Below are 115,343 nucleotides of genomic sequence, written 5' to 3'. Positions count from 1 at the left end.
CCGGACCAATCACCCTGTCATTCCAGGGCCGCGCAGCGGAGCCCCGGAATGACTTGGCAGCAGCTCCGCGGTCCGTAACGTGTCAGGATCCGGCTGAAGATCGTGTTTCCCGACACGATCACCCAACGCCTCAAAGAACGGTCGCGGATGGGACAGATCCCTCAACCAAACATTGAAACTCGCACGCCCGGCACCGTCACCCGGCAGGACCTCGTCCACGCCGATCCCGGCGCCTGGGCGGCTTGGCTCCGCAGCCGCGAGGATCTCGCGGGCGTGCCGCATCTCGCGGGCTGGGCCGAGGCCGGCCGTCCGCTGATCGTCCGCCGCCGGGTCCCGGGAGAGGGCGCCGAAACGGTGCCGCTCGGCCTGCCGCTGCCGCCCGCCGACGGCAAGCGCCGGATTGGCCTGGCCCTGCCGGCCGAACACCTCACCCGCCTCGACGGCCCGAGCCTGGCGGAGGCCGCGGTCCACGCTCCCGCCGCCTGGGGCGGGACTGTCGCAGCACTGGTGGCGCTCGGCGAGCGCTACGGCTCAAATCCCCGTCCGTTCGGTGGCCTGCTGTGGCAGGCGGTGACCGGCCTCGTCTACCTGACCGCCACATCCGACCTCGACCTGCTCTGGCCCTGCCGGGAACCGGCGCCTACCGGCCTGCTCGACGGGCTCGCCTCCATCGCGGAAACCGCCCCGATGCGCCTCGACGGCGAGATCCTGCTGCAGGACGGGACCGGCCTGCACTGGCGCGAGCTGCGCGACGCCCCCGAAGGCGGGACGGTGCTGGCAAAAGGCCTGGACGGCCTGGGGATGCGTCCGGTCGCCCCCCTGCGAACCTTGGAACCCGCATGACCCTCGCGATCCTGCTCTCCGGCCAGGGCGGCCAGCATCCGGGGATGTTCGACCTCACCGCCGATCATCCGGCCGCGCAGGTGGTTTTTTCCGCCGCGACGCCGCTCCTCGGCGGCACCGACCCGCGCGACCTCGCCCGGAGCGGCGGCGACGCGCTCCACGCCAACCGGGCCGGCCAGATCCTGTGTTGCACCGCTGCGCTCGCCGCCTGGCGGGCGCTCGGCTTCACCGGCCGGGCCATCGTGGCCGGGTACAGCATCGGCGACCTCGCCGCCTGGGGCGTCGCCGGCCGGATCGCCGATCCCGACATTTTGGCCCTGGCCGCCCGGCGGGCCGAGGCCATGGATGCCGCCTCGGGGGAGGGGTTCGGGCTCGCTGGGATCCGGGGGCTTACCCTCGACGCGCTCGACGCCCTGGCCGGCCGGCATGATTGCCACCTCGCCATCCGCAACGCCCCCGACAGCGGCGTGGTCGGGGGCCGGCGCGACGCCCTCGACGCCCTGTGCCGGGAGGCCGCCGGGGCCGGGGCGCAGCGGGCGGTCCTGCTGCCGGTGCACACGCCCTCGCATACGCCGCTGCTGGCGGAGGCGAGCGACGCCTTCCGGACCGCGCTCGGCGCCGTCACCCTGCGCCGCCCGCCCGCCGGCGCTCCGCGCCTCGTCAGCGGGCTCGACGGGACGACGATCTTCCGGCCCGAGGACGGCCTCGACAAGCTGGCCCGCCAGATTTCCCACACCCTCGACTGGGCCGCCTGCCTGGAAGCCTGCCGGGAATACGGCGCCGACCGGGTCCTGGAGCTCGGCCCCGGCCACGCCCTGGCGACCATGGCCCGGACGGCGCTGCCCGACGCCCGGGTCCACGCGCTGGAAGAATTCCGGTCGATCACCGGCGTCACCGACTGGCTGGCCCAACCGTAGGGCGTAGCCCGGTCGCCCGCGAAGACTTGGCCTGGCATCCCAGAATTCTTCGCAGAAACCGGCAACCGCACGTCCGGTCCGACGCGATTGCGAAGACTATTCGCAGCGCCGCCTCACCTTGACGCGCAGGCCGCCGCGGTCGTAGCAGCCGGGCAGGAACGGGACGGGACGGATTCATGACGGGCAAGCGCGCGCTGATCACGGGGGTGACGGGCCAGGACGGCGCGTACCTGGCGCAGCTGCTGCTGCAGAAGGGCTACACGGTCACCGGCATCGTGCGCCGCTCCAGCCATGCCGGCGTCTTCGACCACAGGTTGAAGTGGCTCGGCATCCTCGGCGATGTCGAACTCGTGGACGGCAACTTGTTGGATCAGTCGGCCCTGCTGCGGATCGTCCAGACCGCAAAGCCCGACGAGATCTACAACCTCGCCGCGCAGTCCTTCGTGACCTCCTCCTGGCAGCAGCCGCTGCTCACCGGCCAGGTGACCGGGCTGGGCGCCGTGCACATGCTCGAATGCCTGCGCTCGGTCGCCCCGCAGGCCCGGTACTACCAGGCCTCGACCTCGGAGATGTTCGGGCTGATCCAGGAGGCGCAGCAGAGCGAGACGACGCCGTTCTACCCGCGCTCGCCCTACGGCGTGGCCAAGCTCTACGCGCACTGGATGACGATCAACTACCGGGAAAGCTTCGGGCTGCACGCCTCGAACGGCATCCTGTTCAACCACGAGAGCCCGCTGCGGGGCGTCGAGTTCGTCACCCGCAAGGTCACGGACGCGGTGGCGCGGATCAAGCTGGGCCAGCAGAAGGAGCTGCGGCTCGGCAACATCGACGCCAAGCGCGACTGGGGCCATGCCCGGGACTACGTCGAGGCGATGTGGCTGATGCTGCAGCAGGACAAGCCCGACGACTACGTTATCGCCACCGGCCGCACCACGACGGTGCGGGACATGTGCGTGATCGCGTTCAAGCATGTCGGGCTGAACATCGACGACCACCTGGTCATCGACCCGGCGTTCTTCCGTCCGGCGGAGGTGGAGGTGCTGCTCGGCAACCCGGCGAAGGCAAAGGCGACCTTCGGCTGGGAGGCGCAGACCAGCCTCGAATCGCTGATCACCGAGATGGTCGACGCCGACATCAAGCGCCTCAGCGCCAACGCCTGAGCGGGTCTGCGCCGGCCGGCCTCGTCGCCGGCCGGGTTCGGGCCCATATCGCGCACGTCCTTCGCGAGAGAGGCGCGCCGTGAAAACCTATCAGCTCTACATCGACGGCCAGGACGTCGATCCGGTCGAGGGCTCGTGGTTCGAGTCCGTCGACCCCTACCGCGGCGAGGCCTGGGCTCGGATCCCGCGCGCCTCCAAGGTCGATGTCGACAAGGCGGTGGCGGCGGCCAAGCGCGCCATGTGGGACGGCCCCTGGGCGACCATGACCGCCTCGGCCCGGGGCAAGGTGCTCCGCCGGATCGGCGACCTCGTGGAGCGCGAGGCCAAGGCGCTCGCCGAAGTCGAGGTCCGCGACAACGGCAAGCTGTTCGCCGAGATGTACGGCCAGACCCGCTACCAGCCGGAATGGTGGTGGTACTATGCCGGCCTCGCCGACAAGGTCGAGGGCGCCCAGGTGCCGATCGACAAGCCCGAGACCTTCGCGTTCACCCGGCACGAGCCGGTCGGCGTGGTCGGGGCGCTCACCGCCTGGAATTCGCCGCTGCTGTTCGTGGCCTGGAAATGCGCGCCCGCGCTCGCCGCCGGCTGCGCCGTTGTGGTCAAGCCGTCGGAATTCGCCTCCGCCAGCACCCTGGAATTCGCCCGCCTGACCAAGGAAGCCGGGCTTCCGGACGGGATGTTCAACGTGGTCACCGGCTATGGCGGCGAGGCGGGCAGCGCCATCGTCGAGCACCCGGACGTGGCCAAGATCACCTTCACGGGCTCGGATGTCACCGGCGCGAAGGTCTACGAGGCGGCCGCGCGCCAGATCAAGCGCGTGTCGCTCGAACTCGGCGGCAAGTCGCCCAACATCGTGTTCGCCGATGCCGACCTGAAGGCCGCCGCCGCGGGCGCGATCTCGGGCATCTTCGCGGCCACCGGGCAGACCTGCATCGCCGGGTCCCGCCTGCTGGTGCAGAACAGCATCCGCGAGGCCTTCGTCGAGCGACTGGTCGAGTTGGCCCGCACCGCCAGGCTCGGCGACCCGATGCAGGCGGACACCAATATCGGGCCGATCACCACGCCGCCGCAATACGCAAAGGTGCTGGACTACATCGCGCTCGCCAAGAGCGAGGGCGCGCGCTGCGTGCTCGGCGGCAATCCCGCCTCCGGCCCCGGCGTGATCGGCGGCCAGTTCGTCGAGCCGACGATTTTTACCGGCGTCACCAACGACATGCGGATCGCCCAGGAGGAGGTGTTCGGCCCGGTCCTGTCGATCATCGGGTTCGAGGACGAGGCGGAGGCGCTGCGGCTCGGCAACGACGTCATCTACGGCCTCGCCGCCGGCGTCTGGACCCAGGATATCGGCCGGGCTCTGCGCATGTCGAAGGGCCTGCGCGCCGGCACGGTCTGGGTGAACACCTACCGGGCGGTGAGCTACATGATGCCGTTCGGCGGCATGAAGCGCTCCGGCATCGGCCGTGAGAGCGGCATCGAGTCGATCCGCGAATACCTGGAGACCAAGAGCGTCTGGATCTCCACCAGCCGCGACACGCCCGCGAACCCGTTCGTGATGCGGTAGAGCGCGGAGCCGCGTGTCCGGTCACCGCCGCGGCGCAGGAGCGATTGCTCCCCTGCCGGGGCGGTGACTATGCCGGCGCAAGCAAGCCTTTTGCTGGCGCTGGCGTCAGTGCGGAACACGCGCCATTGCGACGATCGCGCCCACGATGATCAACGCCTGGAAGCCGATCGCCGACAGCACCGATTTGATGATGTCGGCCTTCGTGGCCTCGATCTTGGCTTCAAGGCGGAGTTCGGTCTCGTGGATGTCTGTCTTCGCGGCGAGTGCCGTGAGGTCGGCGTCACGGCTGTCTCGGATAACGCCGGTGATCGCCTCCGCCTGATCTTCGGGCAGGCCGGAGGCTCGTAGCTTGCGGACGATGGCAAGCGTGTCGAGGGCGACGACGGTCATGCCGATGACCCCACGCCAAGCTCATTTGCATTGCGCATCGGCAAGCTGCTCTCCCACCCGGACAACATCACCAATCCGTCCTGCGCTCCGGAACAGCGACTCCGACATCTTACGCCGTAAGATCCGACCATGTGATCGGCGAGACGGCAAGCACAGCGCGATAGCATTGAACGCCGCAGTCCCTATTTCGAGAAATGCGTGGTCGACATCCGGTCGGTCACGAGTTCGAACGGCACCCAATCGTATTGCTGCACCGTCTCATGGCGGATCAGCTTGAGGGCGTCGTCGATCGCCCGGCGCGCCTGCAAGCCGGCATCCTGATAGACCGTGACGGCCATGCGCTTGCGCTGCATTGCCTTCAGACCTTCTGGCGTCGCATCGACCCCGCCGATCAGGATCCGATCCGACGGGAGCCCCGCTGCCTCGACCGCGTCGGCCGCCCCGATCGCCATCTCGTCGTTGTTGGCGACGATCGCGTCGAGCGCGGTCCCCTTCGCCAGCCATCCGGCGACGAGCACCGCGGCCTTCTTGCGATCCCAGTCCGCGGTGCCTTCCGCGACCACGCTGAGCCCAGGGAACGACGCGGCCACCTCCTTGACCCCACGGGTGCGCAGGGCGGTCGCCGAGTGGCTCGGATGCCCCGCGATGATCGCGATCCGGCCTTTGCCGTCCAGCATCTGCGCGAGCTTCCGCATCTGGAGCCGTCCGGCCACGAGATCGTTCGGCAGGACAAACGCGATGCGCCCGGCAAACCAGTCCTCGCGGGGCCCGTTATTGGCGTAGACGAGCGGGATGTCGGTCTCTTGGGCGAGGCGCGTGATCGCCGCGTTGGCCCGCGGATCGACCGGGAGGATCAGTAAGGCGTCGACCTTCGCGGCGATGAACTTTCGGACCTGCTCGACCTGCGTCTCGCCGGCGCCCTCCGGCGCGTAGCTGAATTGCACGGAGACGCCGGGAACGGACTTCGCATAGTTTTCGATGCCGTCGCGCAGCAGCTGCGTGAAGCCGTTCGGCTGGACCATCGCGACGCCGATCGTCGTCGCCAGGGCCGGCGTGGCCAAGCCGGCGAGCACGACGGCGCAGGCGGTAAACCGCCCGATCGCGGCGGCGATGGAGGCCCGGAAGCAGCCGATGCATGACCGGCGTGCCGGCGTGCCGGCCTCAGGCTTCCGGACGATGGCCCAGCCGCGGAGCGTTCGGATCATGGCACTTGCACCTGCCTGAAGCGCTCGCCGCCGGGTGGATGCCGGTTCGGCGCCGGCGAGCGTGTGAAATCAAAGGTTTGGCGTTCAACCAAATGACGATGGCCCCGGGCCGCGGCCCGACCGGCCCCGACCCGGCGGAAAGACCGCATCAGGCCGCCCGGATGCTGTTCAGGAACCGCTGGACCTCGTCACCCAGGCGCGCGGCATCCTGCGACAGGGCGCTGGCCGAGGTCAGCATCCGATCCGCCGCAGCGCCGGTATGCTCCGCCGTGCCGGCGACCGTGGTGATGTTCGCCGTCACCGCGCCGGTGCCTGTGGCGGCCTGCGCGATGTTGGCCAGGATGTCCTGAGTTGCAGCGCCCTGTTCCTCGACGGCCGCGGCGATCGAGGCGGCAGCCCCGCTCATGTCCTTGACCCGCGTGGCGATCCCCTCGATCGCCGCGACGGCGTCGGACGTGGATGCCTTGATGACCGAGACATGGCCGGCGATGTCGTCGGTGGCGCGCTTCGCTTCGCCGGCCAGTTGCTTGACCTCGGCCGCGACCACCGCGAAGCCGCGGCCGGCATCGCCCGCCCGCGCCGCTTCAATGGCGGCGTTGAGGGCGAGCAGGTTGGTCTGCGCCGCGATCTTGGAGATCAGCCTGACCACGTCGCCGATCCGGTCCGCCGCACCGCTGAGCACCTGCACGAACGCGATGGTCTGGGCCGCCTCCGCAGCCGCTCCGTTGGCGATCGTGGCGGAAAGTTCGGCCTGGCGCCCGACCTCCTGAACCGACGCGCCGAGCTCGTCGGCGGCGGCCGCGATCATCCGCACGTTGGATTCGGCCTGCTCGGCAGCCGCTGCGACCGTTGTCGATTGGCTGGCCGTCTGCCCGGCGGCCTCGCTCATCTGATGCGCCGTTCCCTGGAGCTGCGTTACCGCGGAGGCGACTGTGCCGACGATCCCGCCGACCGTCTCCTCGAATCGCTCGGCCATGTCCCGCAGCACAACCTTGCGCTGCTGCTCCGCCTCCCGGCGAACCCGGGCGGCCTCATCCTCCAGGAATTTGGCGTGCAGCATGTTCTCCTTGAACACCTGCACGGCGCCCGCGATGGCGCCGATCTCGTCGGCCCGGTCGCCCCCGGGGATCGCGACGGCGAGATCGTTCTCGGCGAGGCGCGCCATCACCCGGGTGATCGTCGCGATCGGCGCGGCCACCCGGCGGACGATGAACCAGCTGATCGCCAGGGTCAGGAAAGCCGCGATCACCAAGGCTGCCAGCACCGCCAGCCGCGATGTCGCCCCGACCGAATCGGCTGCCGCCGTCTGCTCGAAGGCGCGCGCCTGCCGGTGGACCAGGACGGAATCCACGGCTTGCGTGAAGGCCACGGCGTCGGTCTGGAACGGCTCGGCGAACACCGTATCGGCCAGCTCGCGCTCGCCGGCCCGGTCCAGCGCGGTCGCCTCGGCCTCCACGGCCAAAAAGTGCTGCCAGGCCTCGCGCAACCGAAGCGCCAGTTGCTGCTCGTCGGGCCCCGCGATGGTCGGCGCGTAGGCGCTCCAGGCCGCGGAGAACGCCTCCTGGACCCTAACGGCATCCGTCAGATAGCGGCGGCGCTCGTCCTCCGAATGGGCATTGTGGGCCAGGACATCCAGGGCCCGAAGCTCCTGGCTCAATTCCTTCATGCGCCCGAGGATCGTGACCGCCTTGATCTCTCCGGAGATCGACCGGCTCACGTCATTGATCATACCGATGCGGAATACAGAAAATATTCCTATGGCCGCCGATATGACGAACAGAGCGACCGACGACCCGATGATGATGGAACGTAAATTTATAGACGACGCATTTTTTGGCTGTAATGAACTGGCGCCCATATGAAAACCCGAAGATATTTGTATTTATTTTCTAGCATATCCTCATTAATTAGTCAATAATTTATCATGGCGCATTCGATTTGAGGACTGATTTTTCATCATTCCATATCGATAGACATGCTTATATGCCTCGAGAAATATCTGTGTTTCCTATACTTACATTCATCGCGCGAAAGCAGCACACGCAATCGGCGGACCGGCGCGGACCAGTCGTTGGTGACGCAAGCTGGATCGATGCAGCCCCTGTCCCGAACGGATGGAGGCGAAGCCGGGATCGCCCCGCACCGATGATCCGATCAGACGGCCCGCACGGGAATCACCGAACCGCGATACCGATCGCGAATGAAACCGGCGACCTCTGCGGACGTCAGCAGGGCGGCGAGGCGCAGGATCCGCGCATCCTTCGCCAAGGCCTGCGTGGTCACCAGGACATTCGCGTAGGGATTGCCTTCGGCGCGCTCGAGAGCGAGCGCATCCCGAGCCGGGACCAGGCCGAATTCGAGCGCGTAGTTGCCGTTGATGACCGCGAGGGCGACATCGTCAAGGGATCGGGGCAACTGCGCCGACAGAACTTCGATGAAGCGGAGGCCCTTCGGATTCTCGGCGATGTCCTGCACGGTCGCAAAGCTGCCGTCACCGCCCGGGCGCAGCCGGATCAGCCCGCTCTCCTGAAGAAGCTTCAGGCCACGGGTAAAATTCGTGACGTTGTTCGGCAGGGCGACGCTCGCCCCCGGCGGCACCTCGGCCAGAGTCTTGACCTGACGGGAATAGATCCCGAGCGGCTCGATATGCACGGCCGCCACCACCGCGAATGTGACTCGGAGTTGCGCCTCTTCCGAGTGCAGGAACGGAACGTGCTGAAAAAAGTTCGCGTCGGCATCGCCGTCGCGCAGCAGCGCGTTCGGGCGGATCTCGCCGCTCGTTTCGATGAGCTTCAGGGGAAAATCAGGCGCCAGCCTGCGCGTGACAAATTCCAGGATCTCCGCGTGCGGCACCGAGGAGGCCACCACCCGCAGGGCACTCGCCGCCCTCGCGCCGCCGGCCGCCAGGGCCAGCGCTCCGACCAGGACGGTGCGGCGTGTCGTCGATGCCATCGGTGTCTCGCGTGCAGGATTGCGGGGAGGGGGGGTAGGACCGGTCCGTCGCCAGGCGGCAGTCGCGGCTGCTCCGTGACGTTGGATCCCGTTAGGGAAGCGCGGCGCTGGCGATCGTGGCCGGCGGATCACCCAGTAGGATCGTCCGCAAGGCCAGCGCAGCTTCATGCGGCGCGCGCGCGAGAGCGCGGCGGACGGCCGCCAGTGGCCCCGCGCAGACCGGCGGAACAAGGCGGTGTTCCGGCCATGCCGTGCGGTTCGGCTTCGCGTCGACACCCGCGGCGCTCCCGTGTTCGGGCGAACGCCGCACGAGGAGCGGCGCCAGTCCAGGGCTACCCGGCTGCGCATGCCTGAGCACCTCGTCGAGCGTGACGAGGTCGCCCTCTGCGATTGCGGCGCAGGCTTCGGCCGCCGTGATGGTCGTGAGAACGACGCGTCCCAAGGCACGAATCGTTGCGTCGTCGGCCGCGCGGAACTGCCGGCGCAATTCGGCCGCGGCCCGCTGGTGCAAACCCGCGATGGCCTCCGCCTCCGTGCGGCCGGCCAGATACCCGTCTCGATACCACGCGGCGGCCTCGTCGACCGCAGCGGGATCCGCCGCAGCCAGGATCGGGAGATTACGCAGGACTTCCGCTCGGGCCGCCTGTGGGCTCGGATCGGAATCGAGGGTCGAATCGGGAAAGCGGTCGCTCCCGACCATCTCGGTCACGACGCCCGCCTTGCGCAGCCGCTCCGGCTCGGGGATCCAGATATCCTCGGGCGCCACCGTCATGGTCCGCGCCACGAAATCCGGCGTCAGGCCGGCCGCGAGATACGCCGCGCGCTCGGCGCCGGGATCGACCGCCTCGATCCGACCGCCCGGTCCCAACTCGTAGGGAGCGTGGAAGCCGAGTTGCGCGCCGGTGGCCAGATAACGCGCCCGTCCGCGCACGAAGACGAGGGTGCAGGCCGAGGCGCAGGCATCCGGCACATAGGTGGCGAGACCCCGCTCGGCGACCAGCGCTCCAATGGCCACTGCCTCCTCGACCAAGCCGCCATCGCTGGTCAGATGGAGGCGCTCCACCCCCGGGTTGGCCGCCAGCAGGGCCGCCACGCGGGTCGCCACGCCCTCGGTGAGATCGCCGGCCAGCCGGATATCCCGACCGCCCGGACCGAGGGCCACCCGCGCCGCCACCTCGGACGGTTCTCCGCCAGCACCATCGGATTGCGAGGCGAAAGCCGGTACGGGCACGGAGGCTGTCACTTCCGCCAGGGGCGAGATCGCGGCGAAGCCGGTGATCCCAATCACAAGGGCGCGCAGAGCCGCCTTCGCCGGGCGATCCCACCCGGGCATTTCCATCGTCGGCATGGCGAGAGATTCCAGCCCATGCTGCTGCGCGCGGGACACGCCGCGGGCAAAGATGCTCCGCGGCGTCCACCGAGGCGGCAGCCGAGTTCTTGGGATGCGAGTTTTGGGATGATTGCGTTCGGCGAAAGCGGAAGGCTTATTGCAGGTAGGCGACGAACATCTCGGCCACGGCCCGCGCCGCGTAATCCGTCGGGCTCTCGCCCCGCCAGACCGGGAAGGCGTCGATAATCTTCCGCCCGTCGAGGATCTGCTCGACCTCGTCGGCCATCAGCCCTTCGTCGAGGGCATTCGCCAGGGCCGCACGCCCATGCGCGTGATAACGCGGCAGATCGCCGGCCGGAGCCTCATCAAGCGCGGACTCGAAGAACAAGATCCCTTGAGGGGCTGCCCGATTATGAGGCGTGGTGGACTTCAGAGTGGTGTGCGTGCGCATCGTCGGTCGTCTCCGGTGTGGGGGTGCGTGTCGGTGTCGGTTCATCGAACCGACAACACCGCGCCCAAGACGACGCCGCGATGGCTTTGCGTGCGTAGACGATCACTCGACCCTCCATCCGACAGCTGTGTCGATCTGCATCGGGGACGGAGGCAGATTAGTATCGCGCGCCGGAAATGTGCTCCCAAATAAAGGTCCCGCCGCAGGGCAGATCCGTCGCTTGATCGGCGTGCGGGAGCAGGGACAGGTCTCGGACGGGAGATAGGCGCTTCGGTCGTCGCGCGATGTGCGCGGCACACGGAACGACACGGAAGGATGACGGGAGCGCTCAGGCACTGCGTCTGCCGTCCTGCAGGGCAGTCGGAGCGATTAGACGGCAGGCGAAGCCAAAGACGATGCTCGTAAAGCTGCGGTCAACATCGGCAAGCGCGGGGCGTTTTTCTTAAAAGCTGGTTGGTCGATGTGCAGATCCTGCTCACCCATGCCGTGATGCCGCTATGCGACCACGGCGGTTCGCAATCGTCGACGGCAGCATGATCCGATCGCGTCCACCTAAGTCAATCGATGGACCAATAAAGATCATCAACCGCACAGCGATTTTATATATATTGCCTACAGCCGGAATCGGAAGTGATGTCAGAGTTTGTTATAAAAACTTGTACCCGAGCGCGAGGGCTTCGATATGAGGTGGAAGGCCGATGTCACGGAAAGGTGGTCGATCTAACTTCGACTCGCACCCCTCCGAGACGTAGACAGGCAAATCCGCCACATTCGATGCCTCAAGCATTCACGTTCCAGCGATGCTCGAAACGCGATTATCTCCGGCTCAGAACCACTCGATTTGACCCAGACACGACCTACACACCGATAAAGTCAGGAAAATTGCCAATCCGGACTGTATACTGCGACATAAGCTGAGTGATTTGCGCCCCAAGCCGGATCAACCATCTTCGTGAGCGCCTTTCGAGCCAGCCCAACGCGGTGCGGCCGATCCTTCGCTGGAAAATCTGGACAGCCGAGAACAGCGAGACACGCGGAAACGCAGGCTCTGTACTGGCCTGTACTGATAGCGTGCACGGCAAATGTATCTTGTATACCGTACGCATACATCCATGGCTCCAGAAAAAGCCCATCCGCCGGAAGCGTCAAAGAGATGCCAGCTTCAGCATAATAATACCCTTCGACATAACGTTTTTTGCTTTGGCAATACTGACTGACGTGGAACCGAGCCTCAACCCGCCTCGGATTGACTGCAATGGCCTTTTCGAAAGTCGATAAGATTTTTTCAAATGGTTCGTCGATTTCTTCCATAAGCAACGCCGCGTTCATAAAACTTATATAAATTTCTTCCGTCCAAAACCCCAATTCCGTGCGCTTCAAATAATTATGGATTGCCTTGTGGCGCTCCTGACAATCACGATAGCTCTGAGCAAGATAAAACGTATATCGCGAAACCAGAAATGGATCCCTCTCTGTCGTGAGAGCCTTCTCGAGAATTTCTGCATCTCGCGCGAAAGTTTTTTTATCAAGACGACGCGCGCCGTCATGACCTCGATGCATCGTGATTGGCAGCGTGCTGGTCCAAACCAGGTCTTTGCATTCCGCAAATTCGTGCAAGACACCCCGGTAATGCCAAGGCAGAGCGCTTTTGAACAATTGCGTGCGCTGATACCGCATCGTGTTATCATGGATTTGGAGATTATATCCGGGAGCATCGAGATTTAGCATGACGAAGTCAGCCGGGACGACCAACTCATCGTCCGCATCGTTAACGAGGGTGTAATCACCGTGCGGTCGAGCGAGATCCAGGGCTTCGGTGCGGTTATGGGCGAAATCGACCCAGGGCCGTTCCACAAGGGTGCCCGGCAGATCGGCCATGGCGGCACGAATGATGTCCTGCGTTCCGTCGGTGGAGCCGGTGTCGACGATGATCCAATGATCAATAATCGGACGCACAGAATCGAGGCAGCGTCGAATAACCGGCGCCTCGTTCTTGACGATCATCGACAGGCATATTTTTTGACCGGAAGGAGTCATCTGTGAAAGACTTCTCGACGCAACGATGTGCAAAACAAGGTGTTCGTGCCTCCGACTTGTACCGTGGCATTGCGACTTTCGCAAAGGTCATAGTCATAATTTTTTTCATGACTCTTCAGGTTCTGCAACTAAGCAAATATTATTTTATCTAAAACTTTCGGAATTTTATGCATGTAATACTAAATTAATTAAGTCGTTTGCCCGGAGAGTACAATATTACTATGCTTCAGAGGCCTGGCATGACGCATCGACAAAAAATTTGTCTCGATAACAGTTCATGGCCGATATGGGCCCAGGCAATAGGGTTAGGAAGCTAGCGGGCGTGCTGAACTGCATCGCTCAGCATTACGCAAATCGGCCGCGCGGGGTTTACACGTCTGGGGCCGGGTGGCTGTTCGTTCAGGCCGACCGAGAAGCGAAGCTTCGGACGGTTACAAGGCAGACGATCCCGCCCTGTTCTACGGCTCCAAGATAACGACAAACCGAGACCCGGCCGACTCCGCTTCGAACCAGATCGTCCGAATGAATTGACCGTCGTTTCTCGCCAGAGCGCTCGCCGCCGAAGTAGATACCGGTTCGGCGTAAGCGAGCGCGTCCAATCAAGGGTTTAGGGCCGTTCCGGCCCCTTCCGGCGATGTCAGCGGATCACACGGCGCAGCACGTATCAGCCCCGCGCCAAGCGCCCCCGGCCACTTCGCCAAAACTCTCACCCCAATGCCCGCGAGGCCTCCCGCACCTGGCGCGTCGCACGGTCGACCTGCTCGCTGGCCCGGGCGATCGTGTCCATGCCGGCCGCGATGGTCGAGACGCCGTGGGAGGCGGTCTGCATGCTGCCGGACATCTCGCGGGTCACCGCTGATTGCTCCTCCACGGCCGCGGCAATGGTCGAGGAGACCTCGTTCAGCGTCCGGATCGTACCCCGGATGGTATCGATCGCGCTAACGGCCTCCCGCGTGGCCGACTGGGTCGCGGCGATCTGGCCGCGGATCTGGTCGGTGGCTCGGCCCGTCTGCTCGGCCAGGGCCTTCACCTCCGAGGCGACCACCGCGAAGCCGCGGCCGGCCTCCCCCGCCCGCGCCGCCTCGATGGTCGCATTGAGCGCCAGCAGGTTCGTCTGGGCCGCAATGCCGGCGATGAGCCCGACCACGTCGCCGATCTGGGTGGCCTGATCGCTCAGCCCGGCCACGATGCCGCCGGTGTGCTGGGTCTGCGTCACGGCCTGGCCAGCGATCGACGCGGCGTGGCTCACCTGCTGGCTGATCTCGCTCACCGAGATCGAGAGCTGCTCCGCCCCCGACGCCATAGCCTGGATATCGATGGACACCCGGCTGGCCGTATCGGCCGCCGTGCCGGTCTGGCGCATGACGTCCTCGACGGCTTGCCCGATCGCATCGAGATCCGTGTCGATCGCTTGTCGGGCCACGGCCCGGCGCTGGCGCTCGCGGACCTGCGCGGTGATGTCGGTGGCGAACTTGACCACCTTGATGGGGCGGCCGCTGCCATCGCTGATCGGGTTATAGGTCGCCTGAATCCAGACCTCGCGGCCGTCCTTCCCGATCCGCCGATACTCGGCGGACTGGAACTCGCCGCGTGCCAGCGCCGCCCAGAAGGCGCGATAGGCTTCGCTGGACCGCTCCGCCTCGGTCACGAACAGGCCGTGGTGGCGGCCCACGATCTCGTCGAGCCTGTACCCGACCGCGTCGAGAAAATTCGCGTTGGCGCTCAGGATCGTCCCGTCGAGGGTGAAGGCGATCACAGCCTGCGAATGGTGCAGGGCGGCGATCTGCCCGTCGAGATCGAGGGCGCGCAGCTTCTGGGCTGTGATGTCGGTGGCGAACTTGACGATTGTGGTCGGCTTGCCGGCCCGATCGAGCACCGGGTTGTAGGTCGCCTGGATCCAGACCTCACGCCCGTCCTTGCCGATGCGCTTGTACTCGGCCGTCTGGAACGCGCCGCGCCGCAGTCCATCCCAGAACAGCCGGTAGGCCTCATCCTCGCGCTCCGCCGGGTCGACGAACAGGCTGTGATGGCGACCGCGGATCTCGGCGAGCGTGTAGCCCATCACGGCCAGAAAATTCGCGTTGGCGTCCAGGATCGTGCCATCCGGGGCGAATTCGATCGTGGCGAGGGAACGGCTCAAGGCCGCCAGCTTCGCCCGATGGCCCCGTCCGCCCGTCAGGCGATTGAACATCGTGTTCTCCAGATGCAACGGGGCCGATGCACGGCGCGTGGTTGCGCTGCCCTGCCTCAGGTCGGTGGCTCGCATGCCGCGGGTTCGACCGCCCTCCGTCGGCAGTAACCGTAGGGTCTTGATTGAGAGTTAAATCAACGAACCGGGCATAAACTGCGACATATCGGATTTCGGTCGGACCATAACCGAGCACAGATCCGTCTTCGCACGCAGGGGTTGCAGGGCTTTGTCTTGTATTCTTATCGCACGATGTCGATCGACGAAGGCCGAGGGGGAAATGAAATCCCCTTCATGCAAGCCACATTCCGATCCATGGATGCCTAATTCCGGTCCCATCGCGTTCGATGAGTGATATTCGCAGACCGCGAGGTCCCGGGCGCTCTCAGACAGGTCGGGAATACGCCCCGCGTCTCCGGCACCGTGGTATGCCTCGTCCGAGATTGGCGCGTCTGGACCTGATGCGCTTGATTGTCCTGCACGGGATCGCGGGGTGCTACAACGTGGACGCGCACTGATCGCCGGCATTTCGCACGGTAATGGGCGGCTGTGGTCACGAGAATTTGACGCGGGCAGCCTCCGGAATGCTTGCCCGCGCAGCAGCGCGACGATCCGGCCCGCTCGATCGCGGAAGCGCTGAACTGCGGCGCCATCGACGGCATTCGACCGAGCGACCCGCGCGGCGATCCAACGCCATGATGCCGCCGAGCGACCGTCGCTCGGCGCGTGGCCTACGCGGATCCCCGCTCAAGTCGCGGAAAACTCCTGCCGGGCCGGCACGGCCCTAAAAAAAACGCGCTCAGTCGCGGGCCGATCGTCGCTTCGATGCGGCCGCGCGGCTCGTCGGTGGGCAGGAAGACCGTGCCCGGCTTCGCCAGCCCGAACGACTTCAGGTCGATCGGCACGTCGTGCTTGTCCGGCAGGCATATTGCTAGGCAGAGCGGTATCCTGTCGAAGGGAGGCCATGGAGGACCGGTGGACCTCAACACGATCGAGACCGTCCTCCGGCCCCGGGGCCGGGCCGACCTGCCGGATTGGCGGGATGGCGATGCTTGCCTCGCCGGCGGGACCTGGCTGTTCTCGGAGCCGCAGCCCGGGACGCGCCGGCTGGTCGATCTGACGGCGCTCGGCTGGACGCCCCACACGATCACGGCAGAGGGCCTGACGCTGGCCGCGACCTGCACCATCGCCCAACTCGACAGGCTCGAATTGCCGCCGGACTGGATCGCCGCCCCGCTGGTCGGGCAATGCTGCCGGGCCCTGCTCGGATCGTTCAAGATCTGGAACGTCGCCACGGTCGGCGGCAACCTGTGCATGGCCCTGCCGGCCGGGCCGATGACCGCCCTGGCCGCGGCCCTGGAGGCGACCTGCACGATCTGGGCGCCGGATGGGGGCGAGCGGCATCTGCCGGTGACGGACTTCGTCCTCGGGCCGCAGCGGAATGCGCTTCGCCCGGGGGAGATCCTGCGGAGCCTGGTCCTGCCGGCTGCCGCTCTGACCCGCCGCACCGCCTTCCGGCGCATCAGCCTGAGCCCGAATGGCCGCTCCGGAGCGCTGCTGATCGGCACGCGCGATTCGGCCGGCGCCTTCGCGCTCACCGTCACGGCTTCGATCCGTTGGCCCCTCCGCCTCGCCTTCGCGGCTGTGCCGGATCGCGAAGCCCTCAAGCGGGCGCTCGCCGAGGCGATCCCGGACGAGCTCTATTACGACGACGTGCACGGAACGCCGGACTGGCGCCAACACATGACCCGGCACCTCGCCGAAGAGATCCGCGCCACGCTGGCGGATGAGGCGTCGGCATGAAGCTCACGATCAACGGCCACGTGCACGATGGCGCGCCGCGCCCCGGCCAATGCCTGCGCACCTATCTGCGCGAGGCCGGCTGGTTCGGCGTGAAGAAGGGCTGCGACGCCGGTGATTGCGGCGCCTGCACGATCCATCTCGACGGCGAGCCCGTGCATAGCTGCCTGCTCCCGGCGTTCCGGGCCGAGGGGCGCAGCGTCACCACCATCGAGGGGCTCGGCGGCGGTTGCCGGCCGGGGGATCCGGCACCCGACACGCTGCATCCGGTGCAGACGGCCTTCCTGGCGGCCCAAGGTTTCCAGTGCGGGTTCTGTACGCCGGGCATGATCATGACCGCCGCCGCGCTGAATCAAGCCCAGCAGCGGGATCTCGGCGCCGCCCTGAAGGGCAATCTCTGCCGCTGCACCGGCTACCGCGCCATCCGGGACGCCATCGCGGGGATCGCCCATCGCGACACCGCCGAGGGCGGCGATCCGATCGGCCGGAACCTGCCCGCCCCGGCCGCCCCCCAGGTGGTGACCGGGCGCGCCCGCTTCACCCTGGATGCGCCGCCGGCCGACGCGCTCCATCTCAAGGTGCTGCGCTCGCCCCACGCCCATGCCCGCATCGTGGCGATCGACACCGCCGACGCCTATGCCGTTCCCGGCGTCGTCGCGGTCCTGACCCATGCGGAGTCACCGCAGGGCCGGTTCTCCACCGGCCGCCACCAGGATCCGCGCGACGACGCGGCCGACACGCGGGTGCTCGATCCGATCCTGCGCTTCGTCGGCCAGCGGGTCGCCGCGGTGGTCGCGGACTCCGTCGCGGCCGCGGAGGCGGGCTGCCGGGCGCTGCGCGTCACCTACGAGGTCCGCCCGGCGCTCCTCGACCCGGATCGGGCCCTCGCCGCCGGCGCGCCAAAAGTCCACGATCCGGTCGACCGGCCGGGCAAAGATGCGCCGCCGCTGACGCGCCACCCGAACCTGGCTGCGGAAGTCCACGGTGAGGTCGGCGGTGTCGAGGCGGGTTTCGCCGAGGCCGATCTGGTCTACGAAAAAACCTTCCGGTCGCAGCGGGTCCAACACGTCGCCCTGGAGACCCATGGCTGCGTCGGCTGGCGCGACCCGGACGGGCGCCTCACGCTCCGGACCAGCAGCCAGGTGCCGTTCCTGACCCGCGATGCCCTGTGCGACCTGTTCGGCCTCGAACGCGACGCCGTGCGCGTGGTTTGCAACCGGGTCGGCGGCGGTTTCGGCGGCAAGCAGGAGATGCTCACCGAGGATCTCGTGGCACTCGCAATCCTGCGCACCGGCCGCCCGGTAATGTGGGAGCTGACCCGCCAGGAGCAGTTCACCGCCACCACCACCCGCCACCCGATGCGGGTCGCCGTGAAGGTCGGCGCCCGCCGGGATGGGCGGCTCACGGCGATCAGCCTCGACGTGCTCTCGGAGACCGGCGCCTACGGCAACCACGCCGGTGGCGTGATCCACCACGGCTGCAACGAGGTGCTGGCCGTCTATGCCTGCCCGAACAAGCGGGTCAACGGCTACGCCGTCTACACCAACACCGTGCCGGCCGGCGCCTTCCGGGGCTACGGCCTGAGCCAGACGATCTTCGCGCTGGAATCGGCCCTCGACGAGGTCGCGCGATCCCTCGGCATCGACCCGTTCGATCTGCGCCGGATCAACGCCGTGCGGCCGGGCGACCCGATGGTGTCGAACAGCTTGGAGCCGCACGACGTGGTGTACGGCAGCTACGGGCTCGACCAATGCCTCGACCTCGTTGAGCGGGCCCTGAAAACCGATCCGGGGCCGGAAGCCGAGTCCGGCTGGCGCGCGGGGACCGGCATGGCGATGGCCATGATCGACACGATCCCGCCCCGCGGCCACCACGCCGAGGCGCAGGTGAGCCTGGATCCGGACGGCCGCGTCACCGTGCGGGTCGGCACCGCCGAGTTCGGCAACGGCACCACCACGGTCCATCGCCAGATCGCCGCCTCGGCGCTCGGCATCGCGCCGGATCACGTCGACGTCGCGGGCGCGGACACCGATACGGTTGGCCACGATACCGGCGCCTACGGCAGCACCGGCACCGTGGTGGCCGGTCTCGCGGTGCTGCGCGCGGCCGAGACGCTGGCGGCGTTGATCCGCGAGCGCGCCGCGGAGCTGTCCGGCGTGGAGCCGAATGGCTGCCGGCTCGCGGGCGACGTGGTGACGACGCCGAGCGGCCCGCTGGCGCTTGAAAAAATCGGTCCGCTCACGGCCCGAGGTCAAGCCGACGGCAGCCCCCGATCGGTGGCGTTCAACGTCCAAGCGTTCCGGGTAGCGGTCCATCCGGTGAGCGGCGAGGTCCGCATTCTCCGGAGCATCCACGCCGCTGATGCCGGGACGGTGATCAACCCGATGCAGTGCCGGGGTCAGGTCGAGGGTGGGGTCGCCCAGGCGATCGGCGCCGCCCTCTACGAGGATTTTTCCATCGACGCAGGCGGCCGTGTCGTCACACAGGCGCTGCGCGACTATCACATCCCGGCTTGCGCCGACGTGCCGGAGACCGAGGTGCTGTTTGCCGACACCCATGACAGCGTCGGGCCGCTCGGCGCGAAATCGATGAGCGAGTCGCCCTACAATCCGGTGGCGGCCGCGCTCGGCAACGCGATCCGCGACGCTACTGGGGCCCGGCTCACCGCCACGCCGTTCGCTCCCGACAGGATCTTCCGCGCCGTGATCGCCGGTGCGAGCGGGGAGGGGTGATGGATCTCGAGCGCGAGGCCGCGGTCTCGCCGATCGAGCGACCCGGTTTCCTGGAGCGGCCGGCACGGACCTTCGGTTATCCGCCCGCCTATCACCCTAGGGCGAGGGCCGCCGGCCGCGGTGCAACCCCGGCGCCGAGATAGAAGGTCTTCACGTCGTCGCGGCTGCGCAGGGCCGCGGCGCTGCCTTCGAGCACGCTGCGGCCGTTCTCCAGGACCACGGCCCGGTGGGCGTGGCGCAGGGCGAGCCTGACATTCTGCTCGGCCACCAGCAGTGTCAGCCCGGCCTCGCGGTTGAGGGTCGTGAGGATCCGGTAGATGTCCTCCACGATCTTCGGCGCAAGGCCCATCGACGGCTCGTCGAGGACGAGGAGGCGCGGTCGGCCCATCAACGCGCGGCCGATCGCGGCCATCTGCTGCTCGCCGCCGGACACGAGGCCCGCCGCGACCGCGCGCTTCTGCTGGAGCCGCGGGAATAGCGTGTAGACCCGCTCCAGATCCGTCCGAAGCTCCGCGCGCGACGCCCCGCGGCCGAGGCCGCCGGTCACGAGGTTCTCCTCGACCGTGAGCGCGCGGAAACAGTGGCGTCCCTCCAGGACGCCGACGAGTCCCCGGCGCACCAGCGTGTCGGTGCGGCTCCGTCCGACATCCGCGCCTGCGTAGGTGATGCGCCCACCCGTGACCTGCCCCCGCACGGCCGGCAGCAAGTTGGAGACGGCCCGCAACAGGGTGGTCTTGCCGGCACCGTTGGCGCCGACCAGCGCCACGATCTCGCCCGCGCCGACATGGAGATCGACGCCGCCGAGCGCGCGGACCGCACCACCGTAGCGGGCCTCCAGCGCCTCGACGCGCAGGAGGGCGTTCCCGGGCTCTCCCGTCACCGGCTTTCCGCCGCTGCGTGCTTGGCGCTGGCCTCCGCCTGTTCCTCGGCAGCGCAGTCGCGCGGGGTCAGACCGTGCTCCTTGGCGTAGGCTGTGGAGGAGGCCTCGATGATCGGGCGCAGGCTGGCCCAGTCCGGGGCGATCCAGTCGGACACGACCGTCCATTTCGCGCCGTCCCATTGCTGGAAGGTGACGCGGCCCTCGCCCTCGTGGTTGGCGCAGGTGACGTTGATCGAGTGGAATAGCCCCTTGGCGCCGAGCTCGGCCACCCGGGTCTCGTCGAGGCGCAGATGCTCGAAGCCCCAGCGGACCTCGTCGCCCGTGAGCGTGCGCTTGCCGAAACGTCCTTGCGCGATCCGCACTGCCTCGACGTTCAAGATTCCATTGAGCACGCCGAGATTGTGATAGACGCTGCCGATGCGCTTCCTGTCGGCGAGGTTGCCGTTCCCCGGCTCGTAGACCTTGCGCACGATCTCCTGGATCACCGGATATTCCGCCCCGGACGCCTGGGTGGTGATCGCGACGTAGCCCTTGGCGGCGTCGCCGGCGGGGATCGCGTCTTCCTCCGAATTGGACCAGACGTTGCCGACGATGTGATCGACCGGGAAGCCAGTCTTCTGCGCCGTCTTCAGGGCGACGGGGTTCATCACGCCCCAGCCGCGCAGCACCACGAAATCGGGCCTCAGGCGCCGGATCGTGAGCCATTGCGATTGCTGCTCGTTGCCCGGATGCGGCACCTCGATCTGCTCGACCTTGAAGCCGTAGGTCTTGGCGAGCTTCTCGTAGATCGGGATCGTCTCCTTGCCGTAGGGCGAGCCGTGGTAGAGCACCGCGATGGTCTTGCCCTTGAGCTTGTCGAGCCCGCCCGCCCGGGTGCCGAGATAGGCGACGATGCCGCTCGTCTCGCTGTAGGGGTTGAGCAGGAGCGGGAAGACGTAGGGAAACACCCGCCCGTCGGTGGAATCGGTGCGGCCGTGGTTGATGGTGATCAGCGGCACCTTGTCGGCGGTGATCCGGTCGATCATCGCGTAGGCGATGCCCACGGAGAGTGGATTCCAGGCGGCGATGCCCGACCGCGATTTCAGCCGCTCGTAGACCTCGACGCCGCGCTCGACCTCGTACTGGGTCTCGCCCTCGCTCCAAGTCAGCTTGACGCCGTTCACGCCGCCGTCGCGGCTGTTGACTAGGTTCAGGTAGTCGATGAAGCCGCCGAAGAAGCCGGTGCCGCCCGCCGCGTAGGGGCCGACCCGGTAGCTCTGGAGCGGGAAATGCTGCTCGTCGGCGCGTGCTCCCCCGGCGAGGCCGAGCAGGGCGGCGCCGGCCAGGAGGGCGGCGCGCATGGGGGTTCTTGAACGCATCGTCGTCTCACAATCGTCGAGGGTGGAAAGACATCAGGCCGCCCGGCCGCGAAGCCGACTGACGGCGCGGTCGAAGAGGGCTGTCAGCCCCGCCGGCTCGCGGATCAGCACGGCGACGATCAGGATCCCGAGCACGATGCGCTGGCACATTTCGAGGGTGCCGGAATCGAAGCCGTCGCCCAGGATCGCGGCGCCGAGCCGAGCAAGGATCAGCGGCAGGACGACGATGAACCCCGCCCCCAGGAAGGCGCCGCGCAGGGTGCCCAGGCCGCCGATGATGACGATGAACAGGATCTGGAAGGAGCGATCGAGGTTGAAGCCCGCGGGTTCCAGCGTCCGCAGATAGGCGAAAGCCCAGAGCACGCCCGCCACCCCGACGATGAACGAGGACAGCCCGAAGGCGAGCAGCTTGGTGCGGGCCACCCGCACGCCGGTGATCCGCGCTGCAATCTCGTGATCGCGGATCGCCACCAGATCCCGCCCGGTCGGCGAGCGCACCAGCCGCCAGGCCGCGAAGGTCAGGAGCACGACCACCGCGAGGGAGAACAGGTAGCGCCCGCGGGCATCCTCGAAGGAGATGCCGGCCACGACGAGGCGCGGCGCGGTGACGATTCCGGACGGGCTGTCGTTGGACAGCCAGCCGATGCGGTTGAGCGCCCAGGCGACGAAGAACTGGACGGCCAGGGTCGACACCGCGAGGTAGAAGCCGCGCAATCGCAAAGCCGGCAGGCCGGCGACGACGCCCGCCAGGGCCGCGACCAGCCCGGCGGCAAAAATCGTGATCGGCAGCGGCAGCACGGGCAGGCGCAGCGACAGGTTGAAGGCGGCGTAGGCGCCGACCGCCATGAAGGCCGCGGAGCCGAGCGAGAGCAGGCCGGCATAGCCGGTGAGCAGGTTCAGCCCGAGGCCGGCGAGCGCCAGCGCCAGGAACGGCGTCAGGATCGCCTCGTACAGATAGCTCGTGCCGACCAGCGGGACGATCCCGAGGGCGATAACCACGAGCAGCAGGAGTCCAATCGTGCGGGCCGGGAGGGCGCGCGGCGCGCTGACGGTCAGGGTGGCGGCCATGAACTCACACCCGCTCGACGCTGCGCAGGCCGAGCAGCCCGGAGGGCCTGACCAGCAGGAAGGCGAGCGCGGCGACGTAGGCGATCCAGCCCTCGATGCCGCCGCCGATGAACGGCCCGAGATAGACCTCCGACAGCTTCTCCACCGCGCCGACGATCAGGCCGGCCAGGATCGCGCCGGCGATGGAGTCGAATCCGCCCAGAACCAGCACCGGCAGGGCCTTGAGCACCACCAGCGACAGGGAGAACTGCACGCCGAGGCGAGCGCCCCACAGGAGACCTGCCACCAGGGCGACGAGGCCGGCGGCGATCCAGACGGCCGACCAGATCCGCGGCAGGCGCAGGCCCGTGTTCAGGGCGGCGAACGGGTCGTCGGCCACCGCCCGGAAGGCGAGCCCGGTCCGGGTGTAGCGGAAGAAGGCCGTGAGGCCGGCGACCATCAGGCCGGCGATTCCCGCGGCGAACAGGTCGAACCGGCTGACCAGCACGCCGCCGATCTCGAACGGCGTGTCGTCGATGCCGAGATCGAGCCCATGCACCTGCGTGCCCCAGGCGAGCTGGGCTGCCCCCTCGATGACGTAGGACACCCCCAGGGTCGCCATGAACAGGGTGATCGGCGGCTGGTTCACCAGGGGCCGCAGCACCGCCCGCTCGATCGCGAGGCCCAGCACGACCATGACTGCCAGGGTCGCCGCGAGGGCGCCGGCGAAGGGCAGCCCGCGCTCCAGGAGGCTCACGAAGGTGAGCGCCGCGAACAGCACCATCGCCCCCTGGGCGAAGTTGAGCACGCCGGAGGTCTTGTAGATCAGCACGAAGCCGATCGCGACGAGGGCGTACATGACGCCGGAGAGCAGGCCGCCGACGATCACCTCGATGAGGAAGGCGAGGTCCGGGTTCATGCCGCGTCCTCGTCGGCGAACCCTTCGGATTCGTCGTCGGACAGGCCCAGATAGGCGGCGATGACCCGCGGGTTCGCCTGGATCTCGGCCGGGGCGCCGGTGGCGATGCGGCGGCCGTGATCCAGCACGGTGACCCGGTCGGACAGGCGCATCACCACGCCGATATCGTGCTCGATCAGGACGATCGCCGTGCCGTACGTCTCCCGCGCCGTGCGGATGAAGCCGCTCATCTCGGCCTTCTCGGTGGCGGTCATGCCGGCCATCGGCTCGTCGAGGAGCAGCAGGCGCGGCCGTGCGACCAGCGCACGCGCCAGCTCCACCCGTTTCTGCAGGCCGTAGGGCAGGCTGCCCGCGCGGCGTTCGGCGACCGCCTGGAGTTCGAGGAGCGCGATCACATCCGACGCCCGGGTCAGATGCGCGCGCGCCTCGCTGCGCGCCGAGGGCAAGCCGAGGAACTGCGCGGCGAGGCCGGCCTTCCGGGCGCCGGCAAGTCCCGACAGGATATTGTCCTGCACGCTCAGGCCGGCGAACAGGGCGAGGTTCTGAAAGGTCCGCGCGACGCCGAGGGCGGCGAGCCGTCCACTTGGCACACGGGCGAACGCCTCGTCGCCGATCCGGACGCGCCCGGCCTGCGGCGCGTAGAGGCCGCTGATCGCGTTGATCAGCGACGATTTTCCCGCCCCGTTCGGGCCGATCACGGCGTGGATCTCGTGCGCCTTCACGGAAAGATCGATCTCCGCGAAGGCGACGGTGCCACCGAAGGCCAACGACAGCCCCTCGACCGCCAGGATCGTGCGCTCCGCCTCCTGTGCCGGAACGCCCTGTCGCGCCGACCGGGCGTCGCTCAGCCGCGCGACCTTGGACCGGCTCTGCGGTCGCGAGACCGGCGAAGTTGGCGGTGAGACATCCTGCATCCGAATGATTGTGCCTGCCCGCAGACCCCGCCCGGGAGCTGCATCAAGGTGAAGAATGATAGCGTCGCTCTAAAGATGTCGACCGACCATCGTCTCATCGCGTTTAGTGCGACACTTAACGATAGCTAGTCTTTAAGACGCGAGTCAAAGGCAGGATTATCTCTTGTCTGATGTTCTTCAAGCCGCGTTTTTCACGATGCCGGCATAGAAAAGAAAATCGTCCGTTCTTTCCCGCAACCCGGTGGCCTGAGGCCGCTTTGAAGCCCACGGATGTGCGTGGACCGCTCCATGCCTACGTCGGGCGATCAGAGCCGCCGCCGACCTCGCGCTGGATCGCGCGACCGTGGCAACCGACATCCTCGTCCAGCGTCCCCACCACTTGTCTAGATCCGAGTCGCATGATTGGATCACGCTGGTGATGCATCGGGCGCTTCACGAACGTCGGCAGTTCTTTCGTCACACGAAAACGTTATCGCTGCCGATAACTCGAATGTTCGAGCGCAAGTATGATTATATTTTGCTGACTACGAAATGTGTTTTTCAGGATATTTTATTCAAAAGATCTAGCGTGTCGTTCTGTCAGTTTCAAAACAAATAGACAATCTATAGTTGATATAAATCACGATATTATCGCGCGTTGCAATTCCATATCGCATTTACCAGCCTGATGCTATCGCGGCTTCATAGCAGCTGAACCGAATTGCCTCGCACCGGACGTCGTCGATGCGCCTGACTATAAAGATCCGCCTCGTCGCTCTTCTCACCGTCCTGGGGGGGCTGCTGTTGGGGACGACGGCGCTCGGAAATCTGGCTTTCTACTGGAACACGAAAAGCCTGCAGACGGTCTTCGAGGATCGCGTCGTTCCGCTCGGTCAGTTCAGCGGCTTGCGCGACGCCTACGACGCCCTGGTCGAGGCGTCGCGGGCCCTGCGGGACGGGAAGACCGATCCACGCGCGGGCGTTCAGAATATCCAGCGCGAACAGGCCATCGTGAAGCGGCAATGGGCGGATTACCTCGCCACCTATCTGACGCCTGAAGAGAAGGTCCTCGCGGCAGACCTTCAGGCGCAGATCGACCGGAACGACGCTCTCATCGGCGATCTCGTGCGGCACGCCGAGGCGAACCAGATCGGCGCCTATGGCGGCGTGCATGCCACGCTCCTGAACGCGATGACCCTGACGCATGCCGCGCTCGGCAAGCTGACGGCCTTGCAGATCCGGGTGGCGCGCCAGGAATTCGAGCAGGCGCGGACAACGTCGAGCTGGACGGGTGCCCTGCTCGTCGCCTCGCTGGTCGTCGCGATCATCGCCATCGCGTACGGCATCGTCACCGTCCTGGTGCAGGTCGCCCGGCCCCTCACCGGCATGACGGGCAGGATGACCCGTCTCGCCTCGGGGGATCTCGACGCGCCGGTCGTCGGCGCGGACCGCCGGGACGAGATCGGCGCCATGGCCGGCGCGGTGCAGGTCTTCAGGGACGCCCTCATCGCCAAACGCCAGGCGGACGCGGATGCGGCCGTCGAGAATGAGGCCAAGAATCGCCGCGCCCAGGTTCTGGACGAGGCCACGCACACGTTCCGCGCCGAGGTCTCGAAGATGACCGAGACCCTGTCGGCGGCCGTCGAGGAGATGGAGGCCACGGCCCAGGCGATGAGCCGGACCGCCGACCAGACGGCGGCGCAATCGCTCAGCGTCGTGTCCGGGGCGGAGCAAACGTCGGCCAACGTGCAGACCGTCGCGGCGGCGAGCGAGGAATTGGCGGCGTCGATCGGCGAGATCAACGTCCAGATCGTCCGGTCCTCCGACATGGCCGAGCGCGCCGCCACCGACGCCGTCCAGACCAACACCATCATGCAGGGGCTGGCCGATGGGGCGCAAAAGATCGGAGCGGTGGTCGAACTGATCACCGGCATCGCCGCGCAGACCAACCTTTTGGCCCTGAACGCGACGATCGAGGCGGCGCGTGCCGGCGAGGCGGGCCGCGGCTTCGCCGTCGTGGCCGGCGAGGTCAAGGAACTCGCCGCGCGGACCGCGAAGGCGACCGAGACGATTTCTCACCAGATCACCGCCATCCAGGGCGAGACGCACCGCGCCGTCGAAGCCATCCAGGCGATCTCCGCGACCATCGTGGAACTCCGCGCCATCGCGGTCGGCGTCACGGCGTCGATGGAGGAGCAGGGGGCGGTCACTCAGGAGATCGTGCGGAGCGTCACCCAGGCGGCCCAGGGCACGCAGGCGGTGACGACCAATATCGGCGCGGTCACCGCCGCCGTCGGCGAGACCGGAGCCTCGGCATCGCAGGTTCTCACCGCCGCCGCGGAACTGTCCCGCCAGTCGGAACGGCTCACCGTCGAGGTCGCGGACTTCCTGGCCAAGGTCCAGGCGGCCTGAACCCGAGCGCTACGCCGAGTCCCGCTGCGGCAACCGCATCAGCGGCTCGCCCATCCGCAGGCGGTCGCCCTCCCGCAGCGTCGGCCACAGGGTGAAGCCCGGCGGGGTCAGCACCACGATGGTGGAGCCGTGCTCGAACCAGCCCAGCTCCGCGCCCTTTTCCAGACGGGCGGTGCAGGGCAACGGGGCGCCGCCCGTACGGCGCAGAGCGACACCCGCCGGCAGGAAGCCGAGGCGCAGGCCCGCCACCAGGATCGCCGCCACCGGCACCAAAGTCACGGCCTGGCCGGCGATCCGCAGGCGCAGCACGGCCCGCTCGTTGCGGCAGAACAGGGCCTCGACGCGCTTCAGCGCGATCGGGTTCACGTTCCAGGTGTCGCCCCAGATGTGGCGGACCGATTCGACCCGCAGGTCGTGGGGGGCATGGAAGCGGTGATACATCCCGGCGGTCAGCCGGAGGGTCGCGTAGGCGCCGCCTTCGTGGGCGCGGGCCAGCTCCGCGTCACCCCCGAGCAGGTCGGCGAGGCTGTAGGACAGGCCCTTGATCTGGTGCAGCCGGCCGGCCTCGATCCGGCCATGCGCGCCCAGGATCGCGTCGCTCGGGCTCACCAGGATCGTCGGGTCCAGGGCGACCGGGCGGGCACCGGGGCGCAACGCGCGCACGAAGGCGGCGTGGAGGCTCGGAAACCGGGTCTCGGCGGCGTCGCTGAGATCGACATCGCAGAACAGGCGCCAAGTCGCGATCGAGACATCGCGCAAAAGCGGCTGCTCGATCCGGCTGAACCAGCCCATGAAGCGGGTGGCGAGCCGGCGCGGCAGCCGGTTGGTCAGCAGAAAGTTCAGATCCTCCTGGGCGCCGACCTGCGCCAGGGCGCGCCGCAGCCGTGATCCCGCCGAAACCGTCATCATGCCGTGAATTGCCTCCGATACGGCGTGGGGCGATGTCCGCACTCCTCGCCACCCTGTCCGCCACAGCCGCAGCCGCGGTGATCGCTCTGCCCAAGGCTGCTCAGCGCCTGCAGCTGTCGCGAGCCAAGCATCCCTCGCTCACCGGCCACGCCCGGATGGCCCGGCGCGTGGCCGGGCTGATCCCGCATTACGCCTATTCCGAGCGCGCCTTCTTCCGCTCCGACGACCCGGACGAGACGGTGGCGCTGCGGCGGGAGAACGGCTTCGCCCGGCTGGCGGACCTCTACCGGACGCGGTTCGCCCGCACCCGGGCCGAGACCGAGGCCGTGCGCGACGGACTCTCGGATCTCCAGTTCACCGGCCTGTATCGGGTGCCATTCCAGTATGCCGGGCACGTGCGGGCGCATCTCGGGGCCGGGGCCTTCGCGGCGGCCTCGGAGGGCGTGACCATCACGGATCTCGACGGCAACGTCTTCTACGACCTCGCCGGGTCCTATGGGGTCAACCTGTTCGGCGTGGATTTCTACCGCGCCTGCCTGGAGGACGGCGCCGCGAAGGTGAACGCCCTCGGCCCCGTGCTGGGGCCGCTGCACCCGGTGGTCACCGGCAACGTGGCGCGGCTCAAGGCGCTGTCGGGCCTCGACGAGGTCTCGTTCCACATGTCCGGCACCGAGGCGGTGATGCAGGCGGTGCGCCTCGCCCGCTACCATACCGGCCGGCGCCGGATCGTGCGGTTCTGCGGCGCCTATCACGGCTGGTGGGGCGAGGTGCAGCCGGGTATCGGCAACCCGGTGCCGACCAGCGACACGCTCACCCTCGCCGACATGTCCGCGCGGACGCTGCGGGTGCTCGCCAGCCGCCGGGATGTGGCCTGCGTGCTGGTCAATCCGCTCCAGGCCATGCACCCGAATGCCGGCGCGCCGTCCGATTCCGCCCTGGTCGACAGCGGCCGCAAGGCCGCCTTCGACCGCGCGGCCTATACCCAGTGGCTGCAGGAGCTGCGCGCGGTCTGCACGGCCAACAAGATCGTGCTGATCTTCGACGAGGTCTTCCTCGGATTCCGCCTCGCCCGCGGCGGGGCGCAGGAGTATTTCGGCGTGCGCGCCGACATGGTGACCTACGGCAAGACCTTGGGGGGCGGCCTGCCGGTGGGCGTCATCTGCGGGCGTGCTGACCTGATGCGGCGCTTCCGGGACGACCGTCCGGTGGACATCTGCTTCGCTCGCGGCACCTTCAACGCCCATCCCTACGTGATGGGCGCCATGGGCGCGTTCCTCGACCGGCTCGAGACCCCGGAGGTCGCTGCCCTGTACCGCGACCTCGACCCGACCTGGGATGCCCGGGCCGCGCGGCTGAACGCCCTGCTGGCGGAAGCCGAGCTGCCGGTGCGGGTCGCCAACATGTCCACGGTCTGGACGGTCCTCTACACGCGGCCGTCGCGCTACAATTGGATGTTGCAATTTTACCTGCGTGCCGAGGGGCTGGCCTTGTCCTGGGTGGGGACCGGCCGGATGATCTTCAGCCTCGCCTACGACGACGCGGCGTTCGAGGCGGTCGCCGCGCGGTTCGTGGCGGCGGCGCACGCCATGCGGGCGGATGGCTGGTGGGAGGGCGGCGCCCCGACCGACAAGGCGATCCGCCGGGCGATCCTGCGCGAGGTCGCGGCGATCCGACTGGGCAAACTCGGCGCTCGTCTCGGCCTTCAGGCCCCGGACCAAACCTGATCTGGGATTCCAAAGGGCCGCCGGCCCTTTGGCAGGGTTCGGGGCGTGCAGCCCCGAGTTTGCAGGGCTCCGCCCTGCACCCGCAAAAGGTCGATGACCTTTTGAAACCGGGACTTTCCCGGCATCACCGAGGCGGGGGAGCCCCCAGCTCGGTGATGCCCAGGTGACGTTCAGGCGCCGTGCTCGTGCGGCTCGTGCTCCTCGACCATCTCACCCTGCAGCAGGGCCAGCGGCGCCTTGTGGTAGAGCTTGATGTCGTGGAACGGGTCCGTAAGGATCTTGGTCGCCCAGACCAGGCCAGTCTGCACGTCGCGCAAGAAGAACAGCTGCACGGTGCGGAACAGCAGGCCCGCACCCGCCAGCCACAGCCAGATCCAGCCGACGTTGCGGATCAGGTCCGTGGTCGTCTGGTGCGGCTCGAGCAGGCCGAACAGGGTGGGATCGAAGTAGAGCGGCAGCGGCGACAACGCCCAGATCGCCAGCAGAACGATCTTGCGCTGGAGATTGTAGCCGACCTTGATCTCTTCCTTGTGCTCGTGCGTGGCGTTGTTGACGTGGTCGTAGCCCTTCGGCTCGAAGAACAGGTGGCCTGCCTGCCGGCTCGTCATCGCCAGGAGCCAGCCGATCAGCGCCGCCGTCGCGGGATCCTTGAAGGCCAGCGCGTAGGCCACCAGGAAGCTCACGGCACTGACCACGTGCAAGCTCTGGTTGATCCGGTTGTGGTGATAGTAGCGGTGGTCGTCCCAACGCTGGACGCGCAGCGCCTCAAGAAAGCTCGCCATGCCGTGCTTCTCCGATCGATGGTGGGTGGGCTGGTTTGAAGGCTTGCGCGCTCAGGCGTCGCGCTTGCGCAGGCGGATGAGGGAGAAGTGGCCGAGCGGCGGCAGAGCCCGGCGCTCGACGACCTCCACCGGGGCGGTCGCCGCCCAGGCGGCGTAGCGTTCCCAGGAGAATTCGGTCCGCCAGCCGAGGCGGCTCGTGATCGGCATCAGCGTGTGCTCGACCAGGCGGCGCAGGCCGCCCTCGGCGCCGATCCGGGTGGTGATGACGATCTCGCCGCCGGGGCGCAGCACCCGGGCGAACTCGTCGAGGGCGGCCTCCGGGTTCGGCACCGCGGTCACGACGTACTGAGCCACGACCACGTCGAAGGACGCGTCTCCGAAATCGAGATGCTCGGCATCCATGACGGCGAGGCGCTCGACGTTGCGCAGGGCCAGCCGCGCGACGCGGCTGCGCGCCTTCTCCAGCATCGGCGCCGAGATATCGATGCCCACGATGCTGGCCGCCCGCCGATAGGCCGGCAGGGACAGCCCGGTGCCGACACCGACCTCCAGGACACGGCCGCCGATCCGCTCGGCCGCCGCCGCCGCCAGGGTCCGGCCCTGGGCGAAGACCGGGCCGAAGACGAGATCGTAGACCGGCGCCCAGCGGCCATAGGCCTTGGCCACGCCGTCGCGATCGAGATCGGGGCCGAGCGTCGCCGCTCGCGGCGAGCCGGTGCTTTGCGTTCCGAGGGCCATAGGGTCCTGTCTCTCGCTGTCTGTCAGGTTGAGGCACCCGCTCCCCGGCTGCGTCGCGCGCCGAGGGATCCGGGATTCGGGGGGAAGGCCGGGCTCAGGCTCGGATCCGGACCACGCTGGGTTCAGGCCCCGGCAGCGGCGCCGGTTTCGGTGGCGCTGATCCGCGTGCGGCAACCCGTTTCGAGCGGCCGCCGTCTGTCGTTCGATGCGGGTGATCCGCCGAGGACATCACAGACATCGTGAGGCCGCGATCAGAAAAAACGGCGGCGCCGAAGGCGCAAAGCTAAGCGGAACGTCATCGGCCCCACACCGTTTCTCCGCGGCGATCTTTCCGCCGGCAAAACTATGATTGTCTTTTGACGATGTTGTGACATCACAAAAGAGTCTTTTAGGGACATACGCTTCGCTGGCAAAGCAATTGCCGGCAACGAACACGGTCTTACGCCCTCGTTCGTCTTCTGAAGGTCGCTTGCGCCGAACCGGTATCCACTTCGGCGGCACGTGCTCTAGCGGATGGATGCGTCAGTCCGGATACGGCCCCGTGGGCGCTGTCGCGGCGCGGACGGCGTCGATCGCCGACGGCCGATCATCGCGTTCACGATGATGCGAAACACAGGCGTGGACGTCTCAGCGGACGTTCGGGCCTACGCTATGGTCCGAATACCACACTGCCGGCGGACGGCGTATCCGACATCATCTCGCCCTGTTGTCGACGAGATGTTTCCCGGTACTCGGTTGAAGACCATGGCGCGGCTTCGCGCCGAAGGAGTGTTTCGCGTGATCGAACAAATGCGGCGTATGACCCTTGCTGTGGCGGCAATCGCCGGGCTCGCCGGCATGGCCGGGCGGGCGGAGGCCGCGCAGTGCGGCAACACAGCGGCCGGGTTCGAGGCCTGGAAGCGGGAATTCGCCCAGGAGGCGCGCGGCAAGGCCAGTGCGGCGAGCCTGGCGGCGCTGGAGGGCACGAGCTACTCCACCGCCACGATCTCGGCCGACCGAGGCCAGCGCAGCTTCAAGCTGTCTCTCGAGCAGTTCCTCGCCAAGCGGGGCGGCCCGACCATCGTGTCGAAGGGACGTCAACTCAAGCGCACCAACGCCGCCCTGTTCGAGTCAATCGAGCAGCGCTACGGCGTTCCCCCGGGCCCGCTGCTGGCGATCTGGGGTATGGAGACCGGCTTCGGCGCGGTCCGCGGCAACGTCAACACCCTCTCGGCGGTCGCGACCCTGGCGTATGATTGCCGGCGCTCGGAATACTTCACGGACCAGCTCTACGCGGCTCTGACCCTGGTCGACCGGGGCCTGCTCTCGGCGAGCACCCGCGGCGCGGCCCACGGCGAGGTCGGCCACACGCAGTTCCTGCCGAAGAACGTCCTCACTTACGGCACCGGCGACCTGAACAATGTCGGCGCCGCCCTGTCGTCGACCGCGAACTTCCTGAAGGCACACGGCTGGCGCCCCGGCGCCGGCTACCAGCCCGGCGAGCCGAACTTCGTGGCGATCCAGGGCTGGAATGCCGCGTCGGTCTACGAGCGGGCGATCGCGCAGCTCGGAAAGCAGATCGACAACGATTGAAGTCTATTCGCCGGCGGACGCGCCCCAAATTTGGAGCGCGAAACCTTTATCCGCCCGAAAATGGTCTTGATCGATCCTCAGTCGACCACGCCGCTGCCCCAGAAAAGCCGGCCCGGCCCCGCTGTTTCCTCCCAGCGGGGCCGGCCGGCCCATCGATACGCGCTGTGGGCTTCTCCGAGCCGCAGCGCCGATGATCCGGCAGGCGCCCGCTCCGCGACGAGAGCATGGGCGCCCGCATGGCTATCGACACCACGCCCCTGGACGGCTCCACCACCCGGATGGCCCGTGGCTCCTGCGCGGCCCCCCTGGCGGTCCTGATCGCCGCCGTGTCTCTGGCCGCCCTCGGAAGCGGTCTCCCGCATCCGGGACGCCCGCCGGCCATCACCCTGGTCAGTTCCGATCCGGTCAGCCCCGATCGCTTGGCGACGACAGCCGAATCACCGCCCGAGGCCGCGCCCCTGACGACCGAGGCCTGGCGCGATGCCATCGGCGGCCCCCTCTCGCGATGGACCTGGGCTCAGATCGAGCCGCCCGCGCCGCTGCAGATCCCGGACGCCGCGCCGGCCCCGGAGGTCCAGAACGCCGAGCCGCCGCGCGCGGCGATGACCGTACCCCTCCCGGTCCCGCGCCCTCCCGAATTCCGATCCTCGCGGGCGCCCGATGTCGCCCGCAGGGCCGAACGGCGGATCGCCCGCCGCGAACTGCCTCCTGTGCCGACACCGCCCCGGGACGATGATCGCTCGTTCCTGGAAAAGCTGTTCGGCGTCGAGCGCGCCCCGGCGCTCGCCTATGCGGCCCTGGAGAGCCGGCCGGCGGATCTCGTTCCGCAGCGGCGCATCTCGCCGCCGCTCGCCCCCACGGATGCGCGCCCGACGGCCGGAACGGCGGTCTACAATATCGTGGCCCGCGTCGTGACGTTGCCGAACGGCGAGCGCCTTGAGGCCCATTCCGGTCTCGGCGAGGGTCTCGACGAGCCGCGCTTGGTGAACGTGCGGATGCGCGGCCCGACGCCGCCCGGCACCTATGACCTGACGGAGCGGGAGCAGCTGTTCCACGGCGTGCGGGCGATCCGCCTCACGCCGGTCGGCGGCAACGAGGCCGTCTACGGTCGCGTCGGGCTGCTGGCCCATACCTTCATGCTCGGACCGCGCGGCGATTCGAATGGCTGCGTCTCGTTCCGCGACTACGACCGGTTCCTGCAGGCTTTCCTCCGCGGCGAGGTCCAGCGCCTCGTGGTCGTGGCGGGCACCCAGGATCCGCTGCCGAGCCTCGCCGCGAGCCCCATCCGGACCCAGATGGCTCGCAACGGCAATTGAGCCTGGGCGGACGGATGAACCGGGTCGCCGCTGGCCGTCCTGCTGTCGAAGCCGTCCTCGTCGGTCGCCGCCTTACGGCATCGTACCGGATATCGGACTCGGCAGGATGCTGTAGGTCCCTGGTTGCGGATCCTCTTTTTCCCGAAAGCCGGCGGCCACCTTTCGGGATGATGCTTTAGATCCCCACACGCCCGATGGCCGGCAGCTTGATCCCCGGGCGGCGCAGGTCGATCCCGGCCACGCCACCGAGCAGGTTCAGCTCCAGACCTTCGACCCAGGCGAGCGTCAGCCCGAGATAGCCGCCGAGGTTGATCCGGATGCCGGTGCCCGAGGGCGTCCATCCGATCCATCGCCCGTCGTAGGGAAAATCCTTGCCGATTGCCGTCGCCGGCAGGCTCACCCGCATCTCCGGAACCGCGGCCATCACGGCCGCCACGAAGGTGTTCGAGTTCGGCCCCGGCCAGACCACGTAATCGCCGGGCCGGGCGTAACGGTACTCGGCCACGGCCGTGCGGATGCGCGGAAGCATCGCCTCCGCCTCCGAGCCGTCGGCAGCGAACACTGTCTCGGGCGCGTTCCCGAACCAGCGCCCATCCGGCACGAAGCGGTCGATCCAGATCGGCTGGCCCCAGGCCGTGTAGTCGTAGCGGCGATAGCGGCGCTCACCGCTGCCCTTGATCACAATCCAGCTATGGGTCGCGACGATGCCGCGCCAACTCACCGTGCGGGCGGAGAAGATCCGGACGACCGCCGCCCGATGGGTCTCGGCCGGCGGAAGGAGCCCGGCACTGGACCGGTCGGCCGAGCGCCAGTCACCGTCCGCGCGCAACCAGTACAGCGTCGCCGAGACCGCGACCGGCACGAGGAAGAGAAGAACGAGCGCGAGGAGCGCGAACCTGATCAGGGACACGAGGCTGGCCGGGGCGTGGCGGAAGACGAAGCCGATGTAGGAAGCGGCCGCGCTTGTTCCCATGCGGCCGAACGGTGCAGCACGCGTCACGCGGATTCGGACAGCGCTTCGAGGAACAGCGTCGTGGCGAGCAGATCGGCGCAGCCGCCGGGGCTCAGGCGCGCCGCCAGGAAGCTGCGATGGATCGCGACGGCGCGGTCCCGCCAATCCGGCGCCGCGATCCCGCCGGCTTCGAGGAAGCCTGCCGCCGCGGCCTGCGCCCGGTCCAGCCCCTCTGTCCCGCCGCGGTGGAGCAGGTTGGTGTCGTCCACGATGGCCAGAAGCGCGAAGAAACATTGCACCCGGGCGGCCTCGGGATCGTCCGGCGCCCATGCCCGGCCGAGACGCAGCGCCGGCAGGCCCACGGCCCGGACGGTCGGAAAGCCGGCAGCGGCTTCTGCGCTGGCGCCCCCGACGCCGTAGCGGCGCGCGGCTCGGCCGCCATGGCTGTCCGCAGAAGTCGGCGCCTGGGCGATGGCCCCGCCCCATAGCCGCGCCACGGCCTCGGCCCGTTCTTCGGCCGGTGCGGGTGCAGCCCCGGCCGCCCCCGCACCGGCACAGATCAGCCCGAGCGAGAAGATGGCGCCCCGATGGGCGTTGACACCACCCGTCGCCGCCAGCATCGCCGCCTCGGCCCTCAGGCCGATCGCCCGAAGCTCGGCCATTCCGGTGCCGCATTCTCCGGCGGCGACGAGGTCGGCGAAATAGGGTCGGATCGCCGCCGCGCTGCGGCGCAGGGTGCCGGCATCCATGTCCTGATGGCTGCCCGAATCAACCGGGCTGACGAGGCCGGGCTTCGGCCAGGTTTCGAGTTCGGCGATCAGGGCCGCGTGGGCGAGATCCGCGATGCGCTCGGCCCAAAAATCGGAAGAGCGAAGCGCGCTCAGAACGCCGAGGTCAGAAATGTAGTCCCTCCGACGCAGCTTCGATGGATCGTGATACGCGGGCCGGCGCGATCGGCCGAAGCGGCGGCTTGCGAAGGTTCGCGTCGGGCATGCTGCTACGCACCTGCTGCCCAGCCGTCAAATTCTCGGCGCGGCCGTGAACCCGAAACGTCCGATCGGGCCGGTATTCAGGTCCATCAGAACAACCCGACGAAGCGGTTCGGCAATTGCCAGAGATCCGCCGCCTGTGCCCAACTCTTGCGCTCGATTGCGTCGGCAAATATCCTCTTCGTCGTTTCGAAGAGATCTTCGCCGGGACGCAACTCGACGCGTCTGCGCGCAAGTCCTGCAATGTCCGACTTGATATGGTCCAGAAACGTCGTCGGCGCGATGGCATGATGCGAATCCGGGATGCCGACCGGTGCAGCGGAATTGCGTTTCTTCTGACGCTCGAACAAAATGTCGTTATCGCAATGGGCCAAGTGAAACAGGAACAGGTCGCTGAATTTCGGCCGGTGATCGTGGACGACACAATGAAAACCGATGTGCCAATCCGTGCGCTTTGAGATCAGCGTCGCCTTGCAGAGGGTTGATATCGGGCGGACATACTGTCTCTGAAGCGAGACGGGGCGTTGCAGATCGATCGGCGCTTCACCCTCGACATGACGGACATCGGAACCGAACAGGTCGAGGACCGCCGGCACGTCACGTGCCGCAATGTAGTGCGCCAGCGACGGCGCCACATCCGGATCGACGACGATCAGTTCATCGGCATCGGCGAAGAGCACGCACTTGAACCCGATGAACAACGAAGCGCAGAAATCGCGGATCGTGTTCACGCGCTCCCATTCGTCGAGGGGCATTCTCGGGAGGCGGATCAAGTTCGCGTTGATCCCGACGGTCGAGCCATCGTCGGAGCCATGATCGAGGACGTAGCAATTCTCGGCCCCGACCTGCCGTTCGTAATGCCTCAACCAGAGCGGCAACATCGTTTTTTCGTTGAACGCCATGGTGACGACGGCGAGCGGCCTTTTCTCCACCAGACATTTTCCTTCGCGACGGCAGTTTGATAATCCGCCGCTATCGTACGCGGCGGGACGCTAATTAGGAGCTAAGCTGGATATGGAGCGAGCGCAGCAACTTCTGCGATCCCTGAACAAAGACGCGCGGATCATCGAGATCGGCCCCAGCTTCAATCCCCTTGCTCCGAAGCGGGACGGTTGGAACACAATTGTGGTCGATCACGCCTCGCGTGAGGAATTGCTCCAGAAATACCATGACCAGACGATAGACCGGATCGAGGCGGTCGACATCGTCTGGACCGGCGGTTCCCTGGCGGATGCGGTCCCGACCGATCAGCACGGGACGTTCGACGCTTTCATCGCCAGCCACGTCATCGAGCACACCACCGACATCGTCACGTTCCTGCGTGCCGCAGAGACGTTGCTGAAGCCGGATGGCGTCGTGATCCTGGCCGTGCCGGACAAGCGCAAGTGCTTCGACTTCTACCGCTCGCTCTCCGCCACCGCCGACGCGGTCACAGCCTTCCTGGAGCGGCGAGACCGGCACACGCTGCGGACGCATATCGATTACGCCCTGAACATGGCTTTGAAATCGGGAGGGGTCGGGGCCTGGGCCGCCGACGACATTCGGCCGGTCGAGCCGGCCAATCCCGTGACCGACGCACCGCAATGGCACGCCGCAGTGACGCGTCCGGATTACACCGACGCGCATGCCTGGGTGTTCGTGCCGTCGAGCTTCAGCCTGATGATCCTGGAATTGTCGCTGCTCGGCTATCTGGACCTGCAGGTCGAGGAGCTTCAGGAGCGGCACGCGACGGAATTCTTCGTCTGGCTTCGCAAGGGCGCGCCGCGCCTCACCGCCGACGAAGCCCGGCGTGAACGCACCGCCCTGATGCAGCGCGTGATCGTTGAACTCGCCGAGCAGACGCGCCAGCTGCCGAACGGACCGCTCGGCGAGTCGGCGGCTCTCCTCCGTGATCGGCTTCTGAAAGCCGAGTATCGCACGCAAGCCCTGCGACGGGTTCTCTCGGCCGTGCAGGCCAACCTGGGCCGGTTCGGCCTGAACCGCCGCCGCTTCCGGCAGCAGATCGCGTTGGCGGGCCAGGACGTTCCGGCGAATGCGCTGGCCCCCATCCAGCACCACATCCTGCTGAACGAGGCGACGAAGATCCTCAACCGGCGGAAGGGTGCCGACGGTTTGACGGCGACCATCGAGGAGGATCCGGCCCTGGCCGAGAACGCGGTCCTCGTCGTGCCGCTCGGCGCGGCCCAGTTCCGCGATCCGCTGCTGGCCGCCGAACTCCTGCGCGAGCGGCAGCGGTCGCGCGCCGTGCAGGTCGTGCTCGAGGCCGTGCTGAAAAGCCTGCGCTCGCGGTCCTGGGACAAGAAGCGATTCAAGGCGCTCATCGCGAAGGCGGCCCAGGAGACGCCAACCGTCGGGCCAGAAGCGGTGCGTCATGCGGTTCTGGCGGAGGAGAGCCGGAAGGTCTTGGGCGTGCCCCGCGCTTAGAGCACCGCACAAAACGCCCGATCACCGGGCGCTGCCCTCTGCACACAATGTGCGGAGGGCGTTTTGTGAGAGGCTCTCAGGGTTTCAGCGCGCCGGCGGCGCCCAGATGCCAAGAGCGCTTGCGTCCACGGGGCGGGGCAGCAGCCCCTCGGTCTTGAAGGCATCGGCGATCTTCTGCTGCTCGGACAGGCCCGCCCGCGTCACCGGCTCCACCCGGTAGCTGCGGCGCGCATTCGCCCGCAGGATCACGTCGGGCTCGATCTTCCACAGGGGCGCGAGGCGTGCCGCCGCCTCGGCTGGCTGCGCCTTCACCCAGGCGCCGGTCTCGGCGAGCTGGCCGAACAGGGCGGCGAGAACCGGGCCGTTGGCGGCCACATACGGATCGGCCGCGAGATAGTAGCGCGTGTACAGCGACAGCCCGGCGCCGTCGCGCAGGACCCGGGCGCCCGATTGCTGCTGGGCGGCGGAGAGGAACGGATCCCAGGCGACCCAGGCCTCGACCCCTCCACTGGTGAGCGCGGCCCGGCCGTCGGCGGGGGTCAGGTAGGCCGGAACGATGTCCTTGAAGGTGAGGCCGGCCTCCGTAAGGGCCGCCAGCAGCAGGTAGTGGCTCCCGGCGCCCTTGGTGACGGCGACACGCTTTCCACGAAGGTCCGCCACCGTCTTGGCGGGCGAGGTCTCGGGCACCAAGATCGCCTGCGCGTCCGGCGAGGGCGCTTCCTGGGCGATGTAGGTGATCCGCGCGCCGGCGGCCTGGGCGAAGATCGGGACGGTGTCGGCTACGTCGGCCGAGACGTCGATCTGCCCGGCATTGAGCGCCTCCATGATCGGAAGCCCGCTGGTGAATTCGTGCCAGGACAGCCCGGTGCCGAGCGGCGCCAGCGCCCGCTCCAGATTGCCGTTCTGGCGCAGCAGCGCGATCAGCGTCGAGGAGCGCTGATAGCCAATGCGAAGGGTCGCGGCCGCCCGGGCGGCGTGCTGCGGTGCGAGGAGCGCGGCGGCGGCGAGACCGGCGATCAGGCTTCGGCGGGAGGTGGGCATCGTGTCATCCAGGACGAGGGGTTTGGCGAGGGTTTCAGAAGAGACCCTACCACCACGCGGCACGGGTCTCGGGGGCAAGCGGCTGCTGGGCGACGGCCGGCCGCAGGGAGCGGTCGAGGGCGGCCATCACCCGGCGCACCGCCCCTTCATGATGGGCTGCGACGGGGTCGCGCGGGCGGGCGAGGCCGATGCCGATGGTCTCATCGAGCCGGCCCGGCCGCGGGCGCATCACCACCACCCGATCGGCCAGCGTCACCGCCTCGCCGACATCGTGGGTGACGAGCAGAATCGTCGGCTTCGTCTCGCCCCACAGGCTCAGGAGCTGATCGTGCAGATCCCTGCGGGTGAAGGCGTCGAGCGCCGAGAACGGCTCGTCCAGGAGCAGCACGCGGGGATTGGTCACGAACGCCCGGGCGATTGCGACCCGTTGCTGCTGGCCCCCGGACAGCTCTCGCGGCCAGCGGGCGCCATGCTCGGCCAGACCGATCCGCTCCAGCGCCCGGGCGACCCGCGCCCGGCGCTCGGACCGAGAGAGCCCGGCGAGGCCGAAGCCGACATTGCCCGCAACATCCAGCCAGGGCAGGAGCCGTGCCTCCTGGAAGACGACGCCGACGTGCGGATGCGGCTCGCGGATCGTCTCACCGTCGACCTGCACGGTGCCGCGGCTCGCTTGGTCGAGGCCCGCGATCAGCCGCAGCAAGGTCGTCTTTCCGCAGCCCGAGCCGCCGATGAGCGCGACGATCTCGCCCGGCCGCACCGACAGGCTGATGCCGGCCAGCGCCTGCGTGCCGTCCGCGTAGGTCTTCGAGAGATCGTCGACGATGAGCACGGGCGTGTCTTGCGTGAGCGTTTGCATCGATGGGGCGCGCCCGTCACAGGCTCTCCCGGGCGGTATCCTGCCAGCGCGTCAACGGCCGGGTCAGCGTCACCAGGACCATATCGGCCAGCTTGCCGGCCAGCGCGAAGGTGATGATCGCGGCCACGATCTGATCCGGCTTGCTGAATTGCTGGCCGTCGACCAGCAGGTAGCCGAGGCCCTCCGAGGCGCCCATCAACTCCGCCGCCACCACGAACAGGAAGCCGAGGCCGAGCCCCGTGCGCAACCCGACCAGGGTCGCCGGCAGCACCGCGGGCAGGAGGATCCGCCAGGCCAGTGCAAACCGCGACAGCCGGAAAATACGCCCGACCTCGACGAGCTTGCGGTCCACCGAGGCGATCGCGCCGGAGACCCCGACATAGACTGGGAAGAACACTCCCACGGCGATCAGCAGCACCTTCGGCGTCTCGAGGATCCCGAACCACAGGATAAACAGCGGGACCCAGGCCAGCGACGGCACGGCCCGCAGGGCCTGCAAGGTCGGATCGAGGAGCCAGCGCAGGGTCGGAAGCGTCGCGACCAGCGCGCCCGCCAGGATCCCGGCGGCGGCCCCCCAGAGGAAGCCGAGACCGACCCGGATCAGCGTCGCCTCGACATGCATGAGGAGGTCACCCGAGGCCGCCAGGTCCAGCAGCGTCGCGCCGATCCGGCTCGGCGGCGGCAGCAGGCGGCCGGAGACCAGGCCGGTATCGACCGCGATCTCCCAGCCGATCGCCAAGGCCAGCGGCAGGACGAGCCCGAGGCCGACGCGGCCGCCCTGCCGCATCAGCGCCCCGGCTCTCAACGCGTCGCGACGGGGTTGAAGCCGGAATCGAGCAGGCCGTCGACCGCCACGGTGACATCCGTGGCGGCGGGGATCACGCCGGCCTGTTGCAGGGCGAGGCCGGCGGCCTTGATCGATTCGGCCTGTGCCGGCCCGATCGTCGGCTGGGACAGGTCGGTACGCTCGAGCTGGCGGGCGATCACGGGTTCGGGGAGCTTGGTCGCGGCGACCAGGGCCGCCGAGAGGGCCTGCGGGTTCGCCAGCGCGTAGGCGCGCGCCTGCTCGTAGGCGGCGATAACCGTGCGGACCAGATCGGGATGGGCCTTGGCGAAGTCCTCGCGCACGTCCAGCAGGCCCCAGGTGTTGGCCGCCGGATCGCGGTAGAACAGGACGTCGCCGTTCTCGATCTCGGCCGCCGCCATTAGCGGATCGAGACCGGCCCAGGCATCGACATCGCCGCGGTCGAGGGCCGTGCGCCCATCCGGGTGCTGCAGCAGGACGAGCTTCGCATCCTTCTCGGTCAGGCCTGCGCCCTGAAGCGCGCGGATGAGGAAGATGTGCGGATCGGTGCCCCGGGTGACGGCGACGCGCTTGCCCTTCAGGTCGGCGGGCTTGGCGATGCCGGTCTCTTTACGGGTGACCAACGCCGTCCATTCGGGACGTGAGAAGGCGTAGACCGCCTTGATCGGATTGCCGTTGATCCGCGCGACCAAAGCGGCGGCGCCGGCGGCCGAGCCGATATCGATTGCGCCAGCATTCAGGAATTCGAGCGCCTTGTTGGAGCCGAGCGACTGGACCCAGCGCACCCGGACGCCTTTCGGCTTGAGGGCCTCTTCCAGAAACCCCTTGTCCTTCAGGAGGAGGCCGACCGGATTGTAGGTCGCCCAATCCAGGCGGATCTCCTTCGGATCCTCGGCCAGGGCCGCAGATCCGAACAGGCCGGTCGCGGAGATCAGGACGAGGCCGGCAGCCAGGAGGGATCGGCGTGAGGAGCGCATGAGCGGAACCTAGTTCGAGCGAAGTTTTGGGGAAGGCGTGCACGCACAGGTTCGCAGCGCGCGGCCCGGAGTTTGGGATCCGCAACGCCGCGCGCCGCAGGGATACGTGCGATCAGGTTGTCTGGCCGAGGATTTCCAGGATCGTCCGGCGCAGCCGGACGAGGTCGGGATCGTCCCGGTGGCGCGGATAGGGGGCGTCGACCGGGAGTTCCGCCCGGATCGCGGCCGGGCGGTCGCCCAGCACGATCACGCGCTCGGCAAGGATCAGCGCCTCCTCGACATCGTGGGTGACGAGCACGGCCGTGAAGCGCTTCTCCTGCCAGAGCCGCAGGATCTCGGCCTGCATAGCGAGCCGGGTCAGGGCGTCGAGCTTGCCCAATGGTTCGTCCAGGAGCAGCAGGCGCGGCTCGTTGACCAGCGCCCGGGCCAGAGCGGCCCGCTGCGCCATGCCGCCGGAGAGCTGGTGCGGATAGGCATCCGCGAAGCCGGCGAGACCGACGAGCCCCAGCGCCTGATCGATGCGCGCCGCCCGCGCGGCGCGGCCGACGCCCTGGGCTTCAAGCCCCAAGGCCACGTTCCCGCGCACGGTGCGCCACGGGTACAGGGTCGGATCCTGGAAGACGAGCAGCCGGGACGGGTCCGGCCCCTCCACCAGATCACCGTCGACCGTGATGAGGCCCTGGTCCGGCGGCTCGAGGCCGGCGACCAGCCGCAGCAGGGTGGACTTGCCGCAGCCGGAAGGGCCGAGCAGAGCCACGAACCCGCCCGGCTCAACGGCGAGGCCGACCCGATCCAGCACCGACAAGGGCGTGCCGCGGATGTCGAAGGCGTGGCTGACCGCCTCCACGTTCAGGCTGGCACCGACGGACTGGGCCGCCGGCCGTTCCTGCGTCGCGGCTACCATTGCACCAGCCCCTTCTGCCAGGCGAGCAGACGGTCGCGCAGGCGGAACAGCAGCGTGATCAGCGACGAGCACATCAGCGCCATCACGATCAGCGCGGCGTACATGTTGGCGTAGGCCGCCCAGCCCTGGGCCCATTGCAGGTACCAGCCGAGGCCCGATTTCACGCCGAGCATCTCGGCCACCACCAGCACCGCGAAGGAGCCGCCGAGCCCCATGAACAGCCCGACGAAGACGTGCGGCAGCGCCGCCGGGATCGCCACCCGCAGGATCAGGAAGCCGCGCGAGGCGCCGAGGGTCCGCGCCACGTCGAAATAGGCCTTGTTGACGCCGGCGACTCCGGACCAAGTCAGCACCGTGACCGGGAAGCCGGTGGCCAGCGCGACCAGGAAGGTGCTCGCCGACCACGAGGACGGGAAGACGAAGAAGGCCAGGGGTAGCCACGCGGTCGCGGGGAGCGGGCCGACGAAGCGCAGCACCGGATGCGCCCAGTAGCCCACCGCCTTCGAGCTCCCGATGGCGACGCCGAGCACGAAGCCGATCCCCACCCCGAAGGCGTAGCCGCCGGCCAGCAGGATCAGCGAGTTCAGCGTGCTGCCGCCGAGCTTCGGCCAATCGTCAAGGAACACCTCCAGGATCGCCTGGGGCGGCGGGAAGAACGGCATCGGCAGCAGGTCGAACTTCGCCGTGACGAGTTCCCAGGTCAGCAGGACAAGGGCGATGATGGCGAGCCACGGGCTCCAGTGCCGGAGCCGCGTCCCGAAGGTCCCGAGCCGGCCGGCGAGCAGACCCAGCGGCAGCAGAGCCAGGCCGATCACCGCCGATCCCTGGGCGAACACGGCCGTCCTCGGGAAGTCACCCGCCTCGGGCAACTGCAGGGTGAGTCCGGCGAGCACAAGCCAGACGATACCGGCCGCGAGCACGCGCCAGGGCGGATAGGATAGACGCGTCGGTACGGCGGCGGTTCGCAGGGCCGTGCCCGCGGTGATGCTTCCGGACATGAGGCACCTCAGCTCAGCACGTCGGCGTAGATCCGCTCGGCGAACTTCGCCGTGTCGGTCGAGCGCTTCAGGACGTTCACGAGCTTCAATTCATCGCCGTAGAGGGCTAGCTGCTGCTTGAGCCGGCCGCCGACCGGGCTGTCGCCGTGATGCTGGCTGCGCAGCATCGCGGCGAGATCCTCGATCGAGCCCTTGCCGCCGTAGCCGGAGAACGCCCTTGCGGCCGCCTCCGGGTTCTCGTGGACGGCATGCCCGCCCTCCAGGATCGCCCGGGTGAGCGACGCGGCGACCGCCCGGTCGTTGCGCAACAGGCTGCCGCGGACCGCGACCACGCAGCACGAGCGGTCGGCATATTCCCCCGCAAGGTTGGTCGAGATCTCGGTGAAGCGCGGGTCCTTCAGCCAGATCCAGGTCCGCGGGTCGCCATCGGCCAGGGCCTGGGCCTCGCCCTTCTCCACCGCCAGATTCAGCAGATCGACCGGGTATTGCCGCCACTCGACGCCGCTGTCGGGGTCGATCCCGGCCTTGGCCAGCTGCAGGCTGAAGAAGTTCTTGGCCGGGCTCGCCTGATCGCTGATCGCGATGGTCTTGCCCTTGAGGGACGCGATGTCCGTGATCCCGCTGGACTTGTCGGCCAGCAACCTGAGGCAGCCGCCATGCAGGCCGGCGGTAATCCGGACGTCGAAGCCCTGTTCCAGGGGCTTGAGCCAACGCAGGGCCATGCCGATCCCGGCATCGGCCTTGCCGGTGGCGATGGCTTCCAGCAGGGCCTCGGTGGCACCGCCGAAATTGACGAATTCCACGTCGAGACCGTGCTTGGCGAAGATGCCCTGCTCCTTGGCGACCGGCGCAGCGGCGGTGCAGATCGCGGTGGCGTTCCAGGCCAGCTTGACCGGCCGGAGCGGGCCAGCCGGAGCCTCGGCCGCGGCGGGCCGGCAGAGCGGGCCGGGATCGAACGGCGCGCCCGGCCCGGGCGCCCAGGCCTGGCCCGCGCCCATGCCGAGGCCGAAGGGCGCGGCCATGGCGGCGGCACCGGCCCGCAGCAGCAGGCGGCGCGAGGGCATCCGGCCCGATCCTGTGGGTCCCGGATGTGACGGATCGTCGGTCATCGGATGTCTCCGGGCCGCGCAATCGCACGGCAGGCCTGGATCGACGCACGAAGCGGCCCGGCCTCGCGGCCGAGCATGTCATGCGTCCTCAATTTCGGTGAATGATCCGTCGAGGGATCAACGATTTAAATATTCAATTGACTCGCAGCCGAGTCAACGAAAGCGTTTTCTTATCTTTCTGTCGTATAAAGAAAGATATTCGCTCGCTTGACGTAGAGCCTAGAATGAATCGCCCTCACGGCATCCGCCGGGCGACCGGGTCGAGCCACATCCTCACAGGCGACAGCAGTCGGGGCAAAGATTTAATCGAGAGATAGCAATCCTCAGATTTATACTGTACCTATGAGTAATTCTATAAACATTTCATCGGCCAAGACTGCGATGGATCTGAGTTACTGTCCTCGGATGCGCACAATCGAAATATGGATGTGACGGTGGATCAATATGGAATCCGCCGCTCCAACGGCCACGCCAATCGACCGCGGCATGGTCCTGCACGGTCTCGACTCCTCACATTGGCCGTTGGCGCGACTGGAATTCGGGCCGCGGTAGGCCGAGATGCGCGCGCAGGGTGTTCCCGTCGTAGTCTTCCCGGAACAAGCCGCGGCGGCGCAATTCGGGAAGGACCAGCGCTACGAAATCGTCGAGGCCACCCGGAAGGGTCGGCGGCATGATGTTGAAGCCATCGGCGCCGTAGGCTTCGAAGCGCTCCTGAAGCGCATCGGCGATCTGGACCGGTGTCCCGACCAGGACCCAGTGGCCCCGGGCGCCGGCCGCGCGCAGATACAGCTCGCGGATCGTCAGCCCCTCCCGCCGCGCGAGCCGCAGGAACAGGTCTTGCCGGCTCTTGCCGCCATTGGTCTCGGGCAGGTCCGGCATGGGCGCATCGTCCGGGTAGGCCGAGAGATCGGCGCCGGTGAGCTGTTCTAGAAGCGAACGGCCGACCACCGGATGGATCAGCGCCTGCAGGGCGGCGAATTTTTCCCGGGCCTCGTCCTCCGTGCGGCCGACCACCGGGAAGGCGCCGGGCATGATCTTGAGATGGTCCGGGTCGCGGCCGTGCCGGGCCATCCGGCCCTTCACGTCGGCGTAGAAGGCGACCGCATCGTCCAGCGAATCCTGCGCGGTGAAGATCACCTCGGCCGTGCGGGCGGCGAGCGCCTTCCCGGCCTCGGAGGAGCCGGCCTGCACCACCCCGGGATGACCCTGGGGCGGGCGCGGCACGTTGAGCGGCCCGCGCACCGAGAAATGGGCCCCCTCATGGGCGAGCAGGTGCAGCTTGTCCGGGTCGAAGAACCGGCCTGCCTCCCGGTCGCGCACGAAGGCGTCGTCCTCGTAGGAATCCCAGAGGCCGCGGACCACGTCCACGAACTCCTCCGCCCGGGCGTAGCGGTTGGCATGGGCGAGGTGGCTCTCGCGGCTGAAGTTCCAGGCCTCGCGCGGGTCGGCCGAGGTGACGAGGTTCCAGCCCGCGCGGCCCTCGCTCAGATGGTCCAGGGAGGCGAACTTGCGCGCCACGTGGAACGGCTCGTTGTAGGTGGTCGACGCGGTGGCCACGAGGCCGATCCGCTCGGTCACCGCCGCGAGATGCGACAGCAGGGTCAGCGGCTCGAATTGCCCGACATAGCGGATCGCAGTGCGGCTCAGGGCGTCGAGATCGTCCCCGCGGATGCTGACCCCGTCGGCCAAAAAAATCAGGTCGAACTTCGCGGCCTCGGCCGTCCGGGCGAGGTGCCGGTAATGGGCGGCGTTGATCCCGGCATCGGCCTGCGACGACGGATGGCGCCACGCCGCGACGTGGTGGCCGCCGGGATACAGGAACGCGCCGAGGCGCATGCGGTCATGACGGCGCGGCATCCTCGCGTCCCTCAGGCCGTGCCGACGCGATACTGGCGCGGCGGCTCCGTGCCGTTCACCGCGAAGGCGCCGACGATCCGGTCCCGGTAGATCCGGGGATTGTGCGAGGCGATGGTGCGCGCGTTGCGCCAGTAGCGGTCGAGGCCGAGCCCCTGCTTCACCGCGGAGGCGCCCAGCGCATCGAACAGGATGGTGGTCGCCTCAAGCACCAGGTTCGTGACCACGGTGACCGCCTGGTTGACCTCGACATCGGCCAGAGCGATGGCGCGCTCCGCCTCGGCGTCGGTTCCCTGGCCGCTCCGGTCGCGATGCAGCTCGTAGACCCGCTGCAACGCCTCGGCCGCCTTCAGCGCCACGGCGCCGGCCGCGTAGGCGTTGCCGCGCACCCGGCCGACCACGGCCAGGATCTGCGGATCGTCGGCGGTCCGCCCGGCATTGCCGTGGCTGTAGATCCGGGTCCGCTCGGCCACCAGGCGCCCGACATCCTCGGCCGCGGCGCGCCCGATCCCGGCGAGCGTCGCCAGATGGACGAGCTGGAAGAACGCCATCGCGTAGGGGAAGCGGGCCGGGTCGGGCTTGATCAGGTCGGGCGACAGGACGACGTCGTCGAACCGGATCGTGCCGCTCGCGGTGAGCGCCTGGCCGAACCCGTCCCAATCGTCGACGATCGCGACGCCCGGCGCCCCGGTCGGCACGGCCGCCACGATCGTGGTGCCGTCCTCGTCATCGGCCGAGAGGTGGATGTAGTCCGCGAACAGCGACCCGGTGGTGTAGAATTTTTTGCCCGACACGACCCGGTCGGCGCCCCGGCGGCGCACGACCGTGTCGAACTGGCCGACCTTGGCGGCCCCGGTCTCGGAGACGCCGCTGCCCACCGTCTCGCCGGCGGCGATCTTCGCGATCCAGCGCGCACGCCATTCCGGCGCGGTCGAGCCGAGCACGTCCTCGGTGAAGCCGAAATGGGCCCGCAGGGCGTTGGTGACGTTCGAATCGGCCTGCGACAGCTCGGTCAGCAGATTGAACAGCTCGGGCAGGATGGCGCCGTGGCCCCCCGCCTCGACCGGCAGGCGCAAGGTGGTGAAGCCGGCCTCCTTCAGCCAGCCGATCTCGGCATGGGGCAGGCCATGTGTGCAATCGCGCTCGACCGCCGTGGCGCGGATCTCCGCGAAGACGGGCCGGAAGCGGTCGGCCAGTTCCTCGTAGCGCTCGCTCGGGCCAGCGCCCCAACCCGCATCCCTCTGCGACATCGCCTTGAGCATCCCATCCAGATCGTCGCTGCCGGACACTCGAAGGCGTTCGGCGCGAGACCTATGGATTCGCCAAGTCGGGCCGCGATCTCAAGCCAGCGCGCAGGAAAAACGACCGTTATCGATCGATTTGGAACCGTAATCTCTTCACGAACAACTGCATGAATAGGCGCTTCCTCCGGCGGGCCTGGGAGGAAACAACGTTCTCGCTGGACGAAAGCGCGGATAAGGGCTTCCGCAGCTTCTTTCCAGCGGGTGCGCCCTCGCTCCGAGCGCGCCGCAACAGCTTCGGCGCACATCGTCTCTCCCGGGATCACCGTCCTGGGATTCTCCGAGCCGGTTTGGTGATGCGGCGGATCAACTCCGGCGATGGCGCCGGTTGAGGCCTCGTGCCAGGCGCTCGCCCGCGGTCTGGAACATCTGCACGAGCACGATCAGCACGACCACGACAGCGAGCATCATCTCGGGCCGGAAGCGCTGATAGCCGTAGCGGATGCCGAGATCGCCGAGCCCGCCGCCGCCGACCGCGCCGGCCATGGCCGAGTAGCCGATCAGCGACACGACGGCGAGGGTGAGCCTCATGACGATGGCGGGCAGCGCCTCCGGGATGAGCACCTTGCGGATGATCTGCGACGGGCTCGCCCCGAAGGCCCGGGCGGCCTCGACCAGGCCTTGATCGACCTCGCGGATCGCCGACTCCACCAGCCGGGCGATATAGGGTGCCGCCGCCACCGTCAGCGGCACGCTGGCGGCGTAGGTCCCGATCGAGGTGCCGGCCACCAGGCGGGTGAACGGGATGATCGCCACGACCAGGATGATGAAGGGCGTCGAGCGCGTCGCGTTGACGATCACGCCGAGGGCGGCATTGAGCGCGGGCGCCGCCAGCAATTCGCCCCGCTGGCTGGTCGCCAGGAACACCCCGAGCGGCAGGCCGAGCACGGTGCCGATGATGGCGGCGAGCGCCACCATGGTCAGCGTGTCGAGAGTGGCCTGGACCAGGAGGTTGATGAGTTCAGGCGACACGGGCGGCCTCCCGAGCGACGTCCTGAGCCGGCGGAAGATAGCCGAGGAGATCAGCCGGTATGTCGAGCGCGGCCAGATAGGCTTGGGCTCGGGCGGTGACATCCGGCCCCGGGGACAGACCGACCGCGAGGGAGCCGAAGCGCTGGCCACCGATCTCGTCCACCGCGCCGGCGAGGATTGCCGCCTCGATCCCGGTCTCGCGGGCGAGCCGCGCGAGAATCGCCGTATCGGCCTGCGGACCCCGGAGCGACAGCCGCAGCACCGGCACGCCGCCGGGGCGCGGATCGGCCGAAATCCGCTCCGCGAGGCCGGCCGGCAGGTCGAGCCCGACTTCGCCGGCGAGCAGGCTGCGCGTGACCTCGGCCTGTGGCTGGGTGAAAACGTCATAGACCGAGCCGCGCTCGACGATCGCGCCGTGGTCGATCACCGCCACCTCGTCCGCCACCGCGCGGATCACCGACATCTCGTGGGTGATGAGCACGATAGTCAGGCCGAGATCGCGGTTGATCCGCTTCAGGAGCGCCAAGATCGACCGGGTGGTTTCCGGGTCGAGGGCCGAGGTGGCCTCGTCGGAGAGCAGCACGTCCGGCTCGGTGGCGAGCGCGCGGGCGATGCCGACGCGCTGCTTCTGGCCGCCCGACAGCTCCGCCGGGTAGCGGCCGGCCTGGGCCTCCAGGCCCACCAGCGCGAGCAGTTCCGCCACCCGGGCGCGGATCGCCGCGCGTTTCCAGCCCGCGAGTTCCAGCGGCAGGGCAACATTGTCCGCCACATTGCGCGAGGACAGCAGATTGAAGTGCTGGAAGATCATGCCGACCCGGGCGCGCACCGTCCGCAGCTTCCGCTCGGGCAGGCTCGACACCTCCGCAACGCCGACCACGACCCGGCCGGCGCTCGGGCGCTCCAGGCCGTTGATCAGCCGGATCAGCGTCGACTTGCCCGCCCCCGAGCGTCCGATCACCCCGAGGATCGTGCCGGCCGGGACGGCGAGGTCGATGCCCGAGAGCGCCGCCACCTGCGCGGCGCCCTTCCGCGCCGGATAGGTCTTCGAGACGTTCTCGAACCGGATGAGGGGTGGGCTGGCGGGATCGCGGGACGGCGGCAGGTTGGACACAGCCTATGGGTGCTCCTTGATCGGGACCGAGCGGTCCGCGACGGCTTCGGGTCTTACGGAAGCGATCTGTATGACGGTCGGCGCCGAGAGGGGTCAAGGAAAGGCGGGTACATAGTTCCCCGGCTCCATAGAACGATTTTTCTGAAAGTGTGCGTTATGGAGATCGATTTTTCAGCCGGGGCTGGCATGTGGCCGACCTCCCAGTCGGCGGAGGTTCGCTCGACACCGTGTGATTCCCCGATCGCCAAAGGCTCTTTGCTGTTTTCTGTCGTCGCCGAAGAGGAATTGCCCTTCGATCCGCGCTGAATTCGGAACGCTGTCTCATTGATCGATCCCCCGTGGACGGGCTTCAATAGAGGTCGCCCAATCCAGGAGCCGACGAACCGAGGATCGTCGGTTCCCGCACGCATGCGGATGGGCGCCCACCGAGCCGGAGACCACGATGACCGACGACACGCCCGCAGGACGGTCCCCGTCCCGCCGGACGCTCCTCATGGCTGGCCTCGGCGCTGCGGCGCTGCCCTTCGCGTCGCCGGCCGTGCATGCGGCGGCGCGCGAGGTGAAGATCAGCATGCAGCGTTCCTCGGTGCTCTTCACGGTCCTGAAGGTGAAGGGCACCCTGGCCGAGCGCCTGGCGCCCCTTGGGTTCACGCCGACCTGGCACCTGTTCACCAGCGTCACCGAGCCGATGAATGCCGGGGCGGTCGACATCCATGCCGACGTCGCCGACGCGGTGCCGATCTTCACCCAGTCTGCGCGGGCACCCCTGACCTTCTACGCCCGCGAGCGCGGTGCGCCGGCCGCCGAAGCGATCATCGTACCGGCGGATTCGCCGATCCGCACGGTCGCCGACCTTAAGGGCCGCACGGTGGGCGTCGCGCCGGGCTCCGGGAGTCACTACGTGCTGGCCGCGGCCTTGAAGCGCGCGGGCCTGCGCTTCGACGACATCCGACCGGCCTATCTGCAGGCGCCGGAGGGTGCCGCAGCGTTCGAGCGAGGCAGCCTCGATGCCTGGTCGATCTGGGACCCGTTCCTGGCTTTCGCCGAAGCCAAGCGCCCGGTGCGCACCATCGCGGACGGAACCGGTCTGACGAGCTACCACCGCTATTACTTGGTCAATGACAGCTTCGTCGCCGCGCATCCGGAGGTGGTCGCCACGGTGTATCAGGCGCTGGTCGAGGCGGGCCAGTGGGTGAAGGCCAATCCGGACGCGGCGGTGGCGCTGCTCACCCCCGTCTGGGGCGACCTGCCCCCCGCCGTGGTGGCCGCGGCCAATGCCCGGCGTACCTATGTGGTGGAGCCGGTGGAACGGGCGCAACTCAGCGAGCAGCAGGCGATCGCCGACACCTTCCTCGAAGCCAAGCTGATCCCGCGCCGGATCGACGCCACCGACGTCCGGATCTGGACGCCGCCGGCGGTGAAGGGCTGAGGCAATGGCCGACGCACCCCGCTTCGGCATCTGGGCCGCCGTCCACGGCTCCCGGGCCGCCCATCACGATCCCGACGAGCCGGACGACGCGAGTTGGGAGCGCAACCGCGCCCTTGTCCTTGAGGCAGAGGCCCTGAGCTTCGATTCGGTGCTGGTCGCCCAGCATACGATGAACCCCTACGACGCCGGCCGCGACCAGCTCGAAGCCTGGACCGCCGCTTCCGCCCTGGCGGCGCTGACGACGCGGATCGAGATCATCGCGGCGATCAAGCCGGGGCTCTACCACCCGGTGGTGCTCGCCAAGATGGCGCTGCAGATCGAACACGTCAGCGGCGGTCGCTTCGCCCTGAACCTCGTGAATGCCTGGAACCGGGCCGAGTTCGAGCGGGCCGGCCTGCCGTTCCCCGCCCATGACGACCGCTACGCCTACGGGCGCGAGTGGATCGGCCTGGTGGACCGGCTGATGCGCGGCGAGCGCGTCACCTTTTCGGGCGCGCATTTCCAGGTCGAGGAGTACCAGCTTCGCCCCGCCGGCACCTATCGGCCACGACCAAAAATCTATCTGGGCGGCGAATCCGAGCCGGCCCGGGCGCTGGCGGCGGACCACGCCGATGTCTGGTTCATCAACGGCCAGCCGGTCGAGGATGTCCGCGGGCTGATCGCCGACGTGGCCCGCCGGCCAGCGGCCAACGGGCCGTTGCGCTACGGGCTCTCGGCCTTCGTCATCGCCCGCGAGACCGACGCGGCGGCGCAGGCCGAGCACGCCCGCCTCCTCGCCCTGGCGCAGCGCGACGCTGCGTTGCGCGCCGATACCCGTGCCCGGACCGATACGGCGAGCGTCATGTTCGCCAAGGTTGACGCGGCGGCGACCCGCCACGTCGGCACCAACGGCGGCACCGCTGCTGGTCTGGTCGGCAGCTACGAGACCGTGGCGGCCCGGATCCGCGCCTTCCACGCGGCCGGCATCGACCTGTTCATGCTGCAGTTCCAGCCCTTCGAGGCCGAGATGCGCCGGTTCGCCGAGCACATCCTCCCGCGCGTCCGCTGACCTGCTCGGCCCGACCCTGCACGACTATCTCGGTCTCGAGCGGGTGGCTTGGACGCCTGTCACCGGCCGTCGTCGATACATCCCGGTCCGTCGCCCCTGGTATCGGATCAGGGTGTCACGGCCCAACCTCTCCTGTGGCCCGTTCGGCGCGTAAGGACCGCGCAGAATCGGCTCATGTAGCTGGGAAGAGCGATCAGGTCGGCTCGCTTCGGGGCTAATGGGCCGGTGTCGGGATTATGGACGGTCACCCGCTCGCCCATTCCAGCAAACATTTCCTTCTGTGAAGCGGTGGGGATCGGCGACCGGGCGTTCACAAGGAAGATCGTCTCGGGCTGGCGCCACGGGAGCAAAAAATGATTGGTCCGATCTCTGAATCGCCGGATCGATCGGCGACGCCGCCTCTACGTCTCGAGGCTGTGAGCGCCGGCCAAATCCGATCGGATCGGTTGGACACGGAAACGCTCATCGCGGCACTGCTCGCCGATGTCCCCGCCGAACGGCAGTCGGCGCAGGCCGTCGCGGCGGCACTCGCCGCTTCGAAGCTGTGGCCGAAGGCGTACGCGTTCCTTCAATCGTGGTTCGAGCCGAGCGACGCCACGCCCGGCACCAAAAAGCAGCACGAGGAGGCCGTCCTGAGGGACATCATTCTTGCGCGGCGGGTGCGCTGGGCCGAGCGTCTCGCATGGACCGCCAAAGCGGCCGGAGACGAAGTCGAAGGCGAGGAATGCATCGCCTTCGCACTGGTCGCCCGCTAACTCCTCGGTGATCGCCCGCTCACGGAAATCCCGCTCGCGGTCTGGATCGCCAAGAACACGGTCGCGGCATCAGCAAAACGTTAGCCACAGGTCGGCGGCAGGAACCGATGCCGACACCAGTGCTTGGCCCCTCGCTGGCGCTAGGATCAGTAGGAGGAACGATATGTCGAGCGACCACGAGAAACACCAGGACCTCCTCCGCGCCCTGAAAGCTTCACAGGGCCAGCGCGACGGCTCCTTCGACGAGGCGGTCACCCGTGCCTTCGAGCACGTCTTCGAACATCTCGGGCGCCTGAATTCGCATGTTTCCCTCGGCGGTCCCGAGGGCGAGGATCGTCATCTGAAGGCCGGCGAGTCACCGACGCTGCGATGATTGCAGGGCTGGGCTTCCAGATCAGCCTCGGCGCCGGCATCGCGGTGACCGGCGAGTATCGGGGCCAGATCGGAGGCAACCTCCGCTCGCATGCCGGGACCGCATGCATGCAGCTGCGCTTTTGAGGGGGCCCGCGGCGCGTCTGCGCCGGGGTCATGACCTGAATGTCGAGGCCGTAGAGCTCGACGCACCAGACGGATCGCGGTAAAACAGGCTCCGAGAAGCTTCTCGCTGCCCATGCACCGGGCGTCCGCCAACGCGGGCGCTCCGGCAGTTCAAACTTTTCTCACTCGGCGGCCCTGCCCGACCGGCGGACCTCTGAGGGCGTCAGGCCGAAGCGCTTGCGGAAGGTGCGGTTGAAGTAGGACAGGTCGCCGAACCCGACATCGAAGGCGATGGCGCTGACGGGCCGGGCGTCCTCGATATCGGTGAGGCGCTGCATCGCCCGGTCGAGGCGGCGGCCGAGGACGAAGCCCGAGAAGGTCTCGCCCTCCGCCTGGAACATCGCCTGGACCTGCCGGCTGGAGATCTGCTGCGCCTGCGCGACCGCCTCCAGGCTCAGGTCCGGCCGGCCGAGGCGCTGCTCGACCTCGGCCTTGAGCGCCTGGATCCGCAGATCGCGCCGGCTCAGGCCGGGCGAGACCATCACGGGGGCTGGCTCGCGCACCGTGAAGGCGAGGAGCTCGGCGAGATGCGCGCGGACGAGGTCCGCGATGCCGGCGGATCCGACCGGGATCAGCCCCCGCAGGAGGCTCGCCCCGTAGACGGTCAGGGTCTGCAGGCCGGGATGGTCCCGGCCGATCCGCCGGACGAGCCCGGTCTCCAGCGCGGCGAGCGGGCCGGTCAGCCGATCCCGCTCGATCGCCAGGAGGTCGATCCGGTCGACGCCCAGCGCGTCGAAGACCGCGCCCCGGCTCGCGGCAACGAGCAGCGCGTCTCGCGAGCAGCAGGCGACGCTGCGGCCCCCCAAGGTCACCTGGAGGCGTCCGACCGCGGGCCGCACCAGCAGCAGGCGTTCGCCCGGACCCTCGTCGCGCCAGCGCCGGGACGGCTCGAACACCGAGGCGATGCCGAGATCCGGGACGAGGCGGATCGCCGTCCGACCCCGGAACGGGATGGAATCGGGGCCTTCGACCGTCCGCGGGACCGCGCCCCCTGCCGCATCACCGGATGCGGAGCGCGGCGGCGCGGTCATCGCGGTGCCGAGCATGGTTGTTCCATCATCGCCCCCCCGATCACCGTGTGGCTGCGCAGCAGTCCGCACGCGATCGCGCCAGAGTCCAAGCTGATCTGAGATCACCATGCTAGAGCCCCATGGCGATGTCGAGAGTTGTTCCGTCTTCGACTGGGCGTCCCGGCATCCGAAAGCGATCTGATATTAAATTAGACAAGTTTTAAACTGGACGTCGAGCGATCCTCTTGTGCGTTCTACGCGCAAGAGAGGGTTCGGCAGGTTCGGACGGCGTTCCAACGCGGACGCGCAGGGGTGGGTCTGACAATCATGCGTACGCTTCGTCTCGTCGCGATCCTCGGTGCGGGGACGGCCCTGGCCGGCGCGGCTCGGGCCGAGACGGCGGCCCCCGCCGTCGCCCTCGACGAGATCTCCGTGACGGCCACCCGCGCGCCGCGCCGGATCGAGGACGTGCCGCAGAGCGTCCAGGTCGTCGATCGCGACCAGATCCGCCAGCAGCTCGCCCTGACCCCGAACCCCTCGGCGGTGCTCTCGAAGCTGGTGCCGGGCTTCTCGGTGCCGAACGGCACGATCTCCAGCGCCTCCGAGAGCTTCCGGGGCCGCAATCTCCTGGTCCTGATCGACGGCGTGCCGGTGAACACGCCGCTGCGCGACGTCTCGCGCATCCTCAACCTGATCGACCTGAATTCGGTGGAGCGGATCGAGGTGGTGGCCGGTGCCTCCAGCCTCTACAGCGCGGGCGCCACCGGCGGCACCGTCAACTTCATCACCCGGCGCCCGACGGACGGGGCCCCGGTCGTCACCGTCAACACGGCGATCCGGACCTTCACGGCCGATCCGGTCCACGGCGTCGCGCCCGAAACCTCGATCAGCGTGACCGGCAAGGTGCCGGACGGCGTCGATTACGCCTTCACCGGCTCCGGCCGGTTCGCCACCCGCACCTATGACGGCAAGGGCCGGGAACTGCCCTCGGACGGCCAGCTCGGCCAGGGCGGCGGCGACCGCTTCCAGCTCGGCAACATCAACCTGCGGCTCGGCTACGACCTCGACCTCGCCAAGCGCGTCGAGTTCGGCCTCACCCAGATCCTGCTCAACCAGGATCCGCGCTACCTGACCGATTACAGCGGGGCCTTCGCCCGGCCGAACTACGCGCAGCCCTATATCGGCCTGCCGGTCGCCGAGGATACGCGCTCGCTCTACCTGCGCTATACGGACCGGGATACGCCGCTCGGCAGCCTCTCGATCCTCGGATTCTACAACGACATCAACAAGCGCTTCAATTATACGCAGTTCGCCTATCCGGCGAACCCGTTCGTCACCTACTCGTTCAACCCGACCGCGCCCACGAGCCTCGCCAACCAGACCGCGCTCGCGACCGAGCGCGGCGGTGTCAACCTCACCCTCGATACGGATCTCAGCGCCCTCCTGCCCGGGATGAAGCTGACCTGGGGCTCCGACGTGATCACCGAATCCACCCGCCAGCGGGCGCGGGACGGCTCTGACGTGTTCACGCCTCTGCAGCAGAACAGCTATGCCGGCTTCGCCCTGCTCCAGCTGCCCATCGGCGAGCGGCTGACCGTGCGCGCCGGCATGCGCTACGAGCACTTCGACCTCGACGTGGCGGGCTTCACCCGGCCGACGACCTTCGCGGCGAGCGCGGCGCGCAACGCGCTGGGTTACTCGACCTTCGTGCTGCCGGCCCTCAACGTCACCGGCGGCAAGTTCTCCTACTCAGCCCCGACCTTCAACGCCGGCGCGACCTTCAACCTCCTACCGGGCATCGATCTCTACGGCGGGTTCAGCCAGGGCTACGCGCTCGCCGATATCGGCGCCTTCACGCGGCGGGCCGGGTTGTCGCTGGCCTATGCCTGCCCGATCACCCGTCCGTTCTGCCTGCCGGCGGGCACCACTATCGCGTATTCCAGCATCGCCCCGCAGGCCCAGATTGTGAACTCCTACGATTTCGGCATCCGCGGCCGGAGCGGGATCTTCTCCGGCAGCCTCGGCGGCTTCGTCTCGACCTCTGACGACGGCACGACCTTCGACCCGCTCACCAACCGGCTGAGCCAGCAGAAGGAGATGATCTACGGCGTCGAGTTCACCGGGAACGCGCAGGTCACCGAGCAGCTGAGCCTCGGCACCGTGCTCGGCTACCGCGAGGGCCGCTACGACACCAACAAGGACGGTCGCCTCGACAGCTACCTCCCGAACAACCGCATCGGCGCGCCCTTCCACGGCACGGTCTCGGGGACCTACCTGTTCGCGAACGGCGTCTCGCTCCGGGTGGAGGGCGAGGGCTTCAGCGGCCGCGACGCCCGCATCGACCTTGTCGGAACCCGCTACCGCCTCAAGGACGCGTTCACGGTGAACGCCGCGGTCGGCGCGCCGCTCGCAGGGGGCGAGCTCTACGCCTCCGTCGACAACCTGTTCGACCGCGCCTACTGGAATCCGACCGCGACCTCGGTGCGCAACCTGACCGTCTACGGGCTCGGGCGCACCGTCACCGTCGGCTATCGCCGGACCTTCTGAGGATGGTCGACCTCGAAGAGACCGGCAACCTCATGGTCCTGCGCTATCTCGGGCCGCCCGAGCCCGGCGACGAGACCGCCTATCTCGACGCCCTGGAGCAGGTCGGGGCCCGGTCCGCGCCGTTCGCCCTGATCCTGGTACTCGGCGGCATCGGCAAGCTCTCGGCCGCCGCCGAGCGGGCCCAGGCCCTCTGGTTCAAGCGCACCCGCGCCGATCTCGACCGGCGCTGCCGCGGCCTCGTGATCGTGCGGCCGGGCTTCGAGGAGGCAAGCGCCGACGTGTTCCGCCGGCTCTGGACCTTCCCGATCGCAATCGCGCCGGACGAGGCCGCCGCGCGGACCACTGTCCGGACCTACCTGGCATGAGCGCCGCCCCCTCGGTCCCCACCGCCGTGGCCGCTCCGGCCGCAGGCCGCCGCGAGCGGATGTCGCTCTTCGCGGTGCTCGCCGCCCTCTACATGGCGCAGGCGATCCCCTCCTACCTGATCGCCGCGGCGCTGCCGCCGATCATGCGCGAGTCCGGCGTATCCCGGGCGGCGATCGGCTACCTGAGCCTCCTGTTCCTGCCCCTCGTCCTGAAATTCCTCTGGGCGCCGCTGATCGACCGGGTGCGGCCCTTCGCGCGCGCACACCGGGCGGGCTGGGTGGTGCTGACCCAGATCGGCGTGATCGGCTGCATCCTCGCGATGTTGCCGCTCGGCCCGACCAACGTGCCCGGGATCATCGGGATCGGCTTCCTCGCCGCGCTGCTGATCGCGACGCAGGACATCGCCACCGACGGCTACGCCGTGAAACGGCTGCGGCCGGAAGATCGCGCCGTCGGCAACGCCATACAGGGCGGCTCGGTCGCCCTCGGGGTGGTGGTCGGCGGTACGCTGAGCCTCGTCCTCTACCACCATGTCGGCTGGGCCGGCATGCTGCTGACCGCGGCCGCCTTCTCGGTTCCGCCGCTGTTTGCCGCCTTCGCTATGCGCGAGGGGGGCCCCGAGACCGGCGCCGTCGCGCCGCGCCCCTCGATCCGGGCGTTCCTGCGGCGGCCCGAGGTGCGCACCATCCTCTGGGTCGCGCTCACCTACCGGGTGAGCGAGGGGCTGGTGAAGGCGATGGAGGGGGCCTACCTCGTCGATGCGGGCGTGCCCCTCGACCAGATCGGCTACCTGTCCGGCGTCTCGGCGATGACGGCGGGGCTCGCCGGCTCCGGCATCGCGGCGCTGCTGGTCCGCCGCTACGGCACGGCCGCGACCCTCGGCCTGCTGGGCGGAATGCGGACCCTGTGCTTCGCCCTGTTCGCGGCACATGCCCTCGGGGCCGTGGTCGGCCTGGGGCCGCTCTTCGGCGCGGCCGGGTTCCAGACCCTGATCCGCTACATGGAGATCGTGGCGCTCTACAGCCTGTTCATGGCGGTGTCCTCGGCGGAGCAGCCGGGCACCGACTTCACGATCCTCGCCTGCGCACAGCTCGCGGTCTACCTCATCGGCGCGCTGATCTCGGGCAAGCTCGCCGACCTCCTCGGCTACGGCGCCCTGTTCGGTCTCGCGACACTGCTCTCCGGCCTCGCCACCGTGGCGACCGTCCGCCTGCTCGGGCCCGGCCGCGCCGGTCAGGCGGCCTGATGACGGGGATCGTCCGGCCGAAGCCGCGCCGCGGCGGCGATCAGGGCGAGCCCCAGGGCCGCGCAGGTCCAGAACGGCAGCGCGGGCGCGATCCGGAACGCCGCGCCGCCGCACAGGGCACCGATCCCCTGGCCGAGCACGTGGACGCTCGCGAGCCAGCCGGCAGCCGCGGCCTGGGCTTGCACGGGCACCCGGGCGACCAGGGCGGCGGTGTAGTGCGGGGTCGCCAGGGCGATGCCGGCGCCCGCCAGGACGGCCCCGAGCACGGCGAGCCAGGCTCCGGGCGCACAGGCGATCAAACCGGTGCCCGCCGCGAAGCCCGCGAGCCCGAGGCCGAGATTGCGCCGCAGGTTCGGGCCGAGACGCGGCACCAGGAGCAGCTGCGTCAGGATCATCGTCACCGCGACGAGGGCGAAGGTCGCACCGGCCAGTCCCGCGGCACCCGCCGCGTCGAGGCCGAAGCGCTGCTGCAGGAACAGGCCGAGCACGATCTGGATCTGACCGAGACCGAGCGTCAGGGCGAAGGCGATTCCCATGAGCGGCGCGGCCGCGCGCAGGATTCCATCGCGCCGCGCTTCGGCCGGCTTGGCCTTGGGGCGGCCGACAAGGTCGGGGGCGGCCAGCAGAAGCAACGGGCTCGCCGCCAGCGCGATCAAAGGCGCGGCCGTCCCGAAGATCCCGACGGTCGTCACCAGCGAGCCGAGGATGCGCCCCGCCGACAGCCCGGCGCCGAGCCGGCCGAGCGCCGCCGGGCGCGCGGCCTCCGACACCGCCGCCACGAGGGCGGCCTGGGCGTGCGGCATCACCCCGGCCGCACCCGCCCCGTAGGCGATCCGCGACGCGACGAGCAGCGCTACGGCCGCCGCGGCGGGCAGGGCCGGCCCCGCGAGGGCGAGGGCGAACAGGCCGTGACCCAGCGCCATCAAGGCGGCGAGCGCCGCGAACAGCCGGCGCAGGCGCCAGCCGGTCCCCCAACTCCCCCAGGCGGGGGCGCAGATCAGGAACGCGACCGCCCCCGCGAAGGCGACGCCCCCGATCGCGGGTGCATCGAGCCCCGTGCGCTCGGCCATCACGGGAACCAGGGCGAGCACCGCCGACTGTCCGAACCCCACCGAGGCCGCGGCAAGCGATAGCCGCCCGGCCGCCCCAGTCCCGGGAGCCTGCACGTCGATCCGAACCATGTCCCCTCCATAAGCCGGCGGATCCTATCCGGCCGATCGCGGGGCTGGCAATCATCGCATCGTAATTTTAAAATAATTCCATAGTATATCTTCGGCATTGCGCCGCATATCATCGTTGTTTATGCGATCTCTTGCGCGATGAAGAGAGTCAAATGATCGAACCCGACATCTCATGTGTCGACGTTGCTTGCCAGATATCGGCGCGCAGCTTCCTCAACAGCCTGATGCGGGAATGGGCCGGCTGGACCCTGGTGCCTGCCGGGGCGAGCGAGGGCGATCCGGGGCTTGCCCTGTTGCGCGTCCCGCTGCCGGGCCGGGCCTCGGTGGTCGAGATCGCGCTCACCCATGTCTCGTCCGTCGGCCAGCACGTGTTCCGGCTGCCGTTCCGTGAGCGGCGCGCCGGCCAGCCGCCCCGCATCATCGCCTTCGCCGAATTCGCCGCCGCCGTCGCCAACGAGCCGGCCGTCGTCGGACCGGCCGCCCCGCAGGCGGCGCCGACCTTCCTGCGTCGGCTTTTCCAGAGCCTCGCGACCGTCGAGGATATTCTCGCCCACGCCCCCGCGCCCGGCATCTTCCTGAGGCGCGACCCCAGCTTCCGCGAAGCCGAGCGGGCGCTCCGCTTCGGCCATTCGGTGCACCCGACCCCGCGCAGCCGGGACGAGTTCACCCTCGCGGATTCGCGCGCCTTCGCGCCGGAATACGGACGGGGCTTTCCCCTGCGCTGGTGGTCGGCCGCGCCGGAGGCGGTCGTCCAGGGCTCCGCGCGGTCGGAAAGCGCCGCCGACCTCTGCGCGGGCCTCGCCGCGGAGGACCCCGCCTTCGATCCAGAAATCCGCGCCGCGAGCGAGGGCCGCGTGCTCCTGCCGATGCATCCCTGGCAGGCGGGCCGCCTCGCGCTCGATCCCGAGATCGACGCCCTGTTCCGCACCGGGCGCCTGCGCGACCACGGCCATGCCGGCGCGCCCTGGTACGCGACCACATCGCTGCGCAGCCTCTACGCGCCGCAGGCGCGCTTCATGCTCAAGCACTCGTTGAGCCTCAGGCTGACCAACTCGCTGCGTCTCATCAAGGACGTCGAGTGCGCGCGCGGCCTCGTGGTCGACGCCGTGCTGCGCGGCCCGGTCGGCGCGGAGATCGCCGCGCGCTGGCCGAGCTTCCGCGTCCTCGGCGAGCCGGCCTATCTCGCGCTCCGCGGGGCCGATGGAGCGCTGCTGCCGCAGACGATCGTGGCGCTGCGCGACAACCCGTTCCGCGGGGCGGAGGAGCGGCCGGCCGCCGTGCTGGCCGCCCTCTGCGAGCTCTATCCCGACGGGCGGGGCAGCGCGCTCGCCGACACGATCCTGCGCATCGCCGAGCGGGAGCGTGCATCCGGGGCGGGCTCCGTCGAGGCCGTGGCCCTGCGCTGGTTCGAGCGCTTCCTCGCCGTCACCGTCGGGCCGATCCTCGAGATCCAGTGCACGCTGGGCCTCCTGTTCGGCGCGCACCAGCAGAACCTCGTCCTCGGGCTGGCGGACGGCTGGCCGGTCGAGACCTTCTTCCGCGACTGCCAGGGCACCGGCTTCGTGCGCGAATTCCTGCCAGCGCTCCGCGAGGCCGCGCCCGGGCTCGACCTTGAGGCCGGGCACCTCCTCGCTTCCGCGGAGGCCGCGCGGATCATGGCCTACTACCTCGTGGTCAACAGCGTCTTCGCCGTCATCGGGGCGATCGGCATTGCCGGGCTGGCGCCGGAGCGGGTCCTCACCCGGGCCTTGCGCCGTTGCGTCGAGGCGCTGGCCGAAAAGAACCTCCGGGACAGGACCTGCCTGCGCCTGCTGCTCGACGCCCCGGCCCTCGGGAGCAAGGGCAACTTCATGATCTGCTTTCGCAACATCAACGAGAACACCGACGTGACCGATCCCCTGGCGAGCTACGTGGATCTTCCGAACCCGCTCGTGGACCGGGCCGCCGGCGCGGAGGGCCGGCCATGACCCTGCGCGCCCGCATCGATGCCGTCTCCGGGACGGCACCACTGGACGGCTGGACCGGGACGAGCCGCCACTGGCCCGTCGCCGGCGAGGATCTGACGGTCGAGAGCCTGCCGCGCGGCGCCCACACGGCTCGGCTGCGCGCCGCGCGCGGTGGCGATCCGATCGCCGAGGCGGAGCTGCGCTCCGGCGCGGACGAAGCCGTCCTCGCCCTGACCGGCTCAGCAGGGCGCCATCCCGCCGACGCGCCCCTCGTGGCGGCCCTGATCGAGGCCGCGTTCCAGCGCTGTCCGGATGCGCGAAGGCTGCGCGTCGCCGGGCTCGGCGGCGCACCGGCCCTGCTCGGCCTCGCGGCGGAGGTCGAGGCGGCTTCGGAGGCGCCCGACGCGATCGTGGAGCGCGCCCTGTTCTACCAACTCCCCCTGCTGTGGCTGAACGCCCGGACGCGGGCGGCCTACCCGCTGATCCGCTCCCAGGTCGGACCGCAGGATCGCCTGCCGCCCCTGCGCCCGCCGCAGCCGAACGGTCCGTTCTACCGGCGCTGGCTGCCACATCTCGGCACGACCCTGTCGTTTCGCGCCATCGACCGGCGGCACGACCTCGCCCTGTTCCACGGCTGGATGAACCAGAAGCGCGTCGCCTATTACTGGGAACTCGCGCAGAGCGAGGCGGAGCTGGACCGCTACCTCGCCGACCAGGAGGCCGACCCGCACCTGTTCGGGGTGATCGGCAGCTTCGACGACGTGCCGGTCGGCTATTTCGAGTTCTACTGGGCCAAGGAGGATCGGCTCGGGCCCTATTACGACGCCGAGGATTTCGACCGCGGCTGGCACGGGCTGATCGGCAATGTCGAGCACCTGGGACGGCCGAAGACGCTGGCCTGGTTCAGGGCCATCACGCACTACCTGTTCCTGGACGAGCCCCGCACCCGGCGGATCATGGGCGAGCCGCGGGCGACGCACCGCAAGATGCTGAGCTACTGCGCGGATGCCGCCTACGAGACGCTGAAGGAGTTCGACTTCCCCCATAAGCGTGCGGCCCTGGTCTGCTGCGAGCGCGAGCGCTTCTTTTGCAAGGTGCCGTTGTGAGCGCCGGCCCGCTGCCGGGCGGCACGGCGGTGACGGCGCCGCTCTGGCTCGATCTCAACCGCGCGCTCATCGCCAAGACGATCGCCGAACTCGCCTTCGAGGAGGCGCTCGCACCGGAGCCGACCGACCGGGCCGGCACGCAGTGGCTGCTGCGCCTCGATGGCGGGATCGCCTACCGCTTCACCGCCGAGCGCCGGATCTGGGGCAACCTCGCGATCGATCCGGCCAGCCTGTTCCGCATTGCGGGCGCCGTCGTCAGCCCGGCCGACGACGCCGCGGGTTTCCTCGTGGATGCGAGCCGGACGCTCGCGATCGAGCCCGCCACCCTCTGCACCTATGCCGGGGAGGTGCTGAGCACGCTCGCGGCCGACGCCCGCATCGCCACGATCGGCCGGGACATGACCGGGCCGGATTTCCTCGCCTTGAGCGACCGCGTCCTGCAAGCCTATCTCGACGGCCACCCGAAGGCGCCCGCGAGCAAGGGGCGGATCGGCTGGGGGCTGGCCGATTTCGCGGCCTACGCGCCGGAATTCCAGCCCGAGATCCGGCTGTTCTGGGCCGCGGCGGACCGCACCGCCTGCCACCTCAGACTGGAACCCGGCCTCGCCGAGGCCGACCTCGTGGCCGATTGCCTCGACGGGCCCGAGCGCGCCCGGCTGGAGGCGGCCTGTGCCGGGCACGGCGTCGATCCCGCGACCCACCTGCTCCTGCCGGTCCATCCCTGGCAGTGGGACAACAAGATCGTGCTGCACTTCGCGGGCGAGATCGCAGCCGGGCGCCTCGTCCCCCTCGGGATCTTCGGCCGCGCCTATCGGCCCCAGCAATCGCTGCGGACGCTCGCCTGCGCGGACGCAGACGGCCGCCTCGACGTGAAGCTCGCGCTCACGATCCTCAACACTTCGGCCTGGCGCGGGGTGCCGGGCAATTACATGGCGATCGGCCCGGCCTTCTCGGCCTGGCTCGCGGACAAGGCCGCGCGGGACCCGGCGCTCGCCGGCACGGTGATCCTGCGCGAGCGGGCCGGCGCGTTCTATCCCCACCCCGTCTACGAGCAGATCGCGGACGCGCCCTATCAGTACCGCGAGATGCTCGGGGTGATCTGGCGGGAGGGCATCGCCGGCCGTCTCGAACCCGGCCGCTCGGCGATGATGATGGGCGCGCTGCTGAAGGCGGATGCCTCGGGCCGTCCGCTCATCTCCGGCCTGATCGCCCGCTCCGGCCTCGACCCGGAGGCGTGGCTGGAACGGCTGTTCGATCACGTCGCGGTGCCGCTCTACCATTTTCTCTGCCGCTACGGCGTCGGCTTCATCGCCCACGGCCAGAACGTGACGCTGATCCTGGAGGACGGCGTGCCCTGCGGCGTCGCGCTGAAGGATTTCCAGGGCGACGCCGACCTCGTGGACCAGGACTTTCCCGAGGCCGCAGACCTGCCGGCGGGGGTGCGGGAGACCCTGCTACGGCGGCCGGCGGCGCATCTGCTGCAGCACCTGCAGACCGGCCATTTCGCCAGCCTGCTGCGCTTCGTCTCGGACGCGCTCCTGCGCAGCGACGGGCTGCCCGAGCTCGACTTCTACGGCGCGCTCGGGCGGGCTCTGCGCCGCTATCAGGGCCGGCACCCCGACCTCGCCGACCGGTTCCGCCAGTTCGAGCTGTTCGCGCCGACCGTGCCGCGGATCTGCATCAACCGCGTGCGGCTCAGCCTCGGCTACGGCGATTCCAACCTGCGACCGGTGCCCCGGCTCGGCAGCCCCCTGATCAACCCGCTCCACCGCGCAGAAGCCGCCGCGCTGGATGAGGCCGGCATCGCGAACGACATCCGGACAGGCATACAGGCAGGATCCCGCGCATCATGACGGACCACCCGCTCGACCTCGCCGGTATCGGCATCGGCCCGTTCAACCTGAGCCTCGCGGCGCAGCTCGACGCGGTCGACGATCTCGACGCGCTGTTCTTCGACCGGGCGCCGGCCTTCGACTGGCACCCGGGCATGATGCTCCCGGACGTCGCGCTGCAGACCTCGTTCCTCAAGGACCTCGTCACGGCAGTGAATCCGACGAGCCCCTGGAGCTTCCTGGCCTATCTCGTGGCGCAGAAGCGCTTCTATGAATTCCTCAACGCCGAGTTCGAGGCGGTGCCGCGGCGGGAATTCGCGCAGTATCTCGCCTGGGTCGCGGCCCGGCTGCCGAGCCTGCGCTTCGGCACCGCGATCCGCGAAGTCCGCTTCGAGGGACGGGCCTTCCGCCTCGAGAGCGCCCGGGGAACCGTGCGCGCCCGCAACCTCGCCCTCGGGGTCGGGCTGCAGCCGTGCCTTCCCGCCTTCGCGGAGAAACTCGACCCGCGCGACCACGTCCACAGCTCCCAAGCCGTCTTCGCCCTCGACCGGATAGCCGGCAAGCGGGTCGCAGTGATCGGCGGCGGCCAGAGCGGCGCCGAGATCGTGCTGAACCTGCTGAACCGGGATGCGGACGCCCCCGCCGCGCTCACCTGGATCAGCCGGCGCCCGAACTTCCAGCCGATCGACGCGACCCCGTTCACGAACGAGCTGTTCACGCCCGGCTACGTCGACAGCTTCCACGCCCTGCCGGAGGCCCGGCGCCGCGCCACGGTGGCACGCCAGAAGCTCGCGGGCGACGGCATCTCCGCCGCGACCCTGCGGGCGATCTATCAGCGCCTCTACGGGCTTCGGCACCTCGCCGAGAAACCGCTCGCCACGAGCCTGCTGCCCCACCGCACCGTGCTCGATGTCGATCGGGTGGGCGGCTACCGCCTGATCATGCGCAACGGCTTCGACGGGGGCATCGAGGTCGCCCATGCCGACCTCGTCATCCTGGCCACCGGCTACCGCTACACGCTGCCACCCTGCCTCGACCCGCTGCGCGAGCGCCTGACCCTCGACGCGGACGGCCGGCCCGAGATCGGCGCCGATTTCGCCGCGTCCTGGGACGGTCCGGCGGGCCACCGCCTCTTCGTCCTCAACGGCGGCCTCGTGAGCCACGGCATCGCGGAGCCGCAACTCAGCCTCATGGCTTGGCGCAGCGGTGTCATCGTCAACGCCCTGGCGGGGCGCCCAGTCTTCGAAATCGCTCCACCGGCGCCCGCGCTGACGTGGTCCACCACCCACCCCGAGCGCGTATTTCACGAGGGAGAAGGCTGCCTGTAGAGCTGGAGGCCCCGGGTTTGGTGAAGTTAGGGGGCTTGGCTGAACGATGGCTCGGGTAACAGATCCCCGGCCGGGTCTCCTATTCGTAAGCACCGGAAGAACGGTAACCGAGCGCCGAATGCCTGCGCAGCGGGTTATGGAAGCCGTCTCCGTAGCCGAAGCAGGCTATCCTGATCTCAAGCCGTTCCATCGCGCTCGAGACCGAGCTGCTCCTCGACCATGCGGCGCATCTTGAACTTCTGAATCTTGCCCGTGACGGTCATGGGAAAAGACTCCACGAACTGGATGTAGCGTGGAATCTTCTGGTGCGCGATCTGGCCCTGACAGAAGGCGCGCACCTCATCCTCCGACAACGTCTCCTCATCGCGCACTTTGATCCAGGCACAGAGTTCCTCGCCGTACTTCCGATCGGACACACCGAAGACCTGAACGTCCTGAACCTTGTGATGGCGGAAGAGATATTCCTCGATCTCGCGGGGATAGAGATTCTCGCCGCCGCGGATGACCATATCCTTCAGGCGGCCGACGATGTTGCAGTAGCCCTCCGCGTCGAGGGTGGCGAGGTCGCCGGTATGCATCCAGCCCGCGGCGTCGATGACCTCGTCCGACTTCGCCGGGTCGTCCCAGTAGCCGAGCATGACCGAATAGCCGCGCGTGCACAGCTCGCCGGGTTCGCCGCGGGGCACGACGCGCCCGTCCGCGTTCACGATCTTCACCTCCAGATGGGGGTGGACCCGGCCGACGGTCGAGACACGCCGTTCCAAGGGGTCGTCGACGGCACTCTGGAAGCTGACCGGGCTCGTCTCCGTCATGCCGTAGGCGATGGTGATCTCGCGCATGTGCATGCGCTCCACCACCCGCCGCATGACCTGGATCGGGCAGGGTGCGCCGGCCATGACGCCGGTGCGGAGCGTGCCGAGATCGAAGCGCGCGAAATCCGGATGGTCGAGCTCGGCGATGAACATGGTCGGCACGCCGTAGAGCGCTGTGCAGCCCTCGGCCTGAACGGTTTCGAGGGTCGCGAGCGGGTCGAAACCCTCGCCCGGATAGACCATGGCGCTGCCATGGGTGAGCGCCGCCAGGTTCCCGATGACCATGCCGAAGCAGTGATACAGCGGCACCGGGATGCAGATCCGGTCCGCCTCGCTCAGCCGCAGGGCGCGGCCGATGAAGTAGCCGTTGTTGAGGATGTTGTGGTGCGTCAGCGTCACGCCCTTGGGCGAGCCTGTCGTGCCGCTGGTGAACTGGATGTTCACCGCGTCGTCGAACTGGAGCTGGTGGGCGAGCAAGCGCAACTGCGCGCGTTCGGTGTCGCCGCCCCGGGCCGCCACATCGTCGAAGGCGATCGTCCCCGGAGCAGGCGGCCCACCGATCTGGATGACATTGCGCAGCTGCGGCAGGCGGGCGGCGGCGAGCCGGCCCGGAACCGAGGTCGCCAGTTCGGGCGCGAGACTGTCGATCATGCCGAGATAGTCGCTGGTCTTGAACGCGGTCGCCGTGACCAGGGCTGCGCAGCCGACCTTGTTGAGCGCAAATTCCAGCTCCGACAGGCGATAAGCCGGATTGATCGTGACTAGGATCAATCCGGCCCGCGCCGCAGCGAATTGCGTGACCGTCCATTCGGCGCGGTTGAGCGACCAGATGCCGATCCGGTCGCCGGACCGCAGGCCGAGACCGAGCAGCCCCGCCGCGAAGGCATCCGCGCGATCGCTCAACTCCTGCCAGGTCCATCGAATGCCTTGCGCGGGCGCGATCAGGGCCGGCTGGTCCGCCCAGGCCATGGCAGCGCGCTCGAGGGCCTGGCCGATCGTCTGGCCGAGCAGAGACGTGTCAGCCGCACCATGGACATAACTTGACACTTGGTCGGTCATTCCATCCTCCCCATCCCTCGGGTCGTGCCGTCTTCTGCGGTCACGGCCTCATGCAGCGCCTCTTTTCTTGTTCTGTTTGCTTTGAAGAGACCTGATTCGACGGATTCTCATCATGATCCGCCTCGCGCCGAGGCGCCATGACGGTCCGGTTCGACTGCTCGATCAGGGCGAAGCTGGCCGCCGGGACAGGATGGCCCGGGCGACCTTCGACGCCGGCTCCCGGTTCAGGTGACGCGTGATCGAAAGCCCCGCATCGACCAGGGCCTCCAGGTCGATGCCGGTCTCGATCCCCATGCCGCGCAGCATGTAGACCACGTCCTCGGTGGCGACGTTACCGGTAGCACCCGGCGCATAGGGACAGCCGCCAAGGCCCGCCACGGCGCTGTCGATCACGGAGACGCCCAGGTCGAGGCAGGCGAGGATGTTCGCCAGCGCCTGGCCGTAGGTGTCGTGACAGTGCAGGGCGATCCGTTCCAACGGCACCACCCGCGCGACGCGCTCGACCAGCCGCCGCGCGGTCAGCGGGGTCCCGGTGCCGATCGTGTCGCCGAGCGAGATTTCGTAGCAGCCCATGGCCAGAAGTGTCTCGGCGACGCGCGCGACGGCCTCCGCCGGAACCTCCCCCTCGTAGGGGCAGCCCAGTACGCAGGAGACGTAGCCGCGCACCCGGAGGCCCGCCGCCTGCGCCGTCTCGACCACCGGGGAGAAGCGTCCGAGGCTCTCCGCGACGGAGCAATTGATGTTTCGGCGGGAAAAGCTCTCCGAGGCGGCGGCGAATATCGCCACCTCGCGGACCCCGCAGGCGAGCGCACGCTCCAAGCCCTGAAGATTGGGCACCAGCACCGGGAAGCCGACGCCCGGCCGTGGATGAAGCCGCGCCAGCACCGCCGCGGTGTCGGCCATCTGGGGCACCCATCTGGGCGATACGAAGCTCCCAGCCTCGATGTTGGTCAATCCGGCATCGGCGAGCGCTTCGATGAGCGCGACCTTGGCACCGGTGGGTACGGTGAACGGCTCGTTCTGCAGCCCGTCGCGCGGGCCGACCTCGACGATGCGCACCCGCTCCGGATAGGTCATGGCGCCTGCCCCTCGATCAGGAAGGTGACGAGCTCCGTTCCCTCCTCCACCATGTCGTCCACGGCGTGGCGGACCTGCGCGATGGTGCCCTGCTGCGGCGCCCGGAGGGTGATCTCCATCTTCATCGCCTCGACGATCACCAGGGGCGCGTGCTTCTCCACGACATCGCCCGGCCGCACCAGAACATGTGTCACACGGCTCGGGACCGGGGCGGTCACGCGATCGCTGCCGGCGGTTTCCGTCCGGGGCGGCGCCAGCGGATCGTCATGGACGAGCGTGTGGTTCCGCCCCGCCAGGATCACCGTAAGCTCCACGTCCCGGCGGACCAGCCGCAGCCGCCGCGATACGCCGTCGAGCACCAGCAGCGGCCCCGCCTCGTCCGCCGTCAGTGCCGCCCGCACGGAGCGGCCCGGCCATTCGAGACGGTAAGACCCGTCGACCAGCGGATAGGCGCGCAGGGTGATCGGGGGCGCGTCGCCTCGACGGAAACACAGCGCCTGGCTGGCTTCTCCATTCATCCGCCAGGCATCAATCGCGGCCCAGGGAGACCAGGGATCGCCGGTGACCTGCGCCTGCGTGGCATTCTCCGCGGCCTGGTCGCGCACCACCGTCAGCGCGGCGGCGGCCAGAACGACGGCTTCCAGGTCGTCGAAATCCGACCCGGGCGAACCGGGCGGCAACAGCTCGGCCGCGTGGCGGGCGATGAAGCCGGTATCCAGTTCGGCGGTGGCGAAGGCATGATGGCCGGCGATAGCGCGCAGCAGGCCGAGATTGGTCGTCACGCCGACCACCTCGTACTCGGCCAAGGCGGCGACCAAGCGCCGGACCGCGGCGGGACGGTCCTCGCCCCAGACGATCAGCTTGGCGATCATCGGATCGTAGTTCGGGGTGATCCGGTCGCCCTGCACGATCCCGGTATCCACCCGCACCCGGCCGGGCACGTCCGGCGGTTGGCGCAAGTGGACGAGCGTGCCGACGGCGGGCAGGAAGTCCCGCTCCGGGTCCTCGGCGTAGATGCGCGCCTCGATGGCGTGGCCCCGCAACGCGAGGTGATCCGCGTCGCGGGGCAGCGGCTCGCCGGCCGCCACGCGCAACTGCCACTCCACCAGATCCAGGCCCGTCACCATCTCGGTGACGGGGTGCTCGACCTGCAGGCGGGTGTTCATCTCCATGAAGTAGAAGGCATCGCCCTCCGCGATGAACTCCACGGTTCCGGCGCCGACGTACCCGACCGCCCGGGCCGCGGCGACGGCGGCCTCGCCCATCTGGGTCCGGCGCAGCGGGTCCATCCCCGGGGCGGGCGCCTCCTCCAGGACCTTCTGGTGCCGCCGCTGGATCGAGCAGTCGCGCTCGAACAGAGAGACGGTCCGGCCCTGGGTGTCGGCGAAGACCTGAATCTCGATATGGCGCGGGCGGGTCAGGTACTTTTCGATCAGCACCCGATCGTCGCCGAAGGACGCCGACGCTTCGCGCTTGGCCCCCTCGATCGCGGCCTCGATGTCGTCCGCCGACGCGACGATGCGCATGCCCTTGCCGCCGCCGCCGGCCGAGGCCTTGATCAGCACGGGGTAGCCGATCCGCGCCGCTTCGTCCCGCAGCACCGGGATGTCCTGCGCTTCGCCGTGGTAGCCGGGCACCAGCGGCACGCCGGCACGCTCCATCAGGGCCTTGGATTCGGCCTTGGAGCCCATGGCCCGGATCGCGTCCGGCGGCGGCCCGATGAAGACGAGGTCGGCCTCCGCGCAGGCTTGCGCGAACCCGGCGTTCTCGGACAGGAAACCGTAGCCGGGATGGATCGCCTCCGCACCGGAGCGGCGGGCGGCATCGAGGATGGTGTCGACCGCTAGATAGCTCTTTCGCGCCGGGGCCGGACCGATCGGCCAAGCCTCGTCGGCCAGCCGCGTATGCCGGGCCCCGGCATCCGCCTCGGAATAGACTGCCACCGTGGCGATGCCGAGACGCCGGGCGGTCGCGATCACGCGGCAGGCGATCTCACCGCGGTTGGCGACGAGGATCTTGCGGAACATCGTGAGGCCCCTCACTCCTGCCGCCAAGCCGGCAGGCGCTTCCCGAGGAAGGCCGCGATGCCTTCCTGCCCCTCGGCCGAAGCGCGGCGCAGCGCGATGCGCCGCCCGGTCTCGCCCATGAGATCAGCGTCGATCGGCCGTCCCTCGCAGAGGAAGACGAGGTCCTTGGCATCTGCCTGCGCGCCGGGGGCTCCCTGCAGGGTGGCCTGAAGCACGGTTTCGCACGCCGCCGCCAACCCGTCCTCGGGAACCACCTCATGCACGAGCCCGATCTCGCGCGCCTGCACGGCCGAGACCACCTCTGCGGTCTGGAACAGGCGGCGGGCCCAGCGCGGGCCGACTGCGTTGACTACGTAAGGGCTGATGGTCGCCGGGGTCAGGCCGAGCTTCACTTCGCTGAGGCAGAAGCTCGCCCGCTCCGAAGCGATCGCCACGTCGCAGCACGCAACCAGCCCGACACCGCCCCCGTAGGCCGCGCCCTGTACCAGGGTCAAGGTCGGCTTGGGCAGCCGGTCGAGAATGTGCATCAGGCGCGCGAGCCCGGCCGCGTCGGCGCGGTTGGCATCGGGGGATTGGCGGGCGATCCGGCGCATCCATTCCAGGTCGGCGCCGGCGGAGAAGCTGCGGCCGCTGCTCGCCAGGACCACGGCCCGGATCCCGGGATCGTCGCCGAGCCGTCGCAGGGCCGCGGCGAGGTCCGCGATCAGGACGTCGTCGAAGGCGTTGTGTCGATCCGGGCGGTTGAGGGTCAGGGTGGCGACGCCGCGGGTGTCCATCGTCTCCAGGATGAGCTTGGTCATCGTCCGCTCCTCACATCCGGAACAGGCCGAAACGGGTCTGAGCGATCGGCGCATTCAAGCTGGCGGACAGGCACAGAGCCAGCACGCGCCTTGTATCGGCCGGGTCGATCACGCCGTCGTCCCAGAGCCGGGCGCTCGAATAATACGGGTGGCCCTGCCGCTCGTATTGTTCGCGGATCGGCGCCTTGAACGCCTCCTCGTCCTCGGCCGACCAACTCTCCCCACGCCCCTCGATCCCGTCCCGCCGCACCGTGGCCAGGACCGAGGCAGCCTGCTCCCCGCCCATCACGCCGATGCGGGCGTTCGGCCACATCCAGAGGAAGCGCGGCGCGTAGGCGCGGCCGCACATGCCGTAATTGCCGGCCCCGAAGCTGCCGCCGATGATGAACGTGAACTTCGGCACCGCCGCCGTGGCGACGGCGGTGACCATCTTGGCGCCGTCCTTGGCGATGCCGCCGGCCTCGTACCGCTTACCCACCATGAAGCCGGTGATATTCTGGAGGAACACCAGCGGAATGCCGCGCTGCGCGCAGAGCTGGACGAAATGCGCGCCCTTCTGCGCGCTCTCCGAGAACAGGATGCCGTTGTTGGCGACGACGCCCACCGGGTAACCCCAGACATGTGCGAAGCCGCAGACCAAAGTCGGGCCGTAGAGCCGCTTGAACTCGTCGAACGCGCTGTCGTCCACGAGCCGGGCGATGACCTCGCGCACGTCGTAGGGCGTGCGCAGGCTCGACGGCACGACCGCGTAGAGTTCCTCCGCGGCGTAGCGCGGCGGCACCGGCCTACGGAGTTCGACTGACGGCCGCTTCACAATGTTCAGGCTCGCGACGATGCTCCGGGCAATGCCGAGCGCATGCGCGTCGGTCTCGGCGTAATGGTCGGTGACCCCCGAGGTTCGGCTGTGGACGTCTGCGCCGCCGAGATCCTCGGCGCTGACCACCTCGCCGGTGGCGGCCTTCACCAGGGGTGGCCCAGCGAGGAAGATCGTGCCCTGATTGCGGACGATGATGGATTCGTCGCACATCGCCGGCACGTAGGCGCCCCCCGCGGTGCAGGAGCCCATCACCACGGCGATCTGCGCGATCCCCTCGGCCGACATATTGGCCTGGTTGAAGAAGATCCGGCCGAAATGGTCCCGGCCGGGAAAGACCTCGTCCTGATTGGGCAGGTTGGCACCGCCGCTGTCGACCAGGTAGAGGCAGGGCAAGCGGTTCTGCTGCGCGATCTCCTGCGCGCGCAGGTGCTTCTGCACCGTCACCGGAAAATAGGTGCCGCCCTTCACCGTTGCGTCGTTGGCGACGATCATGCACTCCCGCCCGCAGACCCGGCCAATCCCGGTGATGAGTCCGCCCGAGGGAATCTCACCTCCGTACAAGCCGTGCGCGGCGAGCTGTCCGATTTCGAGGAACGGCGAGAAGGGATCGATCAGAGCCCCGATGCGGTCGCGCGGCAGCAGCTTGCCGCACGACAGGTGCCGCTCGCGCGCCGTCTGCCCGCCGCCGAGACGGACGCGCGCCGCGGTCTCGCGGAGATCCGCTACCAGACCGCGCATATGCGCGTCGTTGGTGCGCGCCTCGGCGGAGCGCAGATCCAGCACGGAGTCCAACGTCGGCATGTCACTGACACCTCAGAGGTGCACGCTAAAGCAGGGCTCCGCCCCGCACCCGCAAAAGGTCGAAGACCTTTTGAAACCAGGACTTTCGATCACCTTCCGAACGCCATGAGACTACAATGCTCGGCGTTCGATCAGGCGGTCTCGTCGAACAGCTCGCGCCCGATCAGCATGCGCCGGATCTCGCTGGTCCCGGCGCCGATCTCGTAGAGTTTGGCATCGCGCAGCAGGCGTCCGGTCGGATACTCGTTGATGTAGCCGTTGCCGCCCAAGGCCTGGATTGCCTCGAGCGCCATCCAGGTCGCCTTCTCCGCGGCGAAGAGGATCGCTCCGGCCGCGTCCTTGCGGGTCGTCTGCCCGCGGTCGCAGGCTTTGGCCACGGCGTAGACATAGGCCCGCGCCGCATTGGCGACCGTGTACATGTCGGCGATCTTGCCCTGCATGAGCTGGAACGTGCCGATTGGCTGACCGAACTGCCTGCGCTCGTGGATGTACGGCAGCACGACGTCCAGGCAGGCTTGCATGATGCCGAGGGGCCCGGCCGCGAGCACGGCACGTTCGTAGTCGAGCCCACTCATCAGAACGTTGACGCCGCGCCCGACTTGTCCGAGCACGTTCTCGTCCGGGACTTCGCAGTCCTGAAACACCAGTTCGCAGGTATTGGAGCCACGCATGCCGAGCTTGTCGAGCTTCTGAGCCGTGGAAAACCCGGAGAACGATTTCTCGACCAGGAAGGCGGTGATCCCGCGCGGCCCCGCCTCGGCATCCGTCTTGGCGTAGACGACGAGGACATCCGCATCGGGACCGTTGGTGATCCACATCTTGGTGCCGTTCAGGACGTAGCGGTCACCCCGTTTGTCCGCACGCAGGCGCATGGACACCACGTCCGAGCCGGAACCGGGCTCTGACATGGCCAAGGCGCCGACATGCTCGCCCGATACCAATTTCGGCAGGTATCGGCGCTTCTGGTCTTCGGTGCCGTTGCGGTGGATCTGGTTAACGCACAGGTTCGAGTGGGCGCCGTAGGAGAGGCCCACCGAGGCCGAGGCCCGGCTGACCTCCTCCATGATCACCACGTGATCGAGGTAGCCCATGCCGGCACCGCCATATTCCTCGCCGACGGTAACGCCGAGCACCCCGAGCGCACCGAACTTGCGCCAGAGATCAGCGGGGAAATCATTGCGCCGGTCGATCTCGGCGGCCCGCGGCGCGATCTCGGCAGACGCGAACCGGGCGACCTCGGCGCGCAGGGCATCGGTCGTCTCCCCGAGGCCGAAATCGAAGGCCTTCAAGCTGTTCAGCATGAGCGTCCTCCCATGGGGCCTGCTGCCTGCCCTTTATATAAACGTACGTACGTTAGTTTTTTCGGCTTCGCAAGGGTTTGCGAACGACCGGCCGTTCGTTTTGTTTGACCGATCTGTCCGGCGTGTTTACGTGCTGAGAAGGACGGAGGAGGGCTCGGAGCGCCCGCCTGGAAAGGTTTTGATGGAGCGCATCGCTGGGCCAAAGGGGCTGCGCACCGCCGCAGCGATCCGGCGTGCCGGACTGAAGCTCATCTATCGCCACGGGTTCGGCGCGATGAGCCTGCGCGACCTGGCTTCGGAGGTGGGGATACAGGCGTCTTCGCTCTACAACCACATCCGCACCAAACAGGATCTTCTGTTCGATCTCATCCGCGAACACATGGATGCCCTATTGGCTCAAACCGATGCGGCCCTTGCGGCCGTGCCGGACACCGCCACGGAACGCCTCCGCGCCTTCATCCGCCATCACATCGTCTACCACCTGGAAAAGAAGCAGGACGTCTTCATCGCCAATTTTGAATTGCGCTCCCTGGAGCCGCAGCACTACGCGACGATCGTCGCGATGCGGCGCGCCTACGAGAGTAAACTGATTGCAGTGCTCGATTCCGGCGTCGCCGAGGGCGCATTCGACATCCGTGACACACGGATCACCGCCTACAGCATTCTCGCCATGCTGACCGGCGTCTGTACTTGGTACAAGCCGGAGGGACGACTAACCAAATCCGAGATCGTTGAGCTTCATACGAACTTGGTGCTGCACGGCTGTGTTGCGCACTGCGACGACGCTCGCTCGTGAGTGGTTCAATCGCGCAGGCAGTGTCCAAGAAATACCGTTCCTTTTTTCAGTAGGTTAAAGATATCTACATTAAATAATACGTTTTTTCTCGCTAAGTATAATTATATCTATGATATAATCGACACTATCATATAATAGACCAAAACATCCGATTGATCCAAGGTCAAAGTTAGTGCAGGGTCGGTCCTGGACGCTGGCCGCCCCTCGAGTTCGTCCGTCAGCAGCTTGGCCGGTTCCTTCCCGCTGGTGGAGACATTGGGCGACCCCGCGCGCAGCCGGTCAGGCAGTCAGGAGCCGGCGGTTCTCAAGCCGTGGTAGATCTGAGTGCATTGATCGAGACCGTCACCATCCACCCAGAGTGGTCACTGGCCGGCGAGGATGTCGCGGTCGACGGTCTGTTGGACGAACTGATCGATGATTCGGGTCGATCTGGTTCGGTCGATAGTCGGCGTGCTGTGGTAGCGAGGGAGGGATTTGAACCCCCGACACAAGGATTATGATTCCTCTGCTCTAACCAGCTGAGCTACCCCGCCACGAGCCGCGCGCGCCCCGAGAGGCCGCAACCAGCGGCCGGGGTATAGAAAGGGCGGGCGCGGGCTGTCAACGGTTCTCTGCGCCGAATTTGGGGGTGCAGGGGACGCTTCGCTGCGCGGGGACTTCGACGGGACCGCGGATGAACCGGTACGCTGCGAAGAATCCGGCGGCAAAGACCGCGCCGCCGAGCCAGGTCGCCGTTGGGGCGAAATCCGGCCCGACCAGGCTCAGGGTCGAGGATCGTCCAGAGGCCGCGTCGATGGCGGTCAGGCCGATCCCGACGAAACTCTCGCCGACCAGGAAACCGGAGGCGATCAGCACGCCCCGGCGGCGGGAGGCTTCGAGGGTCTCGGGATCGGCGCCGCGGCGGCGCAGGGCGCGCAGGCACAGGAAGCCGAGCAGGCCGCCGAGACCGATGGTCATCTCGACCGAGAGCGGCAGGTACATGCCGATGCCGACGGTGAGCGCCGGGAAGCTGAACGCCCGGCGCTTGAGCGCGACTTCGAGGCCGACCATTACGGCGCCGAGGCCGCAGCCGATCAGCAGCATCGGCCAGGGCAGGGTGCGGGCCACGATGCCGTCGGCGATCTGGGTGACCAGCGAGGCCTGCGGCACGGTGAGCGCCAGGGCCGGGTCCATGCCGGGCCGGGGCAGGGAGCCGACGAAGCCGTAGGCGCCGTAGAGCAGCGACAGCAGCGGTACGATCACCAGCGAGCCGACGGCGACGCCGACGATCAGCACCACCTGCTGGCGCCAGGGCGTGGCGTCGACGATCTGGCCGGTCTTGAGATCCTGCAGGTTGTCGTTGGCGATGGAGCAGGCGGTGATGATCACCGAGGCCGCGAGCAGCACCAGCGCAACGGTGACGCGCCGCGCCCCCGGGTCCTCGGCTGGGCCGAGGAGCAACGGCAGCAGCGCGGCGCCGACCATGGCGGTGAGGATGCCGATCCCGGAGATCGGGCTGGTGGAGGAGCCGAGCAGGCCGGCGAGGTAGCCGCAGACCGCCGCCATGGCGGCGCCGAAGACCAGGCAGAACAGCAGGCCCGCCGCGACCACGGCGGCGAGCATCGGGCCACCGATACCGAGATCGGCCGCGAATCCGGCAAACAGCGCGCCGAGCGGCAGGCACAGGGCGAGCGCCACGCCGCCGACCAGAAGCAGCGGCAGGTCGCGGTCCTGCCGGGCGGCGGCCCGGGCCGGATTGCCGGCCGCCAGGGCCGACCGGATGCTCCGGGCGATCGGCCGGACGAGCGTCGCCACGGTCCAGAACCCGCCCACCGCGATGATGCCGGCGCCGACGAGCCGGACCTGCCCGGACCAGACCGCCTGGGCGGCCTCGCCGGGCGACAGGCCCGGCTGGGGCGTCAGGGCGGTCAGCACCGGGACCATGATGCCCCAGGCGATCACCACGCCGGTCAGCAAGGCGAGGCACGCACCGATGCCGACCAGATAGCCGACCCCGACCAAGGCCAGGGAAAAGCCGCTGCCGATGCTGAACACCGCACCGCCAAAACTGACAGCCGTGAGCACACCCTCGGCCAGGATGCGCAGGCCGCTGGTGGCGAAGGCGACAAGGCCGGAGCCGGCCGCGGCCATCAGCAGGGTCGTGAGGCCGCGCTCGCCGGTCTCGGCATGGCCGGCGCGCAGAACCTCGGCCGCGGCCACGCCCTCGGGGTAGGGGAGGTCGCTGCCCGTGACCAGCGCGCGGCGCAGGGGGATCGAGAACGCCACCCCGAGCCAGCCGCCGATCAGGCAGACCAAGCTGGTCTCCCAGAACGGGAAGCCGTGCCAATGCCCGATCAGCACCAGCCCCGGCAGGACCAGGATGACGTTGCACAGGGTGCCGGCCGCCGAGGCCTGGGTCTGGACGATGTTGGTCTCGAGGATGCCGGCGCCGCCGACGAGCCGCAGGGCGCCCATCGCGATCAGCGCCGCCGGGATCGAGGACGAGAAGGTCATCCCGGTCTTCAGGCCGAGATAGATGTTGGCGGCCATGAACACGATGGTGATCAGCGCACCGAGCACGAGGCCCCGGGCCGTGATCTCGCTTCCGTGCCTGCCCGCCGGGGCGCCCGCGTCCCTGACCGCCATCGCGCCCCCATCGCCGGCGCATGCGGCCGGACATTTGTCCCACGATGAACGATAACCCGATGGCCCGCGCGGCGCCGCCCCTCTATCTTGCGACACGTGGCCCCGCTCGGGGGCCGTGCCGAAGCGGAGCGTTCGATGACACGCCTTGCCAGTACCGGTTTCGCCGCCCTCCTCGCATTCACCGTGCCGCTTGCCGTCTCCGGCGCCCGCGCGGCGGGGGAGAGCATCACCTACAAGGCCGCGCTGAGCGGCGGCAGCGAGGTCCCGGCGACCGATTCGAAGGGCACCGGCGCCGTCACGGCGACCTACGATCCGGCCACCAAGCGCCTGAGCTGGAACGGCACCTATGGCGGCCTGACCGGCCCGGTCACAGCCGCGCATTTCCACGGCCCGGCTCAAGCGGGCGCCAATGCCGGCGTGCTGGTGCCGGTGACGGCCACCAGCAGCCCGTTCTCCGGCGAGGCGACCCTGGACGATTCCAAGGCCGCCGACCTCGAAGCCGGCAAGCTCTATTTCAACCTCCACACCGCCGCGAATCCGAAGGGGGAAATCCGCGGGCAGGTGGAGCGGGCGCGGTAGCGTTCAGGGCCGGCGCCGCGCGGCAGCGTATCTCCGGTCGAGGCGCAGGGGCCCGCTTCCGTTTGGGAGAGGGACGGGGGATGCGACCTCTCCGGAAGGGCCCGATCCCCCACCCCAATCCTCTGTGGCACGGGCGACGATGGTCACACGTCGTCTTCCAGAAGAGGGCATCGGCTTGACCCAAGCGCGTCTCCCTTCCCCCGCGGGCAGGGGAATCGCATTTGGCAGGAGGGTCTTTCGGCGCAGGGCGAACTGGATTCTTTGAGGTCTCCTGGAGCACGGGAGATCCTGCATGGGCGGTCTGGGTGTGTTTTTCGCGGCGGTTCCGGATCCTCGGTCCGGCAATGCGCGGCACGACCTGTCGGAGATCCTGTTCATCGCCTTTGCGGCCCTGCTGTGTGGCGCGGAGACCTGCGTCGACATGGCCGAGTTCGGCGCCGCCAAAGCCGATCTTCTCGGCTCGGTTCTGTCGCTCAAGCACGGCATCCCGAGCCACGACACGTTCAGCCGGCTGTTCCGGCTGCTCGATCCAGAGCCGTTCGAGGCAGCCTTCCGCCGTTTCATGGAACGCTTTGCCGAAGCCTTGTCGGGGCAGGCCGGCCTCGGCGGCCAGACCATCGCCCTCGACGGCAAGTCGCTGCGCGGGGCCGTGGATCGAGCCCGGCGCACGCAGCCCCTGCATCTGGTCACGGCCTGGTCGGCCGAGCAGCGTCTCGTCCTCGGGGTGCAGCGGGCGCCCGGCCGCAGCGAGGTCACGGCAGCCCGGGCCATCATCGCGCTTCTGGACCTCACGGCCGCCACCGTCACGGCCGATGCCCTGCACGGCAACCGAGCCACGGCCCAGGCGATCCGCGCGCGCGGCGGCGCTTATGCCCTGGTCATCAAGGGCAATCGCGGACCGCTGCATCGGGCCGCCCAGGACCTGTTCGCGAACCCCGACCCGGCCGACGCCGTCGCCACGACGGACGCCGCTCATGGCCGCCACGAGACACGCACGGCCTGGGTTCGGCCCGTACCCGGTTGGGCCGAGACCTACCGCTTCCCCGGCCTCACCGCCATGGCCCGGATCGACAGCCTGCGCCGGATCGGCGACACCACCGAGCGGCAGACCCGCTACATCGCCCTGTCGCGCACCGTCGAACCCGCCGAAGCGCTCCGCCTCGTGCGCGTCCATTGGAGCATCGAGAACAACCAGCATTGGCTGCTCGACGTGGCGCTTGCCGAAGATCGCATCCACACCCGCAGCGATCGAACCGCCTAAAACCTCGCCCTCCTGCGCCGCCTCGCTCTCAACCTCCTGCGCGCCGACACCGCAAAGGGATCCATCCGCGCCAAAATCAAGCGCGCCGCATGGAACGACACATACTTGCTCAGCCTCATCAGCCAAATGCGATAGCCCTGCCCGCACGGGAGAGGGGGTTCGTCGCGCCCTATGAGAGCCGATGTGTGAACGTCGTAGCCCGCAGAGGGGGAGGGAGAAGCGCGTCTGCCACCCCTCACGGAATCCCGATCATCTTGTGCGTCTGCAGCGACAGGCGCCAGCGGGCGTCCTGGCGGCAATAGGCGATGGCGGCCTGGGTGCTGGCGCCCTGCTCCGGGCCGTCCATCGGCTGGAGGAAACGGTGCCGGAAGGCGAGGCCGACGAAATCCGCGGGGTCGGCGTCAGTTTGGGGATAGACCAGCTTCAATTCGTGGCCGCTCGTCTGCGCCAGGGGATTGGCCCCCTTGGGGCTGACGCAGATCCAGTCGATGCCCGGAGGCGCCGGCAGGGTGCCGTTGGTCTCGATGGCGATCTCGAACCCGTGCCCGTGCACGGCCTCGATCAGGGGCGTGTCGAGCTGGAGCAGCGGCTCGCCGCCGGTGAACACCACGTAGCGGCCCTCCGGCCCGCCGGTCCAGGTCCGGGCAATGGCCTCCGCCAGAGCAGCGGCATCCGCAAAGCGCCCGCCGCCCTCCCCGTCCAGGCCGACGAAATCGGTGTCGCAGAACCGGCAGGCGGCCGCAGCGCGATCCGCCTCGCGGCCGGACCAGAGGTTGCAGCCGGCGAATCGGCAGAACACCGCGGCGCGTCCCGCCTGGGCGCCCTCCCCCTGAAGGGTGTGGAAGATCTCCTTGACCGCGTAAGCCACCGCTGTTCCTGAAACCTCTTCACCTGATTGCCCGCCCGCACATAAGCGTCGTGCGGCCTGTGGACTACCGCCAGGAGAGCTGCGCAGACCCGCGGTTGTGTCCCGCCTTGCTCTTGCCACGGTAGCGACGTTGATGCCGTGATGCAGCACGACGACCGCCCCCGGCGGTCCGGGCTGCGCGAATCCCGGCCGGCCGGCCGGAAGACCGGTGCCTCGCGGCGCCGCCCTGGCGATCCACTGACGAGTCGGGCTCGAATGTCCTCTTCTCTCCTCCGGCGCGTGACCGTCGGATTCGCGGCGTTGACGGGGCTTCTCGGCACGAGCCTCATCGGGATCCAGGCCGCCAGCGCGGTGACCGCGCCGATCCTCGTGGTCGATGTCGATTCCGGCAAGGTGATCTACGCCCAGGCCCCGACCGACCCCTGGTATCCGGCCTCGATCACCAAGCTGATGACCACCTACGTCGCCCTGGACCTGGTGCGGCAGGGCAAGGTCTCGCTCGACTCGATGATGACGATCTCGGCGGCGGCGGCGTCCGAGCCGCCCTCCAAGATGGGCTTCAAGCCGGGCACGCAGCTGACCCTGGACAACGCCCTCAAGATCATCATGGTCAAGTCGGCCAACGACATCGCCTACGCGATCGGCGAGAATCTCGGCGGCTCGATCGAGGGCTTCGCCGACCTGATGAACGAGACCGCGCAGCGGATCGGCATGCGCGACAGCCGCTGGACCAACCCCAACGGCCTGCCCGACCCGCGCCAGTGGACCTCGGCCCGCGACATGGCGGTGCTCGCCCGGGCGCTGATCCGCGACTTCCCGGATTCCCACGACCTGTTCTCGATCTCGGCGATCCAGTTCGGCCGCGCCGTCATGGCCAACCACAACGGCCTGCTCGGCCGCTATCCCGGCGCCGACGGGATGAAGACCGGCTTCATCTGCTCGGGCGGCTTCAACGTGGTGGCGACCGCCTCGCGCAACGGCCGCCGGGTCATCACCATCGTGATGGGCCAGCCGAGCCCGCGCGAGCGCGACGTGAAGGCGGCCGACCTGTTCGACTACGCCTTCACCCAGAGTGCGGGCTGGACCAGCCCGACCCTCGACGCCCTGCCGGCCTCGTCCCTCGGTGGGCCGCCGGACATCCGGCCCTACGTCTGCGGCGGCAAGAAGCCCCCGGCGATCGACGACGGCGCCGGCGCGGTCAGCGCCCCCGGCTCGGCGGCTCAGCTGATCGGCGGCTCGGTGGCGAATTCCCCGGCCCTCGCGATGGCCGCCTTCTCCAGCCCGGCTTTGCGCGCCCGGACGCTGCCGCCGCGGGCCCCGCTCCAGCCGATCGCGGTCTGGATCGGCCGCAACCCGGCCGAGGGCCAGCAGATCCTGGAGGCCCAGGAGAACGCCCAGAAGACGGCCGCCGCCAACACCCGTGCCGCCAAGCTCGAAGCCGCCAAGGCCAAGCGCGAGGCCGCGCTGCAGGCCGCCAAGCAGGCCCGCGAGGCCCGGCTGCAACAGGCCAAGGCGGCCAATGCCGCGAAGGCTGCGGCCAAGCCGACCTCGAAGGTCGCCGCTAAGCCGGCCCACGGCCTGCCGCGGAACGCCAGCGCCTACACGTCGGTCGAGACGCCCGGCATGCCGGAAGCCAAGCCCGGCAAGGGTCTGTCGAAGCCCGCCGCCCACAAGGCGCCGGCCAAGCCCGAGGGTAAGAAAGCCGAGGTGAAGAAGCCGCAGGGCAAGAAGGCGGCTGCCGAGGAGTAGCGGCAGGCGGTTTAAGTCGGCATCGAGACAGCGGCCGAATGGATCACCCTGTCATTCCGGGGCGCCGCAGGCGAGCCCGGAATCCAGAGCCGCCGACAATGCAAGACTTTGCTCGACCTGTGTTTCTGGATTCCGGGCTCCGCTTCGCGGCCCCGGAATGACGGGGGAATGCTTGAGCGTTTAGGAGTTCCGCGCGCGTGCGGCCTGCGCAGGAGCGCGTTGCCCCTGGCGGCAAAAAACCCCATCTCGACGGTCATGTCCCTGACCGCCTCGCCCGCCCCGGATCCGCGCCGACCGGAGCCGATCCCGCTCACCGTGCTCACCGGCTTCCTGGGGGCCGGCAAGACCACGCTGCTGAACCGGTTGCTGCGCGATCCCGCGCTCGCCGACACGGTGGTGATCGTCAACGAGTTCGGCGAGATCGGACTCGACCACCTGCTGATCGAGACCATCGACGAGGACATGGTCCTGCTCGGCGCCGGCTGCCTGTGCTGCACCGTGCGCGGCGACCTGATCGCGACCCTCGAAGACCTGCTGCGCAAGCGCGACAACGGCCGGATCAAGCCGTTCCGCCGGGTGGTGATCGAGACCACCGGGCTCGCCGACCCGGCGCCGATCCTGCACGCGCTGATCTACCACCCCTACCTGGTGCTCCGGTACCGCCTGCAGGCGGTGGTGACGGTGGTCGATGCGGTGACCGGCGCCGCCTCCCTCGATGCCCATCCGGAGGCCGTCCGGCAGGCCGCGGTGGCCGACCGGATCGTCCTGACCAAGGCCGACCTCGCCGACGACACCGCCGGGATCCGGGCGCGACTCGCCGCCCTCAACCCGGCGGCGCCGATCCTGCCTCCGGATGCCCCCGCGGAGGACTTGCTCGGCGGCCTGTTCGGCCTCGACGGCAAGGGCGCCGACGTGCGTGCCTGGCTCGGCGACGAAGCCTTGGCGCACGAGCATCACCACCACAACGACGTGAACCGCCACGACGCGTCGATCCAGGCGGTGTGCCTGACCAGCGCCGCGCCGGTGCCGCGCCCGGCCTTCGAGATGTTCATGGATCTGCTGCGCTCCGGCCACGGGCCGAAGCTCTTGCGGCTCAAGGGCCTCGTGGCGCTCGCCGACGACCCGGAACACCCGATCGTGGTGCACGGGGTCCAGCACGTGTTCCACGCCCCCCTGACCCTGCCGGCCTGGCCCGATCCCGACCACACCTCACGGCTCGTGCTGATCCTGCGCGACCTCGACCCGGCCTTCGTCCAGCGCCTCTGGGACGCCTTTCTGGGGCGCCCGCGGGTGGACGCGCCCGACGCCGCGGCGCTCACTAACAATCCGCTGGCGATCCCCGGGGGCTGATCCGCTGGGCGGCACCGTCCTTGAAGCCATCGACCCGAACGGCGCCTCCGGGCGCCCCCGCGTCCCGGATTGGGACGGTTGGTTGAGGGATCGGGACAGGCGATGGCGCGACGCTTCACCGTGATACAGGGCGGCCGTTCCGAGGCGCAGGCGTCCGGGATCGAGGCGCCGGCTCGGCCCCGGCCGACACTGGCCTGGAGCCGGGATGCGGGTGCCGAGATCCCCAGGATCCGGCCCTCGGCCGAGGCGCCCGGCCTGACCGACAGCGCCGCCCTGGAGGTGATCGACCGGGCGATCCGCCTGCGCCTCGCCACCCTGAACCGCCCGGTTGGGCCGGTGCAGCGACCGGTCCGCGCGGCGCCGCGGCCGCCAGCGCTGCGCGCCATTCCGTTGGAGCATTGTCTCGGCGTGCGGCCCGAGGGCTGGGCGCTCCCCTCCGCGGTCGTGCCGGTCTTCGAGGACCGCGTGCCCGTCACCGTCGCGCCGTCCGAACCTCCCCAAACCTGGAACACAGGCCGCCTGTCCGCCTGGACCGGCGCACTGCGTCTGGCATTCCTGAGCCGGGTCGATGCGATCGCGGCTGGCATGCTCAATGCCGGCGCGGGTCCTATGGCTTGGCGCCGGGCGCGGGGCTGAGCCGGGCCGTCAATCCGCCGCGTGTCGAGCCGGCCGTCCCGGCCCTAGCTGCGCTCCATGGCTCGCGACACACTCCACGGCATCAAGCCCGCTCCACGCCGGGCGAAATCCCGCCCAGCGCCGCAAAGCGGTGACTCCGGCCGGGTCGAGGCCGTGATGGCGCGTCTGGCCGAGGCCGATCCGGACCCGAAGGTCGGATTCGATGACACCGATCCGTTCCGGTTGCTGGTGACGGTGCTGCTGTCGGCCCAATCCACCGGACCGACCGTGGCGCGCATTGCCGACGCGCTGTTCGCCCGGGTCAAAGATCCGGCCGGGATGCAGGCCCTCGGCGAGGCCGAGATCACCGAGATCATCCGCCCGGTGGGGCTCGGGCCGTCGAAGGCACGCAACATCGTCAAGCTGTCGGCAGTCCTGATCGAGACCCACGGCGGCGCGGTACCGCGCAACTCGGTCGAGATGCGCCGGCTGCCCGGCATCGGCCGCAAGAGCGCCGAGGTGACGGCGAATTTCGCGTTCCACGAGCCGGTGATCGCGGTGGACACCCACGTGTTCCGGGTCTCGAACCGGATCCCGTTGGCCCCCGGCGCCACGGTGGACGCGGTCGCCGACGGTCTCGCCGAGGCCGTGCACGAGCGCTTCAAGGACGGCGCCCATATCTGGCTGTTCCGGCACGGGCGCGACATCTGCACGGCCCGCAAGCCCGCCTGCACACGCTGCCCGGTCTCGGATCTCTGCACCTGGCCCGGCAAAGAGATTTAAGCTGCGCTACTCGTCCTCGCCGAAGCGGTTCGCCAGCAGGGCCTCGATGCCGTCGAGGCAGGTCTGCGCATCCGGACCGACCGCCGTGACGGCGATGCGGGTGCCCATGGCGGCGCCCAGGGTCAGCAGGCCCATGATCGAGCGCCCGCCCACGGTCTCCCCGGCCCGGGTGACGGTCACCACGGCATCGAAGCGTTCCACGGTCTGCACGAACTTCGCGGAGGCGCGGGCGTGGAGACCGCGCCGGTTGATGATCGGCAGCATCCGCAGGAAGCCGCCCTCCGGCACCTCGGGATCGTCGTCCGTCTCGAAAAGCTCGTCCATCGCCCTTCGTGGTTCCCGCCCGAATGTCGGCTGGTCGCGCCGCTTGCTTCGACACCTAAGCAGACTTGTCCCGCCCGGCCAACGGATCTTCCGCCGAGCTCTTTGAGCCGGCGCGAGTTTTGAAGGTGGAATTGCGCGTTGGCCTGGCGGAGTGCGCCTTGATCATTGGTCGAACGGTCGGTCAGGAAATGCGATCCGATGCGTGTGCATCTCCCTCCCCCCTCTGCGGACTATCGGATTCACACATCCCCGGATGTGGCGCGGGTCCCCTCTCCCGTGCGGGAGAGGGACAGGGTGAGGGATGCGAGTTTTCCGGAAAAACCTGGTCCCTCACCCCAACCCTCACCCGCACGGGAGAGGGGGCGCGTGGCGGCTTTCGCAAGCCGATGTGTGAACATCGTAGCTCTCTGCGGGGGGGAGGGAGCGCGCGTGTCAGGTCTCGACAGTCAAATCCCAGAGCGCGAGCCGGAAAGCTCCCTACCACTCGTACTCCGCCCCGACGCCCAGGCTGGTCCGTCCGTCGCTCCCCGCCTCCCCCTTCAGCTTGATCCGCCGGGTGACGTCGAAATCCACTCCTACCGCCGTGTCGGCGGGCTTGGCGCCGGCCTTCACGCCGACGCTGACCCGGTCCGAGATGTAGCGCGAGGCGCCGAGCGCCGGGCCGCCGCTCGCGCCCGTGGAGACGTCGAGGCTGTCGAGCCCGAGCCCCTTGCGGGCCTGCTCGAACACGTCCGGGCCGGCGGCTCCGCCCGAGAGCTGCGCCACGGCCTGGGCGAGCTGCAGGGCCTGGAACGGCGACAACCCACCGGCCGCCTTCTTGAACAGCAGGCGCGACAGGATCTCGTCCTGGGGCAGCACCGGATCCGAGGTCAGGCTGAATTGCGGCGCGTCCGCGTAGCCGCTCACCGCCACCCGGGCGGTGACGTCGCCGGCTTTGGTCTCGGCAGCGAAGTCGAGTTCCGGCGTGGCCAGGCTGCCCGCGAAGGTCAGGTTGCCCCGGCTGAAATCGAGGCGCTGGCCTACGAGCTGGAACACCCCGCGCCGCAGCCCGAACCCGCCCACGGCGTTCGGCGCCCGCGAGGTGCCGGTGACCCGCAGCGACCCGCCGAGCTCGGCATCGATGCCGCGTCCGCGCACGAAGATCCGGCTCGGCGCGTCGATCCGCACGTCCAGGGTGGCGTCGAACGGGACGGCGGGTTTTTTGGATCTTTTCCCGGGCGCAGCCGCCGCCTTCCGGTCGGCTCGCTGGGCCAGGCGGGCCCGGGCCTCGGGCGGCGTGTTGACGTGGCGCACGCCCGGCAGCGGCCTGACCGTGGCGGGCAACCGATCGGGCACGGCCACGTCGATCGACACGATATCGACCCGGCCGGTGATGCGCGGCGTCCGGGCCAGCGGGCCGGCCAGGTTGAGATCGACGCTCGACACCGCGGTCATCAGCGGGCTGGAGACCAGCTCCGCCTTGTCGGCGGTGACGTGGAACTGGCCGGGGAAATCCGGCTCCAGGGCGACGCGCCCGGTGACCGAGAGGCGGCCGCCGTTGCGGGCCGAGGCGGTCAGGCGCTCGACCACGAGGCTGTCGCCCTGGCCGGTCACGCGGCCGTCGATGTCGGTGAGGCGGATGCCGTTGAGCGGGTCGGTGAAGCTGCCGCCGGTCAGCACCGCCGAGCCCTGCGCCCGGGGCGCCGCCAGGGTGCCGGTGACGCCGCCGTCGATGGCGATCCGCCCGGTGACGCTCTGGCCGCCGACGCTCAGCAGCGTGTTGGCCAGCGACGCGTCGAGGGTGCCGCGGGCGCGCAGGTTCAGCGGCCCCCCGGGCTCCACGGGCAGCGAGCCCGCCACCGTCAGGGCGACGCCCTTCCCGGCCGTGACCCGGCCGTCGAGGCTGGCCTGCCCGTCGGACAGGGTTCCCTTGGCGCTGGCATCCACCGGCGGCAGGCCGGCTTGGCGGGTCTGCGGCGCGACGAGCTTGGAGACCGTGAGCGCGTAATGGCCCTCCGGGCGCGCAGCCGGCCCGTGCAGGTCGGCGTCGCCGTCGAGGGTGCCCGAGAGGGCAAGATCCGGCGCGGCGATCCGGGCGAGCGATAGGGGCAGCGCCCGGATCGCCACCTTCAGGTCGAGATCCTGGCCGGCCCGGCCCGAGACCGCGACCCGGCCGGAGCCGGCCGCGATCGCCAGACCGTCGATCACCGCGCCGCCGTCGCGCAGGGTGATGCTGGCCGGCCCGGTGAGGGCGAAGCGGTCGCCGCCGCGGGCGGCGGAGAAACGTTGGATGTCGATGCGCGTGTCGTCGGCCGGCACCAGCCGGACCGCGCCGTCGAGGGTGAAGCCGCGCGCCTTGGCGGCCAGCGTCACGTCGCTGCCCGTCGGGCTACCGAGCGCGGCGAGCCGGACCGTATCGATCTGCTGGCCGGCAGCCAGCAGCCGGTCGGCATCGAGGCGTCCGTGGAGCACCGGATGGGCGCGCAGGTCGCGGCCCTTCAGGTCGGCGTCGAGGCGGTTGAGCGCGTAGTCGCCGTAGCGCAGGGCGCCGCCGGTGGCCCGGATCGCCGCGTCCTGGCGGCCGCCGTCGCGGGCGAGGGTCACCGTGGCGTCGAACTGCCCGGCCATGGGTTCGGGGGCGAGCGGGGCGATGTCGGCGAGATTGGCCGCCTTCACGGACAGCGTTCCGGCCGACAGCCAGGTCTCGGCCGCCACCACGGCGTTGCCAGAGACGGCTACCGAGCCGAGGTTGAGGTCGAGCCGGTCGAGCACCCAGTCGGGTCCGGCCTTCGCCACGTGGGCGCCGCCGCGCAGGGCCTTGCCGGCGACCTCGCCGGACAGCTTCAGGGTCCCGTCCGGCGCCAGCAGCGCATCGGTGAGGACCGCCTCCGCCCGCAAGTCGCGGATCGGTTTCCCGTCCGCGGTCGCGGCGGGCGCCGAGACGGTCGCCGTGAGTTGCGGATGTTCCAGGGAGCCGGTCATGCGCGCGTCGATGCCGGCGCGCCCGGTCAGGCGGCCGTCGAGGTCGGCGAGGCTCTTGAGGTCGATGCGGCCCGTGACATCGGCCGTCGCCGAGGTCGCCTCGCCCTGTAGCGTCGCGGTCAGGCCAGAGCCCTCCAGGCGCAGATGGTCGAAGCCGTAGCCGTCATAGGATTGCGACACCCGGCCCTGAAGCGTCGGCGCGCGGCCGAGCACCCGGTCGGCCGCCGCGATCCCGGTGGTGAGGGCGGCGCTGGTCACGGTGAGGTCGGCCGCCAGTGCTTTCCGGGCCGGATCGCCGCTGAGCCGCGCCTTGGCGTCCAGGCTGCCGGCAAGCCCGCGCCCGGCGAGGCCGGAGAACACGGAAAGATCCGGCAGCGCGGCGTCCAGCGTGCCGGTAAGCGTGTTCTGGCCGACCCGGCCGGCATAGCTCGCCTTGGCGGTGTCGGACTCGACCCGAAGGCTCGAGACGTCGATGACGCCATCCGGCCCGGAGGCGGCCCGCAGGGTCAATTGCGCCCGGCTGCCGAGGGCGCGGCGCAGGGCCGGATCGGCCAGCCGCAGGCCCTCGACCTTGCCGTCCGCCGTGATGGCGAAACGCTGGGCGGAGGGATCGCCCTGGGGCTCGACCCCGAGGCGCGCCTCGACCCGGTCCAAGGCGGAATCGCGGCTGCGCAGGCCCGCCGCGTCGAGAGTGCCCCGCACGGTCGGCGCGGTGATCGGCCCCTTCACGCTGCCGTCGAAGACCAGTTTTTCGATCTCGGCCTCGCCGGCCTTGGTCACCGCGCCCTCGGTGGGTAGCGCCCGGGCCTGGAGGGTCAGATCGGCGACCCGGTCCTTGCTCAGGGTGCCGCCGGCGGCGAGCCGCGCGGTGCGCGAGGTCAGCTCCAGCCGGTCGATCCGGAAGGCGCCGCTATCCGCGAAGGCGAAGCCGCCGTCGAGCTTGGTCGTGCCGGCGAAGACCGAAGCGGCCGGACCCGGCACGAGGCCCTCGATCCGCGCGGCGAGGTCGAGCGCTAGCCGGCGCTCGGCGCCGATCCGGGAGATCTTGGCCCCGCCCTTGGCGCCGATATCCGGGCCGGCGGCGAAATCGAGATGGGCGTTCCAGGCATCGAGCGTGCCGGTGCCGGCCAGCTCGAAATCGATCGGCGGCGTACCGGGGACGTTGGCCGCCTTCGACAGCAGGCCGCCCGCCGGCTCGACGAGGTTGGCCGTCAGCTCCAGTTTGTCGCCCTGCGGCACGTAGACGAGGGAGAGCAGGAAGCGCCCGGCGGCGTCGAGGCGCTGGGCTTTGGCCTGCAGGTCGAGCCCCTCGCTCGCCGCCCCGAGCCGGGCCTTGCCCTCGGCCGAGAGCCGGGCCGGCTGGCCGGCGACCGGCTCGCCCAGCACCAGCTCCGCCAGCTTGAACCCCTTGATCTCGACCTTCACGGGCAGATCGGGCAGCAGTTTGCCGTCGGGCTTGGCCTCCGGCGGAGTCGGGCCCGGGATCGGCCGGCGCAACACCTCGATCCGTCCGATCTCCAGGCTGTCCACCTCCAGACGGCCGGACAGCAGCGCCAGGCGCCGCCAGACGATCCGGGCCCGGTCCATCTTCAGCCACACGCCGTCGCGGTCGCTCACCGCCACGTCGCGGATGGTGGCATCGGAAGAGAGCGCGCCGTCCACCGCCCCGATCGCCACCCGCGACGACGGCGTCGAGAGCGCCCGGGACAAGAGCCCGCCGAGCACGGATTTTTCCGCGTCGTCGGCGTGGGTCGGGATGGTGGCGAGCAGGAGAAGGCAGCTCAGTGCGAATGCGATGGCCTTTCCCACTCTGCGGGGCGCAAAATAGCAGAAGCGGCTCGGAACGGCCGCCACGCTCCCCCTCTCCCGTGCGGGAGAGGGTTGGGGTGAGGGATGCGCGCTGTCCGGAAAGACCTGTCCCCTCACCCTGTCCCTCTCCCGCACGGGAGAGGGGACCCGCGCCGCACCCGGTGATGTGTGAGGCTGGATGGCGATCTTGCTCAGTCTCCCGAAAACATCAGCCATTCAGAACGCCTGCCCCAGGCTGAGATACAGGACGGCCGGGCGGACATGGCCGCCCTTGTAGGGATCGAGCGGGAAGGCGAGATCCGCGCGGATCGGGCCGATGCCGGTGTAGTAGCGCAGGCCGATGCCCACCGATTTCCGGATCTTTTCATCGAAATCCGGCAGGGCCGAGGCGAAGGCGGTGCCCGCGTCGAAGAACGGCACCACCCCGATCGTGTCGGTGATCTTGATCCGCGCCTCCAGCGAGGCTTCGAGCAGGCTGCGGCCGCCGATCGGCAGGTTGAACGGACCGATCGGCCCGAGCGTCCGGTACGGATAGCCGCGCACCGAGCCGCCGCCGCCGGCGAAGAAGCGGAAATTGTCGGGGATGTCCCCGAGCGGCGCGCCGGACACCGAGCCGAAGCCGATCCGCCCGGCCAGGATGTACCGGGCCTCGTCGTCCAGCGCATAATAGGTCGAGCCCTGCGCCTTCGCGACGACGATCCCGGGCGACGAGATTGCCCCGGGATAGGCGGCCAGCGAGGCGATCGCTCGGAACCCCTTGGTCGGGTCGAGCAAGCTATCGGTGGAATCGTAGGTCACCGAAGCCGGGACGCCGATCAGCCGGTAATTGACCGTGCCGAGGGCGTCCTTCGAGCGCCCAGCCTGGGCGTCGAGCCCGATCTGCGCTGAGAACGTATCCGAGAACCGGTGCCGGATCGCAGCCGAAACCCCGCCGCCATCCACCAGGTAGCTCTGCTGCACCTCGCGGGTGATGAAGGCGTTGGCCAGGAAGTCGTTGCGGGTGCCGCCGAGCGCCGGCTGGACATAGGTCGCCGACAGGCGCCCGCCGAGTCCGTTGGTGCCGATCCCGGCGATCTTGCGCTGGGTCGCGAACGGATCGTTGCCCAACCCCAGGTAGTAGATGTCGGCGTCGAGCCGGAACGTCTCGCCGCCGCCGAAGAGGTTGCGGTTGGCGTAGTAGGCGCGCACCCCCGGGCCATCGACCGTGGAATAGCGCGCGGAGATTCCGACGAGATTGCGCTCGCGCTCGCTCAATTCGGCGAAGAGCGGCAGGTTTCCGTCCGCGTCGAGCGCCGTTCCTTCGCGGACCCGAGCGGCGCCGATCGCCTCGATGCGCGTCAGCGACTTGCGGATCGCCGCCACCGCCTGGGGCGAATACGGATCCCCCGGCTCTGCATAGATGAAGGAGCGGATCGTCGCCGGGTCGATCCCCGGCGCGCCGCTGACCGCTACGGGCCCCAACCCGGCCAACGGCCCGGGATCGACCATGAAGGTGACGTCCATGACATGGGCGGTGTCGTCCACCACCGGATCACGCGCCACCACCTTGGCGAAGGGGTGCCCCTGCGCCCGGAACTGATCGACGATCCTGGCCTCCCGGGCCAGCACCGTGGCCGAGCGGGCCGGCACGTCGTCGTCCACCCGCGTGATCCGCGGCGGCAGCACCTCCTCCGGGAACGGCCGGCCGGCGACATCGCGCACGACGATCCGGCGCAGGGTGTAGAGCGGCCCGAGATCGACCGCGATCCGCACCGGCACCAGGCCCCGATTGCGCCAGCGTTCTGCGGCGCCCACCGCGGCTGCGGCACTGGCCTGCCCCGCCACTGGAACGGCGTCGATGCGGATCGCCGTAGTGCCCTGATAATACCCGTAGCCGAAGAGAACGTCAGCGAGCTTGGGCAGGTCGGTCTCGGCCCGGCGCAAGAGCCCCTCCCCGTCCGGCGGCGGGTCCTGGCGCAGGCGATAGAGCGTCGAGATATCCTGGAGCGCCTGCAGCACGTCGGAATCGTCCGTGCCGGTGATGCGCACAGCATACGGCAAGGCCGTCGCGCTGGGCGCCGGCGGCTCGGGCTCGGAGCCGAACAGACCGAACAGGTCGAAGGCGCGCGCCGGCCCGGGCTGCGCCGTGACGAGCGTCACGGACGCCACTGCTGCAAGCATCAGCCGCGGCAGCGCACGAGGCGCACCGGACACGATCGATCGACCCAGGCGAGCGGAAACGCGCAAAACGCGGTCGTCAGCTCCGATTGCGCTGGGCTGCGCCGCTCGCACGGTGATGCGTCATGATCCCCCCTCCACGGCTGAAGCCGCGTCCCCGCTCCCACTGTAAAGGTGCGGGTGCTGAACGCCAACACCGGGTGGCTGCGGCCTGGGGACGGACGGGGGATGAAACCGCCGAGGCGCTAGGTCGGAAGCGGCCCGTTGGCCACAGGCAGCCCGAAATCCGGAACGCCGTCGGCGCGGTAGCGGATCGGCTGGACCCGGGTGTGGCGATTGGGATCGAACAGCGGGTCGCCCACGATCGTCTCGTCGTCGCGGGCGTGGAACACCAGCATGTCCCGGCCGCGCGCGTCGACCGTGAAGCTGTTGTGGCCGGGGCCGTAGATGCCGTGCTCGGGACAGGTCCGGAAAACCGGCTGCGGCGATTTCGACCAGCTCGCCGGATCGAGGATGTCGGCGTCGTCGCGGGCGGTCAGCATCCCCATGCCATAGCGCGCATCCGTCGCGCTCGCGGAATAGGTCATGAACAGCCGGCCGTTGCGCGCCAGCACGGCCGGCGCCTCGTTGACCTTGTAGCCCTGCACCTCCCAATCGAGGGTGGGGATCGACAGGCGTGCCGGCTTTGCGGCCAGGGTCAGCGGCGTCGCGAGCGGTGCGAGGTAGAGGTTGGAATTGGTCTCGATGCCCGGCTCGCGCTGCGCCCATGCCAGATAGCGCGTGCCCCGGTGCACGAAGCTGGTCGAATCGAGGTTGAAGCTGTCCCAGGGCGCCTGGAATTCGCCGAGCACGGACCAGGACCCGGTCATCGGATCGCTCCCGTCGCAGGCGATGGCGTAGGTGCGGATGCGGAACACGTCGTCGCCGCCGCCGCTGGGACCCGCGGCGAAATACATGATCCAGCGGCCGTCGATCCGGTGCAGCTCGGGCGCCCAGATGAAGCCCGACCGCGTGCCGCTCGCCTCGTGGCGCCACAGCACCGTCTCGGGCGCCACCGACAGGCCGGCGATGGTGCGCGACCGTCGCAGCACCAGCCGGTCATACTCCGGAACCGAGCCGGTCATGTAGTACCAGCCGTCATCGTGCCGGAAGACCTGCGCGTCAGCGCGCTGGCGCACGAGCGGATTGACCAGCGGTGGATCGTTCTCGGCCGAAAAGGCTAGATCTGTTGCTGCGAGCAGCACAGCGGATCCCCCGGCCAACATCCCACGACGGTTGATCCCGGCCATCGATGTCCTCCCGAACATGTCTTGGGCCTGAGCGCAGCTCAGCCACCCAAGATCTATCACGGGGTTTCGTCGATCAGGAGACCAATCTCGCCCGAAACCGGCCGATATGTCTTCACCATGGACCTGAGATACCTTCAGAAATTCGACTTTTGGTTGAAACGATTGTGTCACGACTGGAGAGCGATGACAGCTTTGCCGCGCCGGCTGCATCTCCGCGGCGAACCGATGGCGCCTGTGCGTGATGCTCAGGCCGGTTCGGTTCGAACCCGGCTCTTGGCGCGCAGGGCGGATTCCTCCGGCAGCGCCGCCGCCAGCGCATCGATCGCCAGGCGCACGCGCAGCGGCAGATGCGGGGTCTGCGGCCAGAGCGCGTGGCTCTCGAAGACATGGGCGGGCAGATGGTCGAGCACCGTCGCGAGCCGCCCCGCGGCGACATCGTCGCGGATCAGCCAGCACGGCAGCCAGGCGAGGCCGTGGCCGCCGATCGCGGCGTCGCGGATCGCGTCGACATCGTCGAACCGCATCCGGCTCGGCGGCACGATCTCCGCCGCCGGACCGTCCGCCTGCGGAAACAGCCAGGAGCGCGCGTAGCCGGGACGGCCATAGAGGATGGCGTGATGGCCCGCGAGATCGGCGAGCGATTCCGGAACCCCCGCCCCTTCGAGATAGCGCGGGGCCGCGCAGACGCGCATCGGCTGGTAGGCGATCCGCCGCACGGTCAGGCCGGGCCAGTTCTGCAACCGGCCGTTGCGCACCACGAGATCGAACCCATCCTCGACCACATCGACCAGCCGGTCGCTGAAGTTGAGATCGAGCTCCAGCTTCGGATGCGCCTCGGCGAGCCGGATCAGGATCGGCGCGATGCGCAGCCGGCCGAACAGCGCCGGCACCGAGACGCGCAGCCGGCCCGCGATCGCCCGCCGCCCGGAATCCAGCAGCGCGGTCGCGCTCTGCACCTCGGCGAGCGCCCGCCTTCCATGCTCGAAAACGATCTGCCCATCATCCGTCAGGGCGAGGGAGCGGGTGGTGCGGTGGAACAGCCGGACGCCGAGCCGGTGTTCGAGGCGAGCGATGCTCCGCCCGACCGCCGAGCGCGTCAGGTTCAGCTTGGACGCCGCCGCCGAGAAGCTGCCGGCCTCGGCCGCAGCGACGAGCACCGGCAGGTCCGCCAGCAGGTCACCGGGGATCATTGTCGCTTCCTGCGCACCGATCGCGGTCCGAACTATCGTCACTGGCGCGCAGAGATCAACGCTACGCATCGCCGGCCGGCAACAGATCGGCAAGCAAATCGGAGACTCGCCATGACGACGATGAGGCGCTGGGACATGTCCGGCTTAGGCCGCGCGTCCCTTCAGCTGAAGACGGTACCGGTGCCCGAACCGGGGCCCGGGCAAGTCCTGGTGAAGGCCGCGGCGGCGGCGTTGAACTATCGCGACACGCTCGTGATCGAGCACGGGATGGGGCTGGCCCTCGCCTTCCCGTTCACCCCCGCCTCCGATCTCGCCGGAACAGTCGCCGCCATCGGTGACGGCGTGACGCGCTTCCGACCGGGGGACCGGGTGATCACGACCTTCTTCCCGGATTGGGTCGACGGCCGGTCCGCAGGATCCGCGAAGACGGTGGACGCCACAACCCTCGGCGGCGCGCATCAAGGCGTCCTGGCGGACTACGTCGCGTTGCCCCAGGATTGGTTCGTCGCCGCACCGCAAAGCCTCGACCTCGCGGAAGCCAGCACCCTGCCCTGTGCCGGTCTGACGGCTTGGTTCGCCCTGGTCGAGCGCGGTCAGCTGCGGGCGGGCCAGAGCGTGCTGGTCCAGGGCACGGGCGGCGTCGCCCTGTTCGGCCTCCAGATCGCCAAGGCCCACGGCGCCGAGGTTTTCGTCACCTCCGGTTCTGAGAACAAGCGCGAGCGCGCCCGAGCCCTCGGCGCCGACCACGCGATCGACCGCGACGGATGGGTCGAGGCCGTCTACCGGCTCACCGCGGATCGCGGCATCGACCACATCCTCGAGCTTGTCGGCGGGGCGCATCTCGCCAAGTCGCTCGAAGCGGTGGCCGTCGACGGACGCGTCTCGGTGATCGGCGTGATCGAGGGCTACGATCTCGCGGCGGCCGCGGGACAGCTGATGCTCAAATCCGCCACCGTCCAGGGCATCCGCGTCGGCCACCGCCGCGCGCTGGAGGATCTGGTCCGTGCCGTGGACGTGATGAGGCTGAAGCCGGTAATCGACCGGCGTTATGCCCTGGATGAGCTGCCGGCCGCTCTCGATCATCTCGATCGCGGTCCGTTCGGCAAGATCGTGATCACGTTCGACTGATAGCGAGACGAGAAGAGCTGTCTCTTCTCACCTCCCTGCCCCAAGCAGCGCTGCTCCGTCCGATCGATCGGGATGCCGCCCGCTCGACCGGTCCGGAGAGCGGGAGCGGTTCCGAGTCTTGAGCGAACGCCTCAAGGCCAAAGGTTAAAAGCATCACCGGGTGCGATCACGCCAGCGGGCACTGCTATCTGGTCCGGCGTGGTGCATTGGCGGATACTTTTTTGTCGGTCCGCTGTGCTCGTGAGAAGGATGAAGCTCCTGATGACCAGCGGATGGTTGGTTCATGGTAGCCTCACCGGCACACTTAACGATCCCGGCCTGCGCTCATGCGCTGATCGGTCATGAGCGTCACTGATTGATATAACCCCGCGGGAAGCGCCCGAGGTCGATCTCGATGGCGACCTGATCGGTGCCGGTCGCGACGAACCGGATCCCGACGCCCTCGAAGGCCTGCCGCACCGCCTGCCGAATCCGCGGACGCGGGCTCTCGCCGAACTCCTCCATCCGCCGGACGCTGGAGCCCGAGACGCCCGAGGCTTCCGCGAGGTCCTGGATCGACCAGCCGATCACCGCCCGGGCGCCGCGGATCAGCGGCCCGATCGTCGCGTCCGTCACCGCGTCGCGCGGGTCGTCCACCATCGCGAGCACGAGGCCGAACCATTCGCGCACGGCGCCGTCGGGATCGGCCTGCGCCGCGCCTCGACCGCTGAACCGGCGGTACTGGCCGTCGGCGCCGCGAATCCGATACTCCGCCCGGTAGGGCGCTCCGGTGGTCCGGGCGGCTTGCCAGGCGGCCGTCGCGGTCTGGCGATCGTCGGGATGAACCGCGTCGAGCCAGCCCGTCCCGGCCATCTCCGCGGCACTCTGCCCGGTCAGGTGCCCCCACCCGGCCGCCATCTCGATCTCCCCGGCCGGAAGCGCCGACCAGGTGGCGGCGGCGACCGCGCGCAGGACGCCGGTCTGGCGGGCCTGCATCCACGCCGCGATCCGCCGAGCCTCGTGCGTCGCCGTGATGTCGAGCAGGATGCCGTCGACCCGGGCCGGCCGGGCGTCGGATCCGAGCACCACCTCGGTCTTCAGGGCGACCCACCGGACCGTCTGGTCGGGCCGGATGATCCGGAACTCCCGATCGACCGCGTGGCCGCTCCGGAGCAGGTCCCACAGGTCGGCTTGGGCGGCCTCGTCGTCGGGGTGGATCAGCCTGCGGAACACGCCGCGCAGATCGTCCGCGAGCGGGAGACCGGCCACCCGGTAGAAGCCCGGGGAGCCCCAGAGCCTGCAGGTCGCGATCTCCAGCGACCAGAATCCGAGCCCGCCCCGCTCCTCGACGAGCTTCAGCATCTGGTCGGACGATAAAGGAATTCTTTCTGCAGCATTATCATTATCGAACGCAGCAATAGGGTCGTGCTTCATCTGTATAAGCTCAATCTAGCCATATATCGATCGGATTAAGACCGGCAGCAATCGACATCCAATCTGCTATGATGTCCTCCATATAGTATTGCTTTCGCCGACCTGTAACGCAGCCGCGGCCCCCTCCACTAGCACGAGCTAAGCAGGCCATCACTGTTGCGCCGGCATGGCACCAGGCCGCTCCGCCTGGTTCGGCCTGTCCGGAGAAGGCGGTCGCGCGTGATCCAGTCGGCGACATCCCGATTGTGTCCACGCCGCCGCCCAGATTCGATGTAAGGTTGGCTCGACATTTTGAGTCAATCTCAGGTCATCGTCGCACTTCTTTAAGCAATGGTGTAAAAATGAGCCGATTTTGATCAGAAGCAATCATTCAGAGAAAATTTTCCGATCGTCTGAGCAGATTTCAATCATAAAAAATCTTGTCAATCGACAACTTTGCGATAAAGATTATGTTGTCATTAGGTTATGTCTGTCATCTTCTGTTCGGAAGACAACGCGGATTGGCATATTTGAGGTAACTCCACACAATATTATTGAATATGAATCTAAAAACGACACACCAACCAGATACCACTCGAATATCGATATTCCTGCTTCCCTTCGGCGGCGGGAAATTCTCTGAACCCGGCACTCTGATCCCGACACAAGGCGTCGACACATGGCTCTCGCGAAGAAATCCGCCATCCACTCCATGCCGGCCCCGTCCGCTCCGAGGGAGAGCGTTTCGGCCTCCACGGGTCGATCGCACCTCGTCGCCGAGGCTGAGAAGCGCAAGGCCCGGACCTTCGCGCGCCAGCAGAAGGCCGCCGAGCGGATCGCCTCGGCCACCGCCGAGCTGTCCAGCGGGATCGCCGAGGCCTCGGCCGCGGCCGAGGAGCTGCGCAAGGCCTCCGAGCAGATCGGTGTCGGCGCCGAGGAGGCCGCGGGCGCCGCGCAGGAGACCATGAAGGCGGTGAACCAGGGGGCGGCCCTGATCCAGGCCGCCAAGGAGAACGCCACCACGTCGCTACGCAAGACCGAGGCCCTGTCCGATCTCGTCGTCCAGACCGCGGCGCAGATCGAGACGTCCGTGGCCGCGATCACCAAGGCGTCCGAGCGCCAGGAGGCGTCGGTGAAGCTGGTCGAGGAACTCGACCGGCAGGCGAGCGCCATCGGCGAGATCGTCAAGGCCGTCGCCCGGATCGCCGACCAGACCAACCTGCTGGCGCTCAACGCCGCCATCGAGGCGGCCCGGGCCGGCCAGCACGGCAAGGGCTTCGCGGTGGTCGCCGACGAGGTGCGCACCCTGGCCGAGACCAGCGAAAAGTCCGCCCGCGACATCCAGGCGCTCGTGGCGCAGATCCAGGCCGACGTGAAGGTCGCGGCCGACGGGATCAGCCAGTCGGCGATCTCGGCCCGGTCCCAGGTCGAGACCGGCCGGGCGGTCACGAGCCAGCTCGAGCGGGTCCGCACCGACATGGCCGGGATCATCGACGGCTGCACCGACCTTGCCCGGGCCGCCGACGAATCGGCCACTGCCGCCACCGAGGCGCAGAAGGGCGCGGAGATCATCGCGGCTGCGGCCGAGGAGCAGAGCGCGGCCTGCCAGGAGGCCGGCAAGATGGTCGAGCAGCAGACCACCGCGCTGGCGCAGAGCGAGGACGCCGCCCAGGAGCTGTCCGGCCTCGCCGAGGAGCTGAAGAACAGCACCAATATCGGCAAGAGCGCCGAGGAAGTCGCCTCCGCGGCGGAGGAGCTGTCCAGCGCCGTCGAGGAGATCAACCGCGCCGCCGGCCAGGTCACGATCGCCCTCGACGAGATCTCCAAGGGCGCCCAGCAGCAATCGGCCGCGACCCAGCAATCCTCGGCCGCCATCGCGCAGATCGAGCGGCGCGCCCAGGTGACCCAGACCCTGGCGGGGGCCGCCGTGGAGAAGGCGCAGGAAATCTCGCAGATGCTGGTCCAGAACAAGGAGCTGGTGGACGCGATGATCGGCGGCCTCGAGCAATCCGTCGAGGCGGGCCGCGTGAGCCGCGATCAGGTCGCCGCGCTGGAGCAGGTCAGCCGCCGCATCGACAAGATCGTCGATGCCATCACCACGGTCTCGATCCAGACCAACATGCTGGCGGTCAACGGCTCGGTCGAGGCGGCCCGCGCCGGCGAGTTCGGCAAGGGGTTCGCCGTGGTCTCGACCGATATCCGCAACCTCGCCCGGGATTCCGCCGAGAATGCCGAGCGGATCAAGGATACGGTCAAGACCATCCAGGACACGATCGTGTTCGTGCGCGGCGATATCCAGGAGATCGCCGACGGCGCCGCCCACGAGGTCGAGAAGAGCGCGGCCATTTCCCGGAACTTCGACACCGTGATCAAGGACATGGCCGAGGTGCTGGGCGGCAACCGGGAGATTCTGTCCGGCGCCGACGGGATCACCCGCATGGTCCGGGAGGTCCAGACGGCGATCGAGCAGGTCGCCGCCGCGGCCCAGCAGGCGGCGCGGACCTCCGGGGAGGCCGGAATCGCCGCCAGCGAGCAGGGCAAGGGCGCCGAGCAGCTCGCCGCCGCGATCGAGGAGATCGCCTCGCTCGCCGACGAGCTCCAGGCCGCCTGAGCCGAACCGCCCGGAGAGCGAGAGACCGACCATGGCAAACGCAGCAGCTCAGGCGGTGCAGGCGCTGGATTCCGGGTTCACCCCCGATCTGGCGGAGGGCACCGCACGGCCCGACCAGGAGGACGGACGCAGCGAGGCCCGTCAGTTCGTGATCTTTCACGTCGAGACGGAGATGTTCGCGGTCGCGCTGGCCGACGTGCAGGAGATCATCCGGATTCCCGAAGTGGTGCGGGTGCCGTTCAGCCCCGCCTCGCTGCTGGGGCTGGCCAATCTCCGCGGCACGGTCCTGCCGGTGCTGAACCTGCGGGACGTGTTCGCCTTCCCGCCGGTGCTGAACGACGACGCCACCCGGGTGGTGGTGCTCGACCAGGGCAATCCGATCGGCCTCGTGGTCGACCGGATGGCCAACGTCGTGACCGTCGATCCCGACCGGATCGAGCCGACCTCAGCGATCGAGGGCAGCGTCGACACCGCGCTCCTGACCGGGATGATCAAGGGCGACGACGGCCGGTCGATGGTGATGATCCTGGACGCGGCTCAGCTGGTGAGCCGCGAGTTCAGCCAGTTCTCCACGAAGACCCGCCGGGCCGCCGGCCAGGTGCAGGCCGCCGACGTCGCCTCGTCCGCCCGGGCCGAGGCCGAGGCTGACGAGGACCAGCTCGTGAGCTTCGAGGTGGCGGGTCAGGAATACGCCTTCCCGATCGAGCGGGTGCAGGAGATCGTGCAGCTGCCCGAGCGCCTGACCCACGTCCCGAACGCGCCGGCCCACGTGCTCGGGGTGATCACCCTGCGCAACCGCCTGCTGCCGCTCGTCTCCTTGCGCGAGATGTTCGGCCTCCAGGCCAAGGAATTCAGCGAGACCAACAAGGTCGTGGTGGTGTCGCTCGGCGAGGGCGGGACGTTCTCCGTCGGCGTCGTGATGGACAGCGTCAAGGAGGTGCTGCGGGTCAGCCGCAGCCTGGTCGAGGCGATGCCGGCGCTGCTGTCGCAGGACGGCGGCATGGACGAGATCCAGGCGATCTGCCGGCTGCAGGATGGGCAGCGGCTGGTCTCCATCCTGTCGGTCGAGAAGATGTTCGACACCAACGAGCTGCGCAAGCTTTCCGCCACGGGGAACGAGGGCATGAGTGCCGACGGACGACAGGACGGGGACGAGCGCCAGGACGCCGCCGACGAGGAGCAGTTCGTGGTGTTCCGGCTGATGGGCGAGGAATACGGCGTGCCGATCGAGGCGGTGCAGGAGATCGTCCGGGTGCCGGACGAGCTGACCCGGATCCCGAAGGCGCCGTCCTTCGTCGAGGGGGTGATCAACCTGCGCGGCGTCGTCCTGCCGGTGGTCGACCAGCGCCGTCGCTTCAACCTCGCCGAGGCGGAGCGCAACGACCGCCAGCGGATCATGGTCTTCACCGTCCGGGGCGTCCGGACCGGCTTCATCGTCGACTCGGTCTCCGAGGTGATGCGGATCTCGGCCAAGGCGATCGGCGAGGCGCCCAACCTCTCGGACGCGCAGCAGCGCCTGATCCGCCGGGTCGCCAACCTGGAGAGCCAGAAGCGCATGGTCCTCCTGCTCGACACGATGCAGCTGCTCGACACGCACGAAGCCGCCGCCGTCCAGCTCACGACCCACTGAGCGCGGGTCCGCCGCCCCTCACCCCGACCTGTCACCCCCGAAAGACCCCGCATGATCCGCGCCCTTGTGGCCGACGATTCCGCTCTGATGCGCAGGCACCTCACGCAGCTGCTCGAATCGGCGGGCGGCTTCACGGTTCAGACCGCCCGCAACGGCATCGAGGTCCTGGAGGCGCTCCAGAGCTTCGATCCGCACGTGATCACCCTCGACGTCAACATGCCGGAGATGGACGGGATCACCTGCCTGTCGCGGATCATGAGCGAGGATCCGCGGCCGGTGGTGATGGTCTCGTCGCTGACCGAGGAAGGCGCCGAGACGACCCTGCAGGCGCTGAGCCTCGGGGCGGTCGACTTCGTCCAGAAGCCCGGCGGCACGATCTCCCTGTCGATCGACCGGATCCACCGCGAATTGCTGATGAAGGTCCGGAGCGCCGCGGTCACCAAGGTCCGGCGCAGCACCGGCCTACGCGGGCGCCTGGCCGCCCAGCGACGCCGCCCCGCTCCGGCGGCACCGCCGCCGCAGGTCTCGTTCGCGGGCGGCCGCCCCGGGCTCGTGCTGATCGGCGTGTCCACGGGCGGCCCCGGGGTGCTGGAGGAGATCCTGCCGCGCCTGCCGAAGGATTTCCCCTGGCCGGTCCTGGTCGCCCAGCACATGCCGAGCAGCTTCACCGGCGTCTTCGCCCGGCGCCTGAACGACCTCTGCGCCGTCACGGTGGTGGAGGCCGCCCGCCAGATGCCGTTGGAGCCGGGCACGGTCTACATCGCCAAGGGGGATGCCGACCTCGTCGTCACCCGCCGGGGCATCGGCTATTCGGCGACGCCGCTGCCGCAGAGCGACGCGCATATCTGGCATCCCAGTGTCGCCCGCATGGTCGAGAGCGCGCTGGCCCTGCTCCCGGCCAACCGGCTGATCGGCGTGCAGCTCACCGGCATGGGCGACGACGGCGCCGAGGCGATGGCCCGGCTGCGCGCCGGCGGCGGCCTGACCATCGCGCAGGACGAGGAGACCAGCATCGTCTTCGGGATGCCGCAGGAACTGATCAAGCGCGGCGGGGCCACCGTGGTCCTGCCGAGCGACGCGATCGCAGAGCAACTGATCGGGTGGCTCCGTGCCCCCGAAGCCGGGACTCGAGCCGGGGAACGCCGCCGTGGCGCTTAAGAAACCGAACCACGCGCCGAAGGGTGCCGAGGAACCGCCGCACGCGGATCTCGCCGCGCTGACGGCTGCCCTCGCCGCGCCCGAGAGTGCCGAGCGGCGCCGGGCCGCCCGGGATCTCGGCGCCTTCCCGGAGGCCGGGCCGCTTCTCTGCACGCATCTCGCGCAGGAGCCGGCCACCAGCGTCCGGGCCGTGATCCTGACGACGCTGATCCGCCTCAAGTCGCCCGCGGTGGTGGCCGGCCTGCTGCCCCTGCTGCGCAGCGAGGACAGCGCCCTGCGCAACGCCGCGATCGAGGCGCTCCAGGAGATGCCGGCCGAGGTGGAGCCGCACGTCGCCGACCTGCTGGCCGATTCCGACAGCGACGTCCGCATCATGGCGGTCAACATGCTGAGCCTGCTGCCGCACCCGAAGGCGCCGGACTGGCTGGCCGCGGTCGTGGCGCGCGATGCCCACATCAACGTCTGCGCGGCGGCGGTCGACGGCCTCGCGGAGATCGGCAACGAGAGCGCCGTCGCGCCGCTCCAGGCCCTGGCCGCGCGCTTCCCCGACGTGCCGTTCATCCGCTTCGCGGCCGCCGCGGCGATCCGCCGGATCGGAGGGTCGTGATGCAGCCCAACCGTACCTTCGGTCAGACCACCCCGGCGATCCAGATCACCGAGGACGATTACGAAAAATTCTACGAATATTTCTACCGCCGCACGGGCATCTCGTTCAGCGGCAAGAAGGAATATTTCGTCGAGAAGCGCCTCCTGGAGCGGATCGCCAAGACCGGAAGCGACAGCTTCAAGGCCTACTTCACCCTGCTGCGCTTCCAGGCCTCCGGCGAGGAGCTGCAGCACCTCGTCAACCTGATGACGGTCAACGAGACCTACTTCTTCCGCGAGGATTACCAGTTCGACGCCCTGGTGCGCGGCATCCTGCCCGAGATCACCCGGACGCGCCGCCCCGGCGGGACTCTGCGGATCTGGTCGATGCCGTGCTCGACCGGGGAGGAGCCGTACTCGATCGCGATCCAGATCCTCGAATACTGGTCGCGGGCGGACGAGTTCGCCATCGAGATCACCGGGTCGGACATCGATTCCCGGGTTCTGGCCGATGCCCGCAAGGGGATCTACGGCAACCGCTCCCTGCAGCGGCTGTCGCCGGAGCTGCGCAAGAAGTACTTCCGCCGGCTCGGCGACGACCAGTTCGAGATCCACGAGGAGCTGCGCGGCTCCATCGAGTTCTCGATCGCCAACCTGTCCGATCCGATCCACATGCACCGCTACCGCGCGATGGACGTGATCTTCTGCCGTAACCTGCTGATTTATTTCGACGACACGTCCCGACGCGCCGCGGTCGAAGCGCTCTACGAATGCCTGGTCCCGGGCGGCTTCATCTGCCTGGGCCATTCCGAGAGCATGAGCCGCATGTCGTCGATGTTCCTGCCGCGCAAGTTCGGCGACACGATCGTCTATCAAAGACCGATCGATCAGGATTGATACGAGCATGTCCGGCAAACGAATACTTGTCGTCGAAGACGGCATCACGATGCGGATGTTCTACCAGGACGTGCTCGGCCGCGCCGGGTTCGTGGTCGAGGAGGCCGCCAACGGCGTCGAGGGCCTGGAGAAGGTTCTGCTCGGCGGCTTCGACCTGATGATCGTCGACATCAACATGCCCAAGATGGACGGCTACGAGCTGGTGTCCCGGATCCGCCGCGAGCCGTCGCTCCAGGCGATTCCCGTGGTCACGATCAGCACCGAGGCCAAGGACGCGGACGCGAGCCGGGCCTACGCGGTGGGCGCGAATTTCTACATCGTCAAACCGGCCGATCCCGTGCTCCTCGTCGAGACCGCGCGCCTGCTGACCGGTGCGCAGGCATGACCAACCCCCTGCTGGCCCGGTTCATCCCGGAGGCGCGTGAGCTTCTGCAGGTCTCGGCCAGCGGATTGCTGAAGCTGGAGCGGAACCCGACCGACGAGACCGCGATCAACGAGGTGTTCCGGGCGGTCCACACGATCAAGGGCTCGTCCGGCCTGTTCGACGCGGTGGCCCTGACACGGCTGGTCCATGCCGCCGAGGATCTCCTCGGGGAGGTCCGGTCCGACGCGCTCCAGATCGATTCGAGCCTGGTCGACATGCTGCTCGACAGCCTCGACCAGGTCGGCCAGTGGATCGACGAGTTGGAGCGGCGCTCGGCGCTGCCGACGGATGCCGACGGGGTCGCGCACCGGATGGCCGCGCAGCTGCGCCAGCGGCTGGGCGCGCAGGACCAGGACGATGTGCCCGACGACGCACCGGCGGACGGCGCGCCACAGGGGGCCGATCCGGCGCCCGACGGCGACGTCGCGACGCTGCCGCCGGGGTTTCTCGCCCGCCTGTCGGCCCCCGCCTGCCTGGACGCGTTCCGCCGCGCCTGCGGCGGCCAGGCCGTGCATCTCGTCCGCTACGCGCCAGAACCCGGCTGCTTCTTCAACGGCACCGATCCCCTGCAGGCGATCCAGCAGGTGCCCGGCGCGCTGGCCCTCGACATTGCGGCGGCCGAGCCCTGGGGACCGCTGGAGGATCTCGACCCGTACCAGTGCAACCTGCACTTCTCCCTGCTGACCGCGGCGCCCCGGCCCGAGATCGAGCAGGCGATGCGCTACGAGCTGGACCAGATCATCATCGCCCCCGTCCGGCCCCGGGACCTCGTGCGGATCGAAGGCGAGCCCAGCGACGGGCCGATCTGGGACGACTTTCGCGAGGCGGCCTCGGCGTTCCTCGCCGCGGGGCGCCACGACGATCTGCGTAAGGCCGTCGGCGCGCTGCGCAGCGTCGCCGGGCCGACGCTCTGGCGCCGGCAGGCGCTGGACTGGCTGGAGGCCGCCCTGTCGGCGGCGCAGCCCGATCCCGCCCTCGTGGCGGCTTTGGTGGCGGCGGCCGGTTCGGGCCGGTTCGATCCGGCCCCGGCCGCCCCTGCGCCCGCAGCCCCGGCTCCGGCTCCGGCTCCGCAACCGGCACCACAGGCCGCCGACCCACGCCAGGAGCTCGCCCGCTCGGTCCTGGCGAGCCAGCACCGGGCCCTGGAGCAGGCAGGCTACGATGCGGATCGCCTCGCCTCAGTCGGGACCGTGGTGGGGAACGTGCTCCTCAGCCTCGGGCGCGACGCCGACCGCATCGCCATCCAGGCGGCGTTCGAGGCGGCCCGGGAGGCCCGTTCGGTCGCGCCGGTTCTGAGCGCCCTGTCGGCCGTGCTCGACGGCGCCCCGCTCCACCGCACGGAGGCGGCGCCCGCGCTGCCGGACGCGCTGCCCCCGGCCTTCGAGGAGGCCGCGCCGGTGGCGGGCGCGAAGGAGCCCGAGGGCCGCATCGCCCCAAAATCCCTGAAGGTCGACCAGGCGAAGATCGACCTGCTGATGAACCTGATCGGCGAGCTGGTCGTCTCCAAGAACGCCCTGCCGTTCCTCGCCAAGCGGGCGGAGGAGACCTACGCCTCGCGCGAGATGTCCCGCGAGATCAAGGAGCAATACGCGGTCATCGACCGGCTCGCCCAGGAGATGCAGGGCGCGATCATGCAGGTCCGCATGCTGCCGGTCTCCGAGATCTTCGACCGGTTCCCCCGGCTGGTGCGCGACCTCGCGCGCAAGCTCGGCAAGCGGATCGACCTCGCCCTCGAAGGCGAGGACACGGCGGCCGACAAGACCATCATCGAGGCCCTGGGCGACCCGCTGCTGCACATCGTCCGCAACTCCCTCGACCACGGGCTCGAATCGCCGGACGAGCGCCGGGCGGCGGGCAAGTCGGCGACGGCGCGCATCCTGCTCAAGGCCCGCGAGGAGGCCGACAGCGTCGTCATCGAGGTCCAGGACAACGGCCGCGGGATCGACCCGGTCCGGATCCGCGCCGCCGCCATCGCCAAGGGCGTGATCGGCCAGGAGGAGGCGGACCGCCTGTCCGACCAGGAGGCGATCAACCTGATCTACCGCCCGGGCTTCTCGACGGCCGCGGAGATCTCAGACCTATCCGGCCGCGGGGTCGGGATGGATGTGGTGCTGACCACCGTGGAGAAGCTCGGCGGCCAGGTCTCGGTGAGCTCCCGCCTCGGCGAGGGGACGACGACCCGCCTCGCCCTGCCGCTCAGCATGGCGGTCACCCGGATCATGATCGTGGAGGCCGCCGGCAGCCTCTACGGCGTGCCGATGGACATGATCGTCGAGACCGTGCGGGTCCCGCGCGAGCGCATCCGGATGATCAAGAAGGCCGAGACCTTCGTGCTGCGCGAGACGATCATCCCGCTGCTGCGGCTGTCGCGCCTGCTGCACCTGCCCGATCAGCCGCGGGGCGAGGCCGACGCCGCCGTCCTCGTCTGCCACGTCAACGGCCGGCGCGTCGGGCTGATCATCGACAACTTCCGGGAAGGGATGGACGTGATCCTGAAGCCCCTGGAGGGCGTCCTGACCGGTCTCGGCGGCTATGCCGGCACGACCCTCCTGGGGGATGGCCGCGTCCTCCTGGTCCTCGACCTCAGGGAGCTGCTGTGATGGCCATCCGGATCGTCCGCAAGACCATCCATCTCGAAGGGCATTGCAGCGTCGAGGAGGCCCTGCCGCTGCTGGAGGCGCTGCGCAAGCCGGGCGCCCACAAGGTCGTGCTGACCAAGTGCCAGGGGCTCCACGCCGCGATCCTGCAGGTTCTCGCCGCCGCGCGGCCGGCCGCGCTCACGCCGCCCGCCGACCCGGCGCTGGCCGGCCTGGTCATGCCGTTCCTCGACGCGTCCCGGCAGGCGGCGCCCGGAGCGGCCGCGTGACCACGATCCTGGCCATCTCGAACCGGAAGGGCGGCAGCGGCAAGTCGACGACCTCGGTCAACCTGGCGGCGGAATGCGGCGCCCGCGGCCGGCGCACGCTGCTGGTCGATCTGGACACCCAGGGGCATGCCGGGCTCGGCTTCGGCGTCGTGCCGGAGCGCGACGCGCCGACCGCCCACCACGTCTTCACGAGCCCCGATTTCGACTTGCAGGCGGCCATCCGGCCGACCGCCTGCGCGGGCGTGTCGGTCGCCCCCGCCGACCAGCTGTTCGACGGCACCACGGCTTTGGACCGCAGCGTCTCGGCCCTGCAGCGATGCCTGCGCAGCCCGGAGATCGCGGCGCGGTTCGATCTCGTGATCCTCGACACGCCGCCGTCGCTCGACATGATCCTGGTGAACGCCCTGGCGGCGGCCGACGGCGTGCTCGTCCCGATGATCCCCCACGCCCTGTCGGCCGAGGGCGTGCGGCAGCTGGCGCGGCTGTTCTTCCGCATCGCCACGACGGTCAATAGCGGCCTGAAGGTCGTCGGATTGCTGCCGGTGATGCTGAACGTGCACACCAATCACCACCGCGAGACCATGCAGGACATCGCCCGGGAATTCGGGATCGAGCGCGTGCTCACCGGGATCCGGACCGACATCCGTCTGGCGGAGGCGTTCGCCGCCCGTAAACCCGTCCGGGACTATGCACCCCTGAGCCGGGGAACCGCCGATTACGGCCTTCTCGCCGACGAGCTGACCGCCGTCTGGCAGGCCGATGCGGCGCCCGCCGCCCACGCACCATCCTAGGAGAAACTCTTGGCCACAACGATCATGATTGTCGACGATTCCCCCACGATGCTGATGAGCATCGAGGGGATCCTGAGCAAGGCCGGACTCGGCGTCCTCAAGGCGGCGAGCGGCGAGGAAGCCGTCACGACGCTGCAGGGCGGCGCCAAGCCCAACCTGCTGATCACCGACCTCAACATGGGCGCGATGAACGGCATCGACCTCATCCGCCGGGTGCGCAAGCTTCCGGGCCTTCAGTTCATCCCGATCCTGATGCTGACCACCGAGTCCCAGCAGGACAAGCGCAACGAGGCGAAGTCGGCGGGTGCCACGGGCTGGATCGTCAAGCCGGTGGATCCGGAAGCCCTGCTCAAGGTGATCCGTCAGCTTGTTCCCGGAGCCTGATATGGCCTGGGTGCCCCCGCCGCGCGCGATCCGATGGATCGGCCCGCTCTGTGCGGTCCTCACGGCCCTGGCGCTCGCCGCCGTCGGCGCGGTCGCGTTCGGCCCCGCGCCGGGCGTCGCCGCCCTCGCGGTGCTCGGCTTTGCGGCCACGTGGGGCGCGGCCTGGGCCTCGGTGACGCTGAACCGCCATGCGATGGAGCTGGAGGCGCCGGCGCCCCAGGAGCCGGCACTGCTTCCGGCGGATCGGCCGGACGAATCCGGGGCGCAGGACGCTGCGGGACGCGCGGAGATCCAGGCCGGGATCCAGGCCGCTCTGGCCGACCATTTCGCGGTCTACGATCGCCTGTTCGAGCGCGCCGCCAATGACACGGCCTCGGTCACCACCGAGACCGAGGCCGCCGCCTTCGACATCATGACCAGCCTGCGGGAGGTCGATGGCGCGATGACCGAGCTGCTGGCCTTCCTCGACCTGTCCGGCTCCAACGCGCGGGTGATCGAGATCGTCGACCAGACCGACCAGCAGCTCACCGAGAACCGGCAGCTGATCGGCGACTTCCTGGTCCGGCGCGACCAGGACGTGGTGGAATGCCGGCAGCGTCTCGACGAGCTCGACGTCGCGACCGCGCAGCTGACGCGGGCGACCGAAGGCGTGCAGACCATCGCCCGCCAGACCAACCTGCTCGCCCTGAACGCGACGATCGAGGCCGCCCGGGCCGAGAAGGCCGGCGCGGGCTTCGCCGTGGTGGCGAAGGAGGTCAAGGAACTCTCGAGCGCCTCGGCCAGCACCGCGAGCCGGATCGCCCAGGATCTCGCCAGCCTGCGCGAGTCCATCCGGGAAAACTTCTCCGTCCTGGTCAACGCCCGCATCGAGGGCGAGCGCGGCGAACTCATGAAGATCGCCGCGGCGATCGCCAGCCTCACGGAGAACATGGAGCGCTTAGTCGCCCACCAGCGGGACACGTTGGTGAAGGTCCAGGAAGAGAGCGCCCGCATCGCCCAGCCGATCGTCCGCCTCATCGGTTCGATCCAGTTTCAGGACGTCACCCGGCAGCGCCTGCAGCATCTGGAAGGTATCTTTGGGGCGGCCCGGACACATCTCCAGGCGCTGGATCTATCGAATCCCTTGACGAAATCTTGGCCGGACGTTAAGTCTTTTGCAGAAATCGCGCTCTCAGAAGGGCCGTCACCGCCAAGAAATAATGTGAAGAACAATAATGAAATCGAGTTGTTTTAGTTTTTATTGAGAGACTTAGATTTAAGAACTGCATCCGTCCTGTCTATTAGGGTACGCGATGCGCCATTTCAGGTTTGAAAACAGAAGGATTGATCTATGGCATCGGTCCTACTGACGGATGACGTGTCGGTCGTCAGGATGACGATCCGGCGGTTTCTCGAGCGGGGTCAGCACACGGTCCAGGAATGCGGGTCCGCCGCCGAGGCGGAGGCGCTCCTGGGCGCCCGGCCGTTCGACATCCTCGTCACCGACCTCTGGATGCCCGGACGGGACGGCCTGACGCTGATCGGCTGGGTCAAGGCGCACAAGCCCGGCCTGCCGATCATCGCGATTACCGGGGGCGCCCCACGGGCACCCCAGCTCTTCTCGATGGAGGAGGCGGCGCGCGTCGGAGCCGACCGCGTCCTCATGAAGCCGGTCGGCATGCAGGAACTCCTGGGCGCCGTCTCCGCCCTCGCCCCATCAGCCGCCACGGAGTGACCGAACTGATGCACGGCGTCGGACAAATTCTTCTACAGAACCGGGCGAGCGTGCTCGATGCGTGGCTCGCACGCCTGCGCGACACCGCGCCGGGGGCGCATCCGGCCTCGCTTCAGCTGCTCAAGCTCGAACTGGGCACGCTGGTCGAGAAGCTCACGGGCTATTTCCTCACGGATGACGAAGACGGCGCCGGCGCCGGCCCCGCCTTCAAGTCCGTCGAGGAGCAGGCCGCCACGACCAGCGCCGCCTGCGCCCGCGACGGCCTGACGCCGATGGAGACCGCCACGCTCATCCTGTCGCTGAAGTCGATCGCGGGTGAGCTGCTCGATCGCGAGACCAGCGCCAAGGCGACCGAACTCTACAGGATGCGTACCGCCCTCGATGCGGTGGTGGACAGGCTGGCGCTGGTCACTTTCGCGGCCTTCGTCGAGACGCGCGAGGAGATCATCAAGCGCCAGGGCCGGGCGCTCCTGGATCTCGCGACCCCGGCGCTGCCGATCTGGCGTCACATCATCCTGATGCCGCTCGTCGGGATCATCGACACGCAGCGGGCCCGTCAGGTGATGGAATGGCTGCTCGAGGCGCTGTCCCGGGAGGAGGCGCGGATCGCGATCCTCGACGTGACCGGCGTGCCGCTGATCGACAGCCGCGTCGCCCTGCACCTGACCAAGACCGTCGAGGCCGCGCGCCTGCTCGGCTCCCAGGTGATCGTCACCGGCATCAGCCCCGACGCGGCCCAGACCCTCGTGAAGCTCGACGTGGACCTGTCGAACATGATCACCCGGGGCAGCCTGCGGTCCGGCCTGGCCGAGGCCTTCCGGCTCCTCGGCCAGCATTCCAAGGGCCCGATCGAGACGATGATCTGATGCGCGTCCCCATCCTCCGGCTCGGCCGCGTCCTCCTGACCTCCCTGCCGGCCGACCTGACGGACCAGCAGGTGATGGACCTCCAGATCGACGCCCTCGCGCTGATCCAGGCCGGAAAAGCCGACGGGCTCGTGATCGACATCACGGCCGCGGACGTCGTCGATTCCTACATGGCCCGGATCCTCTCGGAGACGGCCAAGATGGTGAAGATCATGGGCGGCGTGGCGGTCCTGGCCGGGATGCAGCCCGCCGTGGCCCTGACCCTCGTGGAGATGGGCCGGGGCATGATCGACATGGAGACCGCCTTCGATCTCGAGGGCGGTGTGGCCAAGGTCGCTCGGATGGTGGCGTCCCGCGGAGGTCGCCATGACGAAGTCCCGACCACCTGATCGCTCCGAACTGGAACCGGGGGCGTCCGGCACCGCGACGCGCGCGGTCATCGACATCCGGATCCAGGACGACATCCTGCGGGCACGCCAGGCGAGCCGCGCCGCCGCCGCCGCGATCGGGTTCGGCACCGTCGATCAGACCCGCCTGGCCACGGTCGTCTCCGAGCTCACCCGCAACATCCTGACCTATGCCGGCAACGGCGAATGCCGGGTGCTCACGCGGCTGACGGCCCAGGAGCGGAACATCGTGATCGAGGCTGAGGACCAGGGCCCCGGAATCGCCGACGTTACCGGCGCGCTGACGCGCGGATACTCCACCGGGGGCGGCCTCGGCCTCGGCCTCGCCGCCGTGCACAAGCTGATGGACGACATGACCATCGAGACCCGTCCGGGCCGCACCCTGGTCCGGGCCGGCATGACGAGGCGCCGATGAGTCTGGAACCGGACGTGGTGACCGTCAACGTGACGAGCGAGATCGACGCCGCCGAGGCGCGGCAGGAGGCGCGCCGGCTCGCCCTGCGCCACGGCTTCACCACCGTGCGGGCGCACGGCCTGGCGACGGCGGTGTCCGAACTCGCCATGAACCTCGTCCTTCACACCGACCGTGGCGGCCTGATCCGCCTGACCGCGCAGGATGCGACCGGGGCGGCCGTGATCGAGCTGGTCGCCGAGGATAATGGCCCGGGGATTCCCGATCTCGCGCTGGCCATGGAGGACGGCTTCTCGACCCGCGGCGGCCTGGGCTGCGGTCTCCCGGGGACGCGCCGCCTGGTCGACACCTTCGCGATCACCTCCCGGGTCGGGGAAGGGACCCGCATCGTCTGCCTGGTGCGGCGGCCATGAATCCGGCATCGCAGATCCCGGAGCCCCGGATCGCCGCGGCGACCCGGACCTATCCCGGGGAGACCGCGTGCGGCGACATGGTCGCCTGGTGGCAGGAGGGGGACGCCACCTTCGCCTGCATCGTCGACGGCCTCGGCCACGGGCCGGACGCCCACCACGCCGCCCGCAGCCTGCTCGCCCTGGTCGAGGGGCAGGCGGGCATCGAGCCGACGCAACGGCTCGTCACCGCCGACAGGGCCATGCGCCACACCCGCGGCGCCGCGGCAGCGCTGGTGCGGATCGATCCCGCCGCGCGCACCATCACGGTGGCGGCGGTCGGCAACATCCAGGGGGCGCTGTTCTCCACGCGAACCCTGCGCTTCGACGGCATGCCGGGGATCGTCGGGGCGGGCCTGCGCCCGCTCAAGCCGCTCATCCTGCCGTTTTCCGCCGCCGACATCCTGGTCCTGTGGACCGACGGTCTGCGGCCGGTGGATCTGGAAGCGGACCCGCAGGCGGCGCGCGGCGATCCCGAGCGCCTCGCCGCGGACCTGATGGCCAGCCACGGACGCCAGAGCGACGATTGCGGCGTCCTCTGCGTCGCGTTCCGCGCGTGACGCTGCATGAACAGCCTCCTGCAGCGCTACACCGCCGGCATGGCCCGCTACGTCGCCACGGCGGCCGAGGCGCCGCTCCTCGACATCGAGGAACTCGGCCGCCTGGCGATCACCGACGACATCTCCCTCGACGAGATTGCCGGCCTGCATGAGGGCGCGGCGCTGGCGCTGACCGACCAGGGCGTGCCGATCAACGAGCCGGAGATCATCCGGCGCATGTCGGCCTGCCTGAGCGCCTTGATGGTCTCGGCGGCGGTGGCCTACCGCACCAAGATCGACCTGCTCGAGCAGCATCGGCAGCAGGAGCGCGACCGGACCGAGCGGGACCGGCAGCGCCTGGAGACGCTCGGCCAGTTCGTCGGCTCGGTGGCGCACGAGCTCAACAACCTGCTCCAGCCCGTGCGCGGGATGACCGAGATCATGCTGGCGGACCTGCCCGGGAAGCCCCCTGAGCGCGCCGATCTCGAAGTGGTGGAAGCCTGCGCGATCCAGGCGGTCGGCGTCATCCAGGGCATCCTGGCCTATGTCCGGCGCGAGACGATCGCGCCCCAGAGCCTAGCGTTCGGCGACGCCGTGGCGACCGCCTGCACCTTCATCCGGCCGATGCTGCGCGAGCCGTTCGAGGTCGCGATCCGGGATCAAGACACCAAGGTCCTGGCCCTCCAGGGCGAGCTGACCCAGATCCTCCTGAACCTGCTCCAGAACGCCGTGCAGGCCGGGGCGACGCGGATGCGGGTCGAGGTCGATCGGATCGACGGCGACCGGGCGGGGGGCGCCGGAGCGCGAGCGTGGATGCGGCTCCGGGTGGTCGACGATGGCCAAGGCATGTCCGCCGCCGTCGCGGCCCACGCGTTCGATCCGTATTTCACCACCAAGGCGACCGGCCAGGGCACCGGCCTCGGGCTCGCGATCGTCCGAAGCATCGTGGTCGGCTGGTCGGGCGACCTGCAGCTCCAGTCGGAGCCGGGCCACGGAACCACCCTCACCCTGCTGCTGCCGGTCTCCGCCGGCTGAGGCGATCCGATGACCTTCGTCCCGGACGACGGCGCGTTGACGATCGTTCGGAAGGGCGATCCGGTCTGGCGGCGATAACCCGACGAGGGCACAGCACGAAGGCCAACCACGCGACGGATCCGTAGCGTTGGCGGCGCTCCAAACACGAAAAACCCGGTCCGCGTGAGCGGACCGGGTTTTTGATGGTGGTCGAGTAGTGGGAAAAGATTTGGTTGCGGGGACAGGATTTGAACCTGTGACCTTCAGGTTATGAGCCTGACGAGCT

Annotated in this window: 95 protein-coding genes, 1 tRNA gene and 1 pseudogene; 49 read left to right on the top strand and 48 right to left on the bottom strand. The window is 69.0% G+C overall.

The features are described 5' to 3' along the window. Nucleotides 1-147 precede the first annotated feature (147 nt). The 4 genes from mdcG (at nt 148) to MKL20_RS07750 (ending at nt 4,481) form a co-directional block, all read left to right on the top strand. Nucleotides 148-843, top strand: a complete 696-nt coding sequence (gene mdcG / locus MKL20_RS07765; RefSeq protein ID WP_244036192.1) for a malonate decarboxylase holo-[acyl-carrier-protein] synthase — start codon at nt 148-150, stop codon at nt 841-843. After that, nucleotides 840-1,760: an acyltransferase domain-containing protein gene (locus MKL20_RS07760; protein WP_244036191.1), complete on the top strand. Its 921-nt coding sequence runs from the start codon at nt 840-842 to the stop codon at nt 1,758-1,760. Before mdcG ends, MKL20_RS07760 begins: the two co-directional genes overlap by 4 nt. Before the next feature lie 176 nt (nt 1,761-1,936). Further along, nucleotides 1,937-2,920: a GDP-mannose 4,6-dehydratase gene (gene gmd, locus MKL20_RS07755; RefSeq protein WP_243962434.1), complete on the top strand. Its 984-nt coding sequence runs from the start codon at nt 1,937-1,939 to the stop codon at nt 2,918-2,920. Between the two features lie 79 nt (nt 2,921-2,999). Beyond that, complete coding sequence (locus MKL20_RS07750) at nt 3,000-4,481, top strand: aldehyde dehydrogenase (RefSeq protein ID WP_244036190.1); 1,482 nt, start codon at nt 3,000-3,002, stop codon at nt 4,479-4,481. A 105-nt stretch (nt 4,482-4,586) separates the two neighbouring features. On the opposite strand, the gene MKL20_RS07745 is transcribed toward MKL20_RS07750, so the two are convergent. The 9 genes from MKL20_RS07745 to MKL20_RS07705 all read right to left on the bottom strand — a co-directional run bounded on the left by MKL20_RS07745 (nt 4,587) and on the right by MKL20_RS07705 (nt 15,939). Beyond that, nucleotides 4,587-4,871 (bottom strand): CCDC90 family protein, encoded by a 285-nt coding sequence (locus tag MKL20_RS07745; protein ID WP_244036189.1) that lies wholly within the window; start codon nt 4,869-4,871, stop codon nt 4,587-4,589. A 182-nt stretch (nt 4,872-5,053) separates the two neighbouring features. Then, the gene (locus MKL20_RS07740; protein WP_244036188.1) at nt 5,054-6,076 is read right to left on the bottom strand and encodes a substrate-binding domain-containing protein; all 1,023 of its coding nucleotides are present in this window, start codon (nt 6,074-6,076) and stop codon (nt 5,054-5,056) included. A gap of 148 nt (nt 6,077-6,224) precedes the next feature. Beyond that, complete coding sequence (locus MKL20_RS07735) at nt 6,225-7,934, bottom strand: methyl-accepting chemotaxis protein (RefSeq protein WP_244036187.1); 1,710 nt, start codon at nt 7,932-7,934, stop codon at nt 6,225-6,227. A gap of 296 nt (nt 7,935-8,230) precedes the next feature. Further along, nucleotides 8,231-9,028, bottom strand: a complete 798-nt coding sequence (locus MKL20_RS07730) for a MetQ/NlpA family ABC transporter substrate-binding protein (protein ID WP_244036186.1) — start codon at nt 9,026-9,028, stop codon at nt 8,231-8,233. Nucleotides 9,029-9,119: 91 nt separating this feature from the next. Further along, on the bottom strand, nt 9,120-10,376 hold the full coding sequence (locus MKL20_RS07725) for a hypothetical protein (RefSeq protein WP_244036185.1): 1,257 nt from the start codon (nt 10,374-10,376) through the stop codon (nt 9,120-9,122). A 136-nt stretch (nt 10,377-10,512) separates the two neighbouring features. Beyond that, on the bottom strand, nt 10,513-10,809 hold the full coding sequence (locus tag MKL20_RS07720; RefSeq protein WP_244036184.1) for a hypothetical protein: 297 nt from the start codon (nt 10,807-10,809) through the stop codon (nt 10,513-10,515). 873 nt (nt 10,810-11,682) lie between these two features. Further along, complete coding sequence (locus MKL20_RS07715) at nt 11,683-12,813, bottom strand: glycosyltransferase (RefSeq protein WP_244036183.1); 1,131 nt, start codon at nt 12,811-12,813, stop codon at nt 11,683-11,685. Nucleotides 12,814-13,552: 739 nt separating this feature from the next. Further along, nucleotides 13,553-15,037, bottom strand: a complete 1,485-nt coding sequence (locus tag MKL20_RS07710) for a PAS domain S-box protein (protein WP_244036182.1) — start codon at nt 15,035-15,037, stop codon at nt 13,553-13,555. Between the two features lie 728 nt (nt 15,038-15,765). Further along, nucleotides 15,766-15,939, bottom strand: coding sequence for a hypothetical protein (locus MKL20_RS07705; RefSeq protein WP_244036181.1), 174 nt, complete (start codon nt 15,937-15,939; stop codon nt 15,766-15,768). Nucleotides 15,940-16,009: 70 nt separating this feature from the next. On the opposite strand from MKL20_RS07705, the gene MKL20_RS07700 reads away from it, so the two are divergent. Together MKL20_RS07700 and MKL20_RS07695 are read left to right on the top strand one after the other, a co-directional pair. Then, nucleotides 16,010-16,837, top strand: a complete 828-nt coding sequence (locus MKL20_RS07700; protein ID WP_244036180.1) for an FAD binding domain-containing protein — start codon at nt 16,010-16,012, stop codon at nt 16,835-16,837. After that, nucleotides 16,834-19,566 carry a molybdopterin-dependent oxidoreductase gene (locus MKL20_RS07695; RefSeq protein WP_244036179.1) on the top strand — a complete coding sequence of 911 codons (2,733 nt, stop codon included), beginning with the start codon at nt 16,834-16,836 and terminating at the stop codon, nt 19,564-19,566. The genes MKL20_RS07700 and MKL20_RS07695 overlap by 4 nt, the downstream gene beginning before the upstream one ends. A 91-nt stretch (nt 19,567-19,657) precedes the next feature. On the opposite strand, the gene MKL20_RS07690 is transcribed toward MKL20_RS07695, so the two are convergent. The 5 genes from MKL20_RS07690 to MKL20_RS07670 are packed head-to-tail and all read right to left on the bottom strand — an operon-like array spanning nt 19,658 to nt 24,684. Further along, nucleotides 19,658-20,446, bottom strand: coding sequence for an ABC transporter ATP-binding protein (locus tag MKL20_RS07690; RefSeq protein ID WP_244036178.1), 789 nt, complete (start codon nt 20,444-20,446; stop codon nt 19,658-19,660). Next, nucleotides 20,443-21,786, bottom strand: coding sequence for an ABC transporter substrate-binding protein (locus tag MKL20_RS07685; protein WP_244036177.1), 1,344 nt, complete (start codon nt 21,784-21,786; stop codon nt 20,443-20,445). The genes MKL20_RS07690 and MKL20_RS07685 overlap by 4 nt, the downstream gene beginning before the upstream one ends. Before the next feature lie 51 nt (nt 21,787-21,837). After that, nucleotides 21,838-22,872 (bottom strand): branched-chain amino acid ABC transporter permease, encoded by a 1,035-nt coding sequence (locus tag MKL20_RS07680; RefSeq protein WP_244036176.1) that lies wholly within the window; start codon nt 22,870-22,872, stop codon nt 21,838-21,840. 4 nt (nt 22,873-22,876) lie between these two features. Then, nucleotides 22,877-23,770, bottom strand: coding sequence for a branched-chain amino acid ABC transporter permease (locus MKL20_RS07675; RefSeq protein ID WP_244036175.1), 894 nt, complete (start codon nt 23,768-23,770; stop codon nt 22,877-22,879). Next, complete coding sequence (locus MKL20_RS07670) at nt 23,767-24,684, bottom strand: ABC transporter ATP-binding protein (protein WP_244036174.1); 918 nt, start codon at nt 24,682-24,684, stop codon at nt 23,767-23,769. The genes MKL20_RS07675 and MKL20_RS07670 overlap by 4 nt, the downstream gene beginning before the upstream one ends. A 723-nt stretch (nt 24,685-25,407) precedes the next feature. On the opposite strand from MKL20_RS07670, the gene MKL20_RS07665 reads away from it, so the two are divergent. Continuing rightward, nucleotides 25,408-27,075: a methyl-accepting chemotaxis protein gene (locus MKL20_RS07665; RefSeq protein ID WP_244036173.1), complete on the top strand. Its 1,668-nt coding sequence runs from the start codon at nt 25,408-25,410 to the stop codon at nt 27,073-27,075. A 9-nt stretch (nt 27,076-27,084) separates the two neighbouring features. Here MKL20_RS07665 and asd read toward each other — a convergent pair whose 3' ends face one another. Continuing rightward, on the bottom strand, nt 27,085-27,984 hold the full coding sequence (asd, locus tag MKL20_RS07660; RefSeq protein ID WP_244036172.1) for an archaetidylserine decarboxylase: 900 nt from the start codon (nt 27,982-27,984) through the stop codon (nt 27,085-27,087). 32 nt (nt 27,985-28,016) lie between these two features. On the opposite strand from asd, the gene MKL20_RS07655 reads away from it, so the two are divergent. Beyond that, nucleotides 28,017-29,708: an aminotransferase class III-fold pyridoxal phosphate-dependent enzyme gene (locus MKL20_RS07655; RefSeq protein ID WP_244036171.1), complete on the top strand. Its 1,692-nt coding sequence runs from the start codon at nt 28,017-28,019 to the stop codon at nt 29,706-29,708. Between the two features lie 170 nt (nt 29,709-29,878). Here MKL20_RS07655 and MKL20_RS07650 read toward each other — a convergent pair whose 3' ends face one another. Beyond that, nucleotides 29,879-30,490: a hypothetical protein gene (locus MKL20_RS07650; protein ID WP_243965611.1), complete on the bottom strand. Its 612-nt coding sequence runs from the start codon at nt 30,488-30,490 to the stop codon at nt 29,879-29,881. Between the two features lie 51 nt (nt 30,491-30,541). Continuing rightward, nucleotides 30,542-31,228 carry a class I SAM-dependent methyltransferase gene (locus MKL20_RS07645; RefSeq protein ID WP_091861572.1) on the bottom strand — a complete coding sequence of 229 codons (687 nt, stop codon included), beginning with the start codon at nt 31,226-31,228 and terminating at the stop codon, nt 30,542-30,544. A 789-nt stretch (nt 31,229-32,017) separates the two neighbouring features. Here MKL20_RS07645 and MKL20_RS07640 point away from each other — a divergent pair. Together MKL20_RS07640 and MKL20_RS07635 are read left to right on the top strand one after the other, a co-directional pair. Beyond that, nucleotides 32,018-32,800 carry a lytic transglycosylase domain-containing protein gene (locus tag MKL20_RS07640; protein ID WP_243965616.1) on the top strand — a complete coding sequence of 261 codons (783 nt, stop codon included), beginning with the start codon at nt 32,018-32,020 and terminating at the stop codon, nt 32,798-32,800. Nucleotides 32,801-33,036: 236 nt separating this feature from the next. After that, nucleotides 33,037-34,116 carry a tlde1 domain-containing protein gene (locus MKL20_RS07635; protein ID WP_244036170.1) on the top strand — a complete coding sequence of 360 codons (1,080 nt, stop codon included), beginning with the start codon at nt 33,037-33,039 and terminating at the stop codon, nt 34,114-34,116. Nucleotides 34,117-34,291: 175 nt separating this feature from the next. Here the strand turns inward: MKL20_RS07635 and MKL20_RS07630 are convergent, their stop codons facing one another. From MKL20_RS07630 to MKL20_RS07620, 3 genes are all read right to left on the bottom strand, one after another. Next, nucleotides 34,292-35,026 (bottom strand): DUF3750 domain-containing protein, encoded by a 735-nt coding sequence (locus MKL20_RS07630; protein WP_244036201.1) that lies wholly within the window; start codon nt 35,024-35,026, stop codon nt 34,292-34,294. Nucleotides 35,027-35,112: 86 nt separating this feature from the next. Continuing rightward, entirely contained in the window at nt 35,113-35,913 is an 801-nt protein-coding gene (gene mdcB / locus MKL20_RS07625) for a triphosphoribosyl-dephospho-CoA synthase MdcB (protein ID WP_409568131.1), read from the bottom strand. A 233-nt stretch (nt 35,914-36,146) separates the two neighbouring features. Next, entirely contained in the window at nt 36,147-36,989 is an 843-nt protein-coding gene (locus tag MKL20_RS07620) for a glycosyltransferase family 2 protein (RefSeq protein WP_244036169.1), read from the bottom strand. Nucleotides 36,990-37,071: 82 nt separating this feature from the next. On the opposite strand from MKL20_RS07620, the gene MKL20_RS07615 reads away from it, so the two are divergent. Then, complete coding sequence (locus tag MKL20_RS07615) at nt 37,072-38,481, top strand: class I SAM-dependent methyltransferase (RefSeq protein WP_244036168.1); 1,410 nt, start codon at nt 37,072-37,074, stop codon at nt 38,479-38,481. An 84-nt stretch (nt 38,482-38,565) separates the two neighbouring features. Here MKL20_RS07615 and MKL20_RS07610 read toward each other — a convergent pair whose 3' ends face one another. From MKL20_RS07610 to MKL20_RS07560, 11 genes are all read right to left on the bottom strand, one after another. Further along, nucleotides 38,566-39,522: an aliphatic sulfonate ABC transporter substrate-binding protein gene (locus MKL20_RS07610; protein ID WP_244036167.1), complete on the bottom strand. Its 957-nt coding sequence runs from the start codon at nt 39,520-39,522 to the stop codon at nt 38,566-38,568. 46 nt (nt 39,523-39,568) lie between these two features. Beyond that, on the bottom strand, nt 39,569-40,351 hold the full coding sequence (locus MKL20_RS07605; RefSeq protein ID WP_244036166.1) for an ABC transporter ATP-binding protein: 783 nt from the start codon (nt 40,349-40,351) through the stop codon (nt 39,569-39,571). 43 nt (nt 40,352-40,394) lie between these two features. Further along, nucleotides 40,395-41,165, bottom strand: a complete 771-nt coding sequence (locus tag MKL20_RS07600) for an ABC transporter permease (protein WP_244036165.1) — start codon at nt 41,163-41,165, stop codon at nt 40,395-40,397. A gap of 14 nt (nt 41,166-41,179) precedes the next feature. Next, nucleotides 41,180-42,160 (bottom strand): aliphatic sulfonate ABC transporter substrate-binding protein, encoded by a 981-nt coding sequence (locus tag MKL20_RS07595; protein WP_244036164.1) that lies wholly within the window; start codon nt 42,158-42,160, stop codon nt 41,180-41,182. Between the two features lie 112 nt (nt 42,161-42,272). After that, the gene (locus MKL20_RS07590; protein WP_244036163.1) at nt 42,273-43,064 is read right to left on the bottom strand and encodes an ABC transporter ATP-binding protein; all 792 of its coding nucleotides are present in this window, start codon (nt 43,062-43,064) and stop codon (nt 42,273-42,275) included. Then, a complete protein-coding gene (locus tag MKL20_RS07585) occupies nt 43,058-44,062 on the bottom strand; it encodes an ABC transporter permease (RefSeq protein ID WP_244036162.1) in 1,005 nt (334 codons plus the stop codon). The genes MKL20_RS07590 and MKL20_RS07585 overlap by 7 nt, the downstream gene beginning before the upstream one ends. A gap of 8 nt (nt 44,063-44,070) precedes the next feature. After that, nucleotides 44,071-45,171: an ABC transporter substrate-binding protein gene (locus tag MKL20_RS07580; RefSeq protein ID WP_244036161.1), complete on the bottom strand. Its 1,101-nt coding sequence runs from the start codon at nt 45,169-45,171 to the stop codon at nt 44,071-44,073. 510 nt (nt 45,172-45,681) lie between these two features. After that, nucleotides 45,682-47,028, bottom strand: coding sequence for an LLM class flavin-dependent oxidoreductase (locus tag MKL20_RS07575; protein WP_244036160.1), 1,347 nt, complete (start codon nt 47,026-47,028; stop codon nt 45,682-45,684). 11 nt (nt 47,029-47,039) lie between these two features. Further along, entirely contained in the window at nt 47,040-48,275 is a 1,236-nt protein-coding gene (locus MKL20_RS07570) for an acyl-CoA dehydrogenase family protein (protein WP_244036159.1), read from the bottom strand. A 357-nt stretch (nt 48,276-48,632) separates the two neighbouring features. After that, on the bottom strand, nt 48,633-49,298 hold the full coding sequence (locus MKL20_RS07565; protein WP_244036158.1) for a methionine ABC transporter permease: 666 nt from the start codon (nt 49,296-49,298) through the stop codon (nt 48,633-48,635). Then, entirely contained in the window at nt 49,288-50,409 is a 1,122-nt protein-coding gene (locus tag MKL20_RS07560) for a methionine ABC transporter ATP-binding protein (protein WP_244036157.1), read from the bottom strand. Before MKL20_RS07560 ends, MKL20_RS07565 begins: the two co-directional genes overlap by 11 nt. A gap of 493 nt (nt 50,410-50,902) precedes the next feature. Between MKL20_RS07560 and MKL20_RS07555 the strand changes: the two genes are divergently transcribed. From MKL20_RS07555 to MKL20_RS32930, 5 genes are all read left to right on the top strand, one after another. Next, nucleotides 50,903-51,838, top strand: a complete 936-nt coding sequence (locus MKL20_RS07555; RefSeq protein ID WP_244036199.1) for an ABC transporter substrate-binding protein — start codon at nt 50,903-50,905, stop codon at nt 51,836-51,838. 4 nt (nt 51,839-51,842) lie between these two features. Then, nucleotides 51,843-52,886: an LLM class flavin-dependent oxidoreductase gene (locus tag MKL20_RS07550; RefSeq protein WP_244036156.1), complete on the top strand. Its 1,044-nt coding sequence runs from the start codon at nt 51,843-51,845 to the stop codon at nt 52,884-52,886. A gap of 353 nt (nt 52,887-53,239) precedes the next feature. Beyond that, on the top strand, nt 53,240-53,641 hold the full coding sequence (locus tag MKL20_RS07545; RefSeq protein WP_244036155.1) for a hypothetical protein: 402 nt from the start codon (nt 53,240-53,242) through the stop codon (nt 53,639-53,641). Between the two features lie 163 nt (nt 53,642-53,804). Then, nucleotides 53,805-54,014 carry a hypothetical protein gene (locus MKL20_RS07540; RefSeq protein ID WP_243940874.1) on the top strand — a complete coding sequence of 70 codons (210 nt, stop codon included), beginning with the start codon at nt 53,805-53,807 and terminating at the stop codon, nt 54,012-54,014. Continuing rightward, the gene (locus MKL20_RS32930; protein WP_279594593.1) at nt 54,011-54,139 is read left to right on the top strand and encodes a hypothetical protein; all 129 of its coding nucleotides are present in this window, start codon (nt 54,011-54,013) and stop codon (nt 54,137-54,139) included. The genes MKL20_RS07540 and MKL20_RS32930 overlap by 4 nt, the downstream gene beginning before the upstream one ends. Before the next feature lie 161 nt (nt 54,140-54,300). On the opposite strand, the gene MKL20_RS07535 is transcribed toward MKL20_RS32930, so the two are convergent. Then, nucleotides 54,301-55,224: a helix-turn-helix transcriptional regulator gene (locus MKL20_RS07535; protein WP_244036154.1), complete on the bottom strand. Its 924-nt coding sequence runs from the start codon at nt 55,222-55,224 to the stop codon at nt 54,301-54,303. 291 nt (nt 55,225-55,515) lie between these two features. Here MKL20_RS07535 and MKL20_RS07530 point away from each other — a divergent pair, with 291 nt between their 5' ends. Genes MKL20_RS07530 through MKL20_RS07520 form a run of 3 tightly spaced genes read left to right on the top strand, consistent with a single transcriptional unit; the run spans nt 55,516 to nt 59,347 of the window. Next, complete coding sequence (locus tag MKL20_RS07530; RefSeq protein WP_279594592.1) at nt 55,516-57,735, top strand: TonB-dependent receptor; 2,220 nt, start codon at nt 55,516-55,518, stop codon at nt 57,733-57,735. A 2-nt stretch (nt 57,736-57,737) separates the two neighbouring features. Continuing rightward, a complete protein-coding gene (locus MKL20_RS07525) occupies nt 57,738-58,100 on the top strand; it encodes a hypothetical protein (protein ID WP_244036153.1) in 363 nt (120 codons plus the stop codon). Continuing rightward, the gene (locus MKL20_RS07520; RefSeq protein WP_244036152.1) at nt 58,097-59,347 is read left to right on the top strand and encodes an MFS transporter; all 1,251 of its coding nucleotides are present in this window, start codon (nt 58,097-58,099) and stop codon (nt 59,345-59,347) included. Before MKL20_RS07525 ends, MKL20_RS07520 begins: the two co-directional genes overlap by 4 nt. Here the strand turns inward: MKL20_RS07520 and MKL20_RS07515 are convergent. Beyond that, nucleotides 59,335-60,528 carry an MFS transporter gene (locus MKL20_RS07515; protein WP_244036151.1) on the bottom strand — a complete coding sequence of 398 codons (1,194 nt, stop codon included), beginning with the start codon at nt 60,526-60,528 and terminating at the stop codon, nt 59,335-59,337. The genes MKL20_RS07520 and MKL20_RS07515 overlap by 13 nt on opposite strands. Before the next feature lie 152 nt (nt 60,529-60,680). On the opposite strand from MKL20_RS07515, the gene MKL20_RS07510 reads away from it, so the two are divergent. The 4 genes from MKL20_RS07510 to MKL20_RS07495 are packed head-to-tail and all read left to right on the top strand — an operon-like array spanning nt 60,681 to nt 66,740. Then, nucleotides 60,681-62,495 carry an IucA/IucC family protein gene (locus tag MKL20_RS07510; RefSeq protein WP_244036150.1) on the top strand — a complete coding sequence of 605 codons (1,815 nt, stop codon included), beginning with the start codon at nt 60,681-60,683 and terminating at the stop codon, nt 62,493-62,495. Further along, nucleotides 62,492-63,580 (top strand): GNAT family N-acetyltransferase, encoded by a 1,089-nt coding sequence (locus tag MKL20_RS07505; RefSeq protein ID WP_244036149.1) that lies wholly within the window; start codon nt 62,492-62,494, stop codon nt 63,578-63,580. Before MKL20_RS07510 ends, MKL20_RS07505 begins: the two co-directional genes overlap by 4 nt. Then, nucleotides 63,577-65,433, top strand: coding sequence for an IucA/IucC family protein (locus MKL20_RS07500; protein ID WP_244036148.1), 1,857 nt, complete (start codon nt 63,577-63,579; stop codon nt 65,431-65,433). Before MKL20_RS07505 ends, MKL20_RS07500 begins: the two co-directional genes overlap by 4 nt. Continuing rightward, on the top strand, nt 65,430-66,740 hold the full coding sequence (locus MKL20_RS07495) for a lysine N(6)-hydroxylase/L-ornithine N(5)-oxygenase family protein (RefSeq protein WP_244036147.1): 1,311 nt from the start codon (nt 65,430-65,432) through the stop codon (nt 66,738-66,740). The genes MKL20_RS07500 and MKL20_RS07495 overlap by 4 nt, the downstream gene beginning before the upstream one ends. Before the next feature lie 176 nt (nt 66,741-66,916). On the opposite strand, the gene MKL20_RS07490 is transcribed toward MKL20_RS07495, so the two are convergent. The 6 genes from MKL20_RS07490 to MKL20_RS07465 form a co-directional block, all read right to left on the bottom strand. Continuing rightward, nucleotides 66,917-68,611: an AMP-binding protein gene (locus MKL20_RS07490; RefSeq protein ID WP_244036146.1), complete on the bottom strand. Its 1,695-nt coding sequence runs from the start codon at nt 68,609-68,611 to the stop codon at nt 66,917-66,919. 162 nt (nt 68,612-68,773) lie between these two features. After that, on the bottom strand, nt 68,774-69,688 hold the full coding sequence (locus tag MKL20_RS07485; RefSeq protein ID WP_244036145.1) for a hydroxymethylglutaryl-CoA lyase: 915 nt from the start codon (nt 69,686-69,688) through the stop codon (nt 68,774-68,776). Next, nucleotides 69,685-71,715, bottom strand: coding sequence for an acetyl/propionyl/methylcrotonyl-CoA carboxylase subunit alpha (locus tag MKL20_RS07480; protein WP_244036144.1), 2,031 nt, complete (start codon nt 71,713-71,715; stop codon nt 69,685-69,687). The genes MKL20_RS07485 and MKL20_RS07480 overlap by 4 nt, the downstream gene beginning before the upstream one ends. An 11-nt stretch (nt 71,716-71,726) precedes the next feature. Continuing rightward, nucleotides 71,727-72,515 (bottom strand): enoyl-CoA hydratase/isomerase family protein, encoded by a 789-nt coding sequence (locus MKL20_RS07475; protein WP_244036143.1) that lies wholly within the window; start codon nt 72,513-72,515, stop codon nt 71,727-71,729. Between the two features lie 10 nt (nt 72,516-72,525). Further along, on the bottom strand, nt 72,526-74,133 hold the full coding sequence (locus tag MKL20_RS07470; RefSeq protein WP_244036142.1) for a carboxyl transferase domain-containing protein: 1,608 nt from the start codon (nt 74,131-74,133) through the stop codon (nt 72,526-72,528). Nucleotides 74,134-74,264: 131 nt separating this feature from the next. Beyond that, on the bottom strand, nt 74,265-75,434 hold the full coding sequence (locus MKL20_RS07465) for an isovaleryl-CoA dehydrogenase (RefSeq protein WP_244036141.1): 1,170 nt from the start codon (nt 75,432-75,434) through the stop codon (nt 74,265-74,267). A gap of 181 nt (nt 75,435-75,615) precedes the next feature. Here MKL20_RS07465 and MKL20_RS07460 point away from each other — a divergent pair, with 181 nt between their 5' ends. Continuing rightward, the gene (locus MKL20_RS07460; RefSeq protein WP_244036140.1) at nt 75,616-76,230 is read left to right on the top strand and encodes a TetR/AcrR family transcriptional regulator; all 615 of its coding nucleotides are present in this window, start codon (nt 75,616-75,618) and stop codon (nt 76,228-76,230) included. Between the two features lie 456 nt (nt 76,231-76,686). Here MKL20_RS07460 and MKL20_RS07455 read toward each other — a convergent pair. Together MKL20_RS07455 and MKL20_RS07450 are read right to left on the bottom strand one after the other, a co-directional pair. Further along, nucleotides 76,687-76,763, bottom strand: a tRNA-Met gene (locus tag MKL20_RS07455). Between the two features lie 67 nt (nt 76,764-76,830). Beyond that, entirely contained in the window at nt 76,831-78,855 is a 2,025-nt protein-coding gene (locus tag MKL20_RS07450) for an OPT family oligopeptide transporter (RefSeq protein ID WP_244036139.1), read from the bottom strand. A 135-nt stretch (nt 78,856-78,990) separates the two neighbouring features. Here MKL20_RS07450 and MKL20_RS07445 point away from each other — a divergent pair, with 135 nt between their 5' ends. Both MKL20_RS07445 and MKL20_RS07440 read left to right on the top strand, forming a co-directional pair. Then, nucleotides 78,991-79,434 carry a CHRD domain-containing protein gene (locus tag MKL20_RS07445; protein WP_244036138.1) on the top strand — a complete coding sequence of 148 codons (444 nt, stop codon included), beginning with the start codon at nt 78,991-78,993 and terminating at the stop codon, nt 79,432-79,434. 292 nt (nt 79,435-79,726) lie between these two features. Then, nucleotides 79,727-80,830, top strand: a pseudogene (locus MKL20_RS07440) (ISAs1 family transposase). A gap of 100 nt (nt 80,831-80,930) precedes the next feature. Here MKL20_RS07440 and queE read toward each other — a convergent pair. Continuing rightward, a complete protein-coding gene (gene queE / locus MKL20_RS07435) occupies nt 80,931-81,563 on the bottom strand; it encodes a 7-carboxy-7-deazaguanine synthase (protein ID WP_244036137.1) in 633 nt (210 codons plus the stop codon). Between the two features lie 255 nt (nt 81,564-81,818). On the opposite strand from queE, the gene MKL20_RS07430 reads away from it, so the two are divergent. The 4 genes from MKL20_RS07430 to nth all read left to right on the top strand — a co-directional run bounded on the left by MKL20_RS07430 (nt 81,819) and on the right by nth (nt 86,060). After that, the gene (locus MKL20_RS07430; RefSeq protein ID WP_244036136.1) at nt 81,819-83,312 is read left to right on the top strand and encodes a D-alanyl-D-alanine carboxypeptidase family protein; all 1,494 of its coding nucleotides are present in this window, start codon (nt 81,819-81,821) and stop codon (nt 83,310-83,312) included. 255 nt (nt 83,313-83,567) lie between these two features. Continuing rightward, the gene (locus tag MKL20_RS07425; protein ID WP_244036135.1) at nt 83,568-84,662 is read left to right on the top strand and encodes a CobW family GTP-binding protein; all 1,095 of its coding nucleotides are present in this window, start codon (nt 83,568-83,570) and stop codon (nt 84,660-84,662) included. Nucleotides 84,663-84,764: 102 nt separating this feature from the next. Beyond that, entirely contained in the window at nt 84,765-85,298 is a 534-nt protein-coding gene (locus MKL20_RS07420) for a hypothetical protein (protein WP_244036134.1), read from the top strand. Nucleotides 85,299-85,355: 57 nt separating this feature from the next. After that, nucleotides 85,356-86,060 carry an endonuclease III domain-containing protein gene (gene nth / locus MKL20_RS07415; RefSeq protein WP_244036133.1) on the top strand — a complete coding sequence of 235 codons (705 nt, stop codon included), beginning with the start codon at nt 85,356-85,358 and terminating at the stop codon, nt 86,058-86,060. Between the two features lie 6 nt (nt 86,061-86,066). On the opposite strand, the gene MKL20_RS07410 is transcribed toward nth, so the two are convergent. From MKL20_RS07410 to MKL20_RS07390, 5 genes are all read right to left on the bottom strand, one after another. After that, nucleotides 86,067-86,384, bottom strand: coding sequence for an HPr family phosphocarrier protein (locus MKL20_RS07410; RefSeq protein WP_244036132.1), 318 nt, complete (start codon nt 86,382-86,384; stop codon nt 86,067-86,069). 477 nt (nt 86,385-86,861) lie between these two features. Beyond that, nucleotides 86,862-91,154 (bottom strand): translocation/assembly module TamB domain-containing protein, encoded by a 4,293-nt coding sequence (locus MKL20_RS07405; RefSeq protein ID WP_409568130.1) that lies wholly within the window; start codon nt 91,152-91,154, stop codon nt 86,862-86,864. A 216-nt stretch (nt 91,155-91,370) separates the two neighbouring features. Continuing rightward, nucleotides 91,371-93,314, bottom strand: a complete 1,944-nt coding sequence (locus MKL20_RS07400; protein WP_244036197.1) for an autotransporter assembly complex protein TamA — start codon at nt 93,312-93,314, stop codon at nt 91,371-91,373. Between the two features lie 242 nt (nt 93,315-93,556). Further along, entirely contained in the window at nt 93,557-94,600 is a 1,044-nt protein-coding gene (locus MKL20_RS07395) for a family 43 glycosylhydrolase (protein WP_244036131.1), read from the bottom strand. Between the two features lie 245 nt (nt 94,601-94,845). Further along, a complete protein-coding gene (locus tag MKL20_RS07390; RefSeq protein ID WP_244036130.1) occupies nt 94,846-95,790 on the bottom strand; it encodes a LysR family transcriptional regulator in 945 nt (314 codons plus the stop codon). Between the two features lie 111 nt (nt 95,791-95,901). On the opposite strand from MKL20_RS07390, the gene MKL20_RS07385 reads away from it, so the two are divergent. Continuing rightward, complete coding sequence (locus tag MKL20_RS07385; protein WP_409568129.1) at nt 95,902-96,918, top strand: zinc-dependent alcohol dehydrogenase family protein; 1,017 nt, start codon at nt 95,902-95,904, stop codon at nt 96,916-96,918. Nucleotides 96,919-97,266: 348 nt separating this feature from the next. Here MKL20_RS07385 and MKL20_RS07380 read toward each other — a convergent pair whose 3' ends face one another. Further along, entirely contained in the window at nt 97,267-98,259 is a 993-nt protein-coding gene (locus MKL20_RS07380; RefSeq protein ID WP_244036129.1) for a PAS domain-containing protein, read from the bottom strand. Between the two features lie 730 nt (nt 98,260-98,989). Here MKL20_RS07380 and MKL20_RS07375 point away from each other — a divergent pair. The 18 genes from MKL20_RS07375 to MKL20_RS07290 all read left to right on the top strand — a co-directional run bounded on the left by MKL20_RS07375 (nt 98,990) and on the right by MKL20_RS07290 (nt 115,078). Beyond that, nucleotides 98,990-100,921 (top strand): methyl-accepting chemotaxis protein, encoded by a 1,932-nt coding sequence (locus MKL20_RS07375; RefSeq protein WP_244036128.1) that lies wholly within the window; start codon nt 98,990-98,992, stop codon nt 100,919-100,921. A 31-nt stretch (nt 100,922-100,952) separates the two neighbouring features. After that, entirely contained in the window at nt 100,953-102,551 is a 1,599-nt protein-coding gene (locus MKL20_RS07370; RefSeq protein ID WP_243962647.1) for a chemotaxis protein CheW, read from the top strand. Between the two features lie 51 nt (nt 102,552-102,602). Beyond that, nucleotides 102,603-103,709 (top strand): chemotaxis-specific protein-glutamate methyltransferase CheB, encoded by a 1,107-nt coding sequence (gene cheB / locus MKL20_RS07365; RefSeq protein WP_244036127.1) that lies wholly within the window; start codon nt 102,603-102,605, stop codon nt 103,707-103,709. Next, nucleotides 103,699-104,316, top strand: coding sequence for a HEAT repeat domain-containing protein (locus MKL20_RS07360; RefSeq protein ID WP_244036126.1), 618 nt, complete (start codon nt 103,699-103,701; stop codon nt 104,314-104,316). The genes cheB and MKL20_RS07360 overlap by 11 nt, the downstream gene beginning before the upstream one ends. After that, the gene (locus MKL20_RS07355) at nt 104,316-105,191 is read left to right on the top strand and encodes a CheR family methyltransferase (RefSeq protein ID WP_243962650.1); all 876 of its coding nucleotides are present in this window, start codon (nt 104,316-104,318) and stop codon (nt 105,189-105,191) included. Before MKL20_RS07360 ends, MKL20_RS07355 begins: the two co-directional genes overlap by 1 nt. A 7-nt stretch (nt 105,192-105,198) precedes the next feature. Then, nucleotides 105,199-105,576, top strand: coding sequence for a response regulator (locus MKL20_RS07350; RefSeq protein ID WP_244036125.1), 378 nt, complete (start codon nt 105,199-105,201; stop codon nt 105,574-105,576). Further along, complete coding sequence (locus MKL20_RS07345; protein ID WP_244036124.1) at nt 105,573-108,215, top strand: chemotaxis protein CheA; 2,643 nt, start codon at nt 105,573-105,575, stop codon at nt 108,213-108,215. Before MKL20_RS07350 ends, MKL20_RS07345 begins: the two co-directional genes overlap by 4 nt. Then, nucleotides 108,215-108,481, top strand: coding sequence for a hypothetical protein (locus MKL20_RS07340; RefSeq protein WP_244036123.1), 267 nt, complete (start codon nt 108,215-108,217; stop codon nt 108,479-108,481). Before MKL20_RS07345 ends, MKL20_RS07340 begins: the two co-directional genes overlap by 1 nt. Continuing rightward, a complete protein-coding gene (locus MKL20_RS07335; RefSeq protein ID WP_244036122.1) occupies nt 108,478-109,272 on the top strand; it encodes a ParA family protein in 795 nt (264 codons plus the stop codon). The genes MKL20_RS07340 and MKL20_RS07335 overlap by 4 nt, the downstream gene beginning before the upstream one ends. Nucleotides 109,273-109,281: 9 nt before the next feature. Continuing rightward, entirely contained in the window at nt 109,282-109,656 is a 375-nt protein-coding gene (locus MKL20_RS07330) for a response regulator (protein ID WP_243962655.1), read from the top strand. Between the two features lies 1 nt (nt 109,657). Continuing rightward, nucleotides 109,658-110,890 carry a methyl-accepting chemotaxis protein gene (locus tag MKL20_RS07325; RefSeq protein ID WP_244036121.1) on the top strand — a complete coding sequence of 411 codons (1,233 nt, stop codon included), beginning with the start codon at nt 109,658-109,660 and terminating at the stop codon, nt 110,888-110,890. A 96-nt stretch (nt 110,891-110,986) separates the two neighbouring features. Beyond that, complete coding sequence (locus tag MKL20_RS07320; RefSeq protein WP_243962657.1) at nt 110,987-111,370, top strand: response regulator; 384 nt, start codon at nt 110,987-110,989, stop codon at nt 111,368-111,370. Between the two features lie 8 nt (nt 111,371-111,378). Beyond that, the gene (locus MKL20_RS07315; RefSeq protein WP_244036120.1) at nt 111,379-112,236 is read left to right on the top strand and encodes an STAS domain-containing protein; all 858 of its coding nucleotides are present in this window, start codon (nt 111,379-111,381) and stop codon (nt 112,234-112,236) included. Further along, nucleotides 112,236-112,625 carry an STAS domain-containing protein gene (locus tag MKL20_RS07310; RefSeq protein ID WP_243962659.1) on the top strand — a complete coding sequence of 130 codons (390 nt, stop codon included), beginning with the start codon at nt 112,236-112,238 and terminating at the stop codon, nt 112,623-112,625. Before MKL20_RS07315 ends, MKL20_RS07310 begins: the two co-directional genes overlap by 1 nt. Next, nucleotides 112,603-113,058: an ATP-binding protein gene (locus MKL20_RS07305; protein WP_243962660.1), complete on the top strand. Its 456-nt coding sequence runs from the start codon at nt 112,603-112,605 to the stop codon at nt 113,056-113,058. Before MKL20_RS07310 ends, MKL20_RS07305 begins: the two co-directional genes overlap by 23 nt. After that, entirely contained in the window at nt 113,055-113,468 is a 414-nt protein-coding gene (locus MKL20_RS07300; protein WP_244036119.1) for an anti-sigma regulatory factor, read from the top strand. The genes MKL20_RS07305 and MKL20_RS07300 overlap by 4 nt, the downstream gene beginning before the upstream one ends. Next, nucleotides 113,465-114,064, top strand: a complete 600-nt coding sequence (locus MKL20_RS07295; protein ID WP_244036118.1) for a SpoIIE family protein phosphatase — start codon at nt 113,465-113,467, stop codon at nt 114,062-114,064. The genes MKL20_RS07300 and MKL20_RS07295 overlap by 4 nt, the downstream gene beginning before the upstream one ends. A 6-nt stretch (nt 114,065-114,070) precedes the next feature. Then, nucleotides 114,071-115,078, top strand: coding sequence for a sensor histidine kinase (locus MKL20_RS07290; protein WP_244036117.1), 1,008 nt, complete (start codon nt 114,071-114,073; stop codon nt 115,076-115,078). Nucleotides 115,079-115,343: the final 265 nt, after the last annotated feature.

Source organism: Methylobacterium sp. E-066 (assembly GCF_022829635.1).
In the GTDB taxonomy this organism is placed as follows: domain Bacteria; phylum Pseudomonadota; class Alphaproteobacteria; order Rhizobiales; family Beijerinckiaceae; genus Methylobacterium.
This window is presented reverse-complemented; position numbering and strand designations above follow the sequence as displayed.

Excerpts from the sequence above, each read along its gene's own strand:
- MKL20_RS07375 (WP_244036128.1), top strand. The coding sequence starts at position 98,990 with ATGGCTCTCGCGAAGAAATCCGCCATCCACTCCATGCCGGCCCCGTCC.
- MKL20_RS07475 (WP_244036143.1), bottom strand. The coding sequence starts at position 72,515 with ATGACCAAGCTCATCCTGGAGACGATGGACACCCGCGGCGTCGCCACC.
- MKL20_RS07610 (WP_244036167.1), bottom strand. The coding sequence starts at position 39,522 with ATGCCCACCTCCCGCCGAAGCCTGATCGCCGGTCTCGCCGCCGCCGCG.
- MKL20_RS07490 (WP_244036146.1), bottom strand. The coding sequence starts at position 68,611 with ATGACCGACCAAGTGTCAAGTTATGTCCATGGTGCGGCTGACACGTCT.
- nth (WP_244036133.1), top strand. The coding sequence starts at position 85,356 with ATGGCTCGCGACACACTCCACGGCATCAAGCCCGCTCCACGCCGGGCG.
- MKL20_RS07535 (WP_244036154.1), bottom strand. The coding sequence starts at position 55,224 with ATGCTCGGCACCGCGATGACCGCGCCGCCGCGCTCCGCATCCGGTGAT.
- MKL20_RS07745 (WP_244036189.1), bottom strand. The coding sequence starts at position 4,871 with ATGACCGTCGTCGCCCTCGACACGCTTGCCATCGTCCGCAAGCTACGA.
- asd (WP_244036172.1), bottom strand. The coding sequence starts at position 27,984 with ATGATGACGGTTTCGGCGGGATCACGGCTGCGGCGCGCCCTGGCGCAG.
- MKL20_RS07300 (WP_244036119.1), top strand. The coding sequence starts at position 113,055 with ATGAGTCTGGAACCGGACGTGGTGACCGTCAACGTGACGAGCGAGATC.
- MKL20_RS07425 (WP_244036135.1), top strand. The coding sequence starts at position 83,568 with ATGTCCCTGACCGCCTCGCCCGCCCCGGATCCGCGCCGACCGGAGCCG.
- MKL20_RS07585 (WP_244036162.1), bottom strand. The coding sequence starts at position 44,062 with ATGTCCGGAAGCATCACCGCGGGCACGGCCCTGCGAACCGCCGCCGTA.
- MKL20_RS07520 (WP_244036152.1), top strand. The coding sequence starts at position 58,097 with ATGAGCGCCGCCCCCTCGGTCCCCACCGCCGTGGCCGCTCCGGCCGCA.
- MKL20_RS07495 (WP_244036147.1), top strand. The coding sequence starts at position 65,430 with ATGACGGACCACCCGCTCGACCTCGCCGGTATCGGCATCGGCCCGTTC.
- MKL20_RS07670 (WP_244036174.1), bottom strand. The coding sequence starts at position 24,684 with ATGCAGGATGTCTCACCGCCAACTTCGCCGGTCTCGCGACCGCAGAGC.
- MKL20_RS07675 (WP_244036175.1), bottom strand. The coding sequence starts at position 23,770 with ATGAACCCGGACCTCGCCTTCCTCATCGAGGTGATCGTCGGCGGCCTG.
- MKL20_RS07645 (WP_091861572.1), bottom strand. The coding sequence starts at position 31,228 with ATGGCCCTCGGAACGCAAAGCACCGGCTCGCCGCGAGCGGCGACGCTC.
- MKL20_RS07465 (WP_244036141.1), bottom strand. The coding sequence starts at position 75,434 with ATGCTGAACAGCTTGAAGGCCTTCGATTTCGGCCTCGGGGAGACGACC.
- MKL20_RS07760 (WP_244036191.1), top strand. The coding sequence starts at position 840 with ATGACCCTCGCGATCCTGCTCTCCGGCCAGGGCGGCCAGCATCCGGGG.
- MKL20_RS07380 (WP_244036129.1), bottom strand. The coding sequence starts at position 98,259 with ATGCTGAAGCTCGTCGAGGAGCGGGGCGGGCTCGGATTCTGGTCGCTG.
- gmd (WP_243962434.1), top strand. The coding sequence starts at position 1,937 with ATGACGGGCAAGCGCGCGCTGATCACGGGGGTGACGGGCCAGGACGGC.
- MKL20_RS07445 (WP_244036138.1), top strand. The coding sequence starts at position 78,991 with ATGACACGCCTTGCCAGTACCGGTTTCGCCGCCCTCCTCGCATTCACC.
- MKL20_RS07315 (WP_244036120.1), top strand. The coding sequence starts at position 111,379 with ATGCACGGCGTCGGACAAATTCTTCTACAGAACCGGGCGAGCGTGCTC.
- MKL20_RS07655 (WP_244036171.1), top strand. The coding sequence starts at position 28,017 with ATGTCCGCACTCCTCGCCACCCTGTCCGCCACAGCCGCAGCCGCGGTG.
- MKL20_RS07550 (WP_244036156.1), top strand. The coding sequence starts at position 51,843 with ATGGCCGACGCACCCCGCTTCGGCATCTGGGCCGCCGTCCACGGCTCC.
- MKL20_RS07450 (WP_244036139.1), bottom strand. The coding sequence starts at position 78,855 with ATGGCGGTCAGGGACGCGGGCGCCCCGGCGGGCAGGCACGGAAGCGAG.
- MKL20_RS07555 (WP_244036199.1), top strand. The coding sequence starts at position 50,903 with ATGGCTGGCCTCGGCGCTGCGGCGCTGCCCTTCGCGTCGCCGGCCGTG.
- MKL20_RS07370 (WP_243962647.1), top strand. The coding sequence starts at position 100,953 with ATGGCAAACGCAGCAGCTCAGGCGGTGCAGGCGCTGGATTCCGGGTTC.
- MKL20_RS07400 (WP_244036197.1), bottom strand. The coding sequence starts at position 93,314 with ATGCTTGCAGCAGTGGCGTCCGTGACGCTCGTCACGGCGCAGCCCGGG.
- MKL20_RS07600 (WP_244036165.1), bottom strand. The coding sequence starts at position 41,165 with ATGCGGCAGGGCGGCCGCGTCGGCCTCGGGCTCGTCCTGCCGCTGGCC.
- MKL20_RS07395 (WP_244036131.1), bottom strand. The coding sequence starts at position 94,600 with ATGGCCGGGATCAACCGTCGTGGGATGTTGGCCGGGGGATCCGCTGTG.
- MKL20_RS07525 (WP_244036153.1), top strand. The coding sequence starts at position 57,738 with ATGGTCGACCTCGAAGAGACCGGCAACCTCATGGTCCTGCGCTATCTC.
- mdcG (WP_244036192.1), top strand. The coding sequence starts at position 148 with ATGGGACAGATCCCTCAACCAAACATTGAAACTCGCACGCCCGGCACC.
- MKL20_RS07295 (WP_244036118.1), top strand. The coding sequence starts at position 113,465 with ATGAATCCGGCATCGCAGATCCCGGAGCCCCGGATCGCCGCGGCGACC.
- MKL20_RS07350 (WP_244036125.1), top strand. The coding sequence starts at position 105,199 with ATGTCCGGCAAACGAATACTTGTCGTCGAAGACGGCATCACGATGCGG.
- MKL20_RS07650 (WP_243965611.1), bottom strand. The coding sequence starts at position 30,490 with ATGGCGAGCTTTCTTGAGGCGCTGCGCGTCCAGCGTTGGGACGACCAC.
- MKL20_RS07505 (WP_244036149.1), top strand. The coding sequence starts at position 62,492 with ATGACCCTGCGCGCCCGCATCGATGCCGTCTCCGGGACGGCACCACTG.
- MKL20_RS07615 (WP_244036168.1), top strand. The coding sequence starts at position 37,072 with ATGGAGCGAGCGCAGCAACTTCTGCGATCCCTGAACAAAGACGCGCGG.
- MKL20_RS07720 (WP_244036184.1), bottom strand. The coding sequence starts at position 10,809 with ATGCGCACGCACACCACTCTGAAGTCCACCACGCCTCATAATCGGGCA.
- MKL20_RS07305 (WP_243962660.1), top strand. The coding sequence starts at position 112,603 with ATGACGAAGTCCCGACCACCTGATCGCTCCGAACTGGAACCGGGGGCG.
- MKL20_RS07580 (WP_244036161.1), bottom strand. The coding sequence starts at position 45,171 with ATGACCGACGATCCGTCACATCCGGGACCCACAGGATCGGGCCGGATG.
- MKL20_RS07310 (WP_243962659.1), top strand. The coding sequence starts at position 112,236 with ATGCGCGTCCCCATCCTCCGGCTCGGCCGCGTCCTCCTGACCTCCCTG.
- MKL20_RS07410 (WP_244036132.1), bottom strand. The coding sequence starts at position 86,384 with ATGGACGAGCTTTTCGAGACGGACGACGATCCCGAGGTGCCGGAGGGC.
- cheB (WP_244036127.1), top strand. The coding sequence starts at position 102,603 with ATGATCCGCGCCCTTGTGGCCGACGATTCCGCTCTGATGCGCAGGCAC.
- MKL20_RS07710 (WP_244036182.1), bottom strand. The coding sequence starts at position 15,037 with ATGTTCAATCGCCTGACGGGCGGACGGGGCCATCGGGCGAAGCTGGCG.
- MKL20_RS07460 (WP_244036140.1), top strand. The coding sequence starts at position 75,616 with ATGGAGCGCATCGCTGGGCCAAAGGGGCTGCGCACCGCCGCAGCGATC.
- MKL20_RS07340 (WP_244036123.1), top strand. The coding sequence starts at position 108,215 with ATGGCCATCCGGATCGTCCGCAAGACCATCCATCTCGAAGGGCATTGC.
- MKL20_RS07695 (WP_244036179.1), top strand. The coding sequence starts at position 16,834 with ATGAAGCTCACGATCAACGGCCACGTGCACGATGGCGCGCCGCGCCCC.
- MKL20_RS07420 (WP_244036134.1), top strand. The coding sequence starts at position 84,765 with ATGGCGCGACGCTTCACCGTGATACAGGGCGGCCGTTCCGAGGCGCAG.
- MKL20_RS32930 (WP_279594593.1), top strand. The coding sequence starts at position 54,011 with ATGATTGCAGGGCTGGGCTTCCAGATCAGCCTCGGCGCCGGCATCGCG.
- MKL20_RS07470 (WP_244036142.1), bottom strand. The coding sequence starts at position 74,133 with ATGCCGACGTTGGACTCCGTGCTGGATCTGCGCTCCGCCGAGGCGCGC.
- MKL20_RS07355 (WP_243962650.1), top strand. The coding sequence starts at position 104,316 with ATGCAGCCCAACCGTACCTTCGGTCAGACCACCCCGGCGATCCAGATC.
- MKL20_RS07545 (WP_244036155.1), top strand. The coding sequence starts at position 53,240 with ATGATTGGTCCGATCTCTGAATCGCCGGATCGATCGGCGACGCCGCCT.
- MKL20_RS07635 (WP_244036170.1), top strand. The coding sequence starts at position 33,037 with ATGGCTATCGACACCACGCCCCTGGACGGCTCCACCACCCGGATGGCC.
- MKL20_RS07740 (WP_244036188.1), bottom strand. The coding sequence starts at position 6,076 with ATGATCCGAACGCTCCGCGGCTGGGCCATCGTCCGGAAGCCTGAGGCC.
- MKL20_RS07595 (WP_244036164.1), bottom strand. The coding sequence starts at position 42,160 with ATGCGCTCCTCACGCCGATCCCTCCTGGCTGCCGGCCTCGTCCTGATC.
- MKL20_RS07725 (WP_244036185.1), bottom strand. The coding sequence starts at position 10,376 with ATGCCGACGATGGAAATGCCCGGGTGGGATCGCCCGGCGAAGGCGGCT.
- MKL20_RS07385 (WP_409568129.1), top strand. The coding sequence starts at position 95,902 with ATGACGACGATGAGGCGCTGGGACATGTCCGGCTTAGGCCGCGCGTCC.
- MKL20_RS07640 (WP_243965616.1), top strand. The coding sequence starts at position 32,018 with ATGCGGCGTATGACCCTTGCTGTGGCGGCAATCGCCGGGCTCGCCGGC.
- MKL20_RS07680 (WP_244036176.1), bottom strand. The coding sequence starts at position 22,872 with ATGGCCGCCACCCTGACCGTCAGCGCGCCGCGCGCCCTCCCGGCCCGC.
- MKL20_RS07290 (WP_244036117.1), top strand. The coding sequence starts at position 114,071 with ATGAACAGCCTCCTGCAGCGCTACACCGCCGGCATGGCCCGCTACGTC.
- MKL20_RS07570 (WP_244036159.1), bottom strand. The coding sequence starts at position 48,275 with ATGTCGCAGAGGGATGCGGGTTGGGGCGCTGGCCCGAGCGAGCGCTAC.
- MKL20_RS07540 (WP_243940874.1), top strand. The coding sequence starts at position 53,805 with ATGTCGAGCGACCACGAGAAACACCAGGACCTCCTCCGCGCCCTGAAA.
- MKL20_RS07430 (WP_244036136.1), top strand. The coding sequence starts at position 81,819 with ATGTCCTCTTCTCTCCTCCGGCGCGTGACCGTCGGATTCGCGGCGTTG.
- MKL20_RS07320 (WP_243962657.1), top strand. The coding sequence starts at position 110,987 with ATGGCATCGGTCCTACTGACGGATGACGTGTCGGTCGTCAGGATGACG.
- MKL20_RS07390 (WP_244036130.1), bottom strand. The coding sequence starts at position 95,790 with ATGATCCCCGGTGACCTGCTGGCGGACCTGCCGGTGCTCGTCGCTGCG.
- MKL20_RS07325 (WP_244036121.1), top strand. The coding sequence starts at position 109,658 with ATGGCCTGGGTGCCCCCGCCGCGCGCGATCCGATGGATCGGCCCGCTC.
- MKL20_RS07480 (WP_244036144.1), bottom strand. The coding sequence starts at position 71,715 with ATGTTCCGCAAGATCCTCGTCGCCAACCGCGGTGAGATCGCCTGCCGC.
- MKL20_RS07715 (WP_244036183.1), bottom strand. The coding sequence starts at position 12,813 with ATGATCGTCAAGAACGAGGCGCCGGTTATTCGACGCTGCCTCGATTCT.
- MKL20_RS07345 (WP_244036124.1), top strand. The coding sequence starts at position 105,573 with ATGACCAACCCCCTGCTGGCCCGGTTCATCCCGGAGGCGCGTGAGCTT.
- MKL20_RS07590 (WP_244036163.1), bottom strand. The coding sequence starts at position 43,064 with ATGGTAGCCGCGACGCAGGAACGGCCGGCGGCCCAGTCCGTCGGTGCC.
- MKL20_RS07515 (WP_244036151.1), bottom strand. The coding sequence starts at position 60,528 with ATGGTTCGGATCGACGTGCAGGCTCCCGGGACTGGGGCGGCCGGGCGG.
- MKL20_RS07665 (WP_244036173.1), top strand. The coding sequence starts at position 25,408 with ATGCGCCTGACTATAAAGATCCGCCTCGTCGCTCTTCTCACCGTCCTG.
- MKL20_RS07685 (WP_244036177.1), bottom strand. The coding sequence starts at position 21,786 with ATGCGCGCCGCCCTCCTGGCCGGCGCCGCCCTGCTCGGCCTCGCCGGG.
- MKL20_RS07510 (WP_244036150.1), top strand. The coding sequence starts at position 60,681 with ATGATCGAACCCGACATCTCATGTGTCGACGTTGCTTGCCAGATATCG.
- MKL20_RS07485 (WP_244036145.1), bottom strand. The coding sequence starts at position 69,688 with ATGACCTATCCGGAGCGGGTGCGCATCGTCGAGGTCGGCCCGCGCGAC.
- MKL20_RS07575 (WP_244036160.1), bottom strand. The coding sequence starts at position 47,028 with ATGCCGCGCCGTCATGACCGCATGCGCCTCGGCGCGTTCCTGTATCCC.
- MKL20_RS07730 (WP_244036186.1), bottom strand. The coding sequence starts at position 9,028 with ATGGCATCGACGACACGCCGCACCGTCCTGGTCGGAGCGCTGGCCCTG.
- MKL20_RS07735 (WP_244036187.1), bottom strand. The coding sequence starts at position 7,934 with ATGGGCGCCAGTTCATTACAGCCAAAAAATGCGTCGTCTATAAATTTA.
- MKL20_RS07530 (WP_279594592.1), top strand. The coding sequence starts at position 55,516 with ATGCGTACGCTTCGTCTCGTCGCGATCCTCGGTGCGGGGACGGCCCTG.